Genomic DNA, 115,343 nt, shown 5'->3' on the forward strand with positions numbered 1-115,343 from the left:
GCCCGGTAATAAACTGTCATCCATGCATCGCGGGCAATCAGTCTTTGGTTGAGCATTTTCAGTGTGGAGTTGAATTTGAGGAGGTCTTCATTGTTCATTTCATCCACGGCGGCGGCGATACGGAACACGCGGATATTGCTGTACTGATTTTTCTGTTGCTCTTGAGCGACCATCTCGTCGCAACTCTTATGGAAAAATATTAACCAAACGCTGAGAGTTATCACGCAAATTATTAAAAAGAATGACAGAGTTTGCCATGGAGGCAGCGGGTAACGTCTGTGTTTAGCTACAGGTGCCGTAATATCTTCAGCCACTGGAACATTATTCATTGGGACGGCTTCTACCATCTCCGATTGAATTAAGTATTTTGTCTCGGGTAATTTTACTGTGTTTGAAACCGCTGGAGGCGAAGATGAAGTGTCAGCTTCTGGTTCGATCAACTGGCAAAATTCAGGTTCAAGCAAGTAACCTTTTTTCGGAATGGTTTTGATTACCCGTTGCTGCTTACCGTCATCCTCGAGTGCTGCGCGCAGGGCATGGATAGCATTCGACAGGCTGTTATCGCCAATTACTCTGCGTTCCCAAACCAGGCTTGTCAGTTCATTGCGAGATAACGTTTGCCCTGCATGCTCAATCAGACAGTCCAATAATTTAAGCTGATATTCACCGAGTCGACGGATTTCCCCCGACTGAAGATGGACAATGGCGCCCGATGTGTAATCCAGCAACCAATTATTAACAGAATAGCGAGGTTTACTCATAAGTTTTTTAAATTTCAGGTGTGCTATATAAAATATAAATAGATTGGAAAAACAGATTTATATGCTTGTTTTTCTGAGGTTGTTGTAGTGGTTTTGGCTGATGTGTCTGATTTTGTAATGGTAAAAATCTTCAATTGTTTAAAATGATATTGTTTTTATGTGGTTATTATATTGGATGTGGTAAAAATATGCATTAAAATAAAAAAACTTTAAATACAGTTAGTTATATACAATATCTTGAAGTGATCGCCCTCTGTTAAATAAAATGGTTGGATTTATACAAAATTATACATTTTTTTATTAATTGAGGTTTAAGTCTGCAGGCAAATTTGTCGCATTGTTATATCTAATGTGCTGGCATTAACAATGTCCATTTTTGTGGAAATAATTCTTTCCGTTTTCACTTATTAGCCAGTCAGATGAAAAGAAATGGTTTTCATATGAATATTTTTTAATTGGCGTTTAATTTCTTCATCAAACGTGTCGTTTTCTCTAAGTACACAGGCAAACACTGCCTAAAAGCATAATTCTCAAGGAGAGAACACATGGCACTTTCAATTTTCACCAGCGGCGCGGCAATGTCTTCCACCAACGCTCTGAACAAATCTAACAGCATCCTGTCCACAGCCATGGAGCGCCTGGGTACCGGTAAACGCATTAACTCTGCGGCTGATGATGCGGCTGGTCTGCAAATTGCCACCCGTCTGCAGGGCCAGGTTAACGGTATGGGCGTTGCCCAGCGTAACGTTTCAGATGCGACCGCGATGCTGCAAACCGCAGAAGGCGCGTTCGATGAAGTGACTAACATTCTTTATCGTATGAAAGATTTGGCGACGCAGGCAGCGAACGATACTAATAGTGAAGACGACCGTACGGCTATTGGTACTGAGGTGACGCAGCTCGTTAAAGAACTGGGCAATATTATGACCAACACTTCTTATGCAGGAGAAAAGTTGTTCGTTGACAATGCTGCTACTGACCCTGTATTTAGTAGTGCTGACAGTAAGTTTGCTGAGGCGATGAATTTCCAAATTGGTGCATCCACCACTGAAACCTTAAGCATGGATATTTCTGAGTCATTAGGGAAAGTAATGACTGCCCTTGTTGCTTTTGGCGATCCTGCTGGTGACGATGCCTATGCTATTGGTAGCAGTACTGAGGCAACAACATTAATGACTAACGTATCTACTGCACTGGATAACGTTGGTGAGATTCGCTCCTCATTGGGCGCCAATATTAACCGCCTGGGCCACACGGCTGCCAACCTGTCTAATATGAAAGACAATACTACTCTGGCATTGGGCAATATCCGTGATGCGGACTTCGCCACCGAAGCGACTAATATGACCCGCAACCAGATGCTGGCACAAACCAGTATGTCCATGTTGAAACAAGCCAACAGCATGTCCGGTATGGTGATGTCCCTGCTGGGCTAATCCCTCCTGATATCAAACACCGCTTCGGCGGTGTTTTTTTCCGCTTCCGGCAATGCGGAAGAAGAACTTCCTATCATAAATTAACTCTTTGAATTAAATCAAAATAAAAGTTGGCATAACTATTGCTATTAATAACTTCAGGACATAGCACTATGCCAGGGAGGAAGCATGACCGATTTCAGCAGTATTGACCCGCAGTCAATGGCCACACAGCTTGCAGGCTTTGACGTGCAGACGCTGCAAAGCCAACTTAAAACGCAAAAAGCCCGTTTAGCCGCTCAGCAAAATGCCCTGAAAGCGCTGAAAAGCAACCTGACAGACTTCCGCACCTCGCTAACTAATCTCAATAAAAGCAGCAGCGGGATGCTGAAAACCAGCGCCAGTATGAGCGTTGAGAACATGGCTAAAGCGACCACCACCTCCGATGCGCGTAAAGGCACCTATAACCTGTTTATCCAGCAACTGGCTTCTTCACATCAGGTAGCCTATGACGGCCTGAAAGATGATGACGTCAAAAATGCGACAGGTTCAATGAACATTGAAATCAATGGCAAATCCATTGCTATTGATATGGACGGTGTTGATAGCCTGGCAGGTCTGGCAAAAGCGATTAACGGCATGGACGGGAATCCAGGTGTCACTGCCTCGCTGGTGCGCACCGGCGGCGAAGTGCGCCTGATGCTTAGCAGCGATAAAAGCGGGGCTGAAAATGCCATCACCCTGACCGGCCAACCTGCTGCAATGAATAGTGTGAGTACTATATCGGCAGCTCAGGACTCGATTGTTTATCTGGGTGATCCGCAGAACGGCGGTATGCAAATCACCAACAGCACCAATACGCTGACCGATTTGATAGACGGTGTCACCCTCGAATTAAATCAGACTCATAAAGCAGGCGACGCGCCACTGCGTATTAATGTGGGCGTTGATACCACCGAAACTCAGGCCCAGGTTAACACCTTCGTTGAGTCATATAACAAACTTATTACTGCGCTGGGGGCATTAACATCCTCTGGCTCAAGCAGTAGCGAGCGTGGGGCGTTTGCTGGTGATGCCAGCATCAGCGGCCTGCGGCGCGAATTAAATGACATGCTGCGTACCTCTATTGATGGCCTCGATATTACCCAGTTTGGCCTCACGGCTGATAAAGACGGCAAGCTCACGCTCGACAGCGACAAGCTTAAAGAAAAGCTGACTGACGACCCCGGCAAGCTTAATGCGCTGTTTAACGGTAGCAATGGCCTGTTGCGCAAAATGGATAAATCGATGGATAGGCTTCTTAGCTCGGCCACTGGCGATATCAAAAACCGTGAAGAGACCAACCGTCGCCGTGAAAACGAATTAAGCGATCGCAGCGACAAAATCAACACCCGTTATGACACTGCTTATAACCGCTATTTGCAGCAGTTCACCCGCATGCAGAGCGTGTTACAGCAGATGAACAACACCGCCAGCATGTTTGGCTTAGTCTAAGGAAGGAGACAACAATGTACGGAAACAGCGAAGAAGGATACGGCGAGTATTACCAGTCTGATATGGCGGCACAAGTGGCTGCGGCAACGCCACACCAATTGGTGCTGATGCTGTTTAACGGCTTAACCGATGAGCTGGTGCGCGCCAAAAGCCATATCGAGGCAAAACGCTATGAGCGCAAAGCCCAAAGCATCAATAAATGCATTGATATTCTCAATGCCTTGACCAGCGCGCTGGACTACGAGAAAGGCGGCGAACTGGCAAAGAACCTCGCCAATTTGTACGACTACTGCGTTTATCGCTTATACGACGGTAGCAATAACCTCTCTGTTTCGGCCATTGAAGAAGTTGAAACCATCCTCGGCGAATTACGCGAAGGCTGGGAAGACATGGGTAAACGCCATGGATGATTTGCAATTAATTGACTGGCAGGCACGAGCCCTTGCGGCTGCGGGTAAGCGCCAGGACTGGGACAAAATCCAGCAATTAGATACTGATATCGCAGCCCTGCTGTGCAGTTTGCATGGGCGAGAGATATCCGAACAAAAGCGCGAAGCGCTAAACAAACTCCAGCAAGTTCATCTGCAAGTGCACCAGTTAGTGCGCCAGACACGCGATGAACTCAGTAAAGAAATGACTCAACAGCGCAATCAGCGCGAAGGGGCGCTTTCTTACGCACAGTTTATGGATAGAGAGTTGGATGAGGGGCGAGTCGTTAATGAGTGATTTTCTCGCATACACGGCATCGGACTCGGGCGGTTTACTCCAGCAGACTGCGCACTCGCAGACGTTGCAGGCTCCGGCAACAGCTGCTTTGCTGGAACTCGATGAAACGCAGGACGTTAATGCTGGCGAGATATTATTTGAAGAACTGCTGTTAGCTACCAGTTCGGCTTCCATTGCCACGGACGAAGAAGTGGTTCAGACGCAAGAAGCCAGCACGCTGGATGAGGTGCTGGCTGAATTACCGGATGAGCAAGCAGAGCAGATGGCTCAGCAATTTTTGGCGTCTTTGGTCAACCGCGAGGTACCGATGCTGATGACTGCGACAGCCGTATTGCCAGCCGCAGCAGAGCAACCAGTTGCTCGCCCGCTGAACGTCCAATTACAAACGGATAATGCCGAGCCTGCCTCTATGGAAATGCAGCCTACGGCACACACAGCTGATGCGCAAAACCGGCATGTTCGAGTTGCTTCAACTCAGCCTGCAGAAATTGTTTTGCCGAAAAAAGCCTTTACCCCCGCAACGGCAGAAACACTGCGCCTGGCGGGGCTAAATGTGGCACCCGCGGCCAATATTCCTGTTATCTCAGCCGGGCAACCGCAAGCCCAGGTTAATGCGCCGATGCGTGCTGATGGCAGTGGCCAGGGGTTGTCTGCGCAACTGCAACATGCGTTAGGCGAGCGCTTGAATCTGCAAATTAACAACCAGATTCAGCACGCGACAATCCGTCTTGATCCGCCCGATATGGGTCGCATCGAGATTGTGGTGCAGATTGAAGCCGGGAAAATTCAGGTGCAGATAAACGCCGGGCAAAGCGACGTTTATCGGGCACTACAGCAGGTGAGTAACGACCTGCGCCAGGCGTTGACGGAACAGCACTTTGTTGATGTTGACGTCCGTTTGTCGAATCACAACCAGCAGCAAAATCCAGGACAGCGGCAGCACCATGCTAGCCGTGAAAATGAACGCATTCTGGCAAATGAACAACCCGATACCGCGCACGAGACTCGATCGCGGGACGATAAATCTATTTTGATGACTGTATAAGAAACTGAATAACTCTATGACGATTAAAACTTTTTCGATGGGGCTGGCAATCGCCATTATCTCTTCTGTGCTGGCTGCGGTATTAGCAGTTATGGGGACTCAACACTTTGCTAAATCGGCTGTCGCCGACGAAATCGAAGTGCCAGCGACCCACTCGGTCTGGCAAAAATTTACCCATCTATTTTCTTCGACAGAAGAGGAAACTCAGGTTCTGTTCGTTGAAATCAACAACATCGTCATCACCCTGAAAAGCGACGGTGGCAGAGAGCGCTACATGCTTCTCGAACTGGCTTTAACTGCCGCTACAGAAGAAGCCGTGAAACAAACTGAAATGATGATCCCTGCTATTCGTGGGGCAACGGTCTCTCTATTAACCGAAAAAGATTACAGCCTGGTTCGCACATTAACTGTGAAGGACATACACGACGAATTGATGAGTGCTTATAAAGAACGCTTTAAGCAACTCAATTCACGGATGCCATTTAATGACGTGATTATCAGCAAAATGTTGTTGCAGTAGAAACAGGGAAGGAACGCACAATGGAATGCAGCACCTTTATCTCCAGTGAAACGCTAACGCCTGCGGAAGAGTCGCGTTACGTTTCCCAATATCTGCCTCTGGTAAAGCGGGTCGTGAAACAGCTTTCATGGCAGGCCCAGAGCGTTATCGACAGCGAAGATATGCAGCAAATCGCCCTGATGGGTTTGCTCAGTTCTTTGCGCCGCTACGGCAGGCCTGATGAACAGTTTGCCGCTTTTGCGGCTCAGCGAGTACGCGGCGCGATACTTGATGAGTTACGTGTGCTGGACTGGCGGCCTCGCCGGTTGCGCCAGAAAGCGCATAAGATCAATGACGCTATCAGAGAACTCAGCCGCAAGCTTGGTAAAGACGTTGATTTTGAAGAGATAAAGCAACATCTGGAGATAACCCCTGAAGAGTATCAGGAGTATTTATTGCTCGATAGCGCCAGTGCTATCCACAGCCTTGATGACATGCTCATCACGGATTCCGACCTCAGCTTCAACAGCCGAAACCTGGAAGATGAAATCATTATCAGCGATTCATTACGTGCGGCTCTGGCCGGGCTTGATGAGCGGGAACGGCTGATCCTGAGTCTCTATTACCAACACGAAATGAGCCTGAAAGAAATCGCGCTGGTTCTGGATCTCACTGAGGCCAGGATTTGCCAGCTGAATAAGAAAATCACGCAAAAAATTAAAGATGCCGTAGCGCAGTGAGACCTTGATGCAAAAATTACTCGGAATAGTGATCATTTTTGGCTGTGTAGTGGGCGGCTTTATTGAATCTGGTGGACGGCTGGCCTCATTTTGGGTGCCAGGCGAACTGATGATTATCATCGGTGCGGGGATTGGGGCCATGGTCCTCGCCAACCCTAAAGCTGTGCTTATCGAAATGTGGCGGCAGGTTAAAAGCGCCATGCGTAAAAACAGTTACACCGCAGACTACCAACGGCAGTTGCTGATGTTGCTCTATGAACTGTTGGAACTGGTACAGGATGGTGGGTTAAAGGTACTTGATGAACATATCGAATCTCCTGAAAAAAGTGACCTTTTTCAAAAGTATCCGTTAGTTCTGGAAGACCATGCGCTGATCACTTTTATCTCCGATAACTTCCGGTTAATGGCGATGGGCAAGATCAACGAGCATGAGCTGGAAGGTATTCTGGAGCAAGAGCTTGGCGCTATGGAAGAAGAACTTCTCAGACCATCTCGCTCAATGCAGCGTACTGCTGAAGCGATGCCTGGATTTGGTATCTGCGCGGCGGTACTCGGAATTATTATCACAATGCAATCCATCGACGGCTCTATTGCTGTGGTTGGGGTAAAAGTTGCGGCCGCGCTGGTGGGGACGTTCCTCGGCGTATTTATCTGTTACTGTCTGCTTGATCCATTAGCTAACGCCATGGAACAGCAGACTAAAAAGCAGATGGCTGCCCTTGAATGTGTGCGTACGGTGTTAGTGAACCAGGTTGCCGGTAAACCGACACTGCTGGCTGTGGATGCCGGGCGTAAAATGTTGCCAATGGATACCAAACCAACGTTTGCCACCCTTGATGGTTGGGTTAATGAACTGATTGGTGAAGGTTGATGCGTAGCAAGAAACAAGGCCACACCACGATAATCAAACGCGCTTCGCGTCGTGAACATCACGCGCCGCATGGTGGTGCGTGGAAAGTGGCGTTTGCCGATTTTACGCTCGCCATGATGGCCCTGTTTATGGTGTTGTGGATCATGAGTTCAGTCACCGAAGAAGAACGAAAAGAGGTGGTGGCGACGCTTACTGGGGAATCTATTTTTGATGGCGTGGTGATGTCGCCGCTATCTTCCGGCGGCAAAGCGACGAATGGCCCCAATATGATTATTCCTGGCAAACAGGGCGGCGCACCGACAACCGACGATTTTACCAAACAGATCGAACAGTTGGATCTGGCCAGCAAAGCTACGGAATCGCTGGAAGATGTGAATAAGCGTTCACAACAGGAAATGATCGAGCTGGCGCGTGTAATTACTGAAATCACCAAAGCCTTCGACGCGCAATCAAACCTCGAAATGGAGATCATTCCACAGGGGTTACGCATTCTGATTCAGGACGATCAGAAGCGGGAAATGTTTCAGCGCAGCAGCGCGATTCTGACCCCCTTCTTCCAGCGTTTATTGACTCAGCTAGCACCGGTATTTAATAAAATTGATAACAAAGTGATTATCACCGGACATACGGACTCTTCTATGTACCGGGATCAGACGCGTTATAACAACTGGAACTTGTCTGGTGACCGTGCGTTGGCGGCCCGAATAGCGTTAGAGCAGGGCGGCATGGCGGGAGACAAAGTGATTCAGGTGAATGCGATGGCGGACAAAATGCTGCTTAAACCGGATCAACCACTGAGTGCTGCAAACCGCCGTATTGAAATCATGGTGCTAACCCACGCGGCTGCGGACTCGCTTTATCAATTCTTTGGTACGCATGGTGTGGATGTAGTGCAACCTGTAAGTGGTTCTAAAACTGCGCACTAATTTGCTTTCCGACGGAGTCAGGGACTCCGTCGGTGTATTTTGAGAGGAACTCATGTCGGTTATTGCTCAGTATTATTACCGTCAACAAGCAAAAAATACCCCTTCGCCCGTGGAAAAGCCGGTTGTTGCAGCTTCTGCGGCAAATACCGACCCCGCTAAAAGTGTAAGCACGGCATCTACCAGTACGGCATCTTTTCAGCAGGCGTTTTCGGCGACGCAAAAACAACAAGTGGAAAGCGTAAAAGCTGCGGTGGCACCATCACGCCCTGAAACGACTCGCCCAGTTCAAACAGCCAGCACCACGCCAACACTTGAACAGCTGGTGAAATTCGCCAAAAGCCAGGGGTGGAGTGAAAAGCAAATCTCGCTGATGAAACGGTTATCGCTGCGTAAAAACAGCCGCACCGGCAAACCCTGGAATGAAAGCGGGCAAACCGTTACGCGCACAGCTTCGCGTGAAGTCCGGGAGAAAGGATTGTTGGCACGGGCTGCAGATGCCGGGAATATTCGTGGAATTCGTAATAATAACCCCGGTAACCTCGAAGCCAGTGAGCTGTTCGACTGGCAGGGGCAAACGGGCAATGACGGGCGTTTCGCTACATTTTCCTCTCCTGAACACGGTATTCGCGCGTTGGGGATGAACCTGCTTTCGTATCATCGCCGTGGGCTGGATACCATCAGCAAGGTTATTTCGCGATGGGCACCCGCTTCAGACAATAACGACACTTCCAGCTATATCAGCAAAGTAAGCCAGGCGCTGGGGGTTTCTCCTCATCAACGGCTCGATCTTACGGCTCCATCAGTATTAAGCGCATTAAGCAAAGCGATTATTCGCCATGAAAATGGCACCATCCCGTTTGATGAAAAGGTGATTAGCAGTGGGATATTTTCAGCATTGGGGCTTGAGAATCTTCCCGGAACAAAACAGACGCCTCAAACTTTTGCTCAGGCGATCCCGGGGAAGTCAGTGTTCCCTATGCAGGCAAGTTTAATGAACCCAATGGAATTAAAAGCGTTACGTCAGTCATTAAGTAAACAGCTGCAAGCAGTAAAAATTGTTATTCAGGCGGGTGGAGAGGCGACTAATATTCCCAGCAAAGCGGAGCTTGTTGCAGCATGGGGATATACAGAAGGTTCTCGTCGCTTCGATGAGCTTAAAATGGTATCTGCATCACACTCTCGTAAAGTGGGTGCCTAAGTAGTTAATATCGCTATTAATTTGTTCAGTTTTTGTGTCGTAGTTATTAATAGCTACCCATCAATTATCTGGATATTTCATAATGAAGATAGACTCGACGCCTTATCATTATGGCTCTGGCTTTACTGTTGACGGTTCACAGGAAACGACGAATCGAAAACCAATAGGCTATCACCAATATAGCGGAACGCTTTGCCAGCAAAGTGGAGTGTGGAGTGCCGCAGTTAATGCGGTAACTCAGGTTGTGAGTGTTGAGAAAGGAAACATCATGCCTTATCACTCTGGTCACACTATTAACTGGCAATTAATGGATTACAGCATTAGCGAAAATATTATACAAAACCCCTCAGCAGTTTAACTTCCCCCTCACATTGAACTTATCATCCAAGCCTCGAATTATTATCGGGGCTTTGTTTTTTTATCTACTGAGAATAATAAATCATATCGGGGTAGCTAATACATTAGCACTGCTTGCTATTTTAATAAGTTATACGATAATAGCCGCCCGAATAACTGGGTGTTTATAATGTCTGGGAGTGTTAAAAAGTGATTGATTTGTTATTGGTTTAGAATGCAAAAGTTAAATTATAGGCGTTAAGTCTATTTAATAGTTATTGAATTATGCTGTTCCTTTGCATAACAACTAAGAATTACTCATCATGTTAACACTAACTTCAAAACGCGCTCTGGCTATAACAATTTCTGTTGTACTTGCACCATTTTTGTTAATTTCTATTTATTCTTTCTTTTACATTCGAATCAATACAGAAAATCATTTTGATGAAACCATGTTCAGGTTTACATCAAACAGTGCCCATAACTGCATTGAAAACCCAATACGAAAAATCAATGTCCTGTTTAGCTCCCTTTCAGGCATGATAGAGAAACATGACATAATCGAGTATATCTCGCCTAATCACACTGAGTTGAATCTGCTCATTCCATCCTTAGTTAATGCCAATGAAATGCTGGCTAGTGTACTTGTTTCTGATAATCAAGATAACTACAAAATTTATCCGCCTTTTGAATTAGAAAACTATAAACCAAGCTCGCGCCCTTGGTACCACAGGGATGGATTTAAAGATCAAGTGTTTTATTCTGAGCCTTATATTTCGGCAAAGAAAACTAACTCTGAAAAAAAGAAAGAAAAATCTATAAGCGTAAGTATGAATCTTTTTGACAAGCATTCTGAATTTATCGGTAATATTGCCTTTGATCTGAGTTTTGTTGCTATGAGCAATAATATGCAGGGGCTTGTTGTCCCCTATAATGGTCACTTCAAGGTCGCAGCAATGGATGGTTCTGTGATTATGTCCTCAAATACTAAGGATATTTTCACCCGGACTGTACCGGCCTCATGGATTAGTGAAGCAAAGGACTCTACGGGTTATTTCAGGGATGAGGTAAATAAAAAGATTGTTTTTTATCAAGCTTATCAAAATCCTGATTGGGTTGCCTTTACCTCGGTTGATATTAAAGAATACGATAAATTATTAAATGATTCCTACATTGTACTGGTGTATGTCATTCTAGCCTGTATATTTTGCTACTTTATTATGGCCCTGATTTGCAGAGCATACTTTAAACAGTGGATAGACACACTTTATAAAAATATTAATGGTGATGACGGCAACGAATTACCACATAATTTTGCCGGGCTATGCCAGGGGTTGGCTAAAAAAATGAAACTCTGAAAGAGGCTGTACAGGCGGCAAGTACCGACACCCTGACGAAAATAGGTTCCCGCCGCAGGTTTGAAGAGGACTCCCTTAACCTGGTTCGTTCAAATACTCCTTTTCATCTGGCGATGATTGATTTAGATAACTTTAAAAAAATCAATGATACCTATGGCCACCCGACAGGTGATTTCGTTTTACAGCATGTAAGTAAGATTGGGCTTGAACGTTTAGGTGGTACTCATTCTATTTATCGCTTTGGCGGTGAAGAGCTGGTCGCCATTTTCTGCGGAATCACATTTGCTGAATGCTATGAAATTGTTGATAGCTGGCGTTATACCGTCAGCCGCAGAAAATGGCGTGAGCAAAATCTAACGGTTACATTTAGCTGTGGAATAGCCAGTTCCGGGGATGGTAAAACACTGGATGAAATTATTGCTTCAGCAGACAAATCTTTATATGAAGCCAAGGAATCAGGAAAGAACTGTATTTATCCACCGTTAAGTTGAGGGGAGTTACCCTTAACTATCTGTCTTAAAAAGACAAAAACGCCCGCATAACTTCTGCTATGCGGGCGTTTTGATTCATCATTCGTACTGTTGGTCGCGCTCTTTGGCCGCCCGCTGACGATCATAATACTCATCTTCCGCGGTAATGATTTCATCAATCAATGAATCCATATCCACGTCATGAACCTCTTCAACGAAGAGACCCGTCAGCGGTGTTTCTGGCGTTAATTTTCCGTCTTCATATAACGCCCAAATCTCTTTCGCATAACGTGTCTTCAACAGATGCGGGGCGAACTGGCCGTAGTATTCGGTGATGTTATTCACATCACGCTCAAACATGGATTCAGCGTGGTTATTGGCGGCGGCGTCGACGGCTTGCGGTAAGTCGATAATGACCGGCCCTTGCGCATCAAGCAGCACGTTAAACTCCGACAAATCGCCATGCACAATGCCTACACACAACATGCGCACGATATTGCGGATCATGGTATTGAAATCAGCAATCGCGCTCTCTTCGTCCAGAGTTACATCACTCAGACGAGGGGCCACAGCACCTTCAGCATCCGTGACCAGCTCCATCAATAGCACGCCGTCAATACACATATATGGCTGTGGTACGCGCACCCCGGCGTTAGCAAGACGGAATAATGCTTCCACCTCGGCTGTCTGCCAGGTTTCTTCCTGCTGCTTGCGCCCGAATTTCGAGCCTTTTTGCATCGCACGGGCATTACGTGTGTTGCGGACTTTTCGCCCTTCCTGATACTGCACAGCCTGTTTAAAGCTACGTTGTGTCGCTTCTTTGTACACTTTGGCACATTGGATCTTGCCACCGCATAAAACGGTGTAAACGTCGGCCTCTTTGCCGCTTTTCAGCCGCTGAAGCACATCGTCGATCAGGCCATCATCAACCAGCGGTTGGATTCTATTTGGGATTTTCATGCCGCTTTATACCTTATTTCAGCCGCTTTTCGTACCAATAACACAACCAGCGATGTGGGAAAAAGAGGGCAATTATCTGGCTGAACAGGGATGATAACGTAACTGTCTGTATTTTATTGCTTGTCTTTAGGTAGACGTTCAATTGTACGTATATCATACAGTGAGCCAAGCCGTTCATGGTTGAATCTCACTTGTCAGGCTGCCACTTTCCATGGCAAGCCTAGCCGATAATTGTTATTCCCAATCGCTCCATTATTTGGATCACCTGATAATTATCCAGTTTTACTCCTTGTAAGTCGATGCCGCGTACGTCCAATTCACCCAATTCTGAGTTGGTTAAATCGCAATGGGTAAAGTTTGCTGCGCGCCAGTCGAATGAAGAAAACTCTCCTCCAGAGAGATCGGAGCCACTAAAGGTCGCGCCAAGTATCTGAGCGCCATTCCAGCGGTTTTCCCACAACTCACACTTCTCAAGCACTACCTTAGTAAAGTTGGCGTAACTCAGGTTGGTTTTGGTTATGTATGCACTGCAAAACCAGGTGCGTGTTGTGATCATATTCATGAAGCTTGCACCACGAAAGTCTGCTCCCTGCGCCCGACACTCGCGGATTTCAACGCCCAATGCGTTTGCATTCCTGAAATCTGCCATCGATAAATCACAGTTCTTGAAGGCCGCATCCCTCAGGATTGCCCGGCTAAAATTACCACCTTGCTGGCTTTCCCTGTCGTAAAACTGGCAGCCAATAAACTCTGTACCCGTCAGGTCAGCCCCTGAAAAGTCACAGTTATAGAAAGTACTGTTTTCAATTTTCGCGCCGGTGAACTGATCACGACCAATCTTTTCGCCATTTAAAGCCAGATTCATAGCAATTAACCTGTTTATTTATACAGTCATTAATTGATTGTAACCCGAATTGAGAGGGTGGGAAATCGGTTTGCAGCACGTTTTTTGTATAGGACGTAGTAGGGCGTTAAGAGTGAGACAGAACCCACAATTCAGTAATTGTAAGGTGGATAAACATAGGATTTGGCGCGTTGCCGGTTCTGAATTTATGGCAGTAAGATGTTGCGTGAAATTATAGTGGAAGGGCTGTGAACTCTAGCGCCAGACCAATGAGAGTCATATTTTGCACTGATGGCTCTGCCGTTGCTGCAATCAGAGTGCCCTGGAATTTAAGTTTTTTGAATGGCCCATTAATGATAAGCCTTGCGCGCAGACTGGGAAGCGCCTGAGAACTGACAGGGTAAACAATGGGCCCTTTGATCGGTACAGGGATTTTACGTAATTCAATACGCTGCAAGACACCGATATCGGCGTAGAGCACAGCAACCGGGGTGACAGAAGCCGGTGGCTGCGCCGAGACACTAATAAAATCCAGTAGCAATTCAGGTTGCAGATAATGCAGCCCGCCATACGTCACAGTAACGCCTGGGATTTCCGGCATGGGGAAAGACAGTGGAATGAGTGAAGATTCAGTCATTAATTCCTTCTCCATAAACAAGGTAGGTTCCGTATCAGCAGCTTGCACCAGTCAGCAATCAAAACTTTGTGATATCTGATAAAGGTAGACCATCCTTCAGCAGGCATTCAATGAATGCCTGCGAAGAATAATTATTTAGAGCAATATACTCGGGCTTCACGAGGTGTATAAATGCCAAGTGATACAACTCGCAGAAGTACGTCCATTCCTGATTCCTGAACTTCTGTGCGGATGACTTTATCAGCCCCACCACAAACAAGAGCGGCATCTATGGTCTGAGATTGCCCAAGTCCTTGAACAAAGAATGTTTGTTTAGTTTCCTGAGAAGGTTTTTCAGCAATACCGTTATTAATCTTGAAGGTTTGTTGAGCACAACCAGATAATGCCATAGTTGCAATAACTGCAATTAATAATTTTTTCATGGTAACCATTTTATAGTGAAGTTAAGTGTTTATGTGTTCTTTCTTAAAGTACTTAAAAAATAAAAGTTCGCACACTTTATCTTCAGAATAGTAATGTGCGTTTAATCGATATTGATATATGTTAAATGTAATGCATTGAATTGTTTTGGTGATGATTGCACTATGTTGAAAATAGTTGGTGAATAGGGTTTGAAATCATTCTCACTCCATTGCTTTCGAATGACTGGAGTAGGATCGGGAATATCTCATCGATATCCAGCAGTAAACTGAGAGGGGGGCAGCAGGCACTCATTAATTATCTGTGTTTTGCTTTATTGAATTGGTTACTCAGTAAATTCTGTAACGCTGCTTTCCTGCATTGGAGTTTCAACCAATCTGACATAAATGTTATCAACAATTCCGGACATAAATTCAGTCACTGGTACTGAAATCATCTCTATATCAAACACAAGCGCTCCCCAGATAAAGGTTAGAGCAGTCAGTAGTGCGCATAATATTGATGTAGACAATCTAAACAGCAGCATCTGTAAACCCTATAGTTATCTTGTTGCGTCAATGTTGCATGTTTTTTGTTTTAGTTAAATTGCATTCAAACCGTTAGTTGATTATTGTCAATTAAAGTAGTCGCACTTGGTTACTATTAGCTCTTTTTTTGCAGCTATAAGAAATGCTATCTCTGTGTTGTTGCTTGGTAGAGCTGATTCGTAGTGGATGGATTGGTATGCTACTAAGCTCCTGCACAGGAGAGGATTTAGGGTAATTGAAGATAAAGAGACCATTCGGCTAGTTCAGCGGAGATAGGCTTCCCAATAGAATAGCACTGTAGCCAGTCGATACGCATAAACCTGCTTCTGCGCTTTTTTAATCTCCCCATTTCGCAACATGCCTTAAAAACACAATGGCTAAATGGGGAATCAATAATATTATTTCTGGTAGCTATATATCATTCGGCTATTCGGTAGCAGTTTCTTCCATTTTCCTTGGCCTCATAAAGAGCTTTATCAGCGCAATTTATAATATCATTTACATACTTTGCATTGCTGCAAATAGCTACACCCTGAGTGACTGAAACGCACTTGTATCCTATGGATTTCAAGCTATTTTCATTGATGGATTTTTTGATGCTCTTACAAAGTATCTCGACCGTTGTAGAACAGGCATCATGGATGATAATAATAAATTCATCCCCACCATATCGTGAAACACTTGCTGCGAAAGGTTTTATACAACTTTTAATTTTATCGGCAACGCTAATAAGGCAATCATCGCCAGCAATATGACCAAAACTGTCATTTATCTCTTTGAAAAAATCAATATCAACAAGTATGATTGCAAAAGGTTTTTGTTGAATCACACATTTCGAAACTGCTTTTTTAAACTCGACCTCAAAGCCCCGGCGATTAAAAACGCCTGTCAGATAATCTGTTTGGGCATAGTTATATGCATTAAATGCTTTTTTTCTAAAATTAATGAAGTAGCAATCTCCTTGTTTATTCTTTTTTTAATTAAAGAGTCGCTGGTTTTTATAATGAACCAAGTTCCTGCCAGGATAATAGACATGTACAGGGATTGGAGTAATCCATTTTTTAAAAATGTTGCCAACAATAATGAACTGAAAATAGGTAGGCAGTATATAGAAATTAGCTTTAATGGATAACCAGATACAACACCACAAAACAATACAATTACGCAAAGAAAAACTGGCCCGAGTAGACGGTTTTCCATGACATAACAAAAAACGATGCCTCCCCATATGAGTCCATTAATAAAAATAAGCATTGATGCATTTCTCATCCAGTTTTTATCGAGATAAGAAGGGTTCAATGTGCGGACAACCCATAAAGTGGATATAAATAAAATATAGATGAATGCAAAGATTTTACTGTAAGTATTGGCTGTTATAAATTTATCGTCATCTAAAAAATAGGAATAAAATAGAACAAAAGCAGACAGTGTTAATGTCACAACAATAAACCATGCGCCACTGAGGGAGATCATTTTACGTCTCTCTTCATCAATAGCATCATCATAATTCATAATATCATTACTCTTTTTTCATTTGCTGGTGTTTATTAACATTTGGCATGTTTTTATACAAAAACATTATTTATAATATCACAAGTTCCAAATAGGGTAATGATTCTACTGGCTTAATATGGACTCTATTCGGAACACGCTCGTAAATCCGGCCAGAATGTTTTCACCGCTCTCGCCGGAATCATTCAAGCTAATTAAAGCACCATCTGTGCAGAGATTTAGTCAGATGGCGCTAATTGTTTATTTCGGATGACGGGTGCGCATTAGCCGGGTGATTGGTTCGTTTGTTTGAGGATTAATGTAGCGGCTTGGCCAGATGATTTCGGCGGGTACGCCAATCGCATTGCTTACTATCAATTCACCTTTCGCCCATGGGCGTCAGCGCATTGGCAAGAGTTGTAGAACTTAAGCCTGCGGCGCGGGATTCGGCAGCCAGCGAGGTGCCTTTTTTATGCAGCGCCGCGATGATATCGGCTTTGTGCCAGTCTTGTTGAAAAGGTAGGAAAGTAGGGCTGTGTGAAAGTGTCATAAACATCTCCAAGGTAAGTGATAATGACCACCAATGGAGCTGCGAAACTCTTGATTGGTGGTAGCTCAGACAAGGTTCGCAGTACCGGTTACCTTGGAGACCCGGCCAGCCCGAAGGCTGCCCTGCCTGAGCCACCATTGAATGTTCAAACACAGATTAGCGTTTGACAGATGAACGGAGGCGCAACACATAAGTATGGGATATATGTGTTCTCAAGGTAATTTCCAGGCTGCGAAACCTGGCTGCGGATTTTGCCGCAGCGGGCTGACTATAACGCAAATCGAAGATGTTAACCAACCCGCTAATAACGAGAATGCGAGTTGTTTTCCAAAGAATTTTTATGAGTTTCAGACAATTTAAGCGCTCCTTCTAACCCTTGATAATTTGGCTATCGCTGCTCAACGGAAATTTCAGCCTTAAAACGCAGACATATAACAAAAAGTTTAATTTTATTATGTGTGTAGGTTCATATAATCCGTTAACAAATTCACAACAGGTTAACGCGATGAAAATCTTAGCGGCTTCTATTCTCTCCTTGCTCAGCTTCAGTGCACTTGCAGCACCAGAAGGAACTCTCAGTGTTCATATTCTCAATCAACAGACTGGTTTACCTTCCCAGGGCGTAGTCGTTGAATTGGACAAGCAAGAAAGTTCTTCCTGGAAGCATCTTGCGACTTCAAAAACGGATACCGGCGGCAGAATCAAATCACTTTTCCCGGAGAATGGTGATATGGAACCAGGCATCTATAAAGTGACCTTTAAAGTGGGGGACTACTTCAAGGCAAATAATCAGGAAACATTCTTCCCGTCAGTTCCTGTGATTTTCAACGTCACTAAGACGAATCAAAAGCTCCATATCCCTTTATTGTTGAGCCAATACGGTTACTCAACTTACCGGGGTAGTTAAGATCAATCATCGTTAATTTTTTTGAGTTTATGGATGGCCACTGGCATTTGCTGGTGGCTTTTTGTTTTATGGGGTCAGTCCATAACTTTCGTTAAGCGGGCTTTCGACTTCATCAGATGGTTCTGGTAACCACTGACGGAGGATTTTGATGGGCGGCTGGCCCGCTATATCCGTTCACAGGAACTGGTGCATCACATCAGCATCGGGAATGCACTGGGCGCGTTTATGACGCAGAACGGGACGGCACTGGTCTGCATGCTGGCACCGGAATTAATGGGGATTAATCAGCTTCCGGCGGCAATCAGCGAGCTGGCCATACGGCGAGCGACGCATTACATCGGGGAAGCCCTGCGGGATTATCTGGCGACCGGCCCGGAAATTCATTACACAGCGGAAAACAGCGACATTTTAACGTCCATCGGATTCAGGCCTGATAAGGCTTCGCGGGCTGATAATCAGCAGAAATATACACCGGCACAAAACCATGTTTACGCGCACCGGCAGACAGAACTGAGCCAGCAACCACCCGCGTAAAATCGACCTGAAAATCCCGCCATTTAATTCAATTAAACCATGCATTACGGTGCATGGTTTTGCATGTAAAATCCCGTATTTTTCACACCTCATCACCCCAGAGCTGGCACGGCTTCGGGGTGTTCATGCATATGCATTAAAACCCACCCATGAAGCGGGCAGGTGTGGCGGGGATAGCATTGCGCGCAAACAGATATAAATATTATTATCGTGATATTCGTGCTTTGCACTCATGGGACTATAAGCCATATAATCAGAAAAATCCGATTACCAGTACTTTAGAAACTCAGAGGACAAGATGAAAGAAATATATCAAATGGCAAAAGATCATACTGACATGATGGATGTCACAGATAAATTTTTATGTTTGACTAATATACTTCGATCTCTCCTTCAAACAATTTCAATTTCAGCATTAGAATTATCTAAAAGTGAAACTAGCACCGATGATATCGATATTTCAGGACTTGTAGACAGATTCAAAAAGCCCACTGATGGAATGCCAGTAGATATCATTGACAAACTTACGCCACATTTACGTTCTCAATTTGACAAAAGCATGTTTCCTGGATGGTACGAGAAAGATAAAATTTCTGGAAAGTCTCTTTCTACCCTATTACAAGAGTGGGTAACCTTCAGAAATAAGAAGCCTGGTCATGGTGTACTAGATAAAGCATCAATGCAAGAATGGGCGGGAAGGACAGATCACCTAATAGACACTTGCTTGCAAGCATTCTCATCGGTAATACCAAAAAACGATAATAACAATTTATATATCGACATACCATCAGGAAAATTAAATATAAATTTCCCTTTGGTTTTTCGAGATGAAGCTATAGTGATTAGTGAAGTTACTCAACGACAAGGAAACTGGAAAGTACAACTACAACCACTAAACTACGAATCATCTGAGTTAAAAACTGTTTCCCTTAATGAAGAAAATATATTTAATAGTTTCAATGAATCGAACAATGAAAATTATAAAATAATTGAAGTCGAATGCTCAGGAAAAGAATTCATTATTGAACATAACGTACCAATTAGACAAACAGAAACATTTGAAGGGAGACAAAAAGAGGTTCAGCATTTAGTAGAATGGCTAAATGATGATGATTCAAGAAGGTGTTTAATTTACGGGGATGGCGGTTACGGGAAAACAACTTTAGTCCTAGAAGCAATGAATCGCCTGTTAGAAGGCGATCTTAAAATCACAAAAGACCTTCCCTCCTTAATATGTTTTTATACAGCCAAAATGACAAGGTGGACTGAAAATGGTTTAGAACGCTTCAGCACTGTACAACCTATAATGGATGAATGTATCAGAGAGATAATTAAATTCTATAGCCCAACATTAGATCGACAGTGGTATACCGTAAGCGGAATAAGTTTAATTGATAAAGCTGTCAATTTCCTTGCAGAGAAAAAAATAACAAGGAATGACTTACTCTTAATAATTGACAACTCAGAGACACTGAGTGACAGTCCGCAAAAAAATGCCGAACTAACAGAATTTTTAAAGCAGGCGGGGAAAAAAATAGGTCGTCTAATCATAACATCAAGAAGACAGGAAAGTGTCGAAGTTGAGCACATCCTTATTGAAGGACTTAATGAGGATGACTCTGTCAAGCTACTGAACAGGCTTGCAGAAATATATAACGCACTACCAATCACACAAGCCGGCGATAGTAAACTGCGTGCCACGGCAAATAAATTAATGAATAAACCACTATTGCTTGAAGCTTTAGTAGTTTACATATCAAGAAGTAGAATCTCAATTGATTCAGCGGTAGAAAATATTTTTAGAAAATCCAATGACGATTTACTTGAATTTCTGTACGAGGATGCTTGGGATAGACTCAATGATGTGCAGAAAAAATTGTTCTATATTATAATTTCCTTAACTAGCCCATTAAATAGCACAGCTATAAGCAGGGCATGCCAACTAGTAGAAATTCAGCATATTAACTTTTTAGACAGTTTAAAAGAAACTCATTTCGCATCAACATTAGACTATGGCAGTCACTATGAACTCGAATTAGTTGAACTTGCTAAACGTTTTTTTGAGAAAAAATTATCTGAACTAAATGAACCTCAAAAGCGAGATATCATTGACCTATCCAATAATGTTGACAAGTACACTCATGAAAGAATTAAAATCGAGAAAGAATATAAAGAAGACAGAGTATCAGAGGCATTTAGAAGTGAATTTAGCAAAGTTGCAAAAGTTGCAGTTGATAATAATGACTTCCCTAAAGCACTTGAATATTATAAATTAGCAATTGAGGACGATCCATTTAACTCAGCTCTACACGATCGTTTCTCATGGTTTTTATCCAATAAGATAAATGACTTGCCACAAGCATTAGAAATGGCCCTTAAAGCACTAGAGCTAAACGAAACAAATTGCGATGCATTGGTAAATATAGCATTAATATATTACAGACAAGATGATATATCTTCCGGTGACGAGTATATCGATAGAGCAGAATCTCTTGGCAGAGCCAAATCATTTTGTTGCTTAAGGAAATCTATTGCCCGTTATCACTTCACATTTAAAGCAATGAGTGTAGAAGACAAACAACTTATTTTGGGCGACTCAGATAGATTTTTAAAATTAGCAGAAAAGGTTTTCACTGCAGATATACCATATGCTGCTAAAACTAAAAAATCAATTAATACGTTCAAACAACTCATTTTAAAAAGAAGGAATTCGTTAAGGAAATAGCAAATAAAAGTCGGGTGAACAATACACCCGACATTATTTTATCGATGATAATTTTTTGCAAAATCATAAGGAGAAATTTCAATCTTACAATTTAACTCTGAATAATCAGACCACCACTGAACCATAAGCCTACGTTAATCCAAATGCTCAGATGTATGAATATAAGCAGCCCGCACATTATTACGCTTAGAATGACTTAATTGGAGTTCTATCGCGTCATCACTCCACAAACCTGACTCACCGAGAGCACCACGCGCCATAGTTCTGAACCCATGCCCACAGACTTCCGTTTGTGTGTCATAGCCCATAGTCCTGAGAGCATTATTAACTGTGTTTTCACTCATAACCTTGTTTGGATCGTGGTCGCCTGGAAACAGCCTCGGATTATCCCCACTGAGCTGCTTCAACTCATCCAGCAAAGCTAAAGCCTGAGTGCTTAACGGAACGATATGCTCTTCTTTCATCTTCATTCCACGATAGGAGTAGCGCACACCTTTGATTTCTTCCCGCTGCGCCAGTATACGCCAGCAAGCGTTTTCAAAATCAAACTCATCCCATCGAGCAAATCGCATCTCACTGGAGCGAACGAAGGTAAGTAGAGATAACTCGATTGCAATACGCGTCATTTTGCGACCACGATAGGCAGCAATACGGGCTAAGGCGGGATAATGACGAGCTTTGGCTGAGGTTAGCGCCCCGGACATGTCGCTGGCAGGATTAGAATCAATTTAATCGTTCTGAACGGCATATCGCATGATAGCCGTAACCCGTGTTGCAGCCGCTGCGCTACATCGTGTTTTCCACTGGCATCCACGACTTTAATTGGCGCTAAGAGATTGCTGGTTTTGAGTTTACGAATATCAGCAGAGCCCATATGTGGGAAAAGATACAGTTCCAGATAGTCGCGCCATGGCTGGATTCCTTCCATAATTGGCACACGTTTTTAGGCCTAAAGTATGGCGTGTACCTAAACGTATACCAATTATCACTGGATTCAGGCGGATCTTCTCGGATGGTAACGGACAAATAACAGATACAAAAAAGCCCGCAAGGCTTGCGCCGTGCGGGCTTTCAGGACTTCATATCAGGCTCTGGTGACCATCAACAAAGAATTTTGGTGGGCTGGGGGAGTCTGAATTGGTGATGTAATTTATTGAAATAGTTGATCTAAGTTCTAATTCAACTTTTCTTTGGTGCCTATATAGGTGCCTAAAAGTTTTTTCATCTCTTTTTGATGAGAAAAGGAAGGCGAGATAGGAAGGAAGACTAACGCTATTTATGTGTGCATTAATCCGGTAGCTTTCCTAGCTCTGAGAATATCGTTAGCGGTAAGAAAAGGTGTTTGTTCCTGCCAGGTGAATCCCTTTCGGTCAATACGTACCAGTTCATAGCTTTCCACCAGGAAATTTACCGCATAAACCAGCGTTATTCCCGCTTCGATATGCTCCAGTATTGCTGCATCGTCATGGAATGGTGTGTCGTTGAGTGTAAGGCCGTAATGGTGTTCCAGCAGATACGTTAACAATTGCTGCCATACCTGGACGGGCGACAGACGTGACGAAACCGGCACCGTGGCCGGTACAGTTGAAATTTGCATGAGTGAAGTCCTGGTAAAAGAAGAAGATAGAAGGTGTTACTGGGCTGGATAAATTGAAATGTAAACGTAGCCGCAACTGGCACGGGTATCAGCTACACAGGTTAATCCGGCAAGGTGAACCTTCACCTGATGTTGCCAACGAGGATTGAGCTTGCCGGAACGCAGCATATTTTCCAGTTGTGCGATAAACAGAGAGAAAGTTTGTTCCAGTTTCTGTAATTGCTCTGGACTAAAGCTCCCCGTCAAACCGGCTCTGTCAGCGAGGTAATGTAGGCGATTGCCTTCCTGAACTAATCTGGCTCCAAATCTTGGGGTGATATCGCTTTGTAACCCCCACTCATGGGATGGTGTAAATGGCATGAAAATCTCCGTTCAAAGCAAACCACGCTCGGCAAAAGAAACCACTTCGTTCCCGACTACGAGATGATCCAGCACCCGCACTTCCACCAGTGCCAACGCTTTTACGATCCGCTGGGTGATATGTTTATCCTGCTGGCTGATTTCTGTCGTCCCCGATGGATGGTTGTGAGCCAGAATGACAGCAGCTGCATTGTGCTTCAGGGCCGATTTAACCACTTCACGTGGATGCACTTCGGTATGACTGAGTGTCCCGCTAAACAGCGTTTCTCGCTCCAGCAGACAGTGCTGATTGTCGAGATACATCACGATGAAGGCCTCACGCTCCAGGTGAGCCATCTGAAGTTGCAGCCAGGTTTTAGTGACGCTGGTGGAGATAAATGGCTCACTGGGTTGACGCTGATACTTCTCCAGCAGTCGAAGCGCGCGGCGAATAATACGCTGCTCGTTTGCTGGAAATACTGGTGATAAATTGAGTGCGGACATAGGTGTTCCTTAAAGCAAAAGGCCCTGCCGAGTTACCTATAGGGCCTGAGGAAGTAGTGGTAAAAAGGTTCATGAAGCCAGTTGCAGCATATTCTCAGCCATCACCCACAAAGCGCGATTGAGTTTCACGTCACCGTCGATACCTTTAACAGCGCGAGTATGAGCGCGTTTACCCTGAGTTGTTCGCCCTGACAACCCACCTTTAATCAGGTTTTCCTGAATACGCTGGTAAGTGGTCCACAGGTCATTACTCTCATCCTGCCAGCGACGCGGGGAAAGTATCTGCGATTCCGTCACCGGTTGATGCTCTTCACCAAAGCGATAGGTTAATGCTGCTTTCGCCATCGCCTGCTGCGCGGGTGGTGGTAACATCAGCGACTGCATGGCATCGCGCTTCTCCTCTACCCGGTCAAAAATCCCCAGTACTTCGTAAGCCCCTTCAATGACTTTCTCCACCACGTTACCCAGGTGCGGCACGCGTACTTCCCCAAACGACTGGCCGCAAATCAAACCATTCTGGCAAACCGATCTAAATAATCCCGGCAACATCTGATATGAACTGGAGCCGTCATGGCTGTTAAGGAGGATGATTTCGGGCACCTGTTTGCCAGTAATCTGGCCTTCGCGACGCAGGCGCAGCATGTGTTTGGTGTGCTCTCGCTTGCTCGGGTCACGCACGCGAGTCTGACAGGCGAAGAATGGCTGGAAGCCTTCGCGTTGCAGGTTATCGAGCAGGGAAATAGTCGGAATATATGTGTACCTGTCACTGCGGGATTCATGCTTTTCTTCGCTAAACACGCTCGGCACGTAATGGGCCAGTTCATCGCGGGTTAACGGGCGGTCGCGACGTACAAGATTGACTGCACCAAAGCGGCTGGCTAAACGGGTCATGTGTCACTCCTTTAAAAAATGGGTATAAAAAAGGCCACCCCGAAGGATGGCCCTGCTGTTATTAATGAGTCTGATTAGGTAGCTGGTGGTAACGTGGGTTCCAGGGCAAGCGGCACCGGTTCTAGTGAGCCGTTTCTTACGGCCCGGTAGAGTTGTAGTTGCGCCAGTAACGGGGCTTTGCGTGACTGGAGATAACCCAGGCACCATTCCCTTCTGACAACCAGTCTGACTGGTACAGGCAGAAGCTCATAAGCCTTACTGAACACTGACTCAATAAACGCATCATCACTAAGTTTATCTTCAGCAATGTTCAGCAAACCGTTGATAACAATACTGTCCAGCAACTGCTTATATTTGGCAGCACGAGAAACTGATATTTCCAGGGGACTATCCAGTGCAGGTTCACCGGATACCCCCTCCTGCAAATCAACAGGCGATTTTTTCCGGGCAATACTAAATTTGTCTTTTAGTCCGCTGAATTTTCCTTTGGTATTTTCAGGCATATTGCTTTTTTCCTTTGAGTCCGCAAGATGGATTTCAGGCAAGCGTGGATAGTTTTTTTATGAGCCGTATCACATTAAGCGTAGTGAGACTTGCGCCCAGCGTTTTAACCACAACTGAATGGCTACGCATCAGCGTGACCCCGGATACGATCAACACTACAGGCCAGGTCACATTGGGTGTTTCAGGTTGATATGCGTTTTCGGACATAAACAGTACCTTTTCTATATTCCGCTTTGTGGATTGAGGCACTGTCGATAGCTGATGCCTTTCAACAGTTCAGCCAGACCATGGCTGGAAAAGGTCCCGTATTCATGTCCCATCTGTAATACAGTGATTTTGCTGCCAGCCGGAAGCGTCGTGAGCGATTCAAAGAATGTTTGATCTGGGTTAAATTCCTTTGAGCCTACTTTTAGGGTGAGTTGTGACATGGGGCCGGACGTTGTCCAGTGATCATCCGTTCCGTATCGAACCGCAAAAGCACCATTTTCACCGCAGGCCAGTTCAAGTTGTGTGCCCGATTCATTTATCGTACTGAATAACATTGCGCTCGCATTGCGGGTAATCTTCCAGGCACCTTCTTTTTTCTCGGTCATTTCAGGGATATTATTTGACGGGTTTTCGATATCCACAACACCATCAAAATCATCGCGATCTCTAAATTTAATCAGCATCTTTCCACTGTCAAGGTATGTTAAGGAGGCGGAACCACGCCCCATATCAACATTCTTTTTATAATCGATGTAATAAACAGTTACTGGCGAATCAGACGGAACACCGCCACCACTGACATCAATTACAGAGTCACAATCAGGACCTAGATTTCTGTACTTATTGATTATTTTGCATCCATTCATTTTTAGATCAGCAATGATTGCCGGGTCAGGTTTTTTCGTTGTGATGACGGGTTCAGTTTGAACTTTGGGCGGATGCACAGAAACAAACTTCACAGAATCATCCCGTACAGTGGGATCATCACCCTGCAGAGTCAGATAGACAGGGCAATCATTGTCACCCACGCGGCAGGACTTTGCTATTGCACTGCGCAACGGCCAGCCTTTAAAGCCAATGTATTCGGCACCCACTTCATCCTTGCACCAGGTTCTGTCCATGGTGACAGTACGCGTGGAGTTAGGAACAGTGACGGTGGACACTAGGCAGGTCAGGATTTTTACGGCTTTACCATCATCACGAATGGTTGATTTTTGAATGCTGTCTGGGATAAAAGGCGCAAGGCCCGTAGAGTCATAACCTTCTTTCTGCAAATTATTAATATTCAGGGCATCCTGCATATTACCAGGATGAACTTCACCGATCGCACTGATCATCTTATTATTTAAATCCTTTAAATCGTCACCGCCTTTATCATTGAGGAAAAAGGTATAACGCTCAGGATGAATTTCCCCATAAATATCCATTGCGGAAGATATCGATGGAATAATCAAAGCAATAGTGCTGAGTGACAAAACAATAAGTTTACGCATTAAGTTTCCTTTTTGATTAATGATTAATACAGTCCTGCCAGGTGGCATCAGCCAGGGCCTCATTCAGCCCTTTTGCGCTGAATTGTTTAGAGATAGCTGCATTCATAGAGGTCATCTTTATTAGGTCTTTTTCACTTGTCGCTTTTAGCGCAATAAAGGCAGTTTCATCCAGAGGATGGTTCGTACCGTTGATACTGATTCCTGGTTCAGAGAGTCCTGTTTGTGACGAGACGCTGTAATCTTCCGCAGGTACGCTGTAAGCAGCAGCCAGCTTTCCGCTTGTGCAGGTCAGTGTGAGTACTTCACCTGCAGTATTCTGTGTATTGATTTCAAACTCCATGGCACTGATGTTGCCGTACCAGTCGCCCCAAAGCTGATCATTTACAACAGCATGTGTTGTTGAACTCAAAAGCACACCAAAAGAAAGTAACAATCTGGGTAGCAATTTCTTAGCCATTTATTCTCCTTAATACTGTGTCATTCGTAAGGTTTCCAATATAGTTAACGGCTTAATTTCATGAAACTTAAGTCATTTATAGATACAAAATAGTGAATTTACTCGATGATTCTATTCGTTGAGATGGTTGCTAGATAATCGTTAATACAGATCGAAAACTGGAAATTGATCGTTATTTCTTATCAATATATCGATCAATACGGCGACATTAATAGGTGTTATCTATCACTGTTGTGGTTATTGATCGGCATGACAGATCAATGGGTTGCACCATTTCAAGCTACGTTCACTGAACGGTTTCATTTGGGTGATATAGATCTGAAATAAATTGGAATAAGATCTAATTAATTGGGTAGCAAGGGTTGGGCTACTTGTATACACAGATGTGTATCACTAATGCTTCTTTGACAGTAACTTCAGAGTTATATTATGTAGGTTAATTACTCGCTTTTAATGTTTCCTTCTACTATTGCAATATTACTGTTTGTGCAGTGGTTATTGTCTGTTCTGTAATAAAACAATAGAGAAGGGAGACATAACACTCAAAACCTAAACATATTTATCAGTGATACATGAGAGTAATTAATTACATATCCAGAGTATTGTATTGAAATGATTAATATAAGGGATTGGAAATGAAACCATACATCAGTAAGTTATATGGGCCATGTAATCAGCATCACATAAACCGTATTCATGATACCTTGAATAAATCTCTCAGTGCACATCCTAGGACGTTCATTCAGAGAGTCGATTTAAGATTACCAGATGCCAACTATGAACAATATCGTGATGACTCAACATTGATGACTCGTTTTATGGAATCACTAAAGTCTCAGATAAAACAAGCACAGAAGCGAAAAAAATGCAGGCTAAGCGGGTACATCATACTGATGTTCGTTACGTCTGGCTAAGAGAGTTCGGTGAGCAAAAGGGTAAGAAACATTACCATGTCGCTTTGATGCTGAATAACGATGCGTACTGGAATGTGGGGCCTTACTGTCCTGTTAGTGGAGTGTACATACATAGCCTAGCGTTAATGATTATGGAAGCATGGGTAAGAACACTGAATCTTCACACCCAACCGGATTATCAGCGGTACTATACGTTGGTACATTTTGTGCTAGAGGGTGACTTCACACTGAAAATTAATGATAACCACTTTGAGTACAGGCGATATCAGATATTTCAGCATCTGGAATATATGGCTAAACTCCATTCAAAAGACCGTACTGATGGACAGCGTAATTTTGGTTGTAGTCAGTACTGAAATATTTGTGAGAACTGATGTGTCAGTCACTGTAATAAGGTCGTAGTAGGGCGAAAATATCGTTGTTAAAACCTGGTGTGCAGCATTTATTTAACACATGATTGTAAGGTATGCACTGTAGCAACCCTGTAGCAAGCAAGACGTGCGCTTGGGTGCTTGTATGTTAATTGAGCTAAATGGGGTGTTTTATCAGCATGAATATCTCAAAACATCGCTACAACTCGCTACAGTAGCAATTGTAGCGGGCTGACGGTGGGACAGTACTTCATTTTCAGATGGAGGTGGCCCGTGAATACCTCTGAGTCACGAGCCTGTTGGATTTGGTATGTTGATAACAATAACACAACCTAGTTTGGTACTGTGTTGGTGGTAATCAGGTCTGGTTAATTAATCTGCTTAGGTAATTGCTGTGAGATTAATTGAGTGTTGGTTGGGTATTCAATTATCGGCGCATAATAACCATTGCCCATGTGCCAGGTAATATAATCTGCTGAATGCGGTGCTATTCGCTGGCAAATAAAGTCACTGGTTGCAGCTATGTATTTCAGCAGAGGGTCGAGTTTATCGCTACGGCGAAGTTTGTTCGGGCCGTATTTCATCAACTCATTTTTCTTGAATGGAATACCACCATTATCAATGAATTTTTTATTAATCCATTGATAAAGTTCTTGTGCATCCTGAATGAATTTGCATTCATCCGTGAACTGATAAAACCAGTACGCAGCATGACTGAGATACCACTCCATGATAAGAGATGCATTCTGAACAACACCGATTGGAATAATGTCTGTGTCTTGGTCAGAGAAGTAGTGAAGCAATCCAGCTATGCGTAATGTATTAGTGTTAGCTTTTCTGCAGCATGTAATCAACACAATGCCAACGAGGATCATTTATTGGTAAAGAAATCCAGATATCACGTTTATTCTCCCAAAACTCTACAGCTTCAGGGGACAGTTTGAGAGTTTTCTTCTCAGTTTTGCCTGAAAGAATTTGTTGCTTCTGCTTTTCCAGCAATTTACTAATCTGGATATGAAAACTGGTCAATGCAGTTTCACCATCGGCAGATGCATTAGGACGATAACGATGGCCTACGCGAGCTGCGGGGCTTGAGTAGATATTCGTAAACAGGAAACGGGCTAACAGGCCACTGTTTAAAAGCTTGTCTTGGTTCTTTATCATGAAATTGAGAAAGATAGGACCTTGCGACATTAACGATAAGGTCAAGGTAGGTTTGAAACTGCGGGGAGATTGGTGGCTACGTTTGTGTTCATAGAGGTCACCATCCCAGAGCTTTATTAAAAAACGCCGGATTATCTTTCACGCAGGATTCAAAAAAGCCGCTCGCTTCATCGGAGTTCACGGCTGCAGTTGGATATTCACTAAATCCTTCAATGAGTGCAGCTACCGAAGCATCATTGTAGGCAAGGGTGAGTAATACAGGTTTATTGGGCTTCAGGTCCGTATGTAATGCCAGCTCAGCTTCAGCGTCGCTGGGAAAGAGGCCTTTTTTGACTGTGGTACGCAGGTTGCTCTTCAGGGCCTGAAGTTTTGTCTCCCACACCGCATAATCACGCTCGTATGCAGCCAGTTTCTCCTGAAAGGCTTCATCCAACTCAGCTTTCAGCTTGTCGAATGGCTTCCTGAGCTGTTTGTTTACGGTCGATTTCCCTGTACCTGAATCTGCCAGGGTCAGTATGTAAAGTGCATCAGGTTCAGGCAAATTAGTAAAAGGATTGATCACTTCAACCAGTGACTGACAGGCTTCAGATACAGCGGCCAAAGTTACATTGACAGCTAATTCCACCGGAATCTTCCCCCCATCCTGTAGATGGTTAATGGCATTTTGCATCACAGATGTAAACGCCCATACAGGGATGGTTGGGACAGGAATGGTTTGGTGCTGGAATACAGGCATCAACGGTAAATAGCTCATTTTTATTTTCCTTTAATTTTTTTAGATTAATTCAAAAGTGACATCACCGATGCGACTTACCCTGCCGGGTAAGGGCATACGGTGGGTGTTCACTATTTGTTTGTGTTAGTTCAACTGCAGTATTCGCTGCAACAGGATGCCAGAGAGGCTATGCAGCCCGTCGCTGTAGAATCCATTCATCCAGTTCGGATTCCAGCCAGCCAACGGATTGCTTACCTAAGGGGTAGGGTTTCGGGAATGCCGGATCATGGCGCGGTGATTTAGCATTCATCCAGTCATAAATGGTTGATCTGGCAATACCGAGCTTGTTCACGACTGCAGAGAGCCGCAGCACTTTTACATTAGAAGTTGTCATGATTGTTTGCTCCTTGTTGGATTCATTAAGACGAAGCAAATTTAACTTTCTGAGACATACAGAGGTATGCCGCTGCTAATGGGATTAGTGCTGTTTTGATTTAGTTTGAGTGGGCTTTATATAACCAATTGATATAATTCATTTTTATTGCGTGATTCAAGGCTGATTATTTTATTGATGAATAATTAATCGTGCGTTATTGTTGTAGACAGTTTATACCCATTTTTAGCTACATTTGAGCACGAAGAAACCATGAGCGGGAAACGGTACTCTGAAGAATTTAAGGAAGATGCGGTCAGGCAAGTTATCGCAGACAAACTATCTGTTCCGGCCACAGCAGCAAAGCTTGGCATCACAACACACAGCCTTTATTCCTGGATAAAAAAAGCCGGTAAGGGTTCTTCTTCTTCAAAGCCTGACGCAGAAATCAGTCAGCTTAAAAAAGCACTCGAACGTATCACTGATGAACGTGATGCCTTAAAAAAAGCAGAGGCGTACTTCATAGCCCGGTCAGAGTGAAGTACGCCTTTATCCGTGAGAATGCTGAAACTTGGCCTGTTCGTCTACTCGCCAGACTTTTGGATGTTCATCCGAGCGGGTATTACGCTTGGTTGCAGCAACCCGAAACTATACCCGCCTCAGAAGAACGCAGACTGCACGAGTTGGTCCGCCAGGTGTGGCGTGATTCCGGGGGCGAGTATGGCTATCGGCGAACTTATGAAGACCTTCGTGATTTAGGGGAAGTGTGCAGCCAGGGGCGTGTCCGAACAATATTGAAGGATGTGAAAATCGAGGCGCAATCCGTAATCAATGGACCATGTCCCCAGGTAGAAAAATCGGTGACATATTACCCGCCTCGCTTGGCTGGAAAATATTTTCATCCACCACTGCCGAATCTACGTTGGATCGTGGGGACGTCAGCTATTGCGACAAATGAGGGACAAATAAATCTGACGATCATCATTGATTTGTTCTCAGGTAGAATTATCCGGTGGGTATTACATGATGTTGATGCTAGGGAACTTCAGTTGCGGGCTCTACAGACATTATTGTTGGGCAAGCAAGCTCAGCAGAAATTACTGGTTCATTTCGACGGTGCCACCAGGTACACCCACCGGGAATGGCGTTGTGCTTTGAAGCTTGTTGATCCTGAGAGACTGATAATTAGACGGGAGCCTTGCCAGGAGCTGAATCATATCGATAATTTCATTCAGTGGTTGTTGAGTGAGAGAATTAACAAAATTGCTTTTTCGACAAAAAAAGAAGTTCAGTTTCTATTGTTTGATTTTGTTAGTAAATTCAATGAGATGAAAATCAAGACGAGCTCAAGTAACCCGCTTTTGGTACGAATGCCGGATATGCTTTATGGCGGTTATGATTTTACGATGTGATATCAATAAATTGTGCTTTGAGCCGAAACAGTAGTGATAAAAAAATTGTACAATTGAGTCTGGTAAAACGTAAGGAGAGTAAATTCAATGGAAGGAGATGTTGTGATTAACTACGAAGAGGATTTTCAATCACTCAACAGTAGTTTTGACTTAAAGTTAAAACTGACCATTGAGAGGGATAACCTGCCAGATATTGACGTTGTTTCTGTTACCTCATCCGGACATAAATGGGCTTATGACTTCTTTCAGCTTTATGGGGAGAATGACATTGAAAGCCATTATAACAACGCTCTTATTCATGAGTTTGAAAATATTTGTCAGCAGGCCGATCGTGACAAAACAATGACAGGCAATATTGATATTGCCATTGGCTTGCATACCCTTGGTCAAATCTTCAGGAAACAGGGCAGAATAAGAGAAGCTTGCAAATACCTTGCAATAGCATGTGCATATCTCGAACTAAAAAAAGATCTATCAATGCTATATAACGTGACGATGAGTTACACAGAACAGAAGAAAAGTGAACAGCGTGTGTACAGGGCGAGGAAAGGTGGGATTGGGAGAGGGCGTAAATTTGAGCCAGTTCGTCAAAAAGTAATCGAGCTTCTGGATACAGTGGAAAAGCCAGAGCAGGGCTGGTTATCAAAGGAGAATGCCTTTAAAGCCATTGATAAATCTTTACAAGATTTTATCGACGAGGAAGGTATTACGCTGAAGCATGGTGAGCTTCGCGCAAGAGTGTTGCGTTGGTCGCGGGAGAGGGATGATATTAGATACGCTTTTGAAAGGCTAATAGCGAAGAGTAATAAATTATAACTCGTTGTGATTCTGTGATATTTTTGCGGTTAAGTATTGATTTAAATCATCGAATTTTAAACAATACTTAACTTACGTCTGATTTATCTTTATGACGCCAGTCTAAGGATATATGAAATCATTGCACGTTAAGTTGGAAAATGCCTATCTGTGTGATGGTTTTTTAGTTAATTATTTGTGACGTTTTTTTTGATGGGTAAGATTGGGTGAAGCAGGGCGTAAAGCATCTGAGGGCGGTAGCTTTCTTTTCGATTGCATTTTTTTTGCACAATTTGATATCAAAAAAACCTAGACTTCTAAAACTCTAATCTGCAAGAAGATAAACTATTTAAGCCAGTGAGCCTAATAAATTTACAATTACAATTCGGTGAAAACCCATATTAAAGAGTAATATCGTGTAATAGAGAAAAATATTTTATTTATATACTTTTTAGGTTTCCTGTATTCGAATGTTTTACGAAAGATAGATTGTTCTATTTTACGCAAACTAAAATGCCAGCCATTTATGCTGTAAAAAACGATACTCTACTAAATTTATTAATTGGTGAGAAAGATGAGTAAAAAAATTAAAAAATAGATAAGCTATCTATTATCTTTAATGCTTCCGATAAGAGGCGAGCAAGAAGGAAAATGTTTTCTAGGATGGATGAAGGCCTTAACAAGCGGATTACGGTATTAAGTTACTTTGATGAAATGAATGCCGCAGAGATATATCTGAATCATAAAAGGATAAAAAATCATAGCTATTTTTCAAAGCTACCACTTATTCAAAAAAATAATAAAATTGAAGGTTTTTATGCAAACATAGTACCATCAACATCGCTTAGCTGATAAAAGTATTTCCTATATATTGGCATCAATAAATGAATGCATTGATGATTTAAACTTTTTTTAGGAAAGGAAAAGGAAATAACTTGGCTGATTTTAAACTCTGATTATTCTAGTGCTAAGAAGATAGCCGATGAGATTTACGAAAAATTTGGACATTCTGTATGGTATTATACGTTAAATAGTACAATTGCAGATCTTGAAGATGATTATGAAAGTAAAAAAGAAATTCTTGATGACGTATATGAAAGTAAAAATGAGTATTTTAAATACATAGTAAGAAATGTTAGTTCTAGGCATGACAAAACGGGAGCGTTTCTGCAAAATATTGATTCATTCAAAGGATCACTGGAAACGTTACCTAAAAATATATCCGAGCATTTAATATATAAACTTGCTCCATTAGATTATAGATATGAATATGATTTTGAAATCATAATGAATGAGGAAAAAATACTTGTATTATTGATGCATACAAATCACTTGTGAAATATCTTTTGCACCGTACGCATTATAACCACAATGAAATGGAAGTTTTACCTTCACGAATTGTTTCTTTTCTTTCTAAAAAAATACTGACTGTCCAATTTCTAAGCAGCTTTCAAAAGCCTATAATGAGAATTCTTTCTGGGATATAAATGAAGAGGATTATGAAATTCTCGATAATTACACTCTAGGGAATTATAAAGATGTTTGTGAGCAGATAGAGCAGCGGACTGAGTTTCTGAGTGTTTTCCCATTTTTTGAACTTTATACAAAAAGTTTAGAACGAATCAACAAAGGCTTTACAAATATTGGTGGTAATTTTATTGATGTTGGTCATGGACTGAGTTCTATTTATAAGAAAGATAAAAATTATGTTAAAAGTTACAATCATTTATTATCTATATGTTTTTCATTAGAAGATCTTCCGTGGTTTGTTTCATTATCCCTATTAGTCTTGCAAGAAGACCGTTTTTCAGAAGGGCTTAATAATATCAAGGCAGTACATAATCTTATATCACCTTTAGATTCACCTCAGAAATCGATATACCTCAGTGAAGAACAGGGGATAAAATTAATTAATAGCGCATTAAATAAAACACCCAAACTCATCTTCTTTATATCTTTACAGAAAAATAAGAAATAATGAAATTATCACAGATGATATATTAAAGGATGAGTTCAGAAGGGATAAATATAATGCAATCATTCACATGAGAAAAATGGATTATCCCGCGGCAATTAAGTTGCTTAATTCAACTTCATGTAGTGTAGATAGGTTAACAGAAAATGAGTATTCGGAATTACTTGGTAAATGTTATTTACTAAGTGCTTCGACATCTGATGCTGTGAAGTTTGCGATGAATAAAATTATTAAAAATCGTTCTCTGTTCCCATTATTTAATGTAAAAGAAATATGTGTCAGGATTAAGGAGGAAATCAATACACTAAACGATATTCACGTTCCTAATTTCTTGAGTATTTATACCAGATATATAGATGATGAATTTAAACCAATTCTTCGCTATGGTCTCGAAAGCTTCTTTATAAAAAATAATTTAAAATCCTTAGATGAATTATTTTTGAGAAAAGAGTTATTTGATGAGGAGCAGCTGAATTATTTTCTAGAGTTTGTCTGTGTGCCTGATCTTATGAAATTAACATTGCTATTTCATGGTACAAAAAAACCGAGACAAATAGAATTAAAATATGTAGTTATTTGGTTGAAAATAACAAAAACGAAGCTATATCAGAGGAGTTGAAAACATTAGCTAAAAGCCAAGTTCTTAATATTGCATCTAAACAAGTTGATCACAGTAAAATATATGCGGACACAAGTAAGCTTAGAACGCAAGATAACAGTGGACTAAATGAGCTTTATAATCAATTTTTAAATCTCAAAGCTAAAGATTATTCAGATAATGAAGTTGAAAGGGTTTTGGAAAATTTGATTGATATGTTTGTCACACCTAATGATAAATTTGACGAATCGGTTATCATGAAAGATCTTCGTGGTGTTTATGTTATTGGGCAAAGTAATAATGAAAAAAATGATTTGTTTGAAAAACTATTGATTAGAATTAGAGATGAATTTGTATTCGGAACAAATGGTCTCAATATCAATCTTAGTACAAGAATACGACATGGTCATTTCCCATCAACCTTAAGAAAAAGTTTGCTTGAAGAAAACTTAATTACCACACAAATTAAGAGCAACTCAGAGTTCAAAGCAAATGATTACTGGATGTCTAATCTTAAATTTGATTCCGAAAGTGATTATGAAAAAGCTAATAATGCCTTTAAAAACTTTTCAAAAGAATTTGAATCTATTATAGCTGAAGCGAATGTTGAGTGGTTTCAGATAAAGATTTTTAATGAGGCTTTCAATAAACTCATTGATAGTGAGCTTAAAAGTAAGCGACATGCACTTTTTGATTTTAGTCTTTCGATCATAGAGTTGTATTACATCCAGACAGTGTATGCATCATATAACTCATATGCTGATTTTATACGGTCAGTAATCGAATGGTTTTGGAAAAAGACCGATAATAATTTAATTGATATTAGAGCGAAAATTAATTCTACTTTACGCATGAGAGTTTTTGATGCCATAAAATCACTACAACAAGGCATCCATGAAATTATAAATGATGAAACTGTAACTCATGAATTTAATAATGCAATTGGTCGATGCAAAGAATCAATGAATGTAAATATAGAAACTATATCCAGTTGGTTTATGCGCAGCGAGCAAAGTGAAATAGCAACCTTTGACTTTGACACGCTAATCGAAATATCCCGAAGGGCGGCTGATATTTCAGTTAAATCTGATATGCCTGCATTGCTAAAATTTAAGGGGAGGACTTTAAGCTCCTTTGTTGATGTTTTATATATGATTTTTGAAAATGCAAAAACTAAATCCCTTCTTAAAAAGGATGATGTCGATATAAATATTTCATTATTGCATCATGATAATGATAATGCTGAGTTAACTATATCAAACAGATGTAAAGAAATTAGTGATATAGAGAAGGAGTGAACAGAAATCTCGAGGAGTACAGGCATAAATATATAAGCTATATAAATTACTTGACGTTTGCACAAGGTGAAGGAAATACTGGTTTAATAAAAATAGCTAAGATTCTTAACCAAGATTTAGAGCTTAACCACATCATGACTATAGGCTACACTAGCAACGATACATTCGAAATAAAATTTACTTTTTATGACTTCAGTAAGGTGATTGATAATGCGGATATTGATTGTTGAAGATGAATCAAGCAAATTTGAACAATTAAGTTATGTTATAAAGTCAGTTTTCGCTAGCGCAGAAATTATTAGTAGTGAGTCACTTCTTTCTGCAATTTTAAATATAGCTGAGAATGACATCTACGATTTAGCTATATTAGATATGAGTATGCCTAATTATGACATATCTGATGAAGAGCCTACTGGAGGTGATTCCGAAAGTTTTGCCGGTAGAGAGCTTATGTTCCAAATGAAACTTAGAGAAAAACTATGTCCCATTATTGTAGTTACTCAATATCAATCCTTTGAAAAGGGATTAAGAGATTTAAATGATTTGGATGCTGAATTTAAGAGAGAATTCCCTGAATATTATTTAGGATGTGTTTATTATAATGCAGCAGTAGATGGATGGGTGGAAAAGCTTAAAGATTATCTTTATAGCTATGAGAGTAATAATTAATATGAAAATTTTGGTTGTTGATGATTCTTATGAGAAAGTTGAAATTATAGCTGGTGGTATTAAATCTGCAGGTCTCAGTTCAGATGTAATTACACATTGTAGTAATTCAAGTGATGCTTTAAAGAAAATGTCAGATGTGAAATTTGACATCCTTTTTTTGGATGTTCAATTACCTAGTGCACTTGGCGAGTCAATTGAAGAGGATGGCGGTGTAAATTTATTAGAAATAGTAGGGTTACACCCTTCAATAAATAAACCAACGCATATTGTTGCTATTACGTCTCATGAATCCTCTTACGAAAAACATAAGACTTTCTTTTATGAAAAAGGCTGGGTTATCCTTTGTTCTGAATTATCAAAGGAAATAATCAAGAAAATAATTATTGAAAGATTAACTACTAAAAGTGCAGATGTAGTCAATATAGATATAGTTATCATCACAGCATTGGAGCATATCGAATTACAATCTGTTTTAGAACATCCGGCAAACTGGCAAGTCACGATGTTTCCTAACGATCCCACTATTTATCATGTCGGGGAGCTGATTCTACATTCAGGAATAAAGAAAAACGTATTGGCAGCATCAACTCCTCGTATGGGACTGGTATCCTCTTCGGCTTTGACTACGAAGATACAATTGAAATTTCATCCTGATTATATTTTTATGGTTGGTATTTGTGCAGGTGTTGAGGGTAAAACAAATCTTGGAGATATCATCATTGCTGATCCTGTGTGGGATTGGGGGAGCGGGAAATCAACAAAGGTTGATGGTGTTTCATCGCATTTACCCTCTCCACATCAAATTAATCTTGATACAAAACTACGCTCAAAATTGATGCGTCTAAGTGTTGAGAGGAAATATCTTAATGAGATATATTACAATTGTCGGTTAGCGAAAAAACCTGAACATGATTTACACGTTATTATTGGACCTATGGCTTCAGGGGCTTCAGTCATTGAAGATGAAGATGTAGTCAATAAAATAAAAAGCACCAATCGAGATGTTATTGCAGTTGAAATGGAAGCTTATGGTGTTATGGCTAGTGTTTCTATTGCAGCAGAATTACCTGCTAAAGTAATTGTTATTAAATCTGTTTGTGATTTTGCCAACTTGAACAAAAATAATGATTGGCAAAAATATGCGGCTTATACTAGTGTGGGATTTACTTTCGACTTTATAAAAAACGAACTTTTCGTATGATATAAATATGCCGCTTTTTATGGCGGCGATATTTTACTTTGACATAAATATTATTATTGGTATAAAAATGAACGCAAGACCTATATTCCCAACAAATATAAATGCGATTCGAAAACATTTACCATATGACCAGTTTGAGAATGCGGATGTATTTAATTGGTTATCATTCTTATCTTTCGTTAAAATTCTAAAGTTTTCGTTTTGAAAATTACTTTCAATACATTGAAGCGCTGTTTCTGAGTTTTTAATTAGCATGGAGACTCTATGATCGAGTTTCCAAAATATTATGCTAATGAAAATCATGAAAGCTCCCAAGATTGAGCACAGATATAAATACTTTCCTTCTTGTTGAAGAGAGAAACCTAGCCCTGCTGCCAATAAACCAGTAATGGCAATGTAAAAATTGAATACCGTAATTCTCTGCTGGGCATGGAGTTCAAAATAACGCCAAGCATGTTCGCTCGCCATTTTATCATATTCTGTCATGTCACTCCTCAAAAGGTAGTTAGTATAAGGATAGGATGAGAATAATGTGGAAGGCATATTTTTCATCCGAATCGTTGTTTCAAATTATTTTAGTCGCTATGGAAGCATTAGAACTCCTTTATTATATCATCCTTGCTTTGAGATTTAAAGATCTTGTTATATATCGTTGCGAGTGCCATATATTTAGTTTGTTAATGATAGTTGTTCAATTAATTGACATTTCTCTGTGTGTAATTGTTTATGAGATAAACATTCAAAATTAATAGAACTCAGCGATTTAATTTTATCTGGCATTTATCTTTATTTGTGGATGTGCAATGCATGTCAATGCAACACTTTCTTGACATGAACGCATGTGTATAGATATATACACATTTAATTGACCTGCTGATAAGTTCTCACTTCATTATAAATTACAGGCTCATACAATGAGCCGTATTCCTTTTTCCCCACCTGCTATGATATTTCCACGATCTGCAGCCATCACAAAATCACCCCACCATTGCATCATTGGGCGACGTTGCTCAAGATAGTCACTGCGGTTATAAGCCCGGCGAACCTCGTTCTTATCTACATGGGCAAGGGCAGCCTCAATGACATCTGGCGGAAAGCCTTGCTCATTAAGGGCCGTACTTGCAATAGATCGCAGACCGTGTGAAACAAGTACACCACCAAAACCTGCACGTTTCAGTGAAGCGTTTACGGTTTGGCTATTCATTGGCTGGTTGGGTTTGATACGGCTAGGGAAGATAAATTCCCGGTTGCCACTTAACGGCTTCATCATTTCCAATATCGCAATTGCTTCATCTGACAATGGAACAGTGTGGTCACGGTTCATTTTCATGCGTGATGCGGGGATTTTCCATTCTCGCGCTTCCAGGTCTATCTCGTCCCAGCGGGCTTCAGCCGCTTCGGCAGGGCGGGTGATAGTAAGAAGTTGCCACATGAATAGGCATCGTGTTGGTAGGATAATGTTAGCGGTACGCATAGTCTGCATGAGTTGAGGTAACTGATCCGGGCGAATGCTTGGCATGTTCTTCTTCTGAGGCTTCTCAAAGGCTTTGCCAATATTGACGCTAGGAACCGCATCAATTAGGCCAGTATTTTGAGCATAAACCATGACCTCATTGATTCGTTGGCACAGGCGACGGACGGTTTCCAGCGCTCCTCTGACCTGAACCGGTTGAACGGCCTGAACCAGTGTATGAGCTTTAATATCTGTAATACTGATATCGCCAATCGCTGGTAAAACATCTCTCTCCAGCGAGCGCCAGATATCCTCTGCGTAGTCCTCGGTCACACTGGTTTTCTTCACATTCCACCAACGTTCAGCTACGAGTTGGAAAGTGTTGGTTTTGGCTTCAAGCGAACTGCGGAGTTGTTCTTGCTGATGCTCCTGCGGATCGATTTGTTTTGCGAGGAGAACGCGAGCCTCTGCCCGGTAGCTTCTCGCATCAGCAAGGGTAACTGACGGGTAAGCTCCAATGCTCTTTTTCGCTCGCTTCTTGGTGGCAGGGCGAAGATAGCGAAACTGCCAGATTTTGCTGCCACTTGATTTGATGAGTAGCTCAAGGCCATCGCCATCATAGAGAACGTAGTCCGCTTCCTTGGGTTTGGCTGATTCGATTTCTTTAACGGATAGAGGTTTGGTTTGTCTTGCCATTGCCGGGTTTCCATAGTTTTAGGCACCTCAAAAACAATAATGCTTTATGAGGTGCCTAACAAGGTGCCTAAAAGGTTCGGATTTAATTAGTTTAATTCAGACTTCCCTGGACAAATTGGAGGCACAAAAAAGCCCGCAGGGCTTATGCCATGCGGGCTCTTTAGACTTTATCGGATGACTCTGGTAATCATCGATTGAAGATTTTGGTGGAGCTGGGGGAGTTGAACCCCCGTCCGAAATTACTACGCCGTCGGTACTACATGCTTAGTCATATCTTTACATTCGCCGGGCAACTGCGGATAGACACGCCATTACCAAACTATCCTGATTAGTTTTAGTGCTTCAACCCCAGGCAAGGTTTACACACGATCTCTTTTGGGTTTGACTTCTCTTGATCCCCGTCTTAAGAGCGGAAGCTAGGGAGAGAAGGCTCTAAGCAGGGTATTAAGCTGCTAGTGCGTAGTTTTCGTCGTTTGCGACTATTTTTTTGCGGCTTTTTACGAGGCAAACCGCCCCTCGGCATGCACCTTGGGTTTCGCGAATCCCGTCGAATCCAGAATCAGCCCCACAAGTGTTTTGTAAGTATAACAGAGTTGTAGCGCAACTTACTACCCCTCACGCCGGTTAACGTTCGCGCAGCGCTTCCCGGGCGCGATTAAACGGTTTAATCAGGTAATCGACAATGCTTTTCTGCCCGGTTTTGATGTCGACGGTGGCGACCATCCCCGGCGAGATAGAGAAATGGTGCCCGGCTTTGTTCACCAGGTAGTCTTGTTTGGTCCGGATAAATACCCGGTAGTAGACGATTTCAGGTTTTACTTTGTCCTGAATGGTATCCGGTGAGATGGTTTCTACCTCGCCTTCCAGCCCGCCGTAGATGGCGTAGTCATAGGCGGTGACTTTTACCAGCGCACGTTGGCCGGGGTGAATAAATGCAATGTCGCGTGGGGAGAGGCGTGCTTCAATCAGCAAGTGATCGTCGAGCGGGACAATTTCCATCATCTCCCCGTTTGGCGGGATCACGCCGCCAATGGTTGTGACCTGGATATTTTTCACAATGCCACGCATCGGCGAGCGCACGGTCATGCGCGATACAGAATCTTCACGGCCTTTGATGACGGCAGATAACATATCCACTTCGGCATTTGCTTTGGAAAGCGCCTCGCGGGCTTGTACGTAATACTGTGAACGCAGATCGGTGATTTTGAGTTGCAGGTCGCTTTTTTGCCGCTGGAGGCGCAGCACTTCAACGTTACTGGCGGCACCGCTTTTTGCCAGGCGTTGCGTTATTCCCAGCTCTTTATTCACCGAAACCAGGGCATCCTGGATGTCTGATGCGGAGTCATTGAGCTGCGCGCGGCGGCTTTTATACAGGCGCATTTCAGAGGCGGTCAGCTCCGGCCAGGCTTTGAGTGAGTCGGGGAAGACCAGCGGGAGATCGTTCACTTCCGCGTTCAGCCGCACGCTGGAAGCCAGTGATGCGCGATACCGTGCGGTGCTTTCGCCAACGTTGGACTGCGAGCGAGTTGGGTCGAGCCGGGCGACAACTTGTCCCGCCTGAACTTTGTCGCCTTCATGGACCAGTAGTTCAGTCACAATACCGCCGTCGAGCGATTGCAATACCTGTTCACGCGAGCTGGGAACCACTTTACCGGTACCCGTCGATACCTCATCAAGTATGCCAAACCACGCCCAAACGCCGAGTAAAATAAACAGCAGAATGCTAATTGTGATAATGCGGCTTGCGCCGGAAAACTCGCTTTCCCGCTGAATATCGGGGTCGTCCATTGCGGCATCATGCTGACTGGTTTTCATTTTTCCACTCCCGTTCGTTTGGCTGCCCGGCAGCGCGGCTGTTGCTCAGTGCTTGCGCCTTTGGTGCGTCCATCACCAGTTGCCCTTCCTTCAGAACCAGAACACGTTCTACCAGTTCCAGCATCGGCACCCGGTGGGTGGCGACAATTAACGTACGGTTGCCAAGCCATTTCCCCAGGCGCTGAATAAATTCACGTTCGGTGTGGTCATCAAGGGAAGCTGTCGGTTCGTCGAGCAGCACAATATTGGGGGAGCGCAGCAGCATGCGGGCCAGCAAAATAGACTGGCGTTGGCCGCCAGAAAGCCCGGCGCCACCTTCCATAATGCCGTGATCGAGCCCTTTCGGCAGGTGCTTAACAAAATTGCCCGCACCGCTGATGTCCAGTACTTCGAAAATAGCTTCATCGCTGGCGTGTGGTGCGCCGAGCGTCAGGTTTTCACGCAGCGTGCCGTAAAACAGGCGGGCGTTCTGGCTGAGGAAACCGATATTGCGCCGTAAATCGGCCATATCAATTTGCGTCATGCTCAGGTTGTCGAGGCGCACATCACCATTCACCAGGTCGACGCCGCCCGCTAAAGCCTGAAGCAACGTGGATTTACCTGCGCCGTTGCGCCCCAGCACGGCCACTCTTTCACCTTGCTGGATTTCTAAATGGGCAATGCGCAGCGGAATACGCTGCTCGTCGCTGTGGTAGCGGAACTGTGCGTTTTCAAACAGATAGTGACCGTGGAAGATATCCTGGTGCACCAGGCTTTCATCGCGCTGGGTTTCGACAGGCAGTTGCATAATGCTGTCCAGCCCTTGTTTCGCGGCTTTGACTTGTTGCCAGCGAGCCAGCACGCCACACAGGTTTGCCATTGGCGCAATCATGCGTGACGCGAGCATTGAGGCGGCAACCATTGCACCGGTTGTCATATCGCCTTCAATGACCAGCGGCGCGCCAAACAGAATCACCGCTGCATACACCAGGCTTTGAATGGTTATTCCCCAGCTGATCAAACCTTGGGAGAGTTGTCGAGTGCGCAGGCCAGATTCCGCCGTAATACGGATGTAGCTATTCCACTGTTGCAGAAAGCGGTTTTCCGCCTGCATCAGTTTGATATCTTCAAGCCCTTGCACACTCTCCACCAGCACCGCATTGCGCAAAGTCGCTTCGTGCGCAGACTGGTTGGCGAGCATCGCCAGTTTTTTCTGAAGCAGGATGCCGGGCAAAACCATCAACACGGCGGCGACCGGCGCTATCCAGGCCAGTTGCGGGGCGATTATCGCCAGCACGATGATAAACATAAAAAAGAACGGCAAATCGACGATCGTTGAGATCGTCGATGATGTGATCATTTCGCGGATCTGTTCGAGTTCGCGAAGCTGGGAAATAAAGCTGCCGGTGGAGCGGGGCACCGCGCTGTTACGCAGGCGTAGCGCATGGCTGAAAACCCGGTCAGAGACGCGAATATCCGCCCGCTTACCGAGCACATCCATAATATGCCCGCGCGCCACGCGCAGCAGGAAACCAAAGATCACCGCCAGTAACACGCCCGATCCCAGTACGTAAAGAGTGGGGTAAGACTGCGCCGGGATCACCCGGTCGTAGACTTGCATTGAGAAGATAATCCCGGACAGCGACAGCACGTTGACCAGGAATGCGGCCAGCATGACCGGGCCATAAGGACGAACATCCTGCATCACCAGCTGTTTTAGCCAGTCCGGGCTAAAGCGCGAAATATACGCGTCTACGCGGCTGTCTTTTAATGCCGAGAGCGGGCGCAGGGCGGCAACAAAGCGGATTTCCGGCAGGAGTTCGCTAAGCGCCACTCGGTTGGTCTGGCGTTCGTTATCAATCACGCAGATATCAACGGTATCTTCGCCATCAAAATGTTCAATAACCGCCAGTTGGCCACTTTTTAAGTCCACCACCACCGGCAAGCGCCACTGGGTAATGGCACGCTGCGGGGCGCTTAACAGGTGAAAAGAGAGCCCCGCCTGGCGTGATAACTGCGTCAGTGCAGATAGCATGCCCTTGCCCCTGAACCACGGGGCGTTGGCCTGAATAGTGCCGGGTGAGCAGACCACGCGGTAGTGCGCCGCAACGTAGCTGATGGCATGCGCCCAGTTGCTTAGCGCCTGCTCGGTAAGTGACTCATCAACAGGAGGGGGAATTTGGCTCATGGCTGGATCTCCAGTGACTGGATGGTGCGATGTTCCAGACCAAATGCGTTACGCAACCGGCCGCTGTTATACAGGCAATTGAGCTGCAATTGATGAAGTTGGCTGAGGGTTTGCTGCTGTGCGAATCGCGCCTGGTAAACTTCCTGTTCGGCGTTGAGCACATCTAACAGCGGGCGCGAGCCTAAACCGAGATATTGCTGCTGATACAATTCACGCGTCTGCGCGCTTAACTCTTCCTGGCGTTGTAAAACCTGAATCGCCCCCATCAGGCCGAGAGCCTGGCTGCGTGACTCCATCAGTTTCTGGCGAATATCCAGACGCGTGCGCTGAACGCCTGATTGCGCCGCTTCTACCGCATGGCTTGCGGCGTTACGGCGTGCAGTTAAACCACCGCCCTGGTAAAGGGGCATTTCGACTTTGATAAACGCCGAATATTGCGTGCGGTCCAGCACTTCGTGGCTGGCGTATTTGTCGTTCAGATAGTGCTGAACCTGAGGCTCCAACGAAATAGTTGGGGTCATTTGCGCATTGGCGTAATCCAGGTTGGCCTGTGCGACGCTGGCCTGCGCCCATGAAGCCAGAACGGCAGGCACTAAGCGGTCATCGGGTTTGTCGATGTCACAACTTTTGCTGAGTTTGTTTGGGAAGTCATTGCTGATGCCGTTGAGGTTGTTCCACCCCAGCCAGCTCATTAACGTGGCCTGGGCACTGTCGAGATTGGCCTGGTATTGAATTAACTGCGAACGGGCGGATTCAATACGGGCGTTGGTTTGCACTACGTCTGACATGGACGTAGCGCCTTCGTCGTTACGTTGCTGCGTCAAATGGCCGACGGCGCTCAGGGCATCCAGTTGCTCTTTGGCAATATCGACCATTTGTTGCCACATCTGCACCTGAACCATGGCGGTGGCGGTGTCGTGCCCCACGTTATCAATGCTGACCAGTACGTTGGCTTGCTCCTGTGCCACACCCGCGCTTTCGGCCCGCACCTGGCTTGAGACTTTGCCGAAGTCGTAGAGCATCTGGGAAATCGACAGCACCAGCGATGGGCTGAATCCGCTGTCGGTGTAACTGTTGCTGTAGCCGTTATTCACACCCGCGCTAACTTGCGGATAGTATTTTGATTTTGCGACATTGACTTGTTCGGACTGGCCGGCAAGTTTGCCGATAGCTTCATTAATGGCGGGGTGCCAGGTAACAGCACGGTTTACCGCATCGTTGAGGGTCAGTGTTCCGGGCGCAGGGGCGTTTAACGGCAGGCTTGATGAGCCGTCAAGTGAGGGGAGCTCATGCTGTTGGGCAAGTCCCTCAGGCGTAATGAACTGTGGAGTGTCATCGGCATATGTTGTTTGGGCTACACACAGGCTGCATGTCAGCCACAAAGCGACAGGCTGTAATTTTCCCATAATTTATCCCTTTTAAAAGTCATTACGTTCAAATTGGTGCTGTCATTGCTGTTGTGATCGTGTCGGATGTCGCTTCGCTAATCCGACCTACGGACTGCTGTTACTGTTTTTTTTGTCATGTCATTGACGCTAATCCACCATTTTCCCGGGCGTCTTTGCGCCCGGGTTATTCTTGGCTATCAGGTAATAATGTGGTTCTGTTGCACCAGCTCATCGAGCGTGACGTGGGTGTTCTCCAGTGTGACCAGTTGGGTTGAGCTGTGGGTGGCAGCGGTGCCGTCGCGGTCGATGGAGATGACTGTGCTGGTACCGTTGTAACTAACGCTCAGGTAGTTGGCGATGTTGGATGTTGCCGGGTTCCAGCCGGTAAGCAGGTCGTGGATATTGATTTTGTCGCCATCCGCCATATGGAAGTCCTTCCAGGTATCGGCACCGTTGCCCCCTGTCGCATTTGCGCTGTTGAGCAGATGATAAACAAGCGTGTCGCCATAAGCTGAGCCGTTAATTACATCGCCTTGCGCGGTGCTGACAAATTGCGGGTTCATATTGATGGTGAGCGTCGCCGTGTCGGAATGGCCATTCTGGTCGTTCAGGGTGTAAGTAAATGTCTCCTTGGTGGTCATTGACGCAGGCGAAACACCTGCATTGAGGGTGTAGGTGTACGCGCCATCAAGCCCCATAACCAGCGTGCCGTAATGCCCCTGAATCGTGGCGGTGGAGCTGCTGTCCGTCAGTGGGTTGAGCGTCGTGGTCGTGCCGTTGAAACCGGTAATACTGAGCAACGTGTGAACGGTACCGAGTTGGTCAATCGCACCTGAGGAGTTGCTACCGTCGTAGATATTGCCGTTGACCGAGCTACCCGCAAGCGTTGAGTAGCTGTCCAGATCGATAGTGGTGCCGGTGACCGATGGAGTGATGGTGATATCGCCAACCGTCAGCGCGCCCGCGTTGCCGGTGTAGCTCAGTGTCCAGGTTCCTGAATGCAAATCCAGGCCACTGAGATCGACATTCGCTGTGCCTCCTAAGAGCGCGGAACCATTTATCGTACCGCTTCTGGTAAAGCCTAATCCGTCTGAGATTGTCCAGTTGATTGATACACCGCCCAGAGCCAATACGGAGACAACGTTGAAATGCAGTATCGGGTTATGCAGTACATCATTGTTGCCTACCACAAAGGTGCCGCTGCCATCGCCATGGGTGGATGAAAGTAGAGCTGTTCTCCATGTAACTGTTCCTACAGTCGTATCCGAATAAACCGCCGTCGCTTGTGCCGTATTAACCGCCATCACGCCGCTGATGTCATTAAACGCATCCACGGTATGTGGGGTAGCCGTGATATTCAGCGATGCGGAGTCGGTATCGCCGTTAGATGAAGTCACGGTATAAACGAAGCTGTCCGGCGTTTTGATGCTGTCGGCACCCAGGCCGCTGTTCAGCTTGTAGGTGTAATTCCCTGCGGCATCAATAGTTAGCGTGCCGTATTCGCCAACAATAGTGGTGGTTCCGCTGGCCGCAACAGCGACGCCGTTGACCTGCGTGATGTGGCCGGTGTTACCTGCGGTAAAGACGTCATCCGTCAATACATTACCGTTTGTCGTCGCGGTGACGCTTTCCACCGCATAAGTATGATCCTGCAAGATATTCAGGGTGTAGCCGGTCAGCGCCGTTACGCCCGTGGCGTTATTAAGCAGGAACAGATATTCGCCGCCCGGTAACGTGAGGGTTAATTGCCCTGACGTCCCGCCCAGCAACGGCGCGGTCAGCCAGGTATTCACCACTTTATATTGCTCATATTGCTGGGTGACATCGTTGAACTTGTAGACGTAAAGGTCAAAGGTTGACAGCAATGCCACGCCGCCAACGCTTGCCTGTAACGTCATGGTGCGCGTGGAGCCATCATCGACATCAAAGATTATCGGGTTGGCCATGTTAGCCAGCACGTTCGCGTTCAGCACATTCCCCAGCCCCACAGAAACCACCGAGAAGCCACTTTGCTGGGATGCGCCGTGGTTTACTGCTTCCACATCGGTGTTGTAGGTCAGTGCCGCGGTGTTATCCGTTGCCGTTACGCTGCTGGCTGGCGCGCCATTACCGAGTGTGACCACCAACTGAGCGGTGTCGCTGATACCGTTTTGGGTGATGGTGTAGCTGAAGTTTTCGGTATGCCCGAGTACTGCCGCCGTGGTGTTATTCAACGTGTAGGTGTAACTGCCGTTCTGGTTGATATGCAGAGTGCCGTACAAGCCATTAATATCGGCACCGCCTGCGCCAACAACCAGTACTTGCCCCTGTGCGTTAGTGACCGATGTGACAACCGTACCTGCCGGGGCGGTATCCTGCCCACCGCTCGGGTCGATATCGGTTATGACGTTCCCCTGATGCGATGTTTCACCCGTCACAACACCTGGGCCAACTTGCTCAACGGCGACGTCGAGACTGGTTAGTGAACCGGTCGCCAGCAGATTAGTGTTGTAACTCAGCACACGATAAGTGCCTTCAGGCAGGTTATCGATTTTGAACGTAATGCCGCTGGCCCCAATGGTTAACAGGTTGGCAAATTGTGCCTGCGATGAGTCGTAAACGGTGCTCCATGTGCCAGTGCCGGAATCGAACCGTTGAACGGCCACTTCCAGCGAGTTGAGCAGCGTCAGCACGATGCCGGTTGCGGCAGCTTCAATCGTGATATTCCCGGTTCCTGCGCCCACGTTAAACTGGACTTGCGCCGTGTCATTGCCGAGCACCTGTACTGAGTTGCCCAGCGCACCGACTAATAGCACGCCATAGTCGTTGTAATGGACCGGTGGCGAGACAGTCGCAGTGCTGCTCAGTGCCAAATCAATCACGTTGTCATTGGCGGCCAGTGGCAGAGTTGGTGCGATAGCGGTGACGGACGGCGACGTGTTGCCTGCTGCATCGCTGGCGGTCACTGAAAGCTGCTCGCCGCCAATTTCACGCGTTGGCAGTGTCAGGCTGTACGCCCCGCTGCCGTTAGCCGTGGTTGTGATAACAGTGCCACCAGGTAGCGTGATGTTTACTGTGCTGTTGGCTTCGGCAGTACCGCTGATAGTGGTGCCATCAGCACTGATGGTTGCCGTTGGCGTCGGTGGCGCGATGGTATCCACGGTAACGGTAATTGCCGTTGATGGGCTACCGGTGCCGTTGACGTTGGTGGCCGTTGCAGTAAAGGCATGAGATCCATCAGTGAGCGTGCCAGGTGTATAACTCCAGGTACCGTTCGTTGCTACGACGGTCCCCATCAACTGACCATTGTTATAGATACTGACGGTGGCACCGACGCCTGCCGTGCCATTGATGGTTGGCGTGGCATCGTTGGTACTTTGCCCGTTAGCCACACCTCCGGTCACTGGCGCAGCATCATCCAGGATGCTGGTGATCACCGGCACGCCCGGTAATGCGGTGTTCGGTGCGCTAAACCCGGCAGAAGCGCCGGTGTTACCCGCGACATCCTGGGCTGTGGCGAACAGGGCTTGCGAGTTGGTTTGTGCAGGTGAAATTGATGCGCTAAATTTGCCTGTGCCATCAGCCGTCGCGGTGCCGAGAACGACTCCTCCGCTGCCAGTAATCGTGACAAGACTGCCTGCTTCGGCATTCCCGGTCACGATGGTTCCCGTTCCATTAACGGTCATGCCCGTTGGTGCGGTTGGTGGCGTGATATCAACCACAATCACCGATGGCAGCGACGTGGTGCTGATGTTGCCCGCCACATCGGTCGCGGTGACGGTGAAGGTGTGGCTGCCTTCTGCCAGTACTGCCGTTGGTGAAGTGTAGGTCCAGTTGCCGCTGCCATCGGCGATGACGGTGGTATACAGCGCACCGTTATCGTAAATGTTGACCGTCGATCCCGCTTCTGCTGTGCCGTTGAGCGTTGGTCGGTTGTCGTTGGTGACTTGCCCGCTACCGAGCGCGTTATTCGCCACGCCGCCAGCGACATCATCAACAATTGACGAAATAACCGGTGTGGTTGGGGCTGTGGTATCGACGGTAATGGCAAAACCGGCTGTCGGGCCACTGACGTTCCCCGCAGCATCCGTTGCGGTAAGGGTGATGGTATGCAAGCCCGTCGGCAGTGGCGTGGTCGGCGTAAAGGTCCAACTGCCGCCAGCAGGAACCGTTACGGTGCCAATCGGTGTGCCGCCATCGAGGATGGTAATAGTTGTGCCCACTTCACCCGTGCCGCTGATCGTTGGGCGCGCATCGTTAGTGACTTGCCCATTCGTGAGGTTGGCGTTAAACACGCCGCCTGCCACATCGTCATACACAGTTGGCAGCGCAGGCGTTACCGGTGTGCTGGTATCGATTGTCAGCGTGAAGCTGCCAGAGACAGCCCCGACGTTACCCGCCGCATCGGTGGAGGTTGCCGTAAAGATATGCTGACCATCGTTCCGGACTGGCGGTGTATAGCTCCAGGTGCCCGTCGCGCTGGCAGTCACTGTGTCGAGAAACACGCCATTGTCAGAAATACTCACTATCGAGTTGGCTTCCGCCGTCCCGCTCAACAACGGCTGGTTGTCGTTGGTCGACTGCCCATTGACCAGTGCGCCAGTGACCGGGCCGACATCATCAAACGCCTGAATAACAATCGGTGCCGTTGGTGCCGCCGTATCGACGACGATATTGAAAGTATTAGACGGTGAGCTGACATTGCCCGCGCTATCCGTTGCGGTCACGGTAAATGCGTGGTTGCCGTTAGTGAGCGGTGAACCCACTGGTGGCGTAAAGTTCCATGTTCCGTCTGTGGCGCTGGCGTTAACGGTGCCAATCAGCGTGCCGTTGTCGTAGATTTTTACGCTCGCGCCGTTTTCTGCCGTACCGCTAATCAGTGGCAGGGTGTCATCAGTGGATTGGCCGCTGGTTAAATCACCTTTTTCAGTACCCACATCGTCTGCAATATTGGTAATAGCAGGAGTACCCGGTGCGGCCAAATCAACCACCACGTTAAAGATGGCCGATGGTGCACTCACGTTGCCTGCGGCATCTGTTGCGGTCACGGTCAGATTATGTGAGCCGCTACTTAACGCGGTTGGTGGGGTAAAGCTCCAGGTGCCACCAGAGCCAACAGTTGCGGTGCCAAGCGGAGTAGGGTTACTGCCATCGTAAATTTTGATGGTGGAGCCCACTTCTCCCGAACCGGTGATAGCAGGGCGCGTTTCGTTGGTCGGCTGGCCACTGGTGATCGGCCCAATATTTGGCGCGGTATTATCGGTAACTGTCACAATTAACGGTGCGGTTGGGGCGACAGAATCCACAACGACCGTGAAGGCGGAAGACGGATTACTGATATTCCCTGCCGCGTCCGTGGCGGTGACGGTCAGGTTGTGGCTGCCCTGGCCGAGTGCAGTGGTCGGATCCAGAGACCACTCGCCATTTCCATTAGCCGTCGCCGTACCAACAATCGTATTGCCATCTTTGAGCGTAATAACGGCATTGGCTTCACTGGTGCCGCTTAAGGTTGGCAGGGTGTCTTTTGTCGATTGCCCGCTTGTCAGCGTGACATTGCCCACTTGAGTCTGATCATCGACGACCAGTGTGATAGCCGGAACTATCGGTGCCGTTGTATCAATGACGGCATTAAAGGTGGTTGCCGTGCTGACGTTGCCCGCGGTATCCGTGGTGATGATGGTCAGATTATGGCTGCCATCAGTTAGCGCTGGGTTCGGGGTGAAGTTCCAGTTACCTGTGCCATCAACCAGGGCAGTACCGATAACGTTACCGTTTTCGCTAATGGTGATAGTGGAATTCGCCTCGGCTGTTCCGGTAAAGGTTGGTGTGTTGTCATTGGTCGGTACGCCAGAAATGACTGGCGCAGGTGTTCCTACGTTGTCAGTGACACTGCTGATCACAGGCGCTGTTGTGAGCGTATCAACGTTTACCGAGAAGCCAGCAGAAGGTGCGCTGACATTACCGGCCGCATCAGTTGAAGTGACGGTTATCGGATGTAAGCCCTGTCCCAAATCGGTGGTCGGCGTGAAGGTCCATGTCCCTCCAGTGCCGACTATGGCGGTACCGATCGACGTGCCATTATCAAGGATCGTGATAGTTGACCCAATTTCACCGCTGCCTGTGATCGTTGGGCGAGGATCATTGGTGGCCTGGCCGCTGGCGACATTGCCTGTTATCGGCGCCACATCGTCAGTGACGGTAGTGATGGTGGGTTGCGTTGGTTGAACAGTATCAACAGTAATCACAAAGTTCGGTGATTTGCCACTAAACAGGCTGCCGTTGTTCTGGAGAACGGCGAAGGTATGCTGACCCTCTGACAACGGAGTCGTAAATTGGTAAGTCCATACTCCTGATGCATCGGCTGTAACCGGTGGTTGTTCGATCCCATCAATATAGACCGTTACGTCGGCATTGCTTCCAGCCAGGCCGCTGAGCGTCGGCAAGTTATCGTTGGTGCTTTGCCCGCTAGTCAGATTGGCAGTGTTCGGTGTGACATCATCGAACACCTCAATAGTTGGCGGCTGTAGAGCATTAGAAGTAACGGCCGAGAATGGTGTGCCAGGACTTTGGTTGCCTGCTAAATCCTGAGCAATTGCGGTTAACTGCAAACCAGTGGTTTGTGCAGGGGAGAGCGTCACGGTAAATGCGCCAGTTCCCGGGGCGGCGACGGCAGTGCCCAAAACAGTTCCACCGCTGTTCTTGATAATGACCGTACTGCCAGGTTCGGCAGTGCCGCTGACGAGGGTACCCGTCTGATCGGTTGGGCTTGTGACAACCGGCGCTGGTGGTGGCAGGGTATCTACGTGCAGAGTGATCGGTGCTGCAGCGGTTACGCTATTGCCCGTAGGATCGGTGGCTTTGATTACCAGATCGTGATTGCCTTCCGTAAGCGTTGGGGCAATCGTCCATGTGCCACCAGCACCGACGGTAGTGCTGCCAAGTGCGGTTGTACCATCGGTATCATAAATGGTGACGGTGCTGCCAACCTTACCGGTACCGTTGAAGGTTGGCGTAGTGTCGTTGGTGTAACTTCCACTGGTTAGCGAAGTGGTGACCGGTGAAACATCATCAACAATGTCAGTCACCACTGGGGCGGTGAGCGGCGTGCTATCGACCGTGAGCGTAAAGTTTGCTGATGGGTTACTGATATTGCCTGCCGCGTTGGTTGCCGTCGCGGTGAAACTTTGCAGCCCTTCCGGCAGCGTTCCCGTTGGCGTCAGGGACCAGGTTCCACCGGCGACCACAACCGCTGTGCCAATGACCGTGGTGCCGCTATACAGCGTGATGGTATCGCCGACTTCGCCAGTGCCCTGGAAGACGGGCTTGTTGTCATCGGTGACCTGGTTATTCAATACATCGCCCGTTTTGCCGCCGACATCATCAACAGCGAGGCTAATGACCGGTGCAGCAGATGGCGTGAGATCGACCGTAAAGGTGAAATCAGTCGACGCCGGGCTTGTGTTGCCCGCCGCATCGATTTCCTTGACGGTCAATGTATAGGTTCCAGCAGTGAGCGGCGTGGTTGGGTCAACGCTCCACGAGCCGTCTGCCCGTACCGTGGTTTCGCCGAGTTTTAGCACCCCGTTGTAAAGCGCAATGGTATCGCCCGCAGTGGCACCAGTGCCGGTAAAGGTTGGCGTGGTGTCGTTGGTGCTGCCGTTATTGGCGATGACTCCAAGGCCAGGAGCCTGGTCATCAATGACCGTGAATGTGGTGGGTGCCAACGGTGCTAAAGAATCGACGGTCAGGGTAAATGCCGCAGACGGCAGGCCGACATTGCCCACCGGATCGGTCGCGACCGCGGTGAGGCTATGCGGGCCTTCATTCAGCGCAAGATCGAATGACCATGTGCCGCCTGCTGGAACGATAACTGTGCCAATCGGCGTGGTGCCACCGTTGTCATAGATATTGATTGTCGCCCCTTCTTCCCCGGAGCCCGTCAGTATTGGCGTCCCATCCTGCGTACTGCCACCGGTGTTAATCGTGGCGGCAGCACCGCCAACAACGCCTTCCGCTGTGAGGATCAATGGCGCATCAGGCGGGGTGGTGTCTACCGTTAAATTAAAGTCGGCAAGCAGACTTGCATTGCCCGCAGCGTCAGTTGCGACGGCATGCAGATTGTGCGGGCCCTCGGTCAATGGGTGGTCAGGCGTTATGCTCCACAGCCCATCGTCACCCACTGCGAAGGTGCCAATCGGGGTGTTGCCGTCATAAAGGGTAATAGTTGTGCCCGCAGGCCCGGTGCCGCTTAGTTCTGGCAGGGTGTCATCCGTTGATGCGTTGTTCAAAAGAGGGAGCGTAATGCTGCCCACATCATCATCCGCACTGTCGATAGTCGGAGTGTCTGGCGTGGTGGTGACGACGGTAATCACAAACTCGGCTGACGGCGCGGTGGTGTTGCCCGCAGCGTCAGTAGATGTCACGGTGAAATGGTACTCTTTGTCATCGAGCGCCGGAGAAGGGGTGAAAGTCCAGGTACCTGATGCGTTAACGGTGACCGTTTCCTGAATGGCTCCGCCATCAGTAATGGTCACTTCAGTGCCGGGTTCGCCGGTCCCACTTAGCGTCGGGGTTGAATCATTGGTGAAACCGTTATTTGGTACCGAGCCTGTGATCGGCGAAGCGTCATCGCTGATTAGCGTGATCACCGGGGCTTGTGGGGCAATTGAGTCAACGGTAAGCGTAAACGCAGACGCAGGACTCGTGTTGCCATCGGCATCCGTCGCGGTGACAGTCAGGTTATGCAGTCCTTGTCCCAGCTCAGTCGTCGGCGTGAAGCTCCAGATGCCGCCAGTATCGGCGGTAACGGTGCCGATTGGCGTGGTTCCGCCGTTGTCATAGATGTTGATGGTTGCACCCGGTTCGGCGGTGCCTTGCAGCTCCGGTCTTTTGTCGTTGGTGATATCGCCGTTGTCCAGATTACCCGTGATATTGGCAACATCGTCAATCACAGCGACAATCACCGGAACCGCGGGTGGTGTGGAGTCGGGGGCATCAACCGGCGCTTCTGGCCCGGTGTTACCGGCTTTATCTGTTGCGGTGACTTCCAGCGTTTCGCCGTTGGTTTGCGCGGGAGTTATAGTGACGCTAAAGCTGCCGTCATCCCCGGCTTTTCCGTCGCCCAGTGGGTTGCCGTTACTGTCGCTAACCGTCACTGTGCTGCCGGGTTCGGCATTCCCCGTGACGATTGTGCCATCGTCGTTAACGGCCAAATCCGTTGGCGCGAGAGGGTCGGTGTTGTCCTGTGCAAGCACGCCGGTATTCGGGCCTTTGTTACCTGCTGCATCTGTGGCACTGACCAACAGCGCTTCGCCGTTCGTTTGCGCCGTCGCCAGCGGGTTGACATCAAATACTCCATTGATATCCGCAGTGCCTGTTCCCAGCACCACGCCATTCCCGTCCGTGACGGTAACAATGCTGCCAGCTTCCGCCGTGCCGGTGACATGCAGACCATCCGTTGTGACCAGCAATCCGGTTGGCGCGGCGGGTGGGGTGGTATCAACAATCACGGTATAGGTATTTGATACTGTGCTGACGTTGCCCATGGCGTCCGTGGCGGTGACGGTGAAACTGTGGCTGCCTTCACCCAGAGCCGTTGGCGTGTAGCTCCAGATACCCGTTCCATCGACAAGGAATGTGCCAATCACCGTGCCGTTATCACTAATGGTAATGGTGGAATCAGGTTCTGTTGTTCCGCTGAGAATCGGCGTGGTGTCGTTGGTTGATTGCCCGGAGAGCACCGGCACTTGCAGAGTGTCATTATTATCAACTGCACCGGTGATAACTGGCGCAGCAGGTGCGGTCGCATCAATATCAATTGTAAAACTTGTCGATACGCCCCCGACGTTCCCGGCCAGATCCGTCGCCTGGGCGGTAAAGATATGTTCGCCATCAGGCAGATTCGAGCCTGATGTGAATGTCCAGGTTCCATCTGTGCCAACCAGAGCGGTGCCCAGTGGGTTGTTATTATCGAAAATGGTCACTGTTGTACCGGCTTCACCGGTGCCGTGAATGGTTGGGCGCGGATCGTTGGTCGCCTGATTGTTTGTTAGCTCACCTGTTCCTGGCGTGACGTCATCCACCACACCTGTGATCGCAGGCGCGTCAGGCGCCGCAGTATCAATCGTGACGGTGAAGTTGACGGTAAATCCGCTGGTTTCTCCGAGGACTGTTTGAGTTGCCGTGAAGGTATGTTGGCCCTGTAGCAATGGTATAAGGGGCTGGTAGCTCCAGTTTCCACTGCCGTCCACTGAGATAATTATCGGGAGTGGGTTGTTATCAATATAGAGATTCACGGTCGCATCAGGTGTTGCCGTCCCGTGAACTTCTGGCTGCGTGTCATTGGTAGATTGCCCGTTGCTGACATTCCCAACGACAGGAGCTTGGTCATCAACAAGCAGCGTGATGACAGGCGGTTGCGGCAGGCCGGAGTTGCTGGCATTGAAGCTGGTTGAATCGCTGGTATTTCCGGCAGGATCCTGAGCAACGGCAGTCAGCGTTCCACCCGCGGTTTGTGCCGGGGAAATATTAACAGTGAATGCGCCGGTGCTGCTGTCAGCCGTCCCTCTGCCGATTTCTTGGTCGCCTGCGTCTTTAATAATGACGATGCTGCCTGGTTCGGCAGTGCCGGTGACTGTCGTCCCCGTAATTTCAACGGGCTGAGTGATTTCAGGTGCTGATGGTGGCGTGGTATCGACCGTAATGACAATCGGTGCTGATGGCCCGACGGAATTACCCGCAGGATCGGTCGCACCGATAGTCAGAGAATGCTGCGTTTCGCTAAGTTCTGGCAGCATAATTGACCAGCTACCATCCGGGGCGACAACGGTTGTGCCAATCGGCGTGGTTCCACCGTTATCATAAATATTAATTGTGCTGCCAGCGGTGCCTGTGCCGTTAAAGGTTGGCGTTTTGTCGTCCGTGAAACTGCCATTGGTCAGCGGGGTTTGAATCGCCCCAACGTCATCCACAATGCCCGTTACCACTGGTTCGGTGAGCGGGGTGGTGTAAATGGTCAAGGCGAAATTGGCCGAAGGATCACTGATGTTACCGACTGCATCGGTCGCGGTTGCGGTCAGATTTAATGGGCCGTCTGCCAGCGCCACGGTTGGGGTGATGCTCCAGACTCCGCCCGAAACGGTTGTGACGCCAAGTAAAGTGCTGCCATTGTAGAGCTTGATGGTATCGCCATCGACACCCGTTCCGTGGAAGGTGGGGGTCGTGTCGTCAGTAATACCGCCGCTGAGTACCGGCTGCTGGAGATCACCGACATTATCGTCGGCATTCAAAATGAGCGGGGCGTCGGGTGGTGTGGAGTCGGGGGCATCAACCGGCGCTTCTGGCCCGGTGTTACCGGCTTTATCTGTTGCGGTGACTTCCAGCGTTTCGCCGTTGGTTTGCGCCGTCGTTAGTGGGTTAACATCAAATACTCCATTGATATCCGCAGTGCCTGTTCCCAGCACCACACCATTCCCGTCGGTGACGGTAATAATGCTGCCAGCCTCCGCCGTGCCGGTGACATGCAGCCCATCATCGGAAACCCGTAAGTCAGTGGGGGCAGAGGGAGGCGTGTGGTCGACGATAAATGTCGGACTGGTCGTAGTTTTACTAACGTTACCTGCAGGATCGGTTTGAATCAGAGTGATGGTGTGATTGCCGTCGGCGAGCGGTTGAGTTGGGGTGAAGCTCCATTTTCCATCACTACCAACCGTGATCTGAGCGATCTGAATGCCGTTATCAAAGATGGTGACTTTGTCACCTGCCTCGCCGGTGCCGTGGATTATTGGAGCGGTTTCATCGGTATATGTACCGCTAACGATAGATCCTTTGATACTACCGACATCATCTTGTAGCTGATCAACTGCGGGAGCTTCGGGTGCTACGGTGTCGATGGTAATCGTGTAACTTGGCGAGTGAGTACTTTCACCCTTGGCATTGGTTGCCGTAACACTAAATGAGTGCGAGCCATCAGATAGCGCGGTGGTTGGGGTGTAGCTCCAGTTGCCGCTAGCATCAACGACTGCGGTGCCAATTTCTTTGCCGCCATCATAAATATGAACGGTTGTTCCGGCCTTGCCGGTGCCCTGAAGCGTTGGTGTATTATCGTTAGTAGATTGAGTTTTTGGGACGGTGCCTAGTACTGGGGCGACATCATCCACCACATTGGTGAGTGTAGGTGCATCCGGTAATGGAATATTAGGTGCAATGACCGTGGCATCAGGGCCTGTGTTTCCGGAAGGATCGGTAGCATGAGCTGTCAGATCTTCACCGCTGATCTGCGGGTTTTTTAGCGGGATAGTGAAAGTGCCATCGCTGCCAGCGGTGCCTTTTCCGATAATTTGGTCGCTAGGATCTGTAATTGTCACTGTACTGCCAGGTTCAGCTTTGCCTGTGATCGTTTTACCATCTGCTGAAACATTTAAATTTGTTGGTGCAGCAGGGGGCGTGACGTCATTGGCTGGAGGTGGCGGGTTTGGATTGCCCGGGCCTCCATTGGAATTGCCTTTATCATTATCTCCGCCACCACCTCCTCCGCCCCCGCCACCCGCAGCAAGAGCAATACCGCCCGCAACAGCGACGCCACCTAAAACCCATGGCCAAATGGCAGCGCCACCGTGGTTTTCTGCACCTGTGGCTGCCATGAGTTCATCGATATTGTTGATATGTTCGAAGTGAAAAGCAGAGTCTGTATCCTGCACCCACCACAAAGCACCATGATTGTCTTCGAGCACCAGCTGGTTGCCGCCCTGATCGGCGAAAGCGTAGAAATTTTTAACGGTAATCACTTCGCCGTCATGCAGAGTGATAACCATATCCTGGTTAGTTCGAGTGATGCTGGCGATATCAGAGCGTTCGGCTTTAAGTTCGACAATAGAAGGAGCTGTTAGCGTAATTTCAGAGGCTTCGACATTGTTCGTTACGCCGGTAAGTTTTGAGATGATTGATATTGAACGCATTGTTATCACTCCATTCGGTGTGAAACTGGGGCAGCCTTAAGCTTTGCTTATGCATACGAATAATTTCCCCCGGAACGAAGTGTTAAAATGATCTCATTAAAGTATGAAATTTTAAGCAAACGAGTCCCGCCGTCAGAATATTAACGACTAACATTATTGATAATAGATAAATGTTGTGTCTGGCAGGGCGTTAACTCATATAAATTTGAGATTCATACTTATGTATCATTTCAATTCAGGGTTAATGAAGATATAGACAGGATTGAATGAAAACGCAAATTAAGCCGCGCTAAAGCAATGTTTTAGAGATTGTTAATAAATTTTTTCATTGAAAAAAAGTTATAGGCGCATGAGTTTTACTGATAATCATAACGAGTGATGTTGTCTGTAGTATATTGATTTCATTTGTTTAATTTTTGTTTCTTGTACTCTCCGATTCTGTGCCGTTCTTCATTTATTATCAGATTTTAACACTTTGTTTATTGTGGTTATTGGCGTGTAGATAAACGATGCGGTTATTTTGTTGAAATAGAAATGAATTATGATAACCGTGAGGCAGAGCAGGTATATTTATCAAATTGAAGCGCAAATATTAAATGGACCCAGCGGTTTTATTTGGGTAGCACAGAAATTAATAAAGGTGAGGATCTATTTTTATAACAGTTGTTTTCCAGAAGTGATTTTAGATAGGGGAATACAGTTTTGGGTTTATTTGTTAAAACATTAATGAGGTTTCTCAGTGCTGGCCTTGTAAAGCTAAAGCCAGCACTGCAAGAGATGCTTATCGACCAGCGTGTTTCATAATGCGCGCTTTATCTACCGCCCACTCTTTGTCTTTCAGGTCATTACGCTTGTCGTGTTGTTTTTTACCTTTTGCGACGCCGATTTTCACTTTGCACCAGGCGTTTTTCCAGTACATCGACAGCGCCACAACTGTATAACCATCTCGGTTAATACGGCCGTAAAGATTATCCAGCTCACGTTGGTTAAGCAGGAGTTTACGGGTACGCGTAGGGTCACAAACCACATGGCTTGATGCCACGTTTAACGGGGTAAAGTTTGCGCCAAACAGGAAGGCTTCGCCATCGACTAAAATGACGTAGCTGTCACCGATGTTGGCTTTCCCTGCACGTAGCGATTTTACTTCCCAGCCTTGTAGCACGAGGCCCGCTTCAAACTCATCTTCGATAAAGTATTCATGGCGGGCGCGTTTGTTTTGCGCAATGGTGGCTGAACCTGGTTTGAATGCTTTTTTCTTTGTCATAGTGCTGCTCAGTATAAGTAATCCAGGAGTTCAAATACACCCCGCTTCGCTGCGAGGATGAAGGCATATCTTAGCACGGCTCTAGCCTAAGAGTTTTTCTTTGCGTGATGATAAATGTTATTATTTGCCCGTTTTGTGACTCTCAGGAAATGCTATGCCTCAGATTACCCGTACTGCGCTAGTGCCTTACAGCGCGGAGCAGATGTATCAATTAGTGAACGATGTGAAATCTTACCCAGATTTTTTACCTGGTTGCACAGGCAGCCGGGTGATTGACGCGTCGCATGATCAGATGACGGCGGCGGTAGATGTTTCTAAGGCAGGTATCAGCAAGACCTTCACTACGCGCAATACGCTTACAAGCAATCAAAGCATTCTGATGCATCTTGTCGATGGGCCATTCAAGTCATTGATGGGGGGCTGGAAGTTTACGCCGCTGAGCGCTGAAGCATGCCGTATCGAGTTCCAGCTTGATTTTGAATTTACTAACAAACTGATCGAACTGGCGTTTGGCCGTATCTTCAAGGAACTTGCGGGGAATATGGTTCAGGCGTTTACCGTTCGCGCCAAAGAGGTCTACAGTGTCGCCTGAAATTAAGGTCGAAGTCGTTTACGCGCTACCGGAAAAGCAGTACTTGCTCAAGGTACGACTGGCGCAAGGCAGCACTGTTGAACAGGCTATTGCCGCATCGGGAATTCTCGAACTGCGCACGGATATCGATTTGGCAAAGAACAAAGTAGGTGTTTTTAGCCGACCGGTAAAACTCACCGATACGGTTAATGATGGCGACAGGGTGGAAATTTATCGACCTCTGATCGCTGATCCGAAAGAGCTCAGACGCCAGAGAGCTGAAAAAGCTGCTCAGAAGTAGCCAAAAAAAGGTGCCGATTGGCACCTTTTTTATTGGTTATTCTTTTTCCAGCTTTGGCTTGTTGTCGATGTTGGTCAACACACCGCTGCTGTTGAAGGTTAGCGTCAGCGTTTGCTGAGTGACATTTTCATGTCCCGGTTGCTGGCGGAAAACATAGAACCAGGTACTTGTACCGAATGGATCGGTCATCATTGGTGTACCCAGAGCATACGCAACTTGTTGTTGAGTCATGCCAGTCCGAATCTTTGACACATCATTCTGTGTCAGGTAGTTCCCCTGGTTAATGTCGGGGCGGTAAACCACTCGCTCCAGAGTGGAACAGCCTGCGGTCAGCATAAGAAGAACCGCTGCGGCAGCAGTCAGCGTTTTACAGCGCATAGTGATTTGATTCCTTTTCGGGCCCGAGCAGCACATGGCTCATTCATAATATGCCGATGATAATAAACCTTTACGCAGTTTAAAACATTAAGGCGCTTAACTCTGACCCTGGTTCGGCAAAAAAGTTGGCTTAAAACATGCTCAATTAACAATATGCTAGCGGAATGCTTGTTTTTTGAACGATGAATATCGTGCACTGCATAATGTGTATCGACAATAGCCGTTAAGCTGCCAGTAACTCTTTTGCGTTGGCAAGTGTATTGCGTGTGACTTCGCTGCCACCGAGCAAACGAGCCAGCTCTTGCAGGCGTGAGCGTTTATCCAACGGCTGCATATGGGTTTCCGTCATTTCACCATCTGTTTCTTTGCTGACAAAGAAGTGATGATGCCCACAACCGGCAACCTGTGGCAGGTGGGTTACACACATGACTTGCGTGGACGCGCCCAACTGGCGGAGTAATTTGCCTACCACTGCGGCGGTTGGGCCGCTGATTCCGACATCGACTTCATCGAAGATTAAGGCCGGAGTTTCCATTTTACGCGCTGTGATAACCTGAATGGCCAGAGCAATGCGTGAAAGCTCACCTCCGGAAGCCACTTTTGCCAGTGGTTGTAATGGCTGGCCAGGGTTAGTCGTTACACGGAAATCAATGCGGTCTGCACCTTCGGCGGTTAGGTGATTTTCGTTAAAATCTACGTCGATAGCCAGTTTGCCGTGTGGCATTGATAGCGAATGCATGCTTTCGGTAATCAATTCGCAAAGCTCGGCAGCGTAATGTGCACGGCGTTGATGCAATTCATGCGCGATACTCAGTGCTTGCTGATGATGGAGAGTCACTGCTTGCATCAGTTCGTCCTGAGAGCTGGCCTGCTCGTCGAGCTGTTGCAACTCTTCCAGGACTTGCTGGTGGAAAGCCGGCAATTCTTCCGGTGCAATGTGGTGTTTGCGTGCCAGCGAGATTTGCCTGGAGATGCGTTGCTCCAGCTCATACAAACGGTTTGGGTCCAGATCCAGGCGGTCACAGTAGTGGCGTAACTCATCGCTGGCTTCTGAAATCTGAATGTTCGCCTCTTCAAGCATATTCAATACACCAGATAGTTTTGAGTCCATTCCGGCTAATTCTTCCATCAGATGGCGCACGGTATACAGTTGGCTTTGCAGATTGTTATCTTCACCATCGGCAAGGATCGCCAGCGCTTGTTGGCTGGTGGAAATCAGTTGCCCGCTGTTTGCCAGCCGTTTGTACTCTTCATCGATTTGTTCGAATTCACCTGCGACAGGTGAGAACTCATTGAGTTCTTTTAGCTGGTAATTCAGCAGTTCAGTACGTGATGCACGTTCCTGAGCAAGTTGCTGATACTGTGCAAGAGTTCGGCAGCTTTGATGCCACTCGCGGTAGCGTTCTGCCATTTGCTGCAAGAGGGCTGTTTCCCCGGCATAACCATCGAGCAGGTTTTTTTGATGCTCAGGTTTCAACAAAAGTTGGTGCGCATGCTGACCGTGAATTTGAATCAGCATCTGGCCGAGGTCACGCAGTTGCGAAAGGGGAACGGCAGTGCCGTTAATAAAGCCGCGTGAACGACCATCACTGCTGATAACACGGCGCAATAAGCACTCGCGCCCATCATCAAGCTGGTTTTCTTCCAGCCAACGCAGGGCTGCAGGGGTATCTTTCAGGGAGAAACGAGCGCAGAGGTCGGCACGGCTGGCACCACGGCGCACCATGTCTGCTTCAGCGCGTCCGCCTAGACACAACCCCAGGGCATCAATCGCGATAGATTTGCCAGCACCCGTCTCACCGGTAATGGCGGTCATACCGTGGTGAAAATCAATTTCCAGTTCACGAACGATTGCGAAGTTACTGATGGTGAGTTGTGCCAGCATAATAGCTTTCCTGTATGAAAAGACATGACTGTGTTTTCATACAGTATAAACTGGTTTTATATACAGTAAAGGGCCGGGGCCACTTTTTAGAACAATTTTTTTGACCAGCCCAGTTTTGAACTCAATGTGTTGAAATAACTGTAATCTTTTGGATGGATAAGATTGAGATGGTAATCGCAACGGCGAATTAGCACATCTTCACCTTCCTGAATCGGTAGGGCAATCTGGCTGTCACAGCTGATTTCCAGGTCGCTACGCATGTGCGAGAACCGCAGGCGGATAGTGCTGCTGCTGTTGATAACCAGCGGGCGGGCAGAAAGCGTGTGCGGGAACATTGGCACAAGCGTAATGGCATCAAGCGATGGGGTCAGAATTGGCCCGCCAGCAGAGAGCGAATAGGCTGTAGAACCGGTTGGCGTCGAGATAATTAACCCGTCGGAACGCTGTGAGAACGCGAAGACTTCATCGATATAAACTTCGAATTCAATCATATGGGCCACTTTACCCGGGTGAAGCACCACTTCGTTAATCGCAGTACTCAGGCGGGTCGGGGTATCTTGCTGGCAAACCTGGGCTTCCAACAAAAAGCGGCGTTCTGCGATGTAATGCCCTTCGAGGACATCGGCCAGTTGCTGTTGTGCGTTATCCGGGTCAAGGTCAGTAAGAAAACCCAGGTTGCCACGGTTAATGCCGATGACTTTGATATCATAGCGAGCAAGAACGCGGGCTGCGCCAAGCATATTGCCATCACCACCAACCACAACGGCGAGATCGGCCTGCTGACCAATTTCTGCCAATGTGCCGGTTTTAACGTTTTTGAGGTTAAGTTCCTGGGCAATTTGCGACTCAACAATGACATCGTAGCCCTTGGTGCATAGCCAGCGATACAGCATTTCATGCGTGGTGAGGGCTGTGGGGTGACGAGGGTGCCCGACAATACCAATGCAGTTGAAATGTTTGTTCATTATGCCGATGGTCCTTATACGCAGAGATGCAGTCATTTATGACAATATGTCACGTTCCCTTGAATCCAGGAAACTGATCCCCATAATAAGCGAACCAGCGAGATGAATGCTAAAAACGCGGAGAAATTCATGAGTAGTAAAGATCAGAAAACACCAGACGAGCAAGTCTCGGACGAAATTGCAATGGAAAGCCACGAAGAAGTCGAGGCCGTAGAGGGTGCCGAAGTGGTTGATCCGCGCGATGAACAAATTGCCGATTTAACAGCACAACTGGAAGAAGTTCAGCAGCGCGAGCGTGACCTGGCGTTACGCAACAAAGCGGAAATGGAAAACCTCCGTCGCCGCACCGAACTCGATATTGAAAAGGCGCACAAGTTCGCTTTAGACAAATTCGTCAACGAACTGCTGCCTGTTATCGACAGCCTTGACCGTGCTCTGGAAGTGGCTGATAAGTCCAACACTGATTTGGCCGCCATGATTGAAGGCATCGAATTAACTCAGAAATCGATGCTGGATGTGGTGCGCAAATTTGGTGTGGATGTGGTTGGCGAAACTAACGTGCCGTTCAACCCGGATGTGCATCAGGCAATTGCGATGGTTGAATCTGAAGATGTAGCACCAAACCATGTACTGATGGTGATGCAGAAGGGTTACACCCTGAATGGTCGCACACTGCGTGCAGCAATGGTTTCGGTTGCTAAAGCAAAAGCGTAATTCGCCCAATTGCTTTAAATAAAAAGCCAGCCTTCGAGGCTGGCTTTTTTGTTTCTATTTCTGTTCAACACTTTGTCGCAGTGGCGTCACCGGGGTCACTCGAACTTGTTTAATCATGTTGTCCTGAACATCAAGAATATCAATGTCGTAGTGGCTTAACCGCACCCGTGTTTCGATGGCCGGAATCTCTTGTAGCTCTTCAAGGATCATGCCGTTAACCGTCCGGGCTTCATCTTCCGGCAGCGTCCAGTTAAAGGCTTTGTTGATTTCACGGACGTTTGCGCTGCCTTCGATAATGACGGAACCATCGTTTTGTGGCGTAACTTCTTCGGCAAGTGTAGGCGACATTGACGTGGTGAAATCACCGACAATCTCTTCAAGAATATCCTCAACCGTCACCAGCCCCTGAATATCACCGTATTCGTCGACGACCAGGCCCACTTTCTTCTTGTTGCGCTGGAATTTCACCAGTTGAACGCTCAGTGGCGTGCCTTCAGGAACGAAATAAATTTCATCTGAGGCGCGCAGCAGCGTTTCTTTAGTGAACTCCTGCTTTTCCGTCATTAAACGGTAGGCTTCACGCACGCGCAGCATGCTGATTGCATCATCCAGCGTATCGCGGTAAAGCACGATGCGCCCGTGCGGGGAGTGTGTCAGCTGGCGAACAATAGATTTCCAGTCGTCGTTAATATCAATCCCGACGATTTCATTACGCGGCACCATGATGTCGTCGACACTGATTTTTTCCAGATCGAGCACGGAAAGCAGCATGTCCTGGTTGCGGCGAGATATTTTTGAATGGGACTCATGCACCAGGGTACGTAATTCGTCTTTGTTTAGCGCGCTACTGACGGTGCTGACGTTTTTGATACCCATAAGGCGCATCAACATACGCGTGATGATGTTCAGTAGCCACACCAGGGGCATCATCAGGATTTGCAGCGGGCCGAGCAGGAAGCTGCTCGGGAAGGCGACTTTTTCTGGATACAGCGCGGCGATAGTTTTTGGCAGTACCTCAGCAAAGACCAGAACCACGAAGGTGAGGATACCGGTTGCGATAGCAACACCAGCATCGCCGTATAAACGCATGCCGACGATGGTGCCGATGGCTGAGGCCAGAATATTGACCAGATTATTACCAATGAGTACCAGGCTAATCAGGCGGTCTGGTTTGCGAAGCAGTTTTTCCACCCGTTTAGCGGCGCGGTTACCTTGCTTGGCAAGATGACGCAACTTATAACGGTTAAGCGTCATCATGCCGGTTTCAGAGCCCGAGAAGTACGCTGAAACGACTACCATGATGATCAATGTGACAATCAACGTAGTCGTTGAGATCTGTTCCAAAAGGATGTTCCTTTAAAAAGACAACATTAGCCGACAAATTGTTGCAGGACGCGGCTACCAAAATAGGCGAGTGTCAGAATTGCAGCACCAGCGACGTTAAACCAGACCACACGGCGGCCTCTCCAACCTTCATGATAGTGTCCCCAAAGTAAAACGATGTAGACAAACCATGCGAGAATCGACAATACCGCTTTGTCGACGTTTTCCAGGCTGAAAAGATTTTTCAGATAAAATAGGCCGGTGCAAAGGGTTAACGTCAGCAGAACAACACCGACTTGAGTGATGTGAAACATTTTGCGCTCAATGCTCATCAACGGCGGCATTTCAGTACGGAAAGCGAGTTTTTTATTTTTGAGCTGATAATCAATCCAGGCCAGCTGCAGTGCGTAAAGCGCAGCAATAATCAGAGTAGCGTAGGCAAAGAGCGACAGGCCAATATGCACCATCATTCCTGGCGTCGCTTCCAGGTGAGTGATGAATTCGTTAGGCATAAAGGTGGCAAACGCCAGATTGATTAAGGCAAAAGCGTAAACAATCGGTAACAGCAACCACCCGCGATTGCGCGATGCCACAATTGTCATAACGGTACAAATCATCAGACTGACAAGCGAGCCGACGTTAAGCAAGCTGAGGTTCTGACCTCCATCGGCGTTAAAAATGCGCGCTTCAAGCGCCAGACCGTGGCTTACCAGCGCAATAACGGCTGATATAATGGCAAAACGGCGCCATCCGCTGTTTTTTGTCAGCAGGGCGGGGATAATCAGCGCGAGGCTGCTGGAATAGGCTACAAGCGCAAGGATTGCGAAAACAGGCATATAAAGTGTCGGTCAATTAGCCAGAGATGAAAAAAAGCAGTATAACGTTACCTGCCGCCTGCTCCAACTCTAACCGTTGAATCAACCGTTGCATCACACCAAAGGCGGCTTCATGTTATAATCCGCCAAATTCTGTTTTGTGTCGCAAGCTGCGGCCCTAAGTTACCACGTTAGGCAAAAGACAATGTTTGATAATTTAACTGACCGTCTGTCGCGCTCATTGCGCAATATCAGCGGCCGCGGGCGGCTGACTGAAGAGAATGTAAAAGAAACTCTGCGCGAAGTGCGCATGGCATTGCTGGAAGCTGACGTTGCGCTGCCAGTGGTGCGTGACTTTATCAGCCGTGTAAAAGAAAAAGCGGTTGGCCATGAAGTTAACAAGAGCCTGACCCCGGGTCAGGAGTTCGTCAAAATCGTTCGCACCGAACTGGTTGCAGCGATGGGCGAAGAGAATGCGAGCCTGAATCTTGCAGCACAGCCGCCAGCCGTTGTGCTGATGGCGGGTTTGCAAGGTGCGGGTAAAACCACAAGCGTCGCGAAATTAGGTAAGTTCCTGCGCGAGAAGCACAAAAAGAAAGTGCTGGTGGTTTCTGCAGACGTTTATCGCCCTGCGGCGATCAAACAGTTGGAAACGCTGGCTGAACAAGTCGGTGTCGATTTCTTCCCGTCCGATGTCGGCCAAAAGCCTGTTGATATCGTTAATGCGGCGCTGAAAGAAGCGAAGCTGAAATTCTTTGATGTGCTGCTGGTGGATACCGCCGGTCGTTTGCACGTTGATGAAGCGATGATGGACGAAATCAAACAGGTTCATGCTGCGATTAACCCAGTTGAAACCCTGTTTGTTGTCGATGCCATGACCGGCCAGGATGCGGCAAATACAGCTAAAGCCTTTAACGAAGCATTGCCACTGACCGGCGTCGTACTGACGAAAGTCGACGGTGATGCGCGTGGCGGTGCGGCGCTGTCTATCCGTCATATCACCGGCAAGCCGATTAAATTCCTCGGTGTGGGCGAAAAAACAGAAGCGCTGGAGCCTTTCCACCCGGATCGTATTGCCTCTCGTATTCTGGGGATGGGCGATGTTCTGTCGCTTATCGAAGATATTGAGAGCAAAGTTGACCGTGCTCAGGCTGAGAAATTAGCCAGCAAGCTGAAGAAGGGCGATGGGTTTGATCTCAACGATTTCCTTGACCAGCTCAAGCAGATGAAAAACATGGGCGGCATGGCGAGTATGATGAGCAAATTGCCAGGAATGGGGCAATTGCCGGATAACGTTAAGTCGCAAATGGATGACAAAGTCCTGGTACGTATGGAAGCCATTATTAATTCCATGACGCTCAAAGAGCGTGCGCAGCCAGAGATTATCAAAGGTTCACGTAAACGTCGTATCGCGATGGGTGCGGGTATGCAGGTGCAAGATGTCAACCGTCTGCTCAAGCAGTTCGACGACATGCAACGCATGATGAAAAAGATGAAGAAAGGCGGAATGGCGAAAATGATGCGCGGCATGAAAGGTATGATGCCACCAGGTTTCCCAGGTCGTTAAGCTCATTTAGATTGCATTTTGCGCCGAAATGAGTAAAATTTTCGGGCTTTTAATATGACACCGGGCTCCATCCCTCGATGGGGCCCGATGTTTTATTCACTAAAGAGGATGTTATGGTAACTATTCGTTTAGCACGTCACGGCGCTAAAAAGCGTCCGTTCTACCAGGTTGTTGTTACTGACAGCCGTAATGCACGTAACGGTCGCTTCATCGAGCGCGTTGGTTTCTTCAACCCTATCGCTGGTGAAAAAGACGAGGCAACTCGCCTGGATCTGGATCGTATCGAGCATTGGGTTGGCTTAGGCGCAACCGTTTCTGATCGCGTATCTGCGCTGATCAAAGCAGCAAAAAAAGCAGCTTAATCTGTCACGGTGGTCATGATGAGCAATCAACTCGCTGTAAAGGCTCCTGTTAACCCAATCGTGTTGGGCAAGATGGGTTCCTGCTATGGGATTCGTGGTTGGCTCAGAGTGTTTTCCTCCACCGAAGACGCCGATAGCATTTTTGACTATCAGCCCTGGTTTATCCAGAAGGCGGGTCAGTGGCAGCAAGTACAGCTGGAAAGCTGGAAGCACCACAATCAGGATCTGGTCATCAAGCTGAAAGGTATTGACGATCGGGATGCAGCGAATCTTCTGACCAATTGCGAAATTGTCGTCGATTCAACGCAATTGCCTCATCTCGAAGAGGGTGACTACTACTGGAAAGACCTTATGGGTTGCCAGGTTGTCACTACTGAAGGATATCAGCTCGGTAAAGTCATCGACATGATGGAAACCGGCTCAAATGACGTTCTCGTCATTAAGGCAAACCTGAAAGATGCGTTCGGTATCAAGGAGCGGCTGGTTCCGTTCCTCGATGGGCAGGTTATCAAGAAAGTCGATCTCGCTACTCAAACGATTGAAGTAGATTGGGATCCTGGTTTTTAAAACCTCCGGATTAACGGTAAAAGTCGGCGTAATGGGGATTGGCTTGTGTTTATTGGTGTAGTTAGCCTGTTTCCAGAGATGTTCCGCGCAATTACCGACTTCGGGGTAACTGGCCGGGCTGTAAAAAATGGCCTGCTGAGCATCCAGAGCTGGAGTCCACGTGACTTCACTTATGACCGGCACCGTACCGTGGACGATCGTCCTTACGGCGGCGGACCGGGTATGCTCATGATGGTAAATCCTTTGCGGGAAGCCATCCACGCAGCGAAAGCAGCGGCAGGGGAAGGTGCTAAAGTTATCTATCTGTCACCTCAGGGACGCAAGCTTGATCAAGAAGGCGTCAGTGAACTGGCAACAAATGAGAAGTTAATTCTGGTTTGTGGTCGTTACGAAGGGATAGATGAGCGCGTAATCCAAACCGAAATTGATGAAGAATGGTCAATCGGCGATTACGTTCTCAGTGGTGGTGAATTACCAGCAATGGTACTGATTGACTCAGTTTCTCGGTTTATTCCGGGAGTCTTGGGGCATCAGTCATCAGCAATCGAAGATTCGTTTGTCGATGGATTGTTGGACTGCCCGCACTATACCCGTCCTGAAGTGTTAGAAGGCATGGAGGTTCCGCCAGTTTTACTGTCGGGAAACCATGCTCAGATTCGCCGGTGGCGCCTGAAACAGTCGCTGGGCCGTACCTGGCTTAGAAGACCTGAACTTCTGGAAAACCTGGCTCTGACTGAAGAGCAAGCAAGGTTGCTGGCGGAGTTCCAACGGGAACACGCAAATACAGCAACATAAACATGATGGGATGGCGTAAGCCCCCGATTATCAGTTTACCCAGGATAAGAGACAAAATTATGAGCAACATTATTAAGCAAATTGAACAAGAACAGATGAAACAGGATGTACCTTCATTCCGTCCGGGTGATTCCGTGGAAGTGAAAGTATGGGTCGTTGAAGGTTCTAAAAAACGTCTGCAGGCATTTGAGGGCGTGGTTATCGCTATCCGTAACCGCGGTCTGCACTCTGCATTCACTGTTCGTAAAATTTCCAACGGCGAAGGTGTTGAGCGTGTATTCCAGACTCACTCCCCAGTAATCGACAGCATTGCTGTTAAACGTCGTGGTGCCGTTCGTAAAGCTAAACTGTACTACCTGCGTGAGCGTACTGGTAAGTCTGCTCGTATTAAAGAGCGTCTGACTAAGTAAGATTTCGCTAGCGCGACATCCATATCAAGGGCTGCCATCTGGCAGCCCTTTTTTTGTCTAGCGCAAAAATGAGCGCTGAAACTCTTCATTGCTTCCTTTCTCCCATTGGGCTCGGCGCTCAGCAACATCTGGTAAGCTCTCACAACTGCCAGGAAATGACTTTCCGCTTTGCCCCAGGATGAGTAAGAACTTCGGATCGCAAATTCTCTGTTGTCCTTCTGCATATCCCTTCAACCATTCCTGACGGTCCACATTCTCATCATTATGCATATGTGAAATAACCAGATTGCTTCTGATGGGTTGTCCGGACATTGCATCGTCCCAGCCGGCTTGATACCAGTCGGTAGGCTCAGGGGTGGGAGCATGTGTGTAAGGATCAACATAACAGGCCGACAGGAATAAGATCGGAATTAAGGCGATGTAACGCATGGTGGGAATATCCATTTCAAAGAGTATTCTTTGAGCATAGAGGCTATTTCATTGAATGCATGTTTACGCGAAAAAGAAGCGTGTTTAAGTATGTTTGTATAAATATGTTTACACACATTGTTGATTTACGTGCTTTAAGCGGCAATTATTTTAGTGTTGTAACGAATTGTTTACGTAATATGGATTGCAATCTTTACTAAAGCTGGTAATGTAGTCGCATCCTCACTGAGGAAACGACTATCGCAAACGAGCTAACAGGATCGCCATCATGCAAAAAGACGCGCTGAACAACGTTCATATTTCTGACGAACAAATACTTATCACTCCGGATCAACTGAAAGCGGAATTCCCGCTGACTGCCGCCCAAGAAGCGCAGATTGAACAGTCCCGTCAGACGATTTCCAACATTATCGCGGGCCGTGATCCTCGTCTGTTGGTGGTGTGTGGACCTTGCTCGATCCACGACCCAGAAACCGCGATTGAATATGCTCGTCGTTTTAAAACGTTGTCTGAACAAGTTAGCGATAGTCTGTACCTCGTGATGCGCGTCTATTTTGAAAAGCCACGTACTACTGTGGGCTGGAAAGGGCTGATTAACGATCCGCACATGGATGGTTCGTTTGATGTCGAAGGCGGTTTGAAAATTGCTCGTCAATTGCTCGTAGAGTTGGTGAGCATGGGTCTGCCACTGGCAACCGAAGCGCTTGATCCAAATAGCCCACAATACTTAGGCGATCTGTTCAGCTGGTCGGCAATCGGTGCGCGTACTACTGAGTCCCAGACTCACCGTGAAATGGCTTCTGGCCTTTCAATGCCGGTTGGCTTCAAAAATGGTACTGATGGCAGCCTCGGCACAGCAATTAACGCAATGCGCGCTGCATCTATGCCACACCGTTTTGTCGGTATTAACCAGGCAGGCCAGGTTTGCTTACTGCAAACTCAGGGTAACCCTGATGGCCACGTGATTTTACGTGGCGGTAAAGCACCGAATTACAGCCCGGCAGATGTCGCGCAGTGTGAAAAAGAGATGGAACAGGCAGGACTCCGCCCAGCCTTGATGATAGATTGCAGCCATGGCAACTCAAACAAAGACTACCGCCGCCAACCGGGCGTGGCTGAATCAGCTGTCGCTCAAATTAAAGATGGCAACCGTTCGATTATTGGCCTGATGATTGAAAGTAATATCCACGAGGGTAATCAATCTTCAGAGCAACCACGCAGTGAGATGAAGTACGGTGTTTCTGTAACAGATGCTTGTATTGACTGGGAAACCACTGAGACTTTACTGCGCGAGATTCATCAGGATCTGAACGGTACGCTTGCGGCGCGTCAGGCATAAGAGGTTTTACTATGGTGGCTGAATTGACCGCGCTGCGCGATCAAATTGACGAAGTGGATAAGGCGTTGCTGGGGCTACTGGCACGCCGCCTTGAACTGGTAGCGGAAGTTGGCGAAGTCAAAAGCCAGTACGGTTTACCGATTTATGTCCCAGAGCGTGAAGCGGCAATGCTGGCTTCACGCCGCAAAGAAGCGGAAGCGTTAGGTGTTCCACCTGATCTGATTGAAGACGTACTGCGCCGCGTAATGCGAGAGTCTTACTCAAGCGAGAATGACAAAGGCTTTAAAACGCTATTTCCTGCTTTGCGGCCGGTTGTTATCGTCGGTGGTGGTGGGCAAATGGGGCGCTTGTTTGAAAAGATGCTCACACTTTCCGGTTACCAGGTTCGAATCCTTGAAAAAGAAGACTGGGCTAAAGCACCAGAGTTGATGGCTGATGCGGGCATGGTGATTGTCAGCGTCCCGATTCATATCACTGAACAAGTTATCGCTCAGTTACCACGCTTGCCTGATGACTGTATTTTGGTTGATCTGGCATCGGTTAAAAATGGCCCTCTACAGGCTATGCTGGCTGCGCACCAGGGCCCTGTTCTGGGTTTGCACCCAATGTTTGGGCCGGATAGCGGCAGCCTGGCAAAGCAAGTTGTAGTGTATTGTGACGGTCGCCAGCCAGAAGCTTACCAGTGGTTCCTGGAACAGATTCAAGTTTGGGGCGCGCGTTTACATCGCTCCACGGCAGTTGAACACGATCAGAACATGGCGTTTATTCAGGCGCTGCGCCACTTTGCAACCTTTGCATACGGCTTGCATCTGGCAGAAGAGAATGTTCAGCTCGAGCAGTTACTAGCGCTTTCATCACCGATTTATCGCCTGGAACTGGCTATGGTCGGGCGCTTATTCGCTCAGGACCCGCAGCTTTATGCTGACATTATTATGTCTTCCGAAAGCAATCTGGACCTGATCAAACGTTACTACAAACGTTTTGGTGAGGCGATTGGCCTGCTGGAGCATGGTGATAAGCAAGCGTTCATCGACAGCTTCCGTAAGGTTGAACACTGGTTTGGTGATTACGCGCAGCGCTTCCAGAGCGAAAGCCGTACTTTATTACGCCAGGCAAATGATAGCCGACCGTAATCGCAAAATAGTCTTATAATCTAAAGCCATCAGGGAAACCTAATGGCTTTTTTTATTGGCAATTAAGGATAGAAAAATGGCTCAGCCGCAAGTTCTGTTCGATTACATCGGTCACTTACCTGAATGCCCAACCTGGAGTGCTGAGGAAAACTGCCTCTACTGGACGGATATTCTCGAAAACGAAATGCATCGCTACAACATTGAAAGTAAAAAACACGATGTGATTCAGTTTTCCGAAGAAGTTGGATGTTTTGCATTATGTGAAACGGGCGGCTTTATTGTCGCGCTGCGCAGCGGAATTTATCTGACCAACCGCACAGGGCTTATCACTCGTAAAGTGTGTGACAACCCCAATAACCCTGCATTAGCTCGTTTTAATGATGGTGGAACGGATAGAGATGGACGCTTTTATGCCGGAACATTTTGGGGACCGGGAGATTACAACGGGGCATTGTTGTGCCGTGTGGATAACGATCTGACTCCGCATGTTATTCAGCATGATATTCATGGTGCCAATGGTCTGGCGTTTAGTGCCGACAAAAAATGGATGTTCACATCGGACACACCGAACCGTGTGATCTACAGAACTCCGCTAGATAAACAAGGTGAACCAGGCAAGCGTGAAGTGTTTAAACATTTTGAGCTGGGGCAGGGGATTCCTGACGGCGCCGCAATTGACGAAGAGGGTTATTACTGGACCGCGCTATTTGATGGCTACCGTATTGCACGCTTGTCGCCAACGGGAGATGTACTGGAAGAGTATGAGTTGCCAGTACGTTGCCCTACGATGGTCTGTTTTGGTGGCGATGATATGAAAACATTGTTCATCACGACCACGCGAGAAAATATGGATGATACTGAAGTCGCGGAAAGGCCGCTTTCTGGCGCGATTTTTACGCTTGAAGTCGCAGTAGCAGGGCTGCCAAAACTTAAATTTAAACAGATTTAGTAAGCCAGCATAACGCTGGCTTACTGCCAGTATTACATCGGATCGACAGGTACCACGTTCTCACTTGGATAACAGCCAAGTACTTTCATCGAGCGGGTGATTTCGCCCAGTTCGCGAAGGGCTTTATGCATTGCTTCATCGTTCAGATTTGCCTGAACATCCAGATAAAACATCTCTTCCCACGGGTTACCGTTAATCGGGCGAGATTCCAGTTTTGTCATAATCAAATTGTGATTACGCAGAACCAGAAGTGCTTCTACCAGCGCACCGGCTTGCTGGCCTGTTGCCATCAGCAGGGTAGTTTTCGCTGGAACCTGGTCAGTCACTTCAACAGCTTTGCGAGCCAGGACGATGAAACGTGTAATGTTTTGCGTCTGATTTGCCAGGTTACGTTCCAGAACTTGTAAGCCATACAGCGCGCCACCTGCTTCGCTACCTAATGCCGCGACATGAGGTGAGTTCGCCTGAGTCACCTTCTCCATCGCTGCAGAAGTACTCTCACAATATTCAATTTTCCAGTTTGGGTAGCGATTGATGAACTGGCTACATTGCTGGAAAGGCTGTGGATGGCTATACACAGTGTGGATAGTGTCTAAATCAGTAGTACCTTTAACCAACACGCAGTGATCGATAGGCACAGTCATCTCGGCAACGATGGATAAACTGGTGTGCTGCAACAAATCATAGACATCGTTGATTGCGCCAGAACTGGTGTTCTCTAGCGGCACGACTGCGTAATCTGCTTGACCAGTTTCGACTTGATTAAAGATATCGTGAAACTTTGCACAGCCGCTTTCAATAAATTGTTCAAAGTGTCGGGCGGCATACTGGCGAGCAGCAAGGTGAGAGTAAGAACCTTTTGGGCCGAGGAACGCAATTCGTGCTGATTGTGGATTCGTTTTGTTAAGGTGCTGCTGCAATAACGTTTGCTGGGTCAGGACGGAGTCTTCAATAATGAGCTGGAACAGGCGGGTTATGTAATGAGCATCCAGATTATGGGTTTTACCCAGTGCAATCAGGCGCTCCAGTAAATCTCGCTCGCGGTCTATATCGCGCACCGGGCGGTGAGTGGCAAGTTTAGCTTTGCCTACTTCTACAGCTAATAAGCGACGCTCCGCCAGCAATGCCAGCAGTTTTACATCCAGGGCGCTAATTTTATCGCGCAGTGCCAGCAATGGGTTTGTCTCACTCATATCGCTACCTTTTCGAATTCCATAAAAAAAGCCTCCCGTGTTTCGGGAGGCTTGTTTGTTCGTCTTCGCATTCTTTATCACACGACGAATTGCCTCCCATTCAGGGGAAGGTAAAAAAGAATGCGAAGAAAAACGGAAATAGTTTCATGGTTGGTTCCTGATAAGTCAGACAAGTAAGGTACCCGGTCTGTTTTCGCTCTGTCAATAAAAAACGCGCCCGGAGGCGCGTTGTTATGGTTGATAAGGCTAAATTGATTACTCTTCTTCAACTTCCGCGATAGCAACGTCTTTCACTGAACCTGCTGTGCGACGCGCTTCACCCTTGTGTTGCACTTTATTCAACTGCCGCTCCAGTTTGTTGATCAAATCGTTGATAGCCGTATACATATCATCGTGTTTGGCGCTCGCTACGAGCTGGCCATTTGGCGTATTAATGGTGGCATCTGCCACGAAACCTTTCGGCTCTTTGGACAAAACAATGTGTGGGTTAATTAAATGTGTTTGCCACTTGTCCAGTTTAGTTAGACGGTCTGCGACGTGCTGACGAATAGCTGGGGTGATTTCCATTTGCTTGCTGGTAATGTTCATTGTCATAAAGTTACCTCTTGTCATTCCCGTCTTGGTAACTCCAGCATACCTTTCTGAATGTCAAAATGTGTGATGCAAATCACATTATTTTGTCACTTTTTGTCAGTAAACCCTTTTTGTGAGGCAGGACAGGATCTCTGTTTTTAAAGCTTGTGGAAGTGAGAAATAGCGTCCATATTTGATTGGATGACCCGACGCTAAACCGTTTCAGTTTACGTATTTCGGGCAATAAAAATGGCAGCCATATGGCTGCCATTTTGTTTTGATAAATTGGTGAATCAGGTGTTGCTGCTATTTGCCGCAATAATTTTTGCAACTTTGTCAGCCTGGGCTGGCATTTGCATTTCACGGTAAGCATTTTCCATCAATTTCAGACCATCACGAGTGGCCTGAGTATCAGGGAAATCACGCAACATTCCTTCGACACGGTTAACTACTGCAACCCACGCGCCGCGTTTAGTGTAGTATTGCGCCACTGAAAGCTCATATTTCGCTAAACGATCTTTCAGGAACACCAGACGCTTGGTGGCATCGGTGACATACTGGCTGTTCGGATAACCGCGAACCAGCTTAGAGAAATCTCTGAACGCATCGCGCGCATGCGCCGGATCCCGGTCTGAACGATCTACGCCAAAGAAACCTTGTAATGCGCTATCATCTAACGCCATATCCGTCAGACCGCGCATGTAAAGTACGTAGTCAATGTTTGGATGGGTAGGATTAAGGCGCATAAAGCGGTCAATCGCTGCCTGAGCCAATGGCAAATCAGCGTTCTTATAGTAAGCATAGATAAGATCTAACTGCACTTGCTGCGAGTAAGGCCCGAACGGATAACGGTTATCCAGCGCTTCCAGTTGCGTTATCGCCGCTTTAAAGTTACCGTCCTGCAACTTTTGCTGCGCAGTCGCATAGATCTCAGAAGGTGGATTATCAGGAACCTCATCCTTGGAACTGGAGCAACCAGCCAAAGCCAGGCTCAACGTGGCTACTGCCACCAGATATTTCATACGCGTCATGACGTTTTGACTTTCCTCAGAATGTTATCCGGGAGGCTCGCAGTACCAGCTCCCGATAAAGACCAGCTACAATAGCACACTATATTAAACGGCATTGCCGTAAAACCCAACGTTAACGAAGAAGCTGTCTATGGCACAACTAGTACAACTCACCGCAACTGTGTCCGAATCTCAACTCGGTCAACGCTTAGATCAAGCTTTGGCCGAATTGTTCCCGGATTATTCACGTTCGCGTATAAAAGAATGGATTCTTGATCAGCGCGTGCTGGTCAATGGCAATATCAGCGACAAACCGAAAGAGAAAGTGTTGGGTGGCGAAAGCGTCACTATCAACGCTGAAATCGAAGAGGATGCGCGCTGGGAACCACAAGATATCCCGCTCAATATCGTCTATGAAGATGACGATATTCTGGTGATTAACAAACCGCGGGATTTCGTTGTGCATCCTGGTGCGGGTAACCCTGATGGGACCGTCCTGAATGCACTATTGCATTACTACCCACCGATTGCTGATGTACCGCGTGCAGGTATCGTGCATCGTCTGGATAAAGACACGACGGGTTTGATGGTCGTTGCGAAAACTGTTCCTGCGCAAACTCACCTGGTTGAGGCTTTGCAATTACGTGAAATCACGCGTGAATATGAAGCAGTTGCGATTGGTCATATGACTGCAGGTGGCACGGTAGACGAGCCAATCAGCCGCCACTCTACCAAGCGCACCCATATGGCTGTGCATCCTATGGGTAAGCCAGCTGTTACGCATTACCGAATCATGGAACATTTCCGCGTACACACACGTCTGCGTCTGCGTCTGGAAACAGGTCGTACTCACCAGATTCGTGTGCACATGGCGCATATTACTCATCCATTAGTTGGCGATCAGCTTTACGGTGGCCGTCCACGCCCACCAAAAGGTGCGTCGGAAGAGTTTGTTAGCGTGCTGCGTAAGTTTGACCGCCAGGCTCTTCATGCAACCATGTTACGTCTTCACCATCCGATTAGCGGTATGTTGATGGAGTGGCATGCGCCGATTCCTCAGGATATGGTTGAGCTGATTGAAGCATTACGTGCTGATACAGAAATCCATAAGGATCAATTGGACTGGCTATGAGCAAATTGATCGTCCCGCAGTGGCCGCTCCCTGAAGGAGTGGCTGCTTGCAGTTCGACACGTATTGGCGGTGTGAGTCAACCGCCTTACGATTCGCTTAATCTGGGAGCCCATTGCGGTGATAACCTGGATGATGTCGAAGAAAACCGCCGTCTTTTTTACGCTGCTGCGTTGTTGCCCTCAAAACCTGTTTGGTTAGAGCAGGTACACGGCAAAGAAGTGTTGAAACTCACGGGCGGGCCATATTTGTCTAAGCGCGCTGATGCTTCTTACAGTTCAACACCGGGCACCGTTTGTGCAGTAATGACTGCAGATTGTTTGCCAGTGCTATTCTGTAATAAGGCAGGAACTGAGGTTGCTGCTGCTCATGCGGGATGGCGTGGTTTGTGCGAAGGTGTGCTTGAAGAAACCATCGCCTGTTTTAAAGATGCGCCAGAAAATATCATCGCATGGCTTGGCCCAGCTATCGGCCCTGAAGCATTTGAAGTCGGCCCTGAAGTGCGTGAAGCGTTTATGGCTAAAGATCTTCAGGCTGATAGCGCATTTCGCCCATCAGGGGAAAAATACATCGCTGATATCTACACGTTGGCACGCCAACGCTTGTCTGCCGCGGGCATTAACCATATTTATGGTGGTGACCGTTGCACTTACAGCGAAGCGGGTGATTTTTTCTCATATCGACGCGACAGAACCACAGGCCGTATGGCAAGTTTCATTTGGCTGATATAACCTATCGAATCAAGACGATCCAGTGCGGGTAACTAACGCTCCAAATATTTCAGGTCATTAACCTTGAATAATTGAGGGATGACCTCATTTAATCTCCAGTAGCAAATTTGACCTGTATATGGGAGGAGTTATGCGTCTGGATCGTCTTACTAATAAATTCCAGCTTGCTCTCGCTGATGCCCAATCCTTAGCTCTCGGGCAAGACAACCAATTTATCGAACCCCTTCACTTGATGAGCGCACTGCTCAATCAGGAAGGTGGATCTGTGCGTCCGTTACTGACCTCTGCTGGCGTTAATGCTGGCAAGTTACGTACGGATATAGAGCAAGCTTTAAGCCGTTTACCACAAGTTGAAGGAACGGGCGGTGATGTCCAGCCTTCGCAGGATTTAGTCCGTGCATTAAACCTGTGTGACAAACTGGCGCAAAAACGAAATGACAACTTCATTTCATCTGAGTTATTTGTTCTGGCAGCACTTGAATCGCGCGGAACATTAACTGATTTATTGAAATCAGCAGGTGCTACCACGGCAAATGTGACAGCAGCAATTGAACAAATGCGTGGAGGCGAAAACGTGAATGATCAGGGTGCCGAAGACCAACGTCAGGCATTGAAAAAATATACCGTCGATCTGACTGAGCGTGCTGAACAGGGCAAGCTTGATCCAGTAATTGGCCGTGATGAAGAAATTCGCCGCACTATTCAAGTATTGCAACGGCGTACCAAAAACAACCCGGTACTCATCGGTGAACCAGGCGTTGGTAAAACAGCCATAGTTGAAGGCCTGGCGCAGCGCATTATTAACGGTGAAGTACCTGAAGGGTTGAAAGGGCGTCGCGTACTGGCGCTGGATATGGGTTCGCTGGTGGCGGGCGCGAAATATCGTGGTGAATTTGAAGAACGTCTTAAAGGTGTGCTGAACGACCTTTCTAAACAGGAAGGTAACGTCATTCTATTTATTGACGAGTTGCACACGATGGTTGGCGCAGGTAAAGCCGATGGTGCAATGGATGCCGGTAACATGCTTAAGCCTGCACTGGCTCGCGGTGAGTTGCACTGCGTCGGCGCGACAACACTTGATGAATATCGTCAGTATATAGAAAAGGATGCCGCGCTTGAGCGTCGTTTCCAGAAAGTGTTCGTTGCTGAACCTTCTGTTGAAGACACCATCGCAATTTTGCGCGGGCTGAAAGAGCGCTACGAGCTGCACCACCATGTGCAGATTACTGACCCGGCCATTGTTGCGGCGGCGACTTTATCGCATCGATATATTGCCGATCGTCAGTTGCCGGATAAAGCCATCGACCTTATCGATGAAGCGGCTTCCAGTATTCGTATGCAGATTGACTCGAAGCCAGAAGAGTTAGACCGTCTTGATCGCCGTATCATCCAGCTAAAACTGGAACAGCAAGCATTGAAGAAAGAGTCTGACGAAGCGAGCCAAAAACGTTTGAGTATGCTTGAGGAAGAATTAGGGCAGAAAGAGCGTGAATATTCAGTGCTGGAAGAAGAGTGGAAAGCTGAGAAAGCTTCACTTTCTGGTGAGCAGACGATTAAAGCGGAACTGGAGCAGGCAAAAATTGCCATTGAGCAGGCTCGTCGCGTAGGCGATCTGGCACGTATGTCTGAATTGCAGTACGGGAAGATTCCAGAGCTTGAGAAACAGCTCGCGGCGGCAACTCAGAGTGAAGGCAAAACCATGCGGCTGCTGCGTAACAAAGTGACTGACGCAGAAATTGCGGAAGTGCTGGCACGCTGGACTGGGATCCCTGTGGCTCGAATGCTGGAAGGTGAACGAGACAAACTGCTGAGAATGGAGCAACAACTTCATACTCGTGTTATCGGGCAGAATGAAGCTGTTGAAGCCGTATCAAACGCAATTCGTCGTAGCCGTGCTGGTTTGTCTGACCCAAATCGTCCGATTGGTTCGTTCCTGTTCCTTGGGCCAACCGGTGTGGGTAAAACTGAGCTGTGCAAAACGCTGGCAAACTTTATGTTTGATAGCGATGACGCAATGGTGCGTATCGATATGTCCGAGTTTATGGAAAAACACTCGGTCTCTCGTTTGGTCGGTGCGCCTCCAGGGTATGTTGGTTACGAAGAGGGCGGTTATCTGACGGAAGCGGTTCGTCGTCGTCCTTACTCTGTCATTCTGTTGGATGAAGTTGAGAAGGCACACCCGGATGTGTTCAACATCTTATTGCAGGTGTTGGATGATGGGCGCTTGACTGACGGGCAGGGTAGAACGGTCGACTTCCGTAATACGGTAGTGATTATGACGTCTAACCTGGGTTCTGACTTAATTCAGGAGCGCTTCGGCGAGTTGGACTACGGTCATATGAAGGATCTGATTCTTGGTGTTGTTAGTCAGAACTTCCGCCCGGAGTTCGTCAACCGTATAGATGAAGTCGTGGTATTCCACCCATTAGGTGAACAACACATTGCTTCTATTGCGCAGATTCAGTTGCAGCGTTTGTATAAACGCCTTGAAGAGCGTGGCTATGAAGTCACTATCTCTGAGGATGCGTTGAAGCTGCTTAGCGAGAATGGTTACGACCCAGTATATGGTGCAAGACCGTTGAAACGCGCTATCCAGCAGCAAATAGAGAACCCGCTGGCTCAGCAAATCCTCTCTGGGGAGCTGATTCCTGGTAAAACAGTGCATCTGACAGTAAAAGATAATCATATTGTGGCAGTGCAGTAAGTCACAGAAAAGACAAAAACGGGCCCTGAGGGGCTCGTTTTTGTTTAAAAACCAGGCGATAGTGAGCCCTTGATATGTATTTTGAATGAAAAACAATCGATCGATAAGTTTTTTGAATTTTATACTTGTCAGCTTCCAGAAAATCCCTATACTGCGCCTCCACTGACACGGCACAACGGCTTACAAACCGGCTTGTCAGCCAGACGAAAAGCGAAAATAAACGCTTGACTCTGAAAGAGGAAAGCGTAATATACGCCACCTCGAGTTAGCAAGCGAAAGCGCCTAACTCACTGCTCTTTAACAATTTATCAGACAATCTGTGTGGGCACTCGCAGGATTGATATCTCAAGTACCTTCGGGTACAAAAAAATATCAAGTCTTGAAGAGTGACCAAGCAGTAATTCATTTAGTTGAATTATTACGAAAGTTAATTTTTGAGCACCGCTTCACGAGTTGAAGCAAATCAAGCTTTTAATTGAAGAGTTTGATCATGGCTCAGATTGAACGCTGGCGGCAGGCCTAACACATGCAAGTCGAGCGGTAGCACAGGGAGCTTGCTCCTGGGTGACGAGCGGCGGACGGGTGAGTAATGTCTGGGAAACTGCCTGATGGAGGGGGATAACTACTGGAAACGGTAGCTAATACCGCATAACGTCTTCGGACCAAAGAGGGGGACCTTCGGGCCTCTTGCCATCAGATGTGCCCAGATGGGATTAGCTAGTAGGTGAGGTAATGGCTCACCTAGGCGACGATCCCTAGCTGGTCTGAGAGGATGACCAGCCACACTGGAACTGAGACACGGTCCAGACTCCTACGGGAGGCAGCAGTGGGGAATATTGCACAATGGGCGCAAGCCTGATGCAGCCATGCCGCGTGTATGAAGAAGGCCTTCGGGTTGTAAAGTACTTTCAGCGAGGAGGAAGGCATTGTGGTTAATAACCGCAGTGATTGACGTTACTCGCAGAAGAAGCACCGGCTAACTCCGTGCCAGCAGCCGCGGTAATACGGAGGGTGCAAGCGTTAATCGGAATTACTGGGCGTAAAGCGCACGCAGGCGGTTTGTCAAGTCGGATGTGAAATCCCCGGGCTCAACCTGGGAACTGCATTCGAAACTGGCAAGCTAGAGTCTTGTAGAGGGGGTAGAATTCCAGGTGTAGCGGTGAAATGCGTAGAGATCTGGAGGAATACCGGTGGCGAAGGCGGCCCCCTGGACAAAGACTGACGCTCAGGTGCGAAAGCGTGGGGAGCAAACAGGATTAGATACCCTGGTAGTCCACGCCGTAAACGATGTCGACTTGGAGGTTGTTCCCTTGAGGAGTGGCTTCCGGAGCTAACGCGTTAAGTCGACCGCCTGGGGAGTACGGCCGCAAGGTTAAAACTCAAATGAATTGACGGGGGCCCGCACAAGCGGTGGAGCATGTGGTTTAATTCGATGCAACGCGAAGAACCTTACCTACTCTTGACATCCACAGAATTCGGCAGAGATGCCTTAGTGCCTTCGGGAACTGTGAGACAGGTGCTGCATGGCTGTCGTCAGCTCGTGTTGTGAAATGTTGGGTTAAGTCCCGCAACGAGCGCAACCCTTATCCTTTGTTGCCAGCGGTTCGGCCGGGAACTCAAAGGAGACTGCCAGTGATAAACTGGAGGAAGGTGGGGATGACGTCAAGTCATCATGGCCCTTACGAGTAGGGCTACACACGTGCTACAATGGCGCATACAAAGAGAAGCGACCTCGCGAGAGCAAGCGGACCTCATAAAGTGCGTCGTAGTCCGGATCGGAGTCTGCAACTCGACTCCGTGAAGTCGGAATCGCTAGTAATCGTAGATCAGAATGCTACGGTGAATACGTTCCCGGGCCTTGTACACACCGCCCGTCACACCATGGGAGTGGGTTGCAAAAGAAGTAGGTAGCTTAACCTTCGGGAGGGCGCTTACCACTTTGTGATTCATGACTGGGGTGAAGTCGTAACAAGGTAACCGTAGGGGAACCTGCGGTTGGATCACCTCCTTACCTAATAGATACAAACCGGCGTAGTGCTCACACAGATTGTCTGATAGAAGTAAATGAGCAAGCGATATCCTGTTATCAGGATTATTCGTGTCCCCATCGTCTAGAGGCCTAGGACACTGCCCTTTCACGGCTGTAACAGGGGTTCGAATCCCCTTGGGGACGCCATCTCCGATAATGTGTGAAAGACATTATCACCGAATATCTCAAAACTGACTTTCGAGTCACGTTTGAGATATTGCTCTTTAAAAATCCGGAACAAGCTGAAAATTGAAACGACACACTGTTTCCTTTCTCCGTAATAAGAAAGGAATAGAAGTGTGTTCGAGTCTCTCAAATTTTCACATCATCGATTGTGTCTTACGAGACATCTTCGGGTTGTGAGGTTAAGCGACTAAGCGTACACGGTGGATGCCCTGGCAGTCAGAGGCGATGAAGGACGTGCTAATCTGCGATAAGCGTCGGTAAGGTGATATGAACCGTTATAACCGACGATTTCCGAATGGGGAAACCCAGTGCAATTCGTTGCACTATCGTTAAGTGAATACATAGCTTAACGAAGCGAACCGAGGGAACTGAAACATCTAAGTACCTCGAGGAAAAGAAATCAACCGAGATTCCCCCAGTAGCGGCGAGCGAACGGGGAACAGCCCAGAGTCTGAATCAGTTTGTGCATTAGTGGAAGCGTCTGGAAAGTCGCAGGGTACAGGGTGATACTCCCGTACACAAAAATGCACTTGCTGTGAACTCGAAGAGTAGGGCGGGACACGTGGTATCCTGTCTGAATATGGGGGGACCATCCTCCAAGGCTAAATACTCCTGACTGACCGATAGCGAACAAGTACCGTGAGGGAAAGGCGAAAAGAACCCCGGCGAGGGGAGTGAAACAGAACCTGAAACCGTGTACGTACAAGCAGTGGGAGCCTCTTTTATGGGGTGACTGCGTACCTTTTGTATAATGGGTCAGCGACTTATATTCTGTAGCAAGGTTAACCGTATAGGGGAGCCGCAGGGAAACCGAGTCTTAACTGGGCGTTAAGTTGCAGGGTATAGACCCGAAACCCGGTGATCTAGCCATGGGCAGGTTGAAGGTTGGGTAACACTAACTGGAGGACCGAACCGACTAATGTTGAAAAATTAGCGGATGACTTGTGGCTGGGGGTGAAAGGCCAATCAAACCGGGAGATAGCTGGTTCTCCCCGAAAGCTATTTAGGTAGCGCCTCGTGAACTCATCTTCGGGGGTAGAGCACTGTTTCGGCTAGGGGGCCATCCCGGCTTACCAACCCGATGCAAACTACGAATACCGAAGAATGTTATCACGGGAGACACACGGCGGGTGCTAACGTCCGTCGTGAAGAGGGAAACAACCCAGACCGCCAGCTAAGGTCCCAAAGTCATGGTTAAGTGGGAAACGATGTGGGAAGGCACAGACAGCCAGGATGTTGGCTTAGAAGCAGCCATCATTTAAAGAAAGCGTAATAGCTCACTGGTCGAGTCGGCCTGCGCGGAAGATGTAACGGGGCTAAACCATGCACCGAAGCTGCGGCAGCGACGCTTATGCGTTGTTGGGTAGGGGAGCGTTCTGTAAGCCGTCGAAGCTTACCTGTGAGGGTAGGTGGAGGTATCAGAAGTGCGAATGCTGACATAAGTAACGATAAAGCGGGTGAAAAACCCGCTCGCCGGAAGACCAAGGGTTCCTGTCCAACGTTAATCGGGGCAGGGTGAGTCGACCCCTAAGGCGAGGCCGAAAGGCGTAGTCGATGGGAAACAGGTTAATATTCCTGTACTCGGTGTGACTGCGAAGGGGGGACGGAGAGGGCTATGTTAGCCGGGCGACGGTTGTCCCGGTTTAAGCATGTAGGCGGAGAGTTTAGGTAAATCCGGACTCTTATCTAACGCTGAGGTGTGATGACGAGGTACTACGGTACTGAAGTAACAAATGCCGCACTTCCAGGAAAAGCCTCTAAGCATCAGGTCACATCAAATCGTACCCCAAACCGACACAGGTGGTCAGGTAGAGAATACCAAGGCGCTTGAGAGAACTCGGGTGAAGGAACTAGGCAAAATGGTGCCGTAACTTCGGGAGAAGGCACGCTGTCGGTAGGTGAAGTCCCTCGCGGATGGAGCTGAAGGCAGTCGAAGATACCAGCTGGCTGCAACTGTTTATTAAAAACACAGCACTGTGCAAACACGAAAGTGGACGTATACGGTGTGACGCCTGCCCGGTGCCGGAAGGTTAATTGATGGGGTTAAGCGCAAGCTGAAGCTCTTGATCGAAGCCCCGGTAAACGGCGGCCGTAACTATAACGGTCCTAAGGTAGCGAAATTCCTTGTCGGGTAAGTTCCGACCTGCACGAATGGCGTAATGATGGCCAGGCTGTCTCCACCCGAGACTCAGTGAAATTGAAATCGCTGTGAAGATGCAGTGTACCCGCGGCAAGACGGAAAGACCCCGTGAACCTTTACTATAGCTTGACACTGAACACTGGTCCTTGATGTGTAGGATAGGTGGGAGGCTTTGAAGCGAGGACGCCAGTTCTTGTGGAGCCAACCTTGAAATACCACCCTTTAATGGCTGGTGTTCTAACGTAGACCCCTAATCGGGGTTGCGGACAGTGTCTGGTGGGTAGTTTGACTGGGGCGGTCTCCTCCTAAAGCGTAACGGAGGAGCACGAAGGTTAGCTAATCACGGTCGGACATCGTGAGGTTAGTGCAAAGGCATAAGCTAGCTTGACTGCGAGAGTGACGGCTCGAGCAGGTGCGAAAGCAGGTCTTAGTGATCCGGTGGTTCTGAATGGAAGGGCCATCGCTCAACGGATAAAAGGTACTCCGGGGATAACAGGCTGATACCGCCCAAGAGTTCATATCGACGGCGGTGTTTGGCACCTCGATGTCGGCTCATCACATCCTGGGGCTGAAGTAGGTCCCAAGGGTATGGCTGTTCGCCATTTAAAGTGGTACGCGAGCTGGGTTTAGAGCGTCGTGAGACAGTTCGGTCCCTATCTGCCGTGGGCGCTGGAGAATTGAGGGGGGCTGCTCCTAGTACGAGAGGACCGGAGTGGACGCATCACTGGTGTTCGGGTTGTCATGCCAATGGCATTGCCCGGTAGCTAAATGCGGAAAAGATAAGCGCTGAAAGCATCTAAGCGCGAAACTTGCCCCGAGATGAATTCTCCCTGGGAACTTGATTCCCCTGAAGGAACGTTGAAGACTACGACGTTGATAGGCTGGGTGTGTAAGCGTAGCGATACGTTGAGCTAACCAGTACTAATGATCCGTGAGGCTTAACCTTACAACACCGAAGGTGTTTTGGTTGAGAGACTAAGCATTTGATTTTCAGCTTGAACCGAGATTTTAAGTCGATGGTTATGTGAAAGCATGACGGTTGATGAAACAGAATATGCCTGGCGGCACTAGCGCGGTGGTCCCACCTGACCCCATGCCGAACTCAGAAGTGAAACGCCGTAGCGCCGATGGTAGTGTGGGGTCTCCCCATGCGAGAGTAGGGAACTGCCAGGCTCCAAATAAACAAACAAGCCTCATGCGAAAGCATGGGGCTTTTTTGTTTTATGCGATTTATGAAAATTCACCGACATGCAGATAAAAAGATTAGCTTGCTCACAATTCTTGACGTAACTACCTCAAAACAGACAACTCTGAATAGCATCTAAATAATCACCTGCTTTACTGAATCTTTGGGCTTTACGCTTATTCAGGAAGACAGGGGATTAAAAAATGACTGAAACAGCAACAACACATCAGGACAGCGGAACGCTTACAGGTTCAGATACACGTCGTCGTATTTGGGCAATTGTGGGAGCCTCATCGGGGAATCTGGTTGAATGGTTTGATTTCTATGTCTACTCATTCTGTTCACTCTACTTTGCACATATCTTCTTCCCTTCGGGCAATAGCACAACACAACTTCTACAAACTGCCGGGGTATTTGCCGCAGGTTTTTTAATGCGCCCGATTGGTGGTTGGCTGTTTGGTTATATTGCCGACAAGCACGGGCGTAAAAACTCGATGCTCATCTCTGTTTGCATGATGTGTTTTGGATCTCTGGTAATCGCCTGTTTGCCCGGTTATTCCTCGATTGGCACTTGGGCACCGGCACTTTTGTTGCTTGCTCGTTTATTTCAGGGGCTATCTGTTGGAGGGGAATACGGTACGAGTGCAACTTATATGAGTGAAGTTGCAGTAGAAGGGCGGAAAGGTTTTTATGCGTCTTTTCAATACGTAACACTCATTGGTGGGCAACTTTTAGCGCTACTCGTTGTGGTTGTACTTCAACAAGTTCTCAGTGATGGAGAGTTGCGTGAATGGGGATGGAGGATACCTTTCGCACTGGGCGCAGTACTTGCCGTTGTCGCCCTCTATTTACGCCGTTCATTAGATGAAACTTCAGATAAAGCGACCCGGGAACACAAAGATGCAGGGACTCTGGGTGGGCTTTGGAAAAACCGTAGAGCCTTTATTATGGTACTCGGGTTCACAGCCGGTGGGTCACTTAGCTTCTATACCTTCACAACTTACATGCAAAAGTACCTGGTCAATACTGCAGGGATGCATGCCAACACAGCCAGCGCATTAATGACCTTCGCATTGTTTATCTTTATGTTGGTGCAACCCTTCTTTGGTGCGTTGTCCGACAAAATAGGTCGTCGAAATTCGATGTTGTGCTTTGGTGGCCTGGCAACGGTGATGACTGTGCCAATTCTGACTGCTTTACAAAGCGTTAGCTCACCTTATGCCGCATTCGGTCTGGTCATTCTCGCGATGCTGATCGTCAGTTTTTACACTTCAATAAGTGGTATTTTGAAAGCCGAGATGTTCCCACCTGAGGTACGTGCATTAGGTGTTGGCCTTTCGTATGCGGTTGCAAATGCCTTGTTTGGCGGGTCGGCTGAATATGTTGCGCTCTCACTTAAATCCATCGGAATGGAGACTGCATTTTTCTGGTATGTCTCAGGAATGGGGGCGCTGGCGTTTCTGGTATCGCTATTGCTACACCGCAAAGGGAAGGGCATTAAACTTTAATATTTAGCAAATTGCCATATTGCATAGCCGGTGGCTGCACCGGCTACATCCCATGTGAAATCTTTCCAGCTCCATCCACTTCCAGCCGGGCGGCTATCCCATAATTCTTTCGTGGCCCCAAGACTTACCGAAAATAAGAAACCAAAATTCGCACTACGGGAGTCACTCCAGCCCTGATGCTGGCCATATTCGTTCCCTGCTGCGGATAAAATAGCCGATGCGATAAAGTGCTGTGCTTTATCCTGACCATGCCATTGGTCTTGTGCCATATGGCTGCAACCGCTAAGAAGGAATATTGAGGGGAGTAAAAAACGCAGCATTCATGATCCTCTGGCTACAAAAAAACCCTGCAAGCAGGGCTTTTCAGTATAGCGATGAATTACAGAATACGACTTATCAAACGGTCTATACGGATACGGCGTAAGCGGCGAATAAGCTTGCGCACTTTAACCGGATATTCCGCGATGCTCTGCAAATCACGATAATGTTGAACGACCGTGGTGTGAGTCCGAATCAAATCTAATTCATGGTCACGCTGCGCCGTAAGTTCTTGTTTTGGATCGTGAATCAGAATTGCATTCTCCAGATCCAGTCTCCACGCTCGCGGGTTGAGGTTATTACCGGTCAGCAGCATCCACTCATCATCGACCCACATGCCTTTCAGATGGTAACTGTTATCGTCATCTTTCCACAGGCGAACAATTAATTGCCCGCTGTTAACGTAGTATTGTAAGCGGCTCAGGAAGCGACGAAGGTTTATTTCATAGAGATAAGGTAAGGCACCGATAATTTTAAACGGTTGATCTTCCGGAATATAAAAATCATTCGCGGTTTTATCACCGACAATAATCTCGACCTGTTTCCCTTCGCGTAAGAGCGTAATAATGTTACGCACCAGCACCGCAGGAAGGTTGAAATAAGGCGTACAAATAACAAGTTTCTGCTCGGTACACGGCATCAAATGATAGATGGTTTTATTGAGCAGGCTAGCTTTACCCAGCCCGACTAATGGCGTAACGGCAAGCTGTTCGTTATCGGCATTACCCTGGAAATGAAAACTGGCATCTCGCAGTTCCTGGCGGAACAAACGAATATCATTTTTGATCTCTGGGCTTTTTGGCCTGTGTAGTTTATCCAGGCGATGTACCGCACGACCATGTACCAGATTTTCTTGCATCCAGTTATACATGATGTCGGAAAGCTGAGGGTTACAGATGACCTGATAGCGGTCATAACGATATTTATCATGCTGATGCAGATAGACGTCATTCACACTGGCACCGCTGTAAATCACGCAATCATCAACAATAAAACCTTTGAAATGCAGAACGCCTAATGCTTCGCGCGTGTTCACTGGCACGCCGTACACTGGAATATCTACGCCGGTATACTCCTCGGTCATACGATGATACCAGTCAGCATTGGTATTGGTCGCGGCGGCTCCGATGCGTCCTCGCTGCGCGCGATGCCAGTCCACCAGAACGGTTACTTCAATTTCCGGGCGTTGCTGTTTTGCCTGGTAGAGCGCGGTTAACACGGCTTTACCAGCATCATCTTGTTCAAGATACAATGCGACAATACAGATGCGGCGAGTTGCGCTCGCAATTTTTTGCAGCAGAACTTCACGGAAATCCGCTGGGGAGAAAAGGGTCTTTACATCATCAACTGACTGAGAAAGCTTCGGCAATTGGGCAAGGTGTTGTTGATGTTTATTACGTTTAAATTTAGACAACATCACAGTGCGTATCTTCTCTATTCATTGGATGGCCTTCTGCAAAATCCAGACGTCAGAACCTGCTGATAATACCACTACTGACCCGCAAAGTGAGTAAGTTTTCCAGTACCTTACTCACGAATCTATGCTTTTTATCAATGGAAGAGCCAGACTTACGATGCCATCTTCCAGTTGTATATCGACATCAAATCCGAGTTTTCTGGCCAAAGTGACCATGCCACGATTGTTCGGCATCGTAATGCCATTTAATCTTTGCAGCCCATGATCACTGGTATAGGCAATCAGTTTTTCCAGTAATCGCCGCCCCAATCCCAAACCCTTCAGGTCAGAACGAACCAGCACAGCAAATTCCGCATCGATATTGTCGGGATCAGAGATCGCGCGCGTGACGCCGATTATCTCACTCTCGCCATTTTTTTGGCGCACTGCGACGAATGCCATTTCTCGATCGTAGTCGATCTGGGTCATATTGGCTAAATCTTCATGGGTAAATTCGTTGATCTCACTGAAGTAGCGATAGTAGAGATCTTCTTTGGTAACCAGAGAAATAAACTGTTGAAGCAAGGGCTCATCTTCCGGAAGGATCGGGCGGAACAGGCATTGCTCGCCGTTCTTGAGAGTCACATTTTCTTCAAGTTGGTACGGATAGGGGCGGATCGCTAATCGTGTTTCTGCATCTCCGTCAAATTTACCGAGCTGCAAAGTCACATCTAGAAGAGTGAATTCATTACCGGAGGCTAAAAGCGGATGAATATCCAGACGCTGGATTTCCGGGCAATCCACAATCAGGTTTGAGACCTGCACCAGTACCTGGCTGATACCGGGCACATCTAACGGGCGTAATGCGCTGCGCCCACGTATTTTGCCGCTTTTGATCGCCTGAATAACCAAATAACGGGCAAGATTCATATTGAGTGGCGGTAAGGCCACCACGGCCTGCTGATCGGGGCGCCACTCGACGCCGCCTTCGCCCAGCATAATCAGAGGGCCAAAGACGGGATCATGCTCAACCACTATCCGCAGCTCCTGTGCTCCTGCCCGGTTAGCCATACTTTGGACCAACAACCCGTGGATACGTGCCTGTGGCCAGGTCATTTTCACTCGATCAATGATGGCATCAGCGGCTTGTTGAACCTCAGTGGCGGTTCTCAGGTACAACATGACACCCTGAACTTCAGATTTATGGGGAATATCAGGGGAGCGTAATTTCAGGGCGACCGGATAACCAATTTGTTCTGCAATATGCACAGCTTCCGCGCTATCACCGGCAATCCAGGTTGGCAGCGTGTTTAGCCCGTACGCTTGTAAAATAGGTCGCACTTCATGGGTATCGAGAGAGGTGGCTCCTTCGGTCAGTGCTTGTTGCAGGAGAGCATGAGCTTCACTGGCATTGGCTTTCAGATTGACAGGTAACGCTGGCGTTTCACGCAGCTGTTTCTGATTTCGACGATATTCCACCATATGCATAAATGCGGTTATCGCACCTTCAGGTGTGCGGTAAGTCGGGATACCCGCGTCACTGAACAATCGCCTGGCTTCCTGAGAGGAAAACTCGCCACACCAGTTGGTTATTAACGTGATGTATTTGCCGCGTGGATGTTTGTGGATTAAGTCGATTAACTCGGTGGCGCTTACCGTCCCAGGGGCTGCAGCACTCGGGGCATGGATGATCATCAGGGCATCATAATCCTGGCTATCAAGTAGCGTTTCAACCGCGTGCAGGTAGCGTTCCGGAGTGGCATCGTCGCGTAAATCTAACGGATTACCACTTTCAACACTGACAGGCAAAGCGCTCCTGAGCTTATCGAGTATTTCATCATTCAGTGTCGCCAGTTTGCCGTTGCGCAGCCATAGCTCATCCAATGCCAGGGCGGCGGGAGCTGCACCATTGCTGATAATCATTAAGCGTTCACCGCGTAATGGCCTCATATGGCTTAGCGTCTCTACCGCTGAGAACAGCTCATGAGTGTCCTGAACGCGCAATAGACCAGCACGTTGAATGGCGGCATCCCATGCGGCATCGAGTCCGATATGGGTTTTCAGTAGTTCTTGTGCTTTGGCACTGCGGCCGCTTTTAATCACCAGAATCGGTTTGTTACGCGAAGCACTTCGCGCCGCTGAAACAAAGCGACGAGCGTCGCTCAAATGTTCCAGGTAAAGCAAAATGGCGCTGGTTTTGGTGTCGCGAGCCAGGTAATCCAGTAGCTCATCAACATCAATATCGAGACTGTCACCGAGCGCGATAAACCATGAGAAGCCCATTTCACGTTGCTGAGCCCAGTCCAGAATAGTGTTCGAAACCGCCGCTGATTGCGAAATAAAGGCCAGTTTACCTTTTTGAATTGGGACGGGTGAGAAACTCGCATTCAGACCTTGCCATGGCGCAAGCAAGCCGAGGCTGTTTGGCCCCAGCAGACGCATTTGCCATTGGGTGGCGCAGGCTAATAATTCAGGGAGTTGCTCAGGTGGGGCAGAGAGAATAATGCAGGCTTTGCAGCCTTTTTCACCCAGAGCTTGTAGCAGTTCGAGATTACGTTTTGAGTTTGTGCAAATGACGGCAAGATCGGGCGGGAAAGGGAGGCTTGCGATATCAGGCCAGGCAAGAACGCCGCAAACCGCTTTATGGCTGGGCGTTACAGGCATGACCGGGCCATTAAAACCTCCAGCCAGAAGATTGCGCATCATTAAGTAGCCTGCGCGATCGGTTTTCGCAGAAGCCCCGACAACAGCGATTGATTTGGGACGCAGTAGCGCCTCCAGCCCACGTTGACTCATTGCTCTCTCCCCTGAGAATTAACTCAGTGAGTTTAAACGCTTTCTGGTTCCGCTGCTGTGATGCTGGACTGATGATGGGGTTTGCCTGCCAGATATCGCTCACGAAACAGCGTGAAATGTTCGGTTAGCCCAACAGCTGCGTGTTCATCGCCGGCCAGTGCGAGTAAAGCTGCTGCGACTTCTGCGGTGCAGTATTGCCCGTCAGCATGAACTTCACGGAGCCGATAAGCAGAGACAATACTCAAGTCCACTGAAATGACCGGAAGATTGTCCAGGTAAGGACTCTTGCGAAACATTTTACGCGCTTCAGTCCATGTGCCGTCGAGTATGATGAAAAGCGGTGGTTTGCCACTTTTGGGCGGCACGGTCAGCACTTCTCGCCTAACGCTTGCATAAGAAGCGGGGAATACGACCATCGGTTGGTAATCCGGGGAGCTGACTAAATCGAGCAGGGCCTGCGGTGGTTCGGTTCGTGACCACTGAAAAGCTTCGGTATCCGGCAAAATATCTGCAATGAGTCGCCCGGTATTGCTCGGCTTCATCGGTTCGGTGTCGAACATCACCAGGCAGAAACGGCTACGTGCATTTTGTGGCTGTAGTGTTTCGCACAGGCATTGTTTTAGCGGCAGCAAGCAACGCTGACAACGGCGGATGCGGTTACCACGAGCAAGGAAAGGGCGGGTTGCACGCGCCAGGCGTTCGGCACGAAGACGTAAGACGGCGTTTTCAGTCATCAGATAAACAAGCTTAAAAACGCCATTCTAACGTAGATGAGGCATTCGGGCACAATAAACGTACCCGTGAAGTTAGATGTTTTCGTTCAACCAGCTATCAAACGGTGCTTTAGGCATCGCACCGTTTAGCATGTCGACCATTTCACCTTTTTTGAACACCATTATGGTTGGAATACTGCGGATACGGAAACGTGCGCTCAGTGCCGGCTCTGCTTCTGTATTCACTTTTACAAAACGCACTTTGCCGCTACGTTCTTCCGCCACATCTTCGAAGATTGGCGCGAAGTTCACGCATGGCCCACACCACGGCGCCCAGAAATCCACGACTACGGGTAAATCATCTTGCAGCAATTTATCCAGCGTTTCGCTGGTGGCATTAATCACTTCACCATCAAATAGTTCATGGCCACAACGGCCACATTTCGCACCGTCATCAATACGCTCATCGGGGATGCGATTAATCGCCTGGCAGGCGGCACAAACGGTATTCATAGCTAACCTCTAAAGGATACGTTGTCTGAAAACAGTCAACTCGTCAGTAATGTTTCTTATATGTTAAATATTATCAGCGATTAATAGAGTACCAGCCAAGTGATTTATTCGATGGATATAATAGTTATTGGCTTTCGACCAAAGTTAATGGCTAAGCCGTGCCACATCGGGTAATCTGCGCGCCACGCGCTCAGCCAGGTGGAGAGAAGAATGAACGACGAATTTAAAGGTAAAAGCGGCAAGGTCAAAGTGATGTATGTCCGCGGTGACGATGACAGCGAAAAACGCAGCCAAAACCCGCGCACAGGTAAAGGTGGTGGGCGTCCGGCGGCACCGTCACGTGGTGAGGGCCGTCGTGGTCCACGTCGCGATGATAAGCCTGGCGCCGGGCGTGATCGGAATCGTAGTGATGATCGTGACGATCGCGGTGATAACCCGTGGCGTACGGTTTCACGACCGCCAAGAGAAGAAGTAGTTGAAGCAGGCGAACAAATGGGTGCCAACGGCAGACCAATTGTTGACCCTGAAGTGATTCGCCGCCAGCGTGCGGAAGAAACTCGTGTTTACGGTGAAAATGCTTGCCAGGCGCTGTTCTTGAGCCGCCCTGATTGCATCGTACGCGCCTGGTTTGTCCAGAGCGTGACTCCGCGTTTCAAAGAAGCATTACGTTGGATGGCAGCAAACCGTAAAGCCTACCATGTGGTAGATGATGCTGAGTTAGTGAAAGCATCAGGTACTGAGCACCACGGTGGCGTTTGCTTCATCATTAAAAAGCGTCGTGGTATCACAGTTGATAGCTGGCTTTCTAAAGCTGGTGAAGAAGATTGTGTACTGGCGCTGGAAAACGTGGCTAACCCGCACAACCTCGGCGGCATTATGCGCAGCTGTGCACACTTCGGTGTGAAAGGTTTGCTGGTAGAAGATGCGGCAATGCTGGAGTCTGGTGCTGCTGTTCGTACTGCTGAAGGCGGTGCGGAGCATGTTGAAGCCATCAGCGGCGAGACTTTCGAAGACGGTCTGGAGCAATTCCGTAAAGCCGGTTATGCGATTGTCACAACATCAAGCCACAAAGGAACTCCGCTTTTCAAAGCTGAGTTGCCGAAGAAAATGGTTCTGGTGTTAGGTCAGGAACGCGAAGGCGTTTCCGATGCAACCTTCGAAAATGCTGATATGAGCGTGGCGATTACCGGTACTGGTAATGTTGAAAGCCTGAACGTATCAGTAGCAACCGGTGTGTTGCTCTCGGAATGGTGGCGTCAAAACAAAGCGTGATGCTTTGTTAATGACTGCTTTAAAAAGCCAGCGAAAGCTGGCTTTTTTGTCTCTTTAATCTGGCAACACAGGCGTCCAGTTAATCGCTGGCTGGTTGCGCTCAGTCAGATACTCATTAGTTTTAGAGAAATGACCGCAGCCCATAAACCCACGATGTGCTGATAAAGGCGAAGGATGGGGAGCTTGTAAAACATGGTGGCGATTGCGATCGATAAAGCTACCTTTCTTTTGCGCGTGCGAACCCCATAGCAAAAAGACCACACCTTCACAGTGTTCGTTGATAAGCGCTATCACTTTATCCGTGAACGTCTCCCAACCTAATTTCGCATGTGAATGCGCATTGCCTGCTTCAACAGTCAGTACGGTGTTGAGCAATAATACGCCCTGGCGCGCCCAGCTTTCCAGATAGCCGTGGTTTGGCCGCGTAAAATCAGCAATATCGGTCTGTAGCTCTTTATACATATTGGCTAATGATGGCGGCACTGCAACGCCGGGAAGCACAGAAAAGGCCAGCCCATGCGCCTGTCCTGGCCCATGGTAAGGGTCTTGACCAAGGATCACGACTTTAACATCACCCAGCTCAGTAAACCTGAATGCGTTGAACACATCTTTCTGCGGAGGATAAACCGTGACTCCAGCAGCACGCCGTTCAGTAACTGTCGCCAGTATGTTTGTGAAATAGGTCTGCTGCTTTTCTTGCGCCAGCACATCGTGCCATGTGAGGGGGGTTGTCATCTCGCTCTCCTGCGATTCGGAATGCCACTAGCTTAACCACTTCTTTCTTCTAAGCAAAATGGATGAACGGCTGATAAGCGTGAAACCTAAAAAAATTTGAAAATTTACATAATTTTTAATTTTCACCAGCTTGGCTAAGTTGATGTAAAACAAATAAATGATATCATAGGCACATAGAAGGCATGGGTTTAATTGATTTAAATCAAAGTTGGAAGCTGGTTTGGCTAGTATAAAGATCAGTAACGCAACAATGGTTTTACCAATGAGCCAGTTTATGGCCCGAAATAGAATCACAAAATTAGCCCTTAGGGAGAAATAAAATGATTACTGGTATCCAAATTACTAAAGCTGCAAATGATTCACTCCTGAACTCTATCTGGCTGCTGGACAGCGAGAAAGGCGAAGCGCGTTGTGTTTGTGCTAAAGCTGGTTTTGCAGAAGACGAAGTTGTAGAAGTGAGCAAATTGGGTGAAATCGAATATCGCGAAATCCCAGTTGAAGCAAAACCTGAAGTTCGTGTAGAAGGTGGTCAGCACCTGAACGTGAACGTTCTGCGTCGTGAGACTCTGGAAGATGCAGTTAAGCACCCAGAAAAATACCCGCAGTTGACCATTCGTGTGTCTGGCTATGCAGTACGTTTCAACTCACTGACTGCAGAACAGCAGCGTGATGTTATTGCACGTACTTTTACTGCAAGCCTCTAATATCCTGCATCTCGAATTATTTCGGGTATACAGTATTTAAGATTTAAAAAGCCGGTGCTCATTGCACCGGCTTTTTTATGGCTTTGAGTCAGTAACCGTTATGAAACGGTTAAAATACTAACTCAGAACGTAAAAAAACCGCCTCCATAGAGACGGTTTTTATGATCGCTGACGATTTATTCAGCTGAATCGGTTTTCGCACTGCTTGGTTTACGGCGCTTCCCGACATTCTTTTTATCGCGCAGACGAACTTTCACACGCGGTTTTTCTTTATCGTCTTTCTTCTTCTCTTCGCGCTTAGCGAGTACTTTCTTCGACGGCTTACCAGTGAGTTTCTCACTTGGTGCGCGGGTCGTTGGGCGCAGCTCTTCGATAATGCGCGCTTTCATTGGTTCTTTCATGTAACGCGTAACTTTGCCAAGCAGCAAATGGTCGTGCGCTTCAACCAGGGAAATAGCGATACCTTTGAGGCCCGCACGGCCTGTACGCCCGATACGGTGCAGGTAAGTGTCAGCAGTACGCGGCATATCGAAGTTGAACACATGGCTCACTTCTGGAATATCGATACCTCGAGCGGCAACATCTGTCGCAATCAACACGCTCACACGGCCATCAGTCAAACGCTTGATAGCTTCGGTACGCTTCATCTGCACCATTTCGCCTTCGAGGTAGCAGGTGTTGATACCCGCTTCACGAAGCCACGCAACCAGTTCATGCACACGGTCGCGTTTACGGACAAACACGATTGAACGTGTAGTGTCTGGTTGCTTAAGCAAATGCACCAGCATTGCCGTTTTATGCTCAACGTTGTCTGCGCGGTAGTACCACTGGTGGATTTTCTTGCGCTCGCGAGTTGAGGAGGTTGCAGAAACTTCTACCGGATCTTCTAACAAACGCTCTGCGAAGTTCTTGATCGCGTCGCCTTCAAGCGTTGCGGAGAACAACATGGTTTGTTTGCGCCAGCGTGTTTCAGCAGCAATGGTTTCGATATCCTGCGCAAAGCCCAGATCCAACATGCGATCGGCTTCATCAAGAATCAGTGTCTCTACCGCACGGCAATCAAAGTTTTCTTCTTTGATGTATTGCAGCAGACGACCCGTCGTTGCAACAACAATATCCTGATTTTCGCTGAACACTTCCGCGTGGTTCATATAAGCCACGCCACCGGTGATGGTTGCGATATCAAGATGTGTATGTTTTGCCAGTTCACGAGCGTGATCGGCCACTTGCATTGCCAGTTCACGCGTTGGCGTGACGATCAAAATACGTGGTGGGCCAGATTTCTTACGCGGGAAATCGACCAAATGCTGTAACACAGGCAGCAAATAAGCGGCTGTTTTACCGGTACCGGTTGGCGCGGAACCGAGGACATCACGCCCTTCAAGTGCAGGTGGAATGGCGGCAGCCTGAATAGCTGTCGGGCGGGTAAAGCCCTTGTCCTGGAGCGCGAGTAACAAACTCTCGTCAAGTTCCAGTTCGGAAAAAGTGGTTACAGTCATGGTCTTCCTCTATGTAGGGCGCCGATTATAGACGTTATGGCTGCGATCTTCATCTGTTTGTGTGGGTAACTGACGCTTTTCCTGGCAGCGAGTTTCCCCTATGCTACACCCGTTTCTCTATAGGGTAGCTAAGATGTGCAGTCAAAAAGCAGTATTGCGTCGTGATGGATTCACCTTTAAACAGTTCTTTGTCGCGCACGATCGATGCGCAATGAAAGTCGGTACAGATGGCACACTGCTTGGCGCTTGGGTGCCTGTGGCAAACGTGACTAGCGTATTGGACATCGGCACAGGTAGTGGTTTGTTGGCGCTGATGCTCGCGCAACGCACTCCGGATAATGTCACGATCGATGCTGTGGAACTTGATCCCGTTGCCGCTGAGCAAGCTGCGGAAAATGCCAAAGGTTGCCAGTGGGCCCCGCGCATAACAGTGCATTGTGCAGATATCCGCGAATGGGCTGAGCAGGCAACACAGCGGTATTCGCTGATTGTCAGTAATCCGCCATTCTTTGAACAGGGCAGCAATTGTGCATCGGCAGAACGTGCACAGGCGCGCTACACCACGACATTGGATCATAGCGCGTTGTTAAACAGCGCAACGCAGTTAATTACGGAAGACGGTTTTTTCTGTGTGATCATGCCTGAAACGGCGGGAACGGCGTTTACTGAACTGGCTAAAAAGCAGGGATGGCATGTTCGTTATCGTACCGACGTTGCTGATAACGAAACGCGCTTGCCGCATCGTGTCATGCTGGCGCTGTCACCGACAGACGGTGAATATTATACCGATCGATTAACGATTCGTGGGCCAGACCAGCAGTATTCAGAAGGCTACTGCAGCCTGACCCAGGATTTCTACTTATTTATGTAGAGCGGCGAGAGAATGCTTGGCCCGGAGTTTTCGGCTAAATCCGGGTAGTCCAGCGTGTAGTGCAGACCCCGGCTTTCTTTCCGCATCATGGCGCAGCGCACAATCAACTCTGCAACCTGCACCAGGTTGCGCAGTTCCAGCAAATTGTTCGAGACACGGAAGTTGGCGTAGTACTCGTCGATTTCTTGCTGCAACATGGTGATACGGCGCAATGCGCGTTCCAGGCGGCGCGTCGATCGCACAATACCGACGTAATCCCACATAAATAAACGCAGCTCATGCCAGTTATGCTGAATAACAACTTGCTCATCTGGGTTATCGACGCGGCTATCATCCCAGTCGGGTAATGACCTGGAAATGCGGGCGTATGGCATACGCTTGATAATATCCTCTGCCGCTGACCAGCCATAAACCAGGCATTCGAGCAGTGAATTTGATGCCATACGGTTTGCGCCATGCAGGCCGGTATAAGTCACTTCGCCGATAGCATAAAGCCCGTCAACATCAGTACGCCCATTCTCATCGACCATCACGCCACCGCAGGTGTAGTGCGCAGCAGGAACGACAGGTACCGGTTCTTTGGTGATATCGATACCCAGTCCCATCAGCTTTTCATAGATAGTCGGGAAATGGTGGCGCACAAACTCTTCCGGTTTGTGGCTGATATCCAGGTACATGCAATCTGCACCCAGGCGTTTCATTTCATGATCGATGGCGCGTGCCACGATATCTCGCGGCGCTAGTTCACCACGCTCGTCAAAATCAGGCATAAAGCGCGAGCCGTCCGGGCGCTTGAGATAGGCACCTTCACCGCGCAATGCTTCGGTCAGCAGGAAATTGCGCGCTTGCGGATGGAAGAGAGCGGTAGGGTGGAACTGATTAAATTCCAGGTTGGCGACACGGCAACCCGCACGCCAGGCCATGGCTATACCGTCGCCAGAAGAGATGTCCGGGTTTGTGGTGTACTGATAAACCTTTGATGCGCCACCGGTAGCTAAAACGACCGCTTTTGCACGGCAAGTTTCTACTTTTTCGCGGTTGCGGTTCCAAATCCAGGCACCGACAACGCGACGCGTGCCCGGCAGGCCAATTTTGTCCGAGACAATAAGATCGACTGCATTGCTACGTTCAATGACGCGAATATTAGGGTGGCTCAGTGCCTTGCCGACGAGTGTGGTTTCAACTTCTTTACCCGTTGCATCAGCGGCATGGAGAATTCGGCGATGGCTGTGTCCACCTTCGCGGGTCAAATGATAACTTTCCGCACCATTTGCCTGAATTTCGGTATCAAACAATACACCCTGGTCGATTAACCATTGCACGCAATGGCGTGCATTGCTGGCGACAAACTCTACCGCATCCCGGTCGCAAATCCCGGCTCCGGCAATAAGCGTATCTTCAACATGTGAATCGATGCTGTCCGTTTCATCAAACACGGCGGCAATACCGCCCTGAGCATAGAATGTTGAGCCTTCATTGATTGGGCCCTTACTCAGAACAATAACTTTGCTGTTTTCGGCAAGCCGTAAAGCAAGAGAGAGGCCAGCAGCTCCGCTACCGACGATTAATACATCACAAGCTAGTTCGGAATTTGCGTTCATCGTGTTTAATTTACTAAACAAAGGTTGGGCCAGCATATCACCCGATGTGGGCTCTAACACGCTTTTTTTAATTCAGTGTTATATGAACTAAACAAAAGAGCTGAAGATCTCAGTTTCATCTGAATTATGTGCTGGATAAGCCATATTTGTTACAGGTCCGATGTTAGTGGCAGATTTTCTGATGAAAAATCATGATTCATGCGATACTCTGCAAGCAGTTTAGCGATCGCCTTTTAGGATAAAAAAGGTGTTACGGTTTGTGCCACGAAACTTATAATCAAGAAGAGATAATTCGTGGAACAGATCAGGAAAACAAAGGCGTAACGGAACTTTGCTCAAATCGAGCGCTCCAACCGTGAACTTGCTCAAATATGCAGAGTTCGGGTGGCTTTTCAATTACGCGTGGAAATAGGTTTGGGGAGACATTACCTCGGATGAGCGAGCAGTTAACGGATCAAGTCCTCGTCGAACGGGTCCAGAAGGGAGATCAGAAGTCATTCAATTTACTGGTAATTCGTTATCAGCATAAAGTGGCGAGTCTGGTTTCCCGCTATGTGCCTTCAGGAGATGTTCCTGATGTGGTGCAGGAGTCTTTCATTAAAGCTTATCGTGCGCTGGATTCATTCCGCGGCGATAGCGCGTTTTATACATGGTTGTACCGAATAGCGGTCAACACGGCAAAAAATTATCTGGTTGCTCAGGGACGTCGTCCTCCATCTAGCGATGTGGACGCAATTGATGCGGAAAACTACGAAAGTGGCAGCGCATTGAAAGAAATTTCGAACCCTGAGAACTTAATGTTGTCTGAAGAACTGAGACAAATAGTTTTCCGTACTATTGAGTCACTCCCGGAAGATTTACGCATGGCAATTACGTTGCGGGAGTTGGATGGTTTGAGCTATGAAGAAATAGCCGTCATCATGGATTGCCCAGTAGGGACTGTACGTTCTCGTATTTTCCGTGCACGGGAAGCTATTGATAATAAAGTTCAACCGCTTATCAGGCGTTGACGATAGCGGGTTACTGGAAGGGTAATTAGGCATGCAGAAAGAACAGCTTTCCGCTTTAATGGATGGGGAAACTCTGGATAGCGAACTGCTCGGTACTTTGTCGAAAGACAAAACATTGCAGAACAGCTGGGAGAGCTACCACCTAATCCGCGATACTATGCGCGGCGATACCAGTGAATTACTTCATTTTGATATTGCAGCCAACGTCATGGCCGCAATTGAAAATGAGCCAGTGCGTAATGTCACGCCACTCATTACTGAACAGCAGCCCGAACCTCAGCAATGGCAGAAAATGTCATTCTGGAATAAGGTTCGTCCGTGGGCAAGCCAACTCACCCAAATGGGCGTTGCAGCATGCGTATCGCTTGCGGTAATCGTCGGGGTGCAGCACTATAATGGCCAGTCTGACAACCCTGCTCAGCCCGAGGCTCCGGTGTTTAACACTTTGCCAATGATGGGTAAAGCAAGTCCGGTAAGTTTGGGTGTGCCGTCTGACAGCACAGCCAGCACAGGTCAGCAGCAGGTACAGGAACAGCGTCGACGTATCAATGCTATGTTGCAAGATTACGAATTGCAGCGTCGTTTACACGCCGAGCAACTCCAGTTTGAACAGGCACAAACCCAGCAAGCTGCGGTACAAGTGCCAGGAAACCAAACTTTAGGAACTCAATCGCAGTAATGAAGCAACTTTGGTATGCCCTGTCTCTTATGACAAGCAGCCTGTTGTTCACCTCAAATGCCTCGGCGGACACTGTTTCGTCCGGGGCATTGTTGCAGCAGATGAACCAGGCAAGTCAGTCACTCAATTATGAGTTGGCATTTATCAGCATTAATAAGCAGGGGATAGAGTCTTTACGCTATCGCCATGCAAGGCTTGATAATCGTCCACTTGCACAATTGCTTCAGATGGATGGCCCACGTCGTGAGGTTGTCCAGCGTGGCAGTGAAATCAGCTATTTTGAACCAGGACTTGAGCCGTTTACGCTCACTGGGGATTACATCGTTGATTCGCTCCCATCAATCGTCTACACCGATTTCAAACGTCTTACCCCTTATTACGACTTCATCTCTGTTGGTCGTACGCGTATAGCCGATCGCCTGTGTGAAGTCATTCGTGTTGTGGCACGAGACGGTACGCGTTACAGCTACATGGTGTGGATGGACTCTGAAACCAAATTACCACTGCGCGTTGATTTGCTGGATCGTGATGGCGAAACGTTGGAACAATTCCGCGTTATTTCTTTCAACGTTAGCAAAGAAGCAAATACCATGATGCAAACTCTGGCAAAGGCAAATTTACCGCCTTTGCTATCGGTTCCAGGTGCTGAGAAAGTGAATTTCTCCTGGGCACCGACTTGGTTGCCACAAGGTTTTAGCGAGGTATCCAGCAGCCGTCGTCCATTGCCAACTGTTGATGTCCCGATTGAATCACGTCTCTATTCTGATGGCTTGTTTAGCTTCTCGGTAAACATTAGCCGCGCTGTAAGTAATAGTACCGATCAGCTATTACGCACGGGGCGCCGTACGGTCAGTTCTGAGGTTCGTGACAAAACTGAGATCACCATTGTGGGTGAATTGCCTCCGCAAACTGCAAAACGTATTGCTGACAGTATAAAATTCAAGGCTGCGCAATGATCAAAGAGTGGGCGACCGTTGTCTCCTGGCATAATGGTGAAGCGCAACTTAGCTGCGACGTGAAAACCTCCTGCAACAGCTGCGCTTCCCGCGCAGGCTGTGGCAGTCGCATACTCAATAAACTCGGCCCACAGACCAGCCACACTTTATCGGTTGCTTGCGATACACCGCTGGTGGTGGGTCAAAAAGTCGAGTTGGGTATTACGGAAGGCAGTCTGATCGGCTCAGCATTGCTGGTTTATATGTCACCGTTAGTCGGTTTATTTCTGGTATCAGCCCTTTTCCAGGCGCTGTTTGGGACAAACCTTGCGGCGATTTGTGGTGCGTTGCTGGGTGGGGTTGGTGGTTTTCTTATCGCGCGCGGCTTCTCTTTGAAGCTCAGTCGTCGTGAAACCTGGCAGCCTGTTATTTTAAGCGTTGCTCTGCCGCCTGATGCATTGAGAGTCGAAACTGTTACTTCTGCGGACAATCGGTGAAGCCTCTTCTGCCCACTATCTATTTGACACACATTCCACCGGCTTTTCATCACTCAGCTACGCTTGCATGATGACCTGTTTCCTCGCTTTCTCGTTGTAGTGTAGAATGCGGCGTTTCAGGCAAAAGACAGCCATTGACATCATGCTCTGTACAGCGCATTGCGCCGAGCTTTCCCGGATTTGTAAGGCATAAAACCTCTAACTATGAAGAATATACGTAACTTTTCTATTATTGCCCACATCGATAATTGCCACTAAGTCACCATCTGCCACCCTCAGTCAAATTCCTCGTAAAATTCCAGCCATAGCAGCACCTTCCAACCAATTCCCTCACATTCATTTGCGAACCTAAGACACGATAAGCCAACATTTTTGTGTCCACCGCTGTGTCCATATTCTATGATGGACACATCAGAGCGTGTCCACCGTGGACACGAGCGGGGTTTTTGTATGGCAATTTCAGATAGTTATCTAAAGGCTTGTCTCGGCAAGGATCGGGATAAAGTAGAAGAGAAAGCAGACCGTGATGGGCTGTGGGTTCGTGTCAGTAAAAAAGGCGCGGTGACGTTCTTCTATCGCTACCGGTTCCTGGGTAAACAGGACAAGATGACTATCGGCAACTATCCATCGTTTGGCCTTAAAGCTGCGCGAGAAGAAGTTGAGAAATGGGCCGCCGTTCTTGCCCGTGGCGAGAACCCGCGCATTCGCCAGAGTTTGAACAAAACCAAAGTTAACTCTCGATATTCATTCGAAGAACTGTTTCGCGAATGGCACGGCATTGTGTGCATTCAGAAAAAGACTTCAGATCAAATCTTGCGAACGTTTGAACTACACGTCTTCCCAAAAATCGGAAAGTACCCAGCGGAGGATTTGACTCTGCATAACTGGCTAACAGTTCTGGATCGCCTGGCAGAAGGTTATAGCGAAATTACCCGCAGGGTTATCAGTAATGGGAAGCAATGCTATTCGTGGGCAGTTAAACGACAAGTGCTTGAGAAAAATCCTCTCTCTGAATTATCCGGGCAGGATTTTGGCATTGAGAAGAAGATCGGAGAGCGAACTCTTTCACGTCATGAGATAGCGCTGGTTTGGCGCGCTGTGGAAGATTCTCGCCTGATGGAGCGGAATAAGATCATCGTGAAGTTGAGCCTGTTATGGGGATGCCGTATTGCCGAGCTTCGCCTGGCAGAACGCTCGCATTTCAACTTTGAGGATGGGATATGGACGGTACCGCCAGAGAACCATAAAACCGGACGTAAAACGAAGAAGCCTCTCATCCGTCCAATACTTCCAGAGATAGTTCCGCTCATTAGCAGAGCTATGGAACTAACGCCATGCGCACCAGACAAACCGGAACAGCCAGGCAAGTTTGTTTTCTCACGTTATGGTGATAAGCCAATGACAGAGACCTTTCACCTGAGCATCAGCAATAATTTGCGAGTGTTTATGCTAAAGGCTTACAGCGAGAACGTGCCTCATTTTTCTATTCATGATCTTCGCAGGACTGCTCGTACAAACTTTTCAGAGCTGACGGAACCGCATATTGCCGAAATCATGCTTGGCCACAAATTACCTGGCGTATGGGCTGTATATGACAAGCACAATTATATAAACGAAATGCGGGAAGCGTACGGGAAGTGGTGGGCCAGGCTCATGAGCATCGTTGAGCCTGACGTTATTGAGTTCAAACCGCGCGAAGCGATGTAACGCGCCCTTTGATATCGCGTTCACGATGAATGTGCTCGAGAGGCTTACGCTTTGGCAAGGATTGTTCAGCCGTCTGCCATGCAACTACTTGCGCACGCTTCCAACGATTTGAAGCTCCCATGCATGAGTAATCAGGCTCAGGGAATGGGTTTTCCGATTTGTTTCGGTAACGGGCCAGCGTGCGCGTTGAGATACACAGGAAATCGCAAACGCGCTTCGTGTCCATCCAGCTCTCATTATCAGTCATAGCGTCCTCACTTTGGCCCCCTGTGGGGCCGTATTAAATTGATAATTCGAAATCAAACTGCCGGGCGTTGCTGTAATGATGCTTTCCAGTCTTCACCACGAACCATCTGATCAAATGTTTTGCTGGCAAAAGTGCGGTACCAGATTGAGTAGATTTCGTTGATTGCAGGTTTTGCCGTAAAGAAGCATGCGCGGCCATCAGCATCAATTGCCCACCAGATGAACCGGTCAGGCACCTTTCCCCAGTCGGGCTTAACCACGTTTTCCGTTCCTTTGTTTTGCCTGCAACTCTTCAACTCCCTTGCAGCTCGCGCAGAGCTGGCAACCAGGAATCGCTATCCGGCGAGCCTCCAGCAACTCTTCATCACATTCACGGCAATGAGTCGCTGATATGGCGTGCTCATTCAATCTGGCACGACTCAATGCAGCGTTACGATGCAGCTCTTCCAGTTCGCTCGCGTTATCAATGATGTCCATTAATTACTCCTTGAGCGGGAGGGGTAACCTCCCGGCAGTCGTTAGCCAACGTATTCTGGTTTCATATCAGCGAGAGTGATGGTGAACTGATCGTGCAGTTCGTCACCTAAGTGGCGTTTAGCTGAATTAAGAGCTCGCTCAACATCCTTAAAGCGTTCTGCTGCGTCAGGTTCCCCCGGATTTGGAAGCGAGTTAATTGCAGCTTCAATGCGGTTCTTATGGTCCACGCGGTGATAACGTGCCACGGCTTTGTTTTTCAGTTCTGTGTAGATAGCATTGCCCAGGGTAGGTTTTGCAGACTCAACATCGATACGAATTGCTTTAGCCGCATCGACATCCTGAACAGCTTCAATGCGATCGCGGAACTCATCGGCCAGGACATTGATGTTTGCTGTGGATTCCTGCGCGCTGGTGGTTGTGGCCACTGAGTCGCTGGCAATCTCTTTCAGGCTTACACGCTGAGCTGGTGCTGGATTAATTTCACGTTCTGGCTTTTGCTCCATATCTTCCGGGCTGTAAACACCAAGAATGACCTCAGGGCAGTACAGGCGAGCCCAGTACTTAACGCCCAAGTAAGCGATCTGTTGCTTAGGGTTGGATACCCACAACGGGGAGTTACGCGTCACAACACCTGAAAGATAAACTGGTTCACCCCAGGTAACCTCACTCTCTCCGCGAAGGATCGCTCCCACCTGGACATATAAACCCAACTCGTCTTCATCACTCCAACCGCGAACGCGCTCTGTGACTGTGTATTTACCATTTTTACCGGTCTTTTCACGCGTAACTTCTTTGGTCGTGGTGCAGCGCTCCCATTCACCGCCGTAACGGTAATGGAAACGCCCCTGAATGGCGTTTGAACTGGCAATGACCGCATTTACCAGCTGCGCTTCATACCCCAGCACTCCATTTACAAGGTGTGTCTTTTGAGCCACGGCGTAAGGATTCATCCCCCATTGCATGGCTTGCATAACGATAGCCATACAATCAGCTGGTTTACCTGCCAGATGCGCAGGGACTGTTACCTGTGAATCAGCCATGAGATTCGCAAATGCGGTTAACTGCCCGAGCGCCTGAACGTTAAAAATTGCGTTGCTGGCAGAAATGGTATTTGGAGCCTGCTGTTCAGCCGTTACGATATTGGTGTTTTGCATGTTCATTTCCCCTTATGCCAGGCGCAGTGATTCAAGACGGCGCAGGTCAAAATCGTTCAGTTCGTCGGTGTAGTCTTCTGCAATCGGTGCTGGCCACACATTGGTGTCCAGAGCGTTGCTAATTGCATTTATAGCTTTCCGGTATTCCAGTCGTCCCAGCTCCAGTAATTCTTCAGATGCTTCGATGATGGCAACCCAGTGGTAACCCTCGTCCTTATTCACAAATATCCAGAAGAACTGGTTGAAGTCGGCAACATCGCAGTACATCGCGGCGCTCAGGTGGTAATCACGCTCAATGATTTCGCGATGCAGTTTTGCGCGAAGGAAGTCCTGCTTCACTTTTCCCAGGCTAATGGTTTTGAGATCTACGCCGATGCGAACACTGGACATATCAATTTCCAGGTCAGGACGAACGCGAACCTCTAAGCCTGTTTCCTCATCCATACCGAAATAACTGACTTCGTTGGCGCGGTTAGGATGCTGCAGTAGCTGACCAGCAGAAGGGTGGTTGAACAGCGCCTGCTGAATTGCTTTCGCATGGGACAGCTGGCGTTCGCTCAGTATGATTTTGTCCTGGTTGGCTTCATTCCATTGCTGTTCGAATTCTTCAGCAAAGATGGCATCAGGCTTAACCGTCCGGATGGCTGAAGACAGAACATCTTTAGTACCGGTCAGTTTCAGCTGTTCTGATTTGTCTTTTCCTTCGTTGTATTCACGAATGAAGGCTTTTAACGAATCAGTATTGGTAAACGCACCATCTGGAATGCCAGGGAAAACAGCAAAGTCTGTTTCCAGCGTTTCAGGTTCAAGAGCCAGTGCGTGCACGAGAGTGCCGAACGTGAATGCTTCGCTGGTTTCGCGGCCAATGGTTTTGGCAATATGTCGGCCGTGGAAATACATCAGGCTCACACGCGCATCTTTCACCTGAGTACTGCTGATACCGTTGGCACCGTGATAAACCTCGTTTGGCAAACCTTCATAGCGGCCTGGCTCAAAGTAAGCAGGGAACTCAGCAGCTGGCTGCTCTATGGCAATGACTTCTTCACCATCTGCAGCAATACTTTCGCCTGCTGAAATCTCAACACCACTCGCGATTTCGTTACCGTTAGTCGCTTCCACCGGCTCATTGATTACGGTCTCCATAGGTTGTTTTTCTTGTTTCTCGACTTCATTTGATGGGGTATTGATGACCGGGTTATCATTTTTTGGGGAACCCATCAGGCCTTCAATTGAAAATACAGTTGCGCTAATGCGCTTTACCTCAGGCTGAGTTGAGGCGCTGTCTAAATCAGGTTTGGCTTGCTCGGAGGCCACATTATTACTGGTTTCAATGGTGGTGCCTGATACTGCCGAACCCATAGCAATTGCCAGTGTTTCTGCGCTTGGATTGGCGTGGTCAGTTTCAGTTAACTTCGCGTTAATCCATGCCTGGTGAGTACCTGGCATCATGTGAATGTTTGGTGCAGCACTCCGTACAACAGCGAAGATAGCAGCGCGGGAATAATCGAGAATGCCAGGGCAGTGACGCAGCTTGCGTGACCATTCTTTCCACGGAGATTCTTTGGCTGCAATCATCTCTTTAGCACGGCGGTAAATGCTGACGGGGATGTTGTAGATATCGAAATCCATAGGTAAAAGCGCGCCCGCAATTTCGATATCGAGCGTATCAAGAGTGTGCTCAAGGTCAGGAGAACGATCGGTCTTATTCAGGCCACCAGCAGTCGCACCTGATGGCGTACGTGGAACTGAAGTTATGTAATTACCTGCGGCCCACTCACGAACCAGAATTCCGCGATCAATATGTTCTGTGGTCAGCCATAAATTAGAGAATTGAACGACGCGGGTCAGTTCGTGACGCTTATCCATTGGGAATACAGTTTTGATGGCATAGGTGTATTTCCACAGTTGCGCGGTGCTGAGGTCTTCAAGTCCTGGCGCGTTTCTGGCTGCCAGTAACAGGTTCTGGACGTAGCTGTTATCGGTATCTAGCGACATCTCCATAATTTGAACGCGCTGCGCGTGCTTAATATGATGAGCGGTAACGGTACTGATAAGCTGAGAAAGCAGTCTTCTGCCGAATGCCATTTCCGCCACTGGGTATTCAGTGAGGTCACCGTCATTAGCATCAACAACCAGGTCTTTATCCGCAGTGGTGATATTAGCTGTGGCAGCTGGTACCGACGAAGTTTCTTCGGTTGCGATAATTTCGGGAGTAGCGGCATCTGCAATGACTGGAGATTCAGGTGCTGCATCAACAACAGCAACAATCTTCTGCCAAGTCTTACTGTCATCTGCGAGCTCGTAGCGCTCACCCCATGAAGCATCCAGCACGCGCTCTTCTGGTAAATCATCGAACACTGGCACGTTAGTTCGAACCGGCAGCATGTAATCAGCGCCGCGTCCTGTCTCAATGTCGTTATCTTCCAGGATGTTCATGATTTCACGATCGGCACGAGATTCAGATTTGCAATCGAACCAGGTGAACATATTTGGCTTACCTGCTTTAGGCCGAGCTTTGATTAGATAGGCGAACATCATTGTTTTTACGCTCCAAAAGGTTGTAAGATCCCCGAGCCATTGAAAGCGCCCATTGGGTGGTTACTTTGGTTAAACAGATTTCCAGCGCACTTTGCCGGTACCGCTGGACGTAGAGCCCGCCTTGCGCGGGTTTTTGCGTTTCACACGCCCGATATGGGAATTCCCATATCGCTAAAACTTCGTTGTTACTGCTGGCTGCTCATCATTGCGAATCAGACCGTCGACCGGGTAACAATCACCGACAACATTCTGCTCTATAGCTGCCTGCTCACACTGGGCCTGGTTGTCATAGACTCCCAACACCACATCCTGAAAATCACCGTTGGTCATGCCTAATGTCAGCACTAAAGCGAATAGGGTGCTCATCAGTGAATCCCCGTACCTGCAGGAACCAGACGCTTATCCAGCTGGTTGCAAATGTAAGGCTGACGAATCAACCGCGTATTACCCACTGGCTGGCAGTAGTAAATGCCCGAGTCCCGGTTGAATGACACCAGCCATGGCGCCATAGTTACGCTGTCGCGGAAGTGGCGAGCCTGACCTTTAGCCAGCTCCGGGTATGCTGGAACGTGAACCACCGGTGCAACCGGACGGCGATGAAACTGGAAAATGCTTGCTGCCTGTTTAAATAAGCTAATCATCTCAATCCCCTTTGCCCTTATCGCCAGGCTGGCGGAACGTTTATCGGAGCAACGCAGCGCGTTGTTGATGGAGAGAGTTTACTCATTACTAAACCGCCATGTAAAGTAAATAGTAAACATTTTTTGTTAAGTAATGACTAAACCATTAAATGGAAAGGGTATTTATTTGGATTGGATAGGCTGAGGGTACAAAAAAACCGCCATAAAGGCGGTTCAGTATTGAGTCGAGAACTATTTTCGAGTGGCTGCGAGTTCTTTAAATAGTTGATTGTACTTGTTGAACTTGGTTTCGAACTCAAGCAGAACTATTTTCTTCTCAGAGTCTGGGAATCCACGAAAGTGCAAAACAAGCTCTACTTCATCAGCAGTAAGGACAAGGTCGTTTATTTCTTTATCTGGGTGTTCGGTATCTACATCCAAGTAACCGGCAGGCATATTATAGTCTTTTTCTATCCTACGAGCCGCTCTTTCCCCAAATGAACTCTTGCCATTTATCAACTGAGATAAATAGCTCTTTTCTTTTTCTGGAAGCGATCTATCAGCAAACCATGCTTTTAGGCGCTTTCTTCTGATGTCTGCAGTAGTCATTTGAGCATTTTGATTAGTAAAATCTAAACAAGCAAATACTTGACTATTAGGTTTAGTAATTAGTAAACTCATTTCACACCTTATAAGGAGAGTATATGCAACTCAAAGATTACCTATCTCAGCAGCGCGGTAACGCCAAATGGCTATCTAAAAAGATGGGTATTTCCATGTCGTACTTGTCTCAAATGGCAGTGTCAACTTCAGCCATTTCGCCTGAGCGAGCAATAGAGATCGAGCGTTATACGAATGGCATGGTAACCCGCGCTGACTGCATTCCAGATAAATGGATGCGTATTTGGCCTGAATTTACACCACAGGCAACTAACTCTGCGAATGAAGTCTAGGCGAGGACCAATCATGCAAACACTAACGTTTCAAGATGATAGCAAGCTGAACCTCATGCCAATGATAAATCGCTATCAGCCAAAGCAGCATGATGAGCATGAAGTGATCCGCGACGCTGTCCGTTCCTGGGCAGCTGCAATCGACAATCAGGACGTTGTTTCAGCTCTGATTATTGAGCAATGGAATGCCAGCGGTGGTGAGGGAATTGATTTTCCCGATGATATTAGCCGTGGGCGCCAGAAGCTATTCCGGTACCTGGACAACAAATTCAACTCTGAGAAATACCGGGAGAACATCCAGAAGCTCACACCATCAATTCTTGCTGTTCTGCCGCTGGAGTTTCGCGGCCGACTAGTTCCTGCGGACAACATCATGATGCGCCTGGCACGACTGGAGAAAGAAACCAGCGAGGCCAAGGTGGCAGTTGCGCTTGATGCGCCAACTCATCAAAAGCTGAAGGAGCTGAGCGAGGGGATTGTGGAGATGTTTCGTGTTGACCCGGCACTGACCGGACCTTTGATGGAAATGGTGACGAACATGCTTGGAGCGATATGAAAGGTTCAAAAATGGCGAAAGCCGCTCTGCGGGAACAGAAGCGACTTTCAGGTGCAATAACCACTACGGAATCGCGAGGGAATTATGTCAGTTAACACTGCGGTAAACAACCAACCAACTCATGAGTGCACGTTTTGCGGAATCACCAACGCTGTTCTTAAAGGCGTAATGATTGCTGGTCCCGGCGTCAACATCTGCCAGGAATGCGTCCTGCTTTGTGTCGATATCGTTTTTGGGCATAGCGCTAAGCATGGCGAGGGCGATCTACGTGAAGCGCACTAATCAAAACAACCCAGGCACCAGGGGAAACCAATGGCCGGAGAATGGATAAAAATGCGGACTTCACTGGTTACCAGTCCGAAGGTAAATGGAATTGCCAGAATACTGGAGCGTTCCGCAGATGTTGGACGCATGTTTTCCATTAACCGTGACATGACGTTATCTCAAATCGTAACGCGTAACGTAACGCGTAACGTAACGGTGTCACTACTACTAACGGTATGGGCTGCTGCAAATGAGCATACGAGTGACGGTGTCTTCCAAAATGCAGACCTTTCAGACATCGACGACATTGTAGGAGTTCCCGGTTTCGGCGCTGCGATGGCGTCCGTTGGCTGGGTTATTCATGACACTGAGAATGACTGTGTAATCCTGCCAAACTTCAATGAATACAACACATCAGGAAATTTAAGGTCTGCTACTGCGAAGACAAATGCGCAGCGGCAGAAAGAGTTCCGCGACCGTAAGAAACAACAAGAAAGTAACGTTACTAATAACGTTACTAATGATGTAACGGGTAACCGCAGAGAAGAGAAGAGAAGAGAAGATCTAAAAGATAAACCCCCTCTCTCTGGGGGCTGGATGAAATTCCACCAGAGGGTCTTGCAGAAGACAAAAGTGACGAGATCGCGGAACGCCATCAGGCACCACCAGGTGCTGGAGAACCATCCGGGAAATTCCCAATGTGGGAGGGCTGGAATCCGTCGCCTGACTTCCAGCGGAGGGCTGCGCTCTGGAATCGCATTCTCACCGGACCAGTTCCGGGATTTGCAGAACATGAACTGGCTAGCTTCACCGACTACTGGGCTTCTGAGGGGAAAGTATTTACCCAGACCCAATGGGAACAAAAATTTGCTGACAGCGTGCTGTACGAGCGCAAGCGGACTAATCAACTTGAACAAAAATCAGGGGGTAACCATGCAGGAAATAACAACGACGCAGGTGAGTCTGCCGCGCTCCGACAGGTCAGAGAAGCCCGCGCCGAATGGGAGCAGCAACAGGGTCTGGACGCTGTGGGAAACCATGGTGGGAATTTATTCGAACCGCTGGGTGATCAAGAACGGAACGACGCCGGGAGCGACCTGGATGGCTCAGATTGGTTCCATGACGGACACCCATCTGGCTGAGGTTTGCAAATGCTGCGTTGATCGCTGTGCTGCGGGAAACTCTTGGCCGCCTGATCTCGCTGAATTTATTTCCATTGCCACTGCCTGCAAACCAAATGTTTTTGGCCTTAACGTTGCCGATGTCACTGCTGAATACAATCGCTGGAAAAGCGAATGCTGGCGCTATAACTCATCCGAACAGTTCCCGTGGAAGCATCCGGTTCTGTATCACATCTGTGTCGAAATGAGACGTGAAGGGGTGGAGCGAAGGCTCACTCAAGCAGAAATGGACAAACTTGCCGCATTCAAGCTTTCCTGGTGGGAAGACCAGATTGCAGCAGGGAGGCAGATCCCCCCGGTCAGACGGCAAATTGCAGGGCCAGCAAAAGCTTCTGGCCCCACACCCGCGCAGTTGCTGATGGACGAATACAAAAGGCGTAAGACGCAGCAGAAAGGTGGTGTCTGATGAAAACAACAGATGCAATGCCACAGGATGAAACCTATAGCGAACGACTGGCAGTCATCCGGTCAATGCTTTCAGGGCGTGACCGGCTGACGTTCGGTGACATCAGAGCTTTGCTGAACACCTCGAAATGGGTGACGAAGCGACTTCTCGCGCAAGCCTCACAGGCAGGTGATTTGTATAAGTACGGAAAGCGTGGGTACTTCCTTGATGCAGCACATTACGAAGCCTACGCAGAAAATCTGGATGAGAAGCTTAGGCAGAAACGAATAGCGGCCAGCAGGGCATATAACGCATCGATGCGAGCCAACAGGCCGAAGCCTAAGCCGGTTAAATACATCAACATCGTTTGCCAGGAATGCCGCCAGAACTGGCAAGGCTACCAGGTACATAAAATTTTCGG

Annotated in this window: 103 protein-coding genes, 1 tRNA gene, 3 rRNA genes, 1 other RNA gene, 5 pseudogenes and 1 other annotated feature (2 of these 114 running past the window's edge); of the genes and pseudogenes, 58 read left to right on the plus strand and 55 right to left on the minus strand. The window is 47.7% G+C overall.

The genetic code is table 11. The features are described from left to right. Window positions 1-761: the 5' portion of a winged helix-turn-helix domain-containing protein gene (locus tag AC0IXI_RS05180; protein WP_471682014.1), read on the minus strand. Its footprint begins 169 nt before the window's first position; 761 of the gene's 930 nt are visible here — the first part of the coding sequence; the start codon lies at window positions 759-761; the stop codon falls past the left edge of the window. 545 nt (window positions 762-1,306) lie between these two features. Between AC0IXI_RS05180 and AC0IXI_RS05185 the strand changes: the two genes are divergently transcribed. The 13 genes from AC0IXI_RS05185 (at window position 1,307) to AC0IXI_RS05245 (ending at window position 11,860) form a co-directional block, all read left to right on the plus strand. Next, window positions 1,307-2,197, plus strand: coding sequence for a flagellin N-terminal helical domain-containing protein (locus AC0IXI_RS05185; protein ID WP_471682015.1), 891 nt, complete (start codon window positions 1,307-1,309; stop codon window positions 2,195-2,197). Window positions 2,198-2,365: 168 nt separating this feature from the next. Next, window positions 2,366-3,670 carry a flagellar filament capping protein FliD gene (fliD, locus tag AC0IXI_RS05190; RefSeq protein WP_471682016.1) on the plus strand — a complete coding sequence of 435 codons (1,305 nt, stop codon included), beginning with the start codon at window positions 2,366-2,368 and terminating at the stop codon, window positions 3,668-3,670. A 14-nt stretch (window positions 3,671-3,684) separates the two neighbouring features. Then, window positions 3,685-4,080 (plus strand): flagellar export chaperone FliS, encoded by a 396-nt coding sequence (gene fliS, locus AC0IXI_RS05195; RefSeq protein WP_134184265.1) that lies wholly within the window; start codon window positions 3,685-3,687, stop codon window positions 4,078-4,080. After that, a complete protein-coding gene (locus AC0IXI_RS05200; protein WP_471682017.1) occupies window positions 4,073-4,396 on the plus strand; it encodes a hypothetical protein in 324 nt (107 codons plus the stop codon). The genes fliS and AC0IXI_RS05200 overlap by 8 nt, the downstream gene beginning before the upstream one ends. After that, window positions 4,389-5,441 carry a flagellar hook-length control protein FliK gene (locus AC0IXI_RS05205; protein WP_471682018.1) on the plus strand — a complete coding sequence of 351 codons (1,053 nt, stop codon included), beginning with the start codon at window positions 4,389-4,391 and terminating at the stop codon, window positions 5,439-5,441. The genes AC0IXI_RS05200 and AC0IXI_RS05205 overlap by 8 nt, the downstream gene beginning before the upstream one ends. A 16-nt stretch (window positions 5,442-5,457) precedes the next feature. Beyond that, window positions 5,458-5,961 (plus strand): flagellar basal body-associated FliL family protein, encoded by a 504-nt coding sequence (locus AC0IXI_RS05210; protein WP_471682019.1) that lies wholly within the window; start codon window positions 5,458-5,460, stop codon window positions 5,959-5,961. A gap of 20 nt (window positions 5,962-5,981) precedes the next feature. Then, window positions 5,982-6,680: a FliA/WhiG family RNA polymerase sigma factor gene (locus AC0IXI_RS05215; protein WP_134184257.1), complete on the plus strand. Its 699-nt coding sequence runs from the start codon at window positions 5,982-5,984 to the stop codon at window positions 6,678-6,680. 7 nt (window positions 6,681-6,687) lie between these two features. After that, entirely contained in the window at window positions 6,688-7,551 is an 864-nt protein-coding gene (gene motA, locus AC0IXI_RS05220; protein ID WP_134184255.1) for a flagellar motor stator protein MotA, read from the plus strand. Beyond that, on the plus strand, window positions 7,551-8,477 hold the full coding sequence (lafU, locus tag AC0IXI_RS05225) for a putative lateral flagellar export/assembly protein LafU (RefSeq protein WP_134184253.1): 927 nt from the start codon (window positions 7,551-7,553) through the stop codon (window positions 8,475-8,477). The genes motA and lafU overlap by 1 nt, the downstream gene beginning before the upstream one ends. A 52-nt stretch (window positions 8,478-8,529) precedes the next feature. Next, the gene (locus AC0IXI_RS05230) at window positions 8,530-9,675 is read left to right on the plus strand and encodes a hypothetical protein (RefSeq protein ID WP_471682020.1); all 1,146 of its coding nucleotides are present in this window, start codon (window positions 8,530-8,532) and stop codon (window positions 9,673-9,675) included. Between the two features lie 82 nt (window positions 9,676-9,757). Beyond that, window positions 9,758-10,033 carry a hypothetical protein gene (locus AC0IXI_RS05235; protein ID WP_471682021.1) on the plus strand — a complete coding sequence of 92 codons (276 nt, stop codon included), beginning with the start codon at window positions 9,758-9,760 and terminating at the stop codon, window positions 10,031-10,033. Window positions 10,034-10,334: 301 nt separating this feature from the next. After that, window positions 10,335-11,369: a cache domain-containing protein gene (locus tag AC0IXI_RS05240; RefSeq protein ID WP_471682022.1), complete on the plus strand. Its 1,035-nt coding sequence runs from the start codon at window positions 10,335-10,337 to the stop codon at window positions 11,367-11,369. Next, on the plus strand, window positions 11,366-11,860 hold the full coding sequence (locus AC0IXI_RS05245) for a GGDEF domain-containing protein (protein WP_471683199.1): 495 nt from the start codon (window positions 11,366-11,368) through the stop codon (window positions 11,858-11,860). The genes AC0IXI_RS05240 and AC0IXI_RS05245 overlap by 4 nt, the downstream gene beginning before the upstream one ends. A 78-nt stretch (window positions 11,861-11,938) precedes the next feature. On the opposite strand, the gene AC0IXI_RS05250 is transcribed toward AC0IXI_RS05245, so the two are convergent. From AC0IXI_RS05250 to AC0IXI_RS05280, 7 genes and pseudogenes are all read right to left on the minus strand, one after another. Next, window positions 11,939-12,799, minus strand: a complete 861-nt coding sequence (locus AC0IXI_RS05250; protein WP_134184244.1) for a PA4780 family RIO1-like protein kinase — start codon at window positions 12,797-12,799, stop codon at window positions 11,939-11,941. Between the two features lie 220 nt (window positions 12,800-13,019). Then, a complete protein-coding gene (locus AC0IXI_RS05255) occupies window positions 13,020-13,664 on the minus strand; it encodes a Qnr family pentapeptide repeat protein (RefSeq protein ID WP_064513240.1) in 645 nt (214 codons plus the stop codon). Between the two features lie 211 nt (window positions 13,665-13,875). Next, window positions 13,876-14,280: a dTDP-glucose pyrophosphorylase gene (locus AC0IXI_RS05260; RefSeq protein ID WP_134184242.1), complete on the minus strand. Its 405-nt coding sequence runs from the start codon at window positions 14,278-14,280 to the stop codon at window positions 13,876-13,878. A 131-nt stretch (window positions 14,281-14,411) separates the two neighbouring features. Next, window positions 14,412-14,702: a Bor family protein gene (locus AC0IXI_RS05265; protein ID WP_064513534.1), complete on the minus strand. Its 291-nt coding sequence runs from the start codon at window positions 14,700-14,702 to the stop codon at window positions 14,412-14,414. A gap of 943 nt (window positions 14,703-15,645) precedes the next feature. Continuing rightward, the gene (locus AC0IXI_RS05270; RefSeq protein ID WP_471683200.1) at window positions 15,646-16,173 is read right to left on the minus strand and encodes a GGDEF domain-containing protein; all 528 of its coding nucleotides are present in this window, start codon (window positions 16,171-16,173) and stop codon (window positions 15,646-15,648) included. After that, window positions 16,116-16,739 carry a hypothetical protein gene (locus tag AC0IXI_RS05275; protein ID WP_471682023.1) on the minus strand — a complete coding sequence of 208 codons (624 nt, stop codon included), beginning with the start codon at window positions 16,737-16,739 and terminating at the stop codon, window positions 16,116-16,118. Before AC0IXI_RS05275 ends, AC0IXI_RS05270 begins: the two co-directional genes overlap by 58 nt. Window positions 16,740-16,979: 240 nt before the next feature. Continuing rightward, window positions 16,980-17,268, minus strand: a pseudogene (locus AC0IXI_RS05280) (helix-turn-helix domain-containing protein). A gap of 505 nt (window positions 17,269-17,773) precedes the next feature. Between AC0IXI_RS05280 and uraH the strand changes: the two are divergent. The 3 genes from uraH (at window position 17,774) to AC0IXI_RS05295 (ending at window position 21,434) form a co-directional block, all read left to right on the plus strand. Continuing rightward, entirely contained in the window at window positions 17,774-18,175 is a 402-nt protein-coding gene (uraH, locus tag AC0IXI_RS05285; RefSeq protein ID WP_471682024.1) for a hydroxyisourate hydrolase, read from the plus strand. A 168-nt stretch (window positions 18,176-18,343) separates the two neighbouring features. Continuing rightward, window positions 18,344-18,709, plus strand: a complete 366-nt coding sequence (locus AC0IXI_RS05290) for a phage polarity suppression protein (RefSeq protein WP_471683201.1) — start codon at window positions 18,344-18,346, stop codon at window positions 18,707-18,709. A gap of 298 nt (window positions 18,710-19,007) precedes the next feature. After that, complete coding sequence (locus AC0IXI_RS05295; RefSeq protein WP_471682025.1) at window positions 19,008-21,434, plus strand: hypothetical protein; 2,427 nt, start codon at window positions 19,008-19,010, stop codon at window positions 21,432-21,434. A 38-nt stretch (window positions 21,435-21,472) separates the two neighbouring features. Here the strand turns inward: AC0IXI_RS05295 and AC0IXI_RS05300 are convergent. From AC0IXI_RS05300 to AC0IXI_RS05340, 9 genes and pseudogenes are all read right to left on the minus strand, one after another. After that, window positions 21,473-22,335, minus strand: a pseudogene (locus AC0IXI_RS05300) (tyrosine-type recombinase/integrase); the annotation flags it as partial. A 375-nt stretch (window positions 22,336-22,710) separates the two neighbouring features. Continuing rightward, complete coding sequence (locus tag AC0IXI_RS05305; RefSeq protein WP_471682026.1) at window positions 22,711-23,031, minus strand: TA system toxin CbtA family protein; 321 nt, start codon at window positions 23,029-23,031, stop codon at window positions 22,711-22,713. A 36-nt stretch (window positions 23,032-23,067) separates the two neighbouring features. Next, the gene (locus AC0IXI_RS05310; protein WP_154151199.1) at window positions 23,068-23,391 is read right to left on the minus strand and encodes a type IV toxin-antitoxin system YeeU family antitoxin; all 324 of its coding nucleotides are present in this window, start codon (window positions 23,389-23,391) and stop codon (window positions 23,068-23,070) included. A 12-nt stretch (window positions 23,392-23,403) separates the two neighbouring features. Continuing rightward, the gene (gene radC, locus AC0IXI_RS05315; protein WP_115115101.1) at window positions 23,404-23,874 is read right to left on the minus strand and encodes a RadC family protein; all 471 of its coding nucleotides are present in this window, start codon (window positions 23,872-23,874) and stop codon (window positions 23,404-23,406) included. A 69-nt stretch (window positions 23,875-23,943) separates the two neighbouring features. Next, window positions 23,944-24,765 (minus strand): DUF932 domain-containing protein, encoded by an 822-nt coding sequence (locus AC0IXI_RS05320; protein ID WP_057532575.1) that lies wholly within the window; start codon window positions 24,763-24,765, stop codon window positions 23,944-23,946. A gap of 74 nt (window positions 24,766-24,839) precedes the next feature. Beyond that, window positions 24,840-25,268 carry a hypothetical protein gene (locus AC0IXI_RS05325; RefSeq protein WP_471682027.1) on the minus strand — a complete coding sequence of 143 codons (429 nt, stop codon included), beginning with the start codon at window positions 25,266-25,268 and terminating at the stop codon, window positions 24,840-24,842. 34 nt (window positions 25,269-25,302) lie between these two features. Continuing rightward, window positions 25,303-25,476 (minus strand): hypothetical protein, encoded by a 174-nt coding sequence (locus AC0IXI_RS05330; RefSeq protein ID WP_471682028.1) that lies wholly within the window; start codon window positions 25,474-25,476, stop codon window positions 25,303-25,305. A gap of 14 nt (window positions 25,477-25,490) precedes the next feature. Beyond that, entirely contained in the window at window positions 25,491-26,750 is a 1,260-nt protein-coding gene (locus AC0IXI_RS05335) for a hypothetical protein (RefSeq protein WP_471682029.1), read from the minus strand. A 16-nt stretch (window positions 26,751-26,766) separates the two neighbouring features. Next, complete coding sequence (locus AC0IXI_RS05340; RefSeq protein ID WP_050321352.1) at window positions 26,767-27,207, minus strand: hypothetical protein; 441 nt, start codon at window positions 27,205-27,207, stop codon at window positions 26,767-26,769. 635 nt (window positions 27,208-27,842) lie between these two features. Here AC0IXI_RS05340 and AC0IXI_RS05345 point away from each other — a divergent pair. Further along, window positions 27,843-28,477: pseudogene (locus AC0IXI_RS05345) on the plus strand (inovirus Gp2 family protein). A 383-nt stretch (window positions 28,478-28,860) separates the two neighbouring features. Here AC0IXI_RS05345 and AC0IXI_RS05350 read toward each other — a convergent pair. From AC0IXI_RS05350 to AC0IXI_RS05365, 4 genes are all read right to left on the minus strand, one after another. Further along, a complete protein-coding gene (locus tag AC0IXI_RS05350) occupies window positions 28,861-29,367 on the minus strand; it encodes a DUF3987 domain-containing protein (RefSeq protein WP_471682030.1) in 507 nt (168 codons plus the stop codon). After that, window positions 29,321-29,791, minus strand: a complete 471-nt coding sequence (locus AC0IXI_RS05355) for a DUF3987 domain-containing protein (RefSeq protein ID WP_471683202.1) — start codon at window positions 29,789-29,791, stop codon at window positions 29,321-29,323. Before AC0IXI_RS05355 ends, AC0IXI_RS05350 begins: the two co-directional genes overlap by 47 nt. Beyond that, window positions 29,754-30,410, minus strand: a complete 657-nt coding sequence (locus tag AC0IXI_RS05360) for a DUF3987 domain-containing protein (protein ID WP_471682031.1) — start codon at window positions 30,408-30,410, stop codon at window positions 29,754-29,756. The genes AC0IXI_RS05355 and AC0IXI_RS05360 overlap by 38 nt, the downstream gene beginning before the upstream one ends. A gap of 148 nt (window positions 30,411-30,558) precedes the next feature. After that, window positions 30,559-30,765, minus strand: coding sequence for a helix-turn-helix transcriptional regulator (locus AC0IXI_RS05365; RefSeq protein WP_050321355.1), 207 nt, complete (start codon window positions 30,763-30,765; stop codon window positions 30,559-30,561). Between the two features lie 252 nt (window positions 30,766-31,017). Between AC0IXI_RS05365 and AC0IXI_RS05370 the strand changes: the two genes are divergently transcribed. From AC0IXI_RS05370 to AC0IXI_RS05400, 7 genes are all read left to right on the plus strand, one after another. Continuing rightward, window positions 31,018-31,284 (plus strand): IS3 family transposase, encoded by a 267-nt coding sequence (locus tag AC0IXI_RS05370; protein ID WP_050321356.1) that lies wholly within the window; start codon window positions 31,018-31,020, stop codon window positions 31,282-31,284. Next, entirely contained in the window at window positions 31,281-32,156 is an 876-nt protein-coding gene (locus AC0IXI_RS05375; RefSeq protein WP_471682032.1) for an IS3 family transposase, read from the plus strand. Before AC0IXI_RS05370 ends, AC0IXI_RS05375 begins: the two co-directional genes overlap by 4 nt. Window positions 32,157-32,243: 87 nt before the next feature. Further along, a complete protein-coding gene (locus tag AC0IXI_RS05380; RefSeq protein ID WP_471682033.1) occupies window positions 32,244-32,972 on the plus strand; it encodes a hypothetical protein in 729 nt (242 codons plus the stop codon). Between the two features lie 2,033 nt (window positions 32,973-35,005). Then, window positions 35,006-35,545, plus strand: a complete 540-nt coding sequence (locus tag AC0IXI_RS05385; protein WP_471682034.1) for a hypothetical protein — start codon at window positions 35,006-35,008, stop codon at window positions 35,543-35,545. Then, window positions 35,542-36,822 carry a hypothetical protein gene (locus tag AC0IXI_RS05390; RefSeq protein ID WP_471682035.1) on the plus strand — a complete coding sequence of 427 codons (1,281 nt, stop codon included), beginning with the start codon at window positions 35,542-35,544 and terminating at the stop codon, window positions 36,820-36,822. Before AC0IXI_RS05385 ends, AC0IXI_RS05390 begins: the two co-directional genes overlap by 4 nt. Before the next feature lie 210 nt (window positions 36,823-37,032). Continuing rightward, window positions 37,033-37,491: a PleD family two-component system response regulator gene (locus AC0IXI_RS05395; RefSeq protein ID WP_471682036.1), complete on the plus strand. Its 459-nt coding sequence runs from the start codon at window positions 37,033-37,035 to the stop codon at window positions 37,489-37,491. A 1-nt stretch (window position 37,492) separates the two neighbouring features. Beyond that, window positions 37,493-38,692, plus strand: a complete 1,200-nt coding sequence (locus tag AC0IXI_RS05400) for a phosphorylase family protein (RefSeq protein WP_471682037.1) — start codon at window positions 37,493-37,495, stop codon at window positions 38,690-38,692. Between the two features lie 33 nt (window positions 38,693-38,725). On the opposite strand, the gene AC0IXI_RS05405 is transcribed toward AC0IXI_RS05400, so the two are convergent. The 8 genes from AC0IXI_RS05405 to smpB form a co-directional block, all read right to left on the minus strand. Then, window positions 38,726-39,178: a hypothetical protein gene (locus AC0IXI_RS05405; RefSeq protein WP_057532882.1), complete on the minus strand. Its 453-nt coding sequence runs from the start codon at window positions 39,176-39,178 to the stop codon at window positions 38,726-38,728. A gap of 421 nt (window positions 39,179-39,599) precedes the next feature. Beyond that, on the minus strand, window positions 39,600-40,841 hold the full coding sequence (locus AC0IXI_RS05410; RefSeq protein ID WP_471682038.1) for an integrase: 1,242 nt from the start codon (window positions 40,839-40,841) through the stop codon (window positions 39,600-39,602). A gap of 204 nt (window positions 40,842-41,045) precedes the next feature. Beyond that, window positions 41,046-41,408, minus strand: a transfer-messenger RNA (tmRNA) gene (gene ssrA / locus AC0IXI_RS05415). Window positions 41,409-41,465: 57 nt separating this feature from the next. Further along, window positions 41,466-42,629, minus strand: a complete 1,164-nt coding sequence (locus AC0IXI_RS05420) for an HlyD family type I secretion periplasmic adaptor subunit (protein ID WP_157093391.1) — start codon at window positions 42,627-42,629, stop codon at window positions 41,466-41,468. Window positions 42,630-42,636: 7 nt separating this feature from the next. Then, window positions 42,637-44,823: a type I secretion system permease/ATPase gene (locus tag AC0IXI_RS05425; protein WP_471682039.1), complete on the minus strand. Its 2,187-nt coding sequence runs from the start codon at window positions 44,821-44,823 to the stop codon at window positions 42,637-42,639. Further along, window positions 44,820-46,229, minus strand: coding sequence for a TolC family outer membrane protein (locus AC0IXI_RS05430; protein WP_471682040.1), 1,410 nt, complete (start codon window positions 46,227-46,229; stop codon window positions 44,820-44,822). Before AC0IXI_RS05430 ends, AC0IXI_RS05425 begins: the two co-directional genes overlap by 4 nt. 179 nt (window positions 46,230-46,408) lie before the next feature. Continuing rightward, window positions 46,409-59,146 (minus strand): BapA/Bap/LapF family large adhesin, encoded by a 12,738-nt coding sequence (locus AC0IXI_RS05435; protein WP_471682041.1) that lies wholly within the window; start codon window positions 59,144-59,146, stop codon window positions 46,409-46,411. 781 nt (window positions 59,147-59,927) lie between these two features. Next, entirely contained in the window at window positions 59,928-60,410 is a 483-nt protein-coding gene (gene smpB, locus AC0IXI_RS05440; RefSeq protein WP_064513222.1) for an SsrA-binding protein SmpB, read from the minus strand. Window positions 60,411-60,564: 154 nt separating this feature from the next. Here smpB and AC0IXI_RS05445 point away from each other — a divergent pair, with 154 nt between their 5' ends. Both AC0IXI_RS05445 and AC0IXI_RS05450 read left to right on the plus strand, forming a co-directional pair. Further along, window positions 60,565-61,002: a type II toxin-antitoxin system RatA family toxin gene (locus AC0IXI_RS05445; RefSeq protein WP_034457334.1), complete on the plus strand. Its 438-nt coding sequence runs from the start codon at window positions 60,565-60,567 to the stop codon at window positions 61,000-61,002. Next, window positions 60,992-61,282, plus strand: coding sequence for an RnfH family protein (locus AC0IXI_RS05450; protein WP_413499166.1), 291 nt, complete (start codon window positions 60,992-60,994; stop codon window positions 61,280-61,282). Before AC0IXI_RS05445 ends, AC0IXI_RS05450 begins: the two co-directional genes overlap by 11 nt. A gap of 36 nt (window positions 61,283-61,318) precedes the next feature. Here AC0IXI_RS05450 and bamE read toward each other — a convergent pair whose 3' ends face one another. From bamE to nadK, 3 genes are all read right to left on the minus strand, one after another. Next, window positions 61,319-61,660, minus strand: coding sequence for an outer membrane protein assembly factor BamE (gene bamE, locus AC0IXI_RS05455; RefSeq protein ID WP_034457332.1), 342 nt, complete (start codon window positions 61,658-61,660; stop codon window positions 61,319-61,321). 223 nt (window positions 61,661-61,883) lie between these two features. Beyond that, window positions 61,884-63,545: a DNA repair protein RecN gene (gene recN, locus AC0IXI_RS05460; RefSeq protein ID WP_134184224.1), complete on the minus strand. Its 1,662-nt coding sequence runs from the start codon at window positions 63,543-63,545 to the stop codon at window positions 61,884-61,886. Window positions 63,546-63,631: 86 nt separating this feature from the next. Beyond that, the gene (gene nadK / locus AC0IXI_RS05465) at window positions 63,632-64,510 is read right to left on the minus strand and encodes an NAD(+) kinase (RefSeq protein ID WP_064513216.1); all 879 of its coding nucleotides are present in this window, start codon (window positions 64,508-64,510) and stop codon (window positions 63,632-63,634) included. Window positions 64,511-64,639: 129 nt separating this feature from the next. Here nadK and grpE point away from each other — a divergent pair, with 129 nt between their 5' ends. Then, complete coding sequence (gene grpE, locus AC0IXI_RS05470) at window positions 64,640-65,224, plus strand: nucleotide exchange factor GrpE (protein WP_034459893.1); 585 nt, start codon at window positions 64,640-64,642, stop codon at window positions 65,222-65,224. A gap of 54 nt (window positions 65,225-65,278) precedes the next feature. Here grpE and AC0IXI_RS05475 read toward each other — a convergent pair whose 3' ends face one another. Further along, window positions 65,279-66,568: an HlyC/CorC family transporter gene (locus AC0IXI_RS05475; protein WP_064513214.1), complete on the minus strand. Its 1,290-nt coding sequence runs from the start codon at window positions 66,566-66,568 to the stop codon at window positions 65,279-65,281. Window positions 66,569-66,594: 26 nt separating this feature from the next. Beyond that, the gene (locus tag AC0IXI_RS05480; RefSeq protein ID WP_413499164.1) at window positions 66,595-67,383 is read right to left on the minus strand and encodes a cytochrome C assembly family protein; all 789 of its coding nucleotides are present in this window, start codon (window positions 67,381-67,383) and stop codon (window positions 66,595-66,597) included. 184 nt (window positions 67,384-67,567) lie between these two features. Here AC0IXI_RS05480 and ffh point away from each other — a divergent pair, with 184 nt between their 5' ends. The 5 genes and pseudogenes from ffh (at window position 67,568) to rplS (ending at window position 71,063) form a co-directional block, all read left to right on the plus strand. Continuing rightward, window positions 67,568-68,929 carry a signal recognition particle protein gene (gene ffh / locus AC0IXI_RS05485; protein WP_064513209.1) on the plus strand — a complete coding sequence of 454 codons (1,362 nt, stop codon included), beginning with the start codon at window positions 67,568-67,570 and terminating at the stop codon, window positions 68,927-68,929. A 113-nt stretch (window positions 68,930-69,042) separates the two neighbouring features. Beyond that, window positions 69,043-69,291 (plus strand): 30S ribosomal protein S16, encoded by a 249-nt coding sequence (rpsP, locus tag AC0IXI_RS05490; protein ID WP_064513208.1) that lies wholly within the window; start codon window positions 69,043-69,045, stop codon window positions 69,289-69,291. A gap of 18 nt (window positions 69,292-69,309) precedes the next feature. Then, entirely contained in the window at window positions 69,310-69,858 is a 549-nt protein-coding gene (gene rimM, locus AC0IXI_RS05495; RefSeq protein ID WP_064513207.1) for a ribosome maturation factor RimM, read from the plus strand. A gap of 45 nt (window positions 69,859-69,903) precedes the next feature. Then, window positions 69,904-70,672, plus strand: a pseudogene (gene trmD, locus AC0IXI_RS05500) (tRNA (guanosine(37)-N1)-methyltransferase TrmD). Window positions 70,673-70,712: 40 nt separating this feature from the next. After that, the gene (gene rplS, locus AC0IXI_RS05505) at window positions 70,713-71,063 is read left to right on the plus strand and encodes a 50S ribosomal protein L19 (protein ID WP_064513203.1); all 351 of its coding nucleotides are present in this window, start codon (window positions 70,713-70,715) and stop codon (window positions 71,061-71,063) included. Between the two features lie 57 nt (window positions 71,064-71,120). Here rplS and AC0IXI_RS05510 read toward each other — a convergent pair whose 3' ends face one another. Further along, window positions 71,121-71,507: a DUF2799 domain-containing protein gene (locus AC0IXI_RS05510; RefSeq protein WP_083962909.1), complete on the minus strand. Its 387-nt coding sequence runs from the start codon at window positions 71,505-71,507 to the stop codon at window positions 71,121-71,123. 253 nt (window positions 71,508-71,760) lie between these two features. Between AC0IXI_RS05510 and aroF the strand changes: the two genes are divergently transcribed. From aroF to AC0IXI_RS05525, 3 genes are all read left to right on the plus strand, one after another. Continuing rightward, on the plus strand, window positions 71,761-72,831 hold the full coding sequence (gene aroF / locus AC0IXI_RS05515; protein ID WP_064513198.1) for a 3-deoxy-7-phosphoheptulonate synthase AroF: 1,071 nt from the start codon (window positions 71,761-71,763) through the stop codon (window positions 72,829-72,831). 11 nt (window positions 72,832-72,842) lie between these two features. Next, window positions 72,843-73,964 (plus strand): bifunctional chorismate mutase/prephenate dehydrogenase, encoded by a 1,122-nt coding sequence (gene tyrA / locus AC0IXI_RS05520; RefSeq protein ID WP_115627551.1) that lies wholly within the window; start codon window positions 72,843-72,845, stop codon window positions 73,962-73,964. 76 nt (window positions 73,965-74,040) lie between these two features. Next, the gene (locus tag AC0IXI_RS05525; protein WP_064513194.1) at window positions 74,041-74,913 is read left to right on the plus strand and encodes an SMP-30/gluconolactonase/LRE family protein; all 873 of its coding nucleotides are present in this window, start codon (window positions 74,041-74,043) and stop codon (window positions 74,911-74,913) included. A 32-nt stretch (window positions 74,914-74,945) separates the two neighbouring features. On the opposite strand, the gene pheA is transcribed toward AC0IXI_RS05525, so the two are convergent. The 4 genes from pheA to bamD all read right to left on the minus strand — a co-directional run bounded on the left by pheA (window position 74,946) and on the right by bamD (window position 77,710). Next, a complete protein-coding gene (pheA, locus tag AC0IXI_RS05530) occupies window positions 74,946-76,106 on the minus strand; it encodes a bifunctional chorismate mutase/prephenate dehydratase (protein WP_471682042.1) in 1,161 nt (386 codons plus the stop codon). Between the two features lie 21 nt (window positions 76,107-76,127). Further along, window positions 76,128-76,255: a sequence feature (Phe leader region), on the minus strand. Next, window positions 76,207-76,254 (minus strand): pheA operon leader peptide PheL, encoded by a 48-nt coding sequence (pheL, locus tag AC0IXI_RS05535; protein ID WP_193216298.1) that lies wholly within the window; start codon window positions 76,252-76,254, stop codon window positions 76,207-76,209. (Overlaps the previous feature by 48 nt.) A 106-nt stretch (window positions 76,256-76,361) precedes the next feature. Continuing rightward, entirely contained in the window at window positions 76,362-76,700 is a 339-nt protein-coding gene (raiA, locus tag AC0IXI_RS05540) for a ribosome-associated translation inhibitor RaiA (protein WP_064513185.1), read from the minus strand. A gap of 272 nt (window positions 76,701-76,972) precedes the next feature. Next, on the minus strand, window positions 76,973-77,710 hold the full coding sequence (gene bamD / locus AC0IXI_RS05545) for an outer membrane protein assembly factor BamD (protein ID WP_471682043.1): 738 nt from the start codon (window positions 77,708-77,710) through the stop codon (window positions 76,973-76,975). Between the two features lie 130 nt (window positions 77,711-77,840). On the opposite strand from bamD, the gene rluD reads away from it, so the two are divergent. The 8 genes from rluD to AC0IXI_RS05585 all read left to right on the plus strand — a co-directional run bounded on the left by rluD (window position 77,841) and on the right by AC0IXI_RS05585 (window position 89,302). Beyond that, on the plus strand, window positions 77,841-78,821 hold the full coding sequence (gene rluD / locus AC0IXI_RS05550; protein ID WP_064513180.1) for a 23S rRNA pseudouridine(1911/1915/1917) synthase RluD: 981 nt from the start codon (window positions 77,841-77,843) through the stop codon (window positions 78,819-78,821). Next, a complete protein-coding gene (gene yfiH, locus AC0IXI_RS05555) occupies window positions 78,818-79,549 on the plus strand; it encodes a purine nucleoside phosphorylase YfiH (RefSeq protein ID WP_064513177.1) in 732 nt (243 codons plus the stop codon). Before rluD ends, yfiH begins: the two co-directional genes overlap by 4 nt. Window positions 79,550-79,679: 130 nt before the next feature. After that, the gene (clpB, locus tag AC0IXI_RS05560) at window positions 79,680-82,253 is read left to right on the plus strand and encodes an ATP-dependent chaperone ClpB (protein ID WP_134184218.1); all 2,574 of its coding nucleotides are present in this window, start codon (window positions 79,680-79,682) and stop codon (window positions 82,251-82,253) included. Between the two features lie 472 nt (window positions 82,254-82,725). Then, a 16S ribosomal RNA gene (locus AC0IXI_RS05565) occupies window positions 82,726-84,264 on the plus strand. Between the two features lie 89 nt (window positions 84,265-84,353). Further along, a tRNA-Glu gene (locus AC0IXI_RS05570) sits at window positions 84,354-84,429 on the plus strand. Between the two features lie 216 nt (window positions 84,430-84,645). Further along, a 23S ribosomal RNA gene (locus AC0IXI_RS05575) occupies window positions 84,646-87,554 on the plus strand. Between the two features lie 111 nt (window positions 87,555-87,665). Then, window positions 87,666-87,781, plus strand: a 5S ribosomal RNA gene (rrf, locus tag AC0IXI_RS05580). Together the 16S, 23S and 5S rRNA genes with 1 tRNA gene alongside form the textbook arrangement of a ribosomal RNA operon. A 216-nt stretch (window positions 87,782-87,997) precedes the next feature. Beyond that, window positions 87,998-89,302 (plus strand): MFS transporter, encoded by a 1,305-nt coding sequence (locus AC0IXI_RS05585; protein WP_064513156.1) that lies wholly within the window; start codon window positions 87,998-88,000, stop codon window positions 89,300-89,302. Here the strand turns inward: AC0IXI_RS05585 and AC0IXI_RS05590 are convergent. From AC0IXI_RS05590 to trxC, 5 genes are all read right to left on the minus strand, one after another. Continuing rightward, window positions 89,299-89,622 carry a YfiM family lipoprotein gene (locus AC0IXI_RS05590; protein WP_134184886.1) on the minus strand — a complete coding sequence of 108 codons (324 nt, stop codon included), beginning with the start codon at window positions 89,620-89,622 and terminating at the stop codon, window positions 89,299-89,301. The two genes, AC0IXI_RS05585 and AC0IXI_RS05590, sit on opposite strands and share 4 nt — an antisense overlap. Before the next feature lie 59 nt (window positions 89,623-89,681). Then, window positions 89,682-91,037, minus strand: coding sequence for a CDP-diacylglycerol--serine O-phosphatidyltransferase (gene pssA / locus AC0IXI_RS05595; protein WP_134184887.1), 1,356 nt, complete (start codon window positions 91,035-91,037; stop codon window positions 89,682-89,684). 114 nt (window positions 91,038-91,151) lie between these two features. Then, complete coding sequence (locus AC0IXI_RS05600; protein WP_134184889.1) at window positions 91,152-93,812, minus strand: bifunctional acetate--CoA ligase family protein/GNAT family N-acetyltransferase; 2,661 nt, start codon at window positions 93,810-93,812, stop codon at window positions 91,152-91,154. Between the two features lie 32 nt (window positions 93,813-93,844). Next, window positions 93,845-94,546 (minus strand): tRNA-uridine aminocarboxypropyltransferase, encoded by a 702-nt coding sequence (locus AC0IXI_RS05605; RefSeq protein WP_471682044.1) that lies wholly within the window; start codon window positions 94,544-94,546, stop codon window positions 93,845-93,847. 72 nt (window positions 94,547-94,618) lie between these two features. Then, complete coding sequence (trxC, locus tag AC0IXI_RS05610; protein WP_034461817.1) at window positions 94,619-95,038, minus strand: thioredoxin TrxC; 420 nt, start codon at window positions 95,036-95,038, stop codon at window positions 94,619-94,621. A gap of 210 nt (window positions 95,039-95,248) precedes the next feature. Here trxC and AC0IXI_RS05615 point away from each other — a divergent pair, with 210 nt between their 5' ends. Next, entirely contained in the window at window positions 95,249-96,310 is a 1,062-nt protein-coding gene (locus tag AC0IXI_RS05615) for a tRNA/rRNA methyltransferase (protein ID WP_064513145.1), read from the plus strand. Window positions 96,311-96,364: 54 nt separating this feature from the next. On the opposite strand, the gene ung is transcribed toward AC0IXI_RS05615, so the two are convergent. Beyond that, window positions 96,365-97,045 carry a uracil-DNA glycosylase gene (gene ung / locus AC0IXI_RS05620; protein WP_064513143.1) on the minus strand — a complete coding sequence of 227 codons (681 nt, stop codon included), beginning with the start codon at window positions 97,043-97,045 and terminating at the stop codon, window positions 96,365-96,367. 320 nt (window positions 97,046-97,365) lie between these two features. Here ung and grcA point away from each other — a divergent pair, with 320 nt between their 5' ends. After that, complete coding sequence (gene grcA / locus AC0IXI_RS05625; protein ID WP_064513139.1) at window positions 97,366-97,749, plus strand: autonomous glycyl radical cofactor GrcA; 384 nt, start codon at window positions 97,366-97,368, stop codon at window positions 97,747-97,749. Window positions 97,750-97,925: 176 nt separating this feature from the next. Here grcA and srmB read toward each other — a convergent pair whose 3' ends face one another. After that, the gene (srmB, locus tag AC0IXI_RS05630; protein WP_064513137.1) at window positions 97,926-99,248 is read right to left on the minus strand and encodes an ATP-dependent RNA helicase SrmB; all 1,323 of its coding nucleotides are present in this window, start codon (window positions 99,246-99,248) and stop codon (window positions 97,926-97,928) included. 133 nt (window positions 99,249-99,381) lie between these two features. Between srmB and trmN the strand changes: the two genes are divergently transcribed. Continuing rightward, complete coding sequence (gene trmN / locus AC0IXI_RS05635; RefSeq protein ID WP_064560373.1) at window positions 99,382-100,119, plus strand: tRNA(1)(Val) (adenine(37)-N(6))-methyltransferase TrmN; 738 nt, start codon at window positions 99,382-99,384, stop codon at window positions 100,117-100,119. Here the strand turns inward: trmN and nadB are convergent. Beyond that, window positions 100,104-101,720: an L-aspartate oxidase gene (gene nadB, locus AC0IXI_RS05640; RefSeq protein WP_064560399.1), complete on the minus strand. Its 1,617-nt coding sequence runs from the start codon at window positions 101,718-101,720 to the stop codon at window positions 100,104-100,106. The two genes, trmN and nadB, sit on opposite strands and share 16 nt — an antisense overlap. Window positions 101,721-102,075: 355 nt before the next feature. On the opposite strand from nadB, the gene AC0IXI_RS05645 reads away from it, so the two are divergent. From AC0IXI_RS05645 to AC0IXI_RS05670, 6 genes are all read left to right on the plus strand, one after another. Next, a complete protein-coding gene (locus AC0IXI_RS05645; RefSeq protein ID WP_413498769.1) occupies window positions 102,076-102,132 on the plus strand; it encodes a hypothetical protein in 57 nt (18 codons plus the stop codon). A gap of 22 nt (window positions 102,133-102,154) precedes the next feature. Then, window positions 102,155-102,730 (plus strand): RNA polymerase sigma factor RpoE, encoded by a 576-nt coding sequence (gene rpoE, locus AC0IXI_RS05650; RefSeq protein WP_034459318.1) that lies wholly within the window; start codon window positions 102,155-102,157, stop codon window positions 102,728-102,730. Between the two features lie 31 nt (window positions 102,731-102,761). Further along, window positions 102,762-103,409, plus strand: coding sequence for an anti-sigma-E factor RseA (gene rseA, locus AC0IXI_RS05655; RefSeq protein ID WP_064513130.1), 648 nt, complete (start codon window positions 102,762-102,764; stop codon window positions 103,407-103,409). Next, on the plus strand, window positions 103,409-104,365 hold the full coding sequence (gene rseB / locus AC0IXI_RS05660) for a sigma-E factor regulatory protein RseB (protein ID WP_064513128.1): 957 nt from the start codon (window positions 103,409-103,411) through the stop codon (window positions 104,363-104,365). The genes rseA and rseB overlap by 1 nt, the downstream gene beginning before the upstream one ends. Further along, complete coding sequence (gene rseC, locus AC0IXI_RS05665; protein ID WP_064513126.1) at window positions 104,362-104,841, plus strand: SoxR-reducing system protein RseC; 480 nt, start codon at window positions 104,362-104,364, stop codon at window positions 104,839-104,841. Before rseB ends, rseC begins: the two co-directional genes overlap by 4 nt. A gap of 450 nt (window positions 104,842-105,291) precedes the next feature. After that, entirely contained in the window at window positions 105,292-106,548 is a 1,257-nt protein-coding gene (locus tag AC0IXI_RS05670; protein WP_471682045.1) for a tyrosine-type recombinase/integrase, read from the plus strand. Here the strand turns inward: AC0IXI_RS05670 and xis are convergent. The 8 genes and pseudogenes from xis to AC0IXI_RS05710 all read right to left on the minus strand — a co-directional run bounded on the left by xis (window position 106,526) and on the right by AC0IXI_RS05710 (window position 112,264). After that, window positions 106,526-106,795 (minus strand): excisionase Xis, encoded by a 270-nt coding sequence (gene xis, locus AC0IXI_RS05675; RefSeq protein WP_232905093.1) that lies wholly within the window; start codon window positions 106,793-106,795, stop codon window positions 106,526-106,528. The genes AC0IXI_RS05670 and xis overlap by 23 nt on opposite strands. A 52-nt stretch (window positions 106,796-106,847) precedes the next feature. Further along, window positions 106,848-107,054: a hypothetical protein gene (locus AC0IXI_RS05680; protein ID WP_471682046.1), complete on the minus strand. Its 207-nt coding sequence runs from the start codon at window positions 107,052-107,054 to the stop codon at window positions 106,848-106,850. Continuing rightward, a complete protein-coding gene (locus tag AC0IXI_RS05685) occupies window positions 107,047-107,271 on the minus strand; it encodes a TraR/DksA family transcriptional regulator (protein WP_471682047.1) in 225 nt (74 codons plus the stop codon). The genes AC0IXI_RS05680 and AC0IXI_RS05685 overlap by 8 nt, the downstream gene beginning before the upstream one ends. A 41-nt stretch (window positions 107,272-107,312) precedes the next feature. Further along, window positions 107,313-108,475 (minus strand): annotated as a pseudogene (locus tag AC0IXI_RS05690) (RecT family recombinase). Then, window positions 108,438-110,912: a PD-(D/E)XK nuclease-like domain-containing protein gene (locus AC0IXI_RS05695; protein WP_471682048.1), complete on the minus strand. Its 2,475-nt coding sequence runs from the start codon at window positions 110,910-110,912 to the stop codon at window positions 108,438-108,440. The pseudogene AC0IXI_RS05690 and the gene AC0IXI_RS05695 overlap by 38 nt, the downstream one beginning before the upstream one ends. 222 nt (window positions 110,913-111,134) lie before the next feature. Further along, window positions 111,135-111,329, minus strand: coding sequence for a DUF1482 family protein (locus tag AC0IXI_RS05700; RefSeq protein WP_134186846.1), 195 nt, complete (start codon window positions 111,327-111,329; stop codon window positions 111,135-111,137). Beyond that, window positions 111,329-111,604 carry a hypothetical protein gene (locus AC0IXI_RS05705; protein WP_471682049.1) on the minus strand — a complete coding sequence of 92 codons (276 nt, stop codon included), beginning with the start codon at window positions 111,602-111,604 and terminating at the stop codon, window positions 111,329-111,331. The genes AC0IXI_RS05700 and AC0IXI_RS05705 overlap by 1 nt, the downstream gene beginning before the upstream one ends. A 231-nt stretch (window positions 111,605-111,835) precedes the next feature. Continuing rightward, window positions 111,836-112,264 (minus strand): hypothetical protein, encoded by a 429-nt coding sequence (locus tag AC0IXI_RS05710; protein ID WP_424222454.1) that lies wholly within the window; start codon window positions 112,262-112,264, stop codon window positions 111,836-111,838. Between the two features lie 23 nt (window positions 112,265-112,287). Between AC0IXI_RS05710 and AC0IXI_RS05715 the strand changes: the two genes are divergently transcribed. From AC0IXI_RS05715 to AC0IXI_RS05740, 6 genes are all read left to right on the plus strand, one after another. Continuing rightward, window positions 112,288-112,536, plus strand: a complete 249-nt coding sequence (locus AC0IXI_RS05715; protein WP_424222453.1) for a transcriptional regulator — start codon at window positions 112,288-112,290, stop codon at window positions 112,534-112,536. Window positions 112,537-112,549: 13 nt separating this feature from the next. After that, complete coding sequence (locus AC0IXI_RS05720; protein WP_424222452.1) at window positions 112,550-113,092, plus strand: toxin YdaT domain-containing protein; 543 nt, start codon at window positions 112,550-112,552, stop codon at window positions 113,090-113,092. An 84-nt stretch (window positions 113,093-113,176) separates the two neighbouring features. Further along, on the plus strand, window positions 113,177-113,374 hold the full coding sequence (locus AC0IXI_RS05725; RefSeq protein ID WP_424222451.1) for a ClpX C4-type zinc finger protein: 198 nt from the start codon (window positions 113,177-113,179) through the stop codon (window positions 113,372-113,374). Window positions 113,375-114,054: 680 nt separating this feature from the next. Beyond that, window positions 114,055-114,498, plus strand: coding sequence for a DnaT-like ssDNA-binding domain-containing protein (locus tag AC0IXI_RS05730; protein WP_471682050.1), 444 nt, complete (start codon window positions 114,055-114,057; stop codon window positions 114,496-114,498). Next, window positions 114,476-114,943, plus strand: coding sequence for a replication protein P (locus AC0IXI_RS05735; protein WP_471683203.1), 468 nt, complete (start codon window positions 114,476-114,478; stop codon window positions 114,941-114,943). The genes AC0IXI_RS05730 and AC0IXI_RS05735 overlap by 23 nt, the downstream gene beginning before the upstream one ends. Next, window positions 114,943-115,343, plus strand: partial view of a DUF977 family protein gene (locus AC0IXI_RS05740; protein ID WP_471682051.1) — the 5' portion only. 19 nt of this gene lie beyond the right edge of the window; only the first 401 of its 420 coding nucleotides appear in the window; its start codon is at window positions 114,943-114,945; its stop codon lies off the right edge, out of view. Before AC0IXI_RS05735 ends, AC0IXI_RS05740 begins: the two co-directional genes overlap by 1 nt.

The sequence above is a fragment of the Buttiauxella sp. AC038 genome, assembly GCF_979253565.1.

Coding starts and splice junctions, on each gene's coding strand:
- AC0IXI_RS05185 (WP_471682015.1), top strand. CDS start 1,307: ATGGCACTTTCAATTTTCACCAGCGGCGCGGCAATGTCTTCCACCAAC.
- fliD (WP_471682016.1), top strand. CDS start 2,366: ATGACCGATTTCAGCAGTATTGACCCGCAGTCAATGGCCACACAGCTT.
- fliS (WP_134184265.1), top strand. CDS start 3,685: ATGTACGGAAACAGCGAAGAAGGATACGGCGAGTATTACCAGTCTGAT.
- AC0IXI_RS05200 (WP_471682017.1), top strand. CDS start 4,073: ATGGATGATTTGCAATTAATTGACTGGCAGGCACGAGCCCTTGCGGCT.
- AC0IXI_RS05205 (WP_471682018.1), top strand. CDS start 4,389: ATGAGTGATTTTCTCGCATACACGGCATCGGACTCGGGCGGTTTACTC.
- AC0IXI_RS05210 (WP_471682019.1), top strand. CDS start 5,458: ATGACGATTAAAACTTTTTCGATGGGGCTGGCAATCGCCATTATCTCT.
- AC0IXI_RS05215 (WP_134184257.1), top strand. CDS start 5,982: ATGGAATGCAGCACCTTTATCTCCAGTGAAACGCTAACGCCTGCGGAA.
- motA (WP_134184255.1), top strand. CDS start 6,688: ATGCAAAAATTACTCGGAATAGTGATCATTTTTGGCTGTGTAGTGGGC.
- lafU (WP_134184253.1), top strand. CDS start 7,551: ATGCGTAGCAAGAAACAAGGCCACACCACGATAATCAAACGCGCTTCG.
- AC0IXI_RS05230 (WP_471682020.1), top strand. CDS start 8,530: ATGTCGGTTATTGCTCAGTATTATTACCGTCAACAAGCAAAAAATACC.
- AC0IXI_RS05235 (WP_471682021.1), top strand. CDS start 9,758: ATGAAGATAGACTCGACGCCTTATCATTATGGCTCTGGCTTTACTGTT.
- AC0IXI_RS05240 (WP_471682022.1), top strand. CDS start 10,335: ATGTTAACACTAACTTCAAAACGCGCTCTGGCTATAACAATTTCTGTT.
- AC0IXI_RS05250 (WP_134184244.1), bottom strand. CDS start 12,799: ATGAAAATCCCAAATAGAATCCAACCGCTGGTTGATGATGGCCTGATC.
- AC0IXI_RS05255 (WP_064513240.1), bottom strand. CDS start 13,664: ATGAATCTGGCTTTAAATGGCGAAAAGATTGGTCGTGATCAGTTCACC.
- AC0IXI_RS05260 (WP_134184242.1), bottom strand. CDS start 14,280: ATGACTGAATCTTCACTCATTCCACTGTCTTTCCCCATGCCGGAAATC.
- AC0IXI_RS05265 (WP_064513534.1), bottom strand. CDS start 14,702: ATGAAAAAATTATTAATTGCAGTTATTGCAACTATGGCATTATCTGGT.
- AC0IXI_RS05275 (WP_471682023.1), bottom strand. CDS start 16,739: ATGAATTATGATGATGCTATTGATGAAGAGAGACGTAAAATGATCTCC.
- uraH (WP_471682024.1), top strand. CDS start 17,774: ATGAAAATCTTAGCGGCTTCTATTCTCTCCTTGCTCAGCTTCAGTGCA.
- AC0IXI_RS05295 (WP_471682025.1), top strand. CDS start 19,008: ATGAAAGAAATATATCAAATGGCAAAAGATCATACTGACATGATGGAT.
- AC0IXI_RS05305 (WP_471682026.1), bottom strand. CDS start 23,031: ATGCAAATTTCAACTGTACCGGCCACGGTGCCGGTTTCGTCACGTCTG.
- AC0IXI_RS05310 (WP_154151199.1), bottom strand. CDS start 23,391: ATGCCATTTACACCATCCCATGAGTGGGGGTTACAAAGCGATATCACC.
- radC (WP_115115101.1), bottom strand. CDS start 23,874: ATGTCCGCACTCAATTTATCACCAGTATTTCCAGCAAACGAGCAGCGT.
- AC0IXI_RS05320 (WP_057532575.1), bottom strand. CDS start 24,765: ATGACCCGTTTAGCCAGCCGCTTTGGTGCAGTCAATCTTGTACGTCGC.
- AC0IXI_RS05325 (WP_471682027.1), bottom strand. CDS start 25,268: ATGCCTGAAAATACCAAAGGAAAATTCAGCGGACTAAAAGACAAATTT.
- AC0IXI_RS05330 (WP_471682028.1), bottom strand. CDS start 25,476: ATGTCCGAAAACGCATATCAACCTGAAACACCCAATGTGACCTGGCCT.
- AC0IXI_RS05335 (WP_471682029.1), bottom strand. CDS start 26,750: ATGCGTAAACTTATTGTTTTGTCACTCAGCACTATTGCTTTGATTATT.
- AC0IXI_RS05340 (WP_050321352.1), bottom strand. CDS start 27,207: ATGGCTAAGAAATTGCTACCCAGATTGTTACTTTCTTTTGGTGTGCTT.
- AC0IXI_RS05350 (WP_471682030.1), bottom strand. CDS start 29,367: ATGATCCTCGTTGGCATTGTGTTGATTACATGCTGCAGAAAAGCTAAC.
- AC0IXI_RS05360 (WP_471682031.1), bottom strand. CDS start 30,410: ATGAGCTATTTACCGTTGATGCCTGTATTCCAGCACCAAACCATTCCT.
- AC0IXI_RS05365 (WP_050321355.1), bottom strand. CDS start 30,765: ATGACAACTTCTAATGTAAAAGTGCTGCGGCTCTCTGCAGTCGTGAAC.
- AC0IXI_RS05370 (WP_050321356.1), top strand. CDS start 31,018: ATGAGCGGGAAACGGTACTCTGAAGAATTTAAGGAAGATGCGGTCAGG.
- AC0IXI_RS05380 (WP_471682033.1), top strand. CDS start 32,244: ATGGAAGGAGATGTTGTGATTAACTACGAAGAGGATTTTCAATCACTC.
- AC0IXI_RS05385 (WP_471682034.1), top strand. CDS start 35,006: ATGGATTATCCCGCGGCAATTAAGTTGCTTAATTCAACTTCATGTAGT.
- AC0IXI_RS05395 (WP_471682036.1), top strand. CDS start 37,033: ATGCGGATATTGATTGTTGAAGATGAATCAAGCAAATTTGAACAATTA.
- AC0IXI_RS05400 (WP_471682037.1), top strand. CDS start 37,493: ATGAAAATTTTGGTTGTTGATGATTCTTATGAGAAAGTTGAAATTATA.
- AC0IXI_RS05405 (WP_057532882.1), bottom strand. CDS start 39,178: ATGACAGAATATGATAAAATGGCGAGCGAACATGCTTGGCGTTATTTT.
- AC0IXI_RS05410 (WP_471682038.1), bottom strand. CDS start 40,841: ATGGCAAGACAAACCAAACCTCTATCCGTTAAAGAAATCGAATCAGCC.
- AC0IXI_RS05420 (WP_157093391.1), bottom strand. CDS start 42,629: ATGGACGACCCCGATATTCAGCGGGAAAGCGAGTTTTCCGGCGCAAGC.
- AC0IXI_RS05425 (WP_471682039.1), bottom strand. CDS start 44,823: ATGAGCCAAATTCCCCCTCCTGTTGATGAGTCACTTACCGAGCAGGCG.
- AC0IXI_RS05430 (WP_471682040.1), bottom strand. CDS start 46,229: ATGGGAAAATTACAGCCTGTCGCTTTGTGGCTGACATGCAGCCTGTGT.
- AC0IXI_RS05435 (WP_471682041.1), bottom strand. CDS start 59,146: ATGCGTTCAATATCAATCATCTCAAAACTTACCGGCGTAACGAACAAT.
- smpB (WP_064513222.1), bottom strand. CDS start 60,410: ATGACAAAGAAAAAAGCATTCAAACCAGGTTCAGCCACCATTGCGCAA.
- AC0IXI_RS05445 (WP_034457334.1), top strand. CDS start 60,565: ATGCCTCAGATTACCCGTACTGCGCTAGTGCCTTACAGCGCGGAGCAG.
- bamE (WP_034457332.1), bottom strand. CDS start 61,660: ATGCGCTGTAAAACGCTGACTGCTGCCGCAGCGGTTCTTCTTATGCTG.
- recN (WP_134184224.1), bottom strand. CDS start 63,545: ATGCTGGCACAACTCACCATCAGTAACTTCGCAATCGTTCGTGAACTG.
- nadK (WP_064513216.1), bottom strand. CDS start 64,510: ATGAACAAACATTTCAACTGCATTGGTATTGTCGGGCACCCTCGTCAC.
- grpE (WP_034459893.1), top strand. CDS start 64,640: ATGAGTAGTAAAGATCAGAAAACACCAGACGAGCAAGTCTCGGACGAA.
- AC0IXI_RS05480 (WP_413499164.1), bottom strand. CDS start 67,383: ATGCCTGTTTTCGCAATCCTTGCGCTTGTAGCCTATTCCAGCAGCCTC.
- ffh (WP_064513209.1), top strand. CDS start 67,568: ATGTTTGATAATTTAACTGACCGTCTGTCGCGCTCATTGCGCAATATC.
- rpsP (WP_064513208.1), top strand. CDS start 69,043: ATGGTAACTATTCGTTTAGCACGTCACGGCGCTAAAAAGCGTCCGTTC.
- rimM (WP_064513207.1), top strand. CDS start 69,310: ATGAGCAATCAACTCGCTGTAAAGGCTCCTGTTAACCCAATCGTGTTG.
- rplS (WP_064513203.1), top strand. CDS start 70,713: ATGAGCAACATTATTAAGCAAATTGAACAAGAACAGATGAAACAGGAT.
- AC0IXI_RS05510 (WP_083962909.1), bottom strand. CDS start 71,507: ATGGATATTCCCACCATGCGTTACATCGCCTTAATTCCGATCTTATTC.
- aroF (WP_064513198.1), top strand. CDS start 71,761: ATGCAAAAAGACGCGCTGAACAACGTTCATATTTCTGACGAACAAATA.
- tyrA (WP_115627551.1), top strand. CDS start 72,843: ATGGTGGCTGAATTGACCGCGCTGCGCGATCAAATTGACGAAGTGGAT.
- AC0IXI_RS05525 (WP_064513194.1), top strand. CDS start 74,041: ATGGCTCAGCCGCAAGTTCTGTTCGATTACATCGGTCACTTACCTGAA.
- pheA (WP_471682042.1), bottom strand. CDS start 76,106: ATGAGTGAGACAAACCCATTGCTGGCACTGCGCGATAAAATTAGCGCC.
- raiA (WP_064513185.1), bottom strand. CDS start 76,700: ATGACAATGAACATTACCAGCAAGCAAATGGAAATCACCCCAGCTATT.
- bamD (WP_471682043.1), bottom strand. CDS start 77,710: ATGACGCGTATGAAATATCTGGTGGCAGTAGCCACGTTGAGCCTGGCT.
- rluD (WP_064513180.1), top strand. CDS start 77,841: ATGGCACAACTAGTACAACTCACCGCAACTGTGTCCGAATCTCAACTC.
- yfiH (WP_064513177.1), top strand. CDS start 78,818: ATGAGCAAATTGATCGTCCCGCAGTGGCCGCTCCCTGAAGGAGTGGCT.
- clpB (WP_134184218.1), top strand. CDS start 79,680: ATGCGTCTGGATCGTCTTACTAATAAATTCCAGCTTGCTCTCGCTGAT.
- AC0IXI_RS05585 (WP_064513156.1), top strand. CDS start 87,998: ATGACTGAAACAGCAACAACACATCAGGACAGCGGAACGCTTACAGGT.
- AC0IXI_RS05590 (WP_134184886.1), bottom strand. CDS start 89,622: ATGCTGCGTTTTTTACTCCCCTCAATATTCCTTCTTAGCGGTTGCAGC.
- pssA (WP_134184887.1), bottom strand. CDS start 91,037: ATGTTGTCTAAATTTAAACGTAATAAACATCAACAACACCTTGCCCAA.
- AC0IXI_RS05600 (WP_134184889.1), bottom strand. CDS start 93,812: ATGAGTCAACGTGGGCTGGAGGCGCTACTGCGTCCCAAATCAATCGCT.
- AC0IXI_RS05605 (WP_471682044.1), bottom strand. CDS start 94,546: ATGACTGAAAACGCCGTCTTACGTCTTCGTGCCGAACGCCTGGCGCGT.
- trxC (WP_034461817.1), bottom strand. CDS start 95,038: ATGAATACCGTTTGTGCCGCCTGCCAGGCGATTAATCGCATCCCCGAT.
- AC0IXI_RS05615 (WP_064513145.1), top strand. CDS start 95,249: ATGAACGACGAATTTAAAGGTAAAAGCGGCAAGGTCAAAGTGATGTAT.
- ung (WP_064513143.1), bottom strand. CDS start 97,045: ATGACAACCCCCCTCACATGGCACGATGTGCTGGCGCAAGAAAAGCAG.
- grcA (WP_064513139.1), top strand. CDS start 97,366: ATGATTACTGGTATCCAAATTACTAAAGCTGCAAATGATTCACTCCTG.
- srmB (WP_064513137.1), bottom strand. CDS start 99,248: ATGACTGTAACCACTTTTTCCGAACTGGAACTTGACGAGAGTTTGTTA.
- trmN (WP_064560373.1), top strand. CDS start 99,382: ATGTGCAGTCAAAAAGCAGTATTGCGTCGTGATGGATTCACCTTTAAA.
- nadB (WP_064560399.1), bottom strand. CDS start 101,720: ATGAACGCAAATTCCGAACTAGCTTGTGATGTATTAATCGTCGGTAGC.
- rpoE (WP_034459318.1), top strand. CDS start 102,155: ATGAGCGAGCAGTTAACGGATCAAGTCCTCGTCGAACGGGTCCAGAAG.
- rseA (WP_064513130.1), top strand. CDS start 102,762: ATGCAGAAAGAACAGCTTTCCGCTTTAATGGATGGGGAAACTCTGGAT.
- rseB (WP_064513128.1), top strand. CDS start 103,409: ATGAAGCAACTTTGGTATGCCCTGTCTCTTATGACAAGCAGCCTGTTG.
- rseC (WP_064513126.1), top strand. CDS start 104,362: ATGATCAAAGAGTGGGCGACCGTTGTCTCCTGGCATAATGGTGAAGCG.
- AC0IXI_RS05670 (WP_471682045.1), top strand. CDS start 105,292: ATGGCAATTTCAGATAGTTATCTAAAGGCTTGTCTCGGCAAGGATCGG.
- xis (WP_232905093.1), bottom strand. CDS start 106,795: ATGACTGATAATGAGAGCTGGATGGACACGAAGCGCGTTTGCGATTTC.
- AC0IXI_RS05685 (WP_471682047.1), bottom strand. CDS start 107,271: ATGGACATCATTGATAACGCGAGCGAACTGGAAGAGCTGCATCGTAAC.
- AC0IXI_RS05695 (WP_471682048.1), bottom strand. CDS start 110,912: ATGTTCACCTGGTTCGATTGCAAATCTGAATCTCGTGCCGATCGTGAA.
- AC0IXI_RS05700 (WP_134186846.1), bottom strand. CDS start 111,329: ATGAGCACCCTATTCGCTTTAGTGCTGACATTAGGCATGACCAACGGT.
- AC0IXI_RS05705 (WP_471682049.1), bottom strand. CDS start 111,604: ATGATTAGCTTATTTAAACAGGCAGCAAGCATTTTCCAGTTTCATCGC.
- AC0IXI_RS05710 (WP_424222454.1), bottom strand. CDS start 112,264: ATGAGTTTACTAATTACTAAACCTAATAGTCAAGTATTTGCTTGTTTA.
- AC0IXI_RS05715 (WP_424222453.1), top strand. CDS start 112,288: ATGCAACTCAAAGATTACCTATCTCAGCAGCGCGGTAACGCCAAATGG.
- AC0IXI_RS05720 (WP_424222452.1), top strand. CDS start 112,550: ATGCAAACACTAACGTTTCAAGATGATAGCAAGCTGAACCTCATGCCA.
- AC0IXI_RS05725 (WP_424222451.1), top strand. CDS start 113,177: ATGTCAGTTAACACTGCGGTAAACAACCAACCAACTCATGAGTGCACG.
- AC0IXI_RS05730 (WP_471682050.1), top strand. CDS start 114,055: ATGTGGGAGGGCTGGAATCCGTCGCCTGACTTCCAGCGGAGGGCTGCG.
- AC0IXI_RS05735 (WP_471683203.1), top strand. CDS start 114,476: ATGACGGACACCCATCTGGCTGAGGTTTGCAAATGCTGCGTTGATCGC.